A 115,343-nucleotide genomic window follows, 5' to 3' on the forward strand; every position below is an offset into this window, starting at 1 on the left:
GGGCTAGTGGTGGCTAGACTGCTGCATCAGCGAAACTATCCTGTGAGGGTATTTACAGTGGGAGCCTCCGAAAAAGCATCATCCGATTTTAAAACTAACCTGAAACTGTTACCCGATGAACTAAAGCACTTCCATATTGAAGAAGCGAATCAGGTGCCTGACCTGAACGAGGACCTGAACGTAATTGACGCCTTGTTTGGCACAGGATTAAACCGGCCGGTTACAGGTATTTTTGCGGATGTGATCGAGAAGCTAAACAGCAGCGCCGCCTGCATCACCTCCATCGACATCCCTTCCGGTCTTTTCAGTGATAGCCAGACTCCTTACGAAGGCGCTATCATTAAAGCTGATTATACCATTAGCTTTGAACTTCCCAAGCTGGCTTTTCTGCTACCCCAACACGAAGAATACATAGGTGAATGGCACGTGATCCCAATAGGGCTAAGTGAGCAGTTTATATCAGAAACAGAAACTAATTTATACTATACCACCTATCGGGACATACACTACAAGCTAAAACCACGCAAGAAATTCTCGCACAAAGGTACCTTTGGGCATACCCTGCTGCTATGCGGAGGCTTTGGAAAAATGGGCGCTGCTGTGCTGGCTGCACGTGCCTGCCTGCGCAGCGGTGTAGGTTTGCTCACGCTTCAGGTGCCCTCTGCTGGCTATACAGTGTTACAAACTGCCGTACCAGAGGCCATGACGCTGGCTGATAAAAGCAGGAAGCACCTTTCAGAACTCCCACAGGATATCAATAAGTATAATGCAATAGGAGTTGGGCCAGGTTTAGGTACTGAGCGCATTACCAAAACAGCCATCGGACAGTTACTGGCTACTTCTTCTCATCCTTTGATTATAGATGCCGATGCTATCAATCTGATAGGCAGCAGCGACAAACTTAAAGCGCAGCTCCCCAAAAACCGCGTTATCTTTACACCCCATCCCAAAGAGTTTGAGCGGCTGGTAGGCAAAAGCAACAACGACTACGACCGCCTTAGAGACATGCTGGAGTTCTGTGCGGAGTATGGATGCTATGTAGTACTCAAGGGAAGCAATACTGCGATTGGCACACCGGAGGGGAAGCTATACTTTAACAGTACAGGCAACGCAGGCATGGCAACAGGCGGCACTGGCGATGTACTGACAGGCATTATCACAGCCCTTGTAGCACAGCATTATACTTTAGAGGATGCCTGCCTCTTGGGCGTGTATGTTCATGGGCTTGCCGGAGACTTGGCTTCAAGTAAAGTTGGTGACATTGCCATGACTGCATCTGATGTAATTGACCACCTGCCCCAAGCTTTCCTCCATCTGCAGCAATCTAGCTGAAGGCCAAGTATACCAATCCCGCATGCAGTAGCATAGCACCGTCAGCCAATAGTGCATAGTATATTCTTGGTTTGTGCTCATCAGAAAAAATAACCACTCCCGCTGCAATAAGCGCACTTGCCATCAAGGCACGTTGTACCTCTCCACCCTCAGAAACCATTGCCAACCCAACATACAGCACCAGCAGCACCAGCGATAGCAGCTTTGTATAGCGCACTCCTATTAAACCAGGTATGGTAAGGGTATTCTTAGACCTGTCGTAAGCGTAGTCTCTTATATCAAAAAGTAAGGCAAGGGCAAGTATAAATAGGAATCGGCGTAGCAACAGGAATAACGCATCCTGATCCATTACCTCTACACCTGCATCCAGCAGAGGAAACATGGCTGTTACCACCGCCCACACATACGCAATCAGAAAAACCTTTAGTAAAGGTATTTTCCTCAGTGGGCGCACCCGCTTAGATTTGTACACAACCGGCACAGTATAGCCCACTGAGATTACTGCCAGGTGTAGTATAACCCACATGTTAATGCTTAAGTCAAAGTATAAGTATACACCTGCTGCACCGGCTATACTTACCGCCCCTACAATTGCCAACAACTTTTTGTTTCGCTGCCACCATTCGCTACCGCTTTTATACTTCTGCTGGTGTGGCCTCCGGATGAAGCTGTAAACGCTGCTCAGGTTGTAGGTAAACAGGGTGGCCAGAAATACGAAGACAGCCAGCGGCAGTGAGATAGGCAGCCCTGCCAGTTTATATGCTTCGATGGTTAGGCTAAAGGCGCAGCAAGAAATAAACACGCTGCTGTACACAGTTATTCCCAGCAACTGCTCTCCTATCCGGTGCTGTCTATACTTGCTGTTTATACTTAACTGTTGGTCCTGCGCCATCTCATGCAATTACGCAACTATTCTTGCCTCTGTCAAACTGCATACAAAACAAAAAGCCTGACGCAGAGATTATCCCTATGCCAGGCTTAACAGGAAAAGTAAAATTTTTACAGCGTCTGTACTCTCTTTGGCTCTCCGAAGGTAGCGTTGTAAAGTTCAATGCTGTCGTTGATGATTTTGTAAGCGTGCTCACGGCCTAAAAACTGCTCTACGATCACCTCTTTGTGCTCCAGTTTCTTGTAGTCTTCAAAGAAACGGCGCATCTCCAGCAGGGTGTGCGGAGGCAACTCAGAAATATCGTTAATATGACGCACCGACATATCGTTGTACGCAACAGCGATGATTTTATCATCTTCTTCATTGTTGTCGATCATCTGCATTACACCGATTACTTTCGCATCGATAAGGCACATTGGCTGCACGTCAATTGAGCAGATCACCAGGATATCCAGTGGGTCTTTGTCGTCGCAGTACGTTTGCGGTATAAAGCCATAGTTGGCAGGATAATTCACTGATGAGAAAAGCACTCGGTCAAGCTTCAGCATACCGCTGTCCTTATCCAACTCATACTTTGCTTTCGACCCTTTCGGGATCTCAATGATTGCGGTTACCACTTCGGGAGCTTCATCGCCGTAGCTCACGCTATGCCATGGGTTGTTATTCTCCATATTCTCCATTTTAAATAATTTAATTCACGCCGTCCTTGTCTCTTCTTCAGGCGTTGTGTTTATTTCATGTATTGTTGTAAAGGTTGCCCTACACTGCCGTTCGGTTCTTGTATGTAAAGCCACGAAGCAATTGTTGGGGCTATATCAGTCACTTTTGTTTCTACGGATGTCTCTCCAGGCTTCACGTTCCAGCCATACCAGATAAGCGGCACGTGTGTATCGTAGTTTGAGTACGAGCCATGTGTCGTGCCTGTTTGCCTGCCACTGCCATAGCCTTCGAACCAGGCCGGGCTCAGGATAAGCACTACATCGCCGCTTCTGGATGGGTAAAACCCGTTCTCTACGCGGCCCATAACTCCTGCGGTCCAGTTACTTGTTGCCAAAGCATATCCGGTAACAGCTCTCTCTACTGGGGTTAACCTTATAACGTACTCCGCCACACGCTGCTGCATCTCGCTTAGCGACAGCTTTTTGCTATCTACCAGCTTTCTGTTCAGGTAGATGTTCTGATTCATGTAACGCTCCACCCAAGGGCCTTTGCCATACAGCTTGCCCAGAAAGTTTTCTACTGAGTCTCTGATCACAGTTGAGCTTGAAACGCCAGCCGGTACTTTATTCTGAGCTAAGTATGCCGGTACATGTGCCGCACCGTGGTCAGCAGTTAAAAAGAATAGCACGTTACCGGCCCCTACTTCTGCTTCTATCTTATCTACTAGCTCACCTATCTCTTTATCCAAGCGCAGGAAAATATCCTGTGCCTCTATGGAGTTCGGTCCGAAAGTATGGCCTACATAATCCGGTGTAGAAAAACTAACTGCCAGGAAATCTGTATGAGTGCCCTTGCCTAAATTCTCTCCTTTAAGGGCAGCCAGCGCAAAGTCTTTAGTTATTGTATTTCCACTTGGTGTATAACGCAGCAGTTCAAAGTCTTTCTTTCTGATAGCTGGCAGGTTGTGTGGGAACACTGGTTTGCTTTCGCCTGATAACGTGCCTTCCCATGGCATATCATCAGCAGTGCTTTCTGTATATTGCTCTATGGGTAGTACCGTATTCCATACCTGGCTCAGGTATTGGTCCGGATACTGCTGCTTGTTAAACTCCTGTACCCAGTTTGGTAAGTCATTTCTATAGAATGTGCTTGTTATCCAGTTGCCGCTTTCAGAATCGAACCAATAGGCTCCGTCACCTAAATGTCCAGCCGGAAGTATAGAGCCTCTGTCTTTCAAAGACACACCCACTACTTTAGAGCCCATATTGGTTGCTAACTTTAGTTCGTCTGTTATAGTGGTGGTTACTAAGTTAGCCGGAGACATTAGGCCTGCATTTGATGTGCTACCTACTGTTTTTACTGTATTGTCTTCGGTGCAGTATACTACTTTACCAGTAGTTCTGTCGTACCAGCTGTTACCTACTATACCATTCAGGGCTGGTTCGCTGCCGGTGTAAATAGAGGCATGACCAGGTGCAGTGTACGTTGGAACGAAGCTATATTGTGTATTCTTGAAGTTAAAGCCTTTGCGCAACAGCTTCTTAAAACCATTGTCGCTATACTTGTTCCAGTAACGGTACAAGTAGTCATAGCGCATCTGGTCAACCACAATACCTACTATTAGCTTTGGCCTGTTTAGGTCTGTAAAAGTTGTAGTAGTAGCCGAGGCTTCTGTAGTTGTAGTCTGTGCAGGTTTTGTACAGGCTGTTAGCGTCACTATCATTACAACAGCAACCTTTGCCCAATTCATTAACCCTTTCAAGCTTTTAGTCTTCATCTTGTTTGATTTATACTTATGCAAATATAACAGGCTTGTGCTCTATTATTTCTCTTGCTGAATGTTACAACTCAAATTTCTTAATTTGTTAACAATCAGTTGCAATAGTATAAGTACAAAAAATAAGCAGCGCCCACCTTAGTGATGGGCGCTGCTTTATAGAGTTTCTTTTTCTTCTTATTTTGAAGCCAGAGCCTCTGCACCACCCACAATTTCCAAAATCTCCTTTGTAATTGCAGCCTGGCGCGTCCTGTTGTAGGTAAGTTTCAGTTCCTTCAGAAGTTCACCGGCGTTTTCAGTTGCTTTGTCCATCGCCGTCATTCGGGCACCGTGTTCAGAAGCGTTAGACTCCAATACGGCTTTGTATACCTGAATCTTCAACGATTTTGGTATCAGTTCCTGAATGATTTCTTCTTTAGAAGGCTCAAAAGTATAATCTACCAACATTGCAGATGCATTCTCTTCAACTGGCTTCTCCTCTATTGGCAGGAACTGCTCCGTCTGTACAATCTGCGTAGCAACGTTTTTAAACTCGTTATAAACCAGGTCAACCTGGTCATACTGCCCTCTGATGAAGCCATCCATAGCAAACTCAGCGGCACCTCTTACTGTATCGAAAGACAGGTTTGAGAAAACACCGGTAAAGTCGCCATTCACGTTGTAGCCTCTTTTCTTTAAAGCTTCAAACGCTTTGCGGCCAATCGCAAGTACTGTAACATTATCAGCTGCTTGCTGCGCACTGTACTTCGTATTAACCAGAGATACTACACCTTTGATGATGTTCGAGTTAAAAGCACCAGCCAAACCTCTGTCAGAAGAAACAGCGATGATCAAAACACTTCTGATCTCACGCTTCTGTGAATACTGGTTTGTAACCGTACCTTCTGTTATAGAAGATAGATTAGCTAATATCCCGCTTAGGCGCTGAGCGTAGGGGCGCATACGCAGGATGTTATCCTGTGCACGTCTTAGCTTAGCAGCCGCTACCATTTTCATGGCTTTTGTAATCTGCTGCGTAGATGAGATGGATACGATGCGACCTCTTACCTCTTTTAAACTTGCCATATTGTTGTTGCTATGAGCATAAATCAGGGGCTAGCAGTTTATACTACCAACCCCCGACTTTTTAAATCAACTATTTTTTATACTTAGCCGATACTTCTCTGGCTACCTGCTTGATCGTGTTCGTAGTTTCGTCATCCAGCTTACCAGCTTTCAAGGCGTTTAGCACGTCGTTGTGCTGTGCGCGCATTGTACGCAGGAAGTCTTTCTCGAAGTTCTTTACTTCAGAAACCGGAACGTTGTCCATCAAACCGTTTGTAGCGCAGTAGATGATCGCTACCTGCTCTTCTACAGCAACAGGAGAATACTGTGGCTGCTTCAGGATTTCCAGGTTACGACGGCCACGCTCAATTGTAAGCTTTGTAGCCGCATCTAGGTCAGAACCGAACTTAGCGAACGCCTCAAGCTCACGGAACTGTGCCTGGTCAAGCTTAAGCGTACCTGCTACTTTCTTCATTGACTTGATCTGAGCAGAACCACCCACACGTGATACCGAGATACCTACGTTGATCGCAGGACGGATACCAGAGTTGAAAAGGTTTGTCTCAAGGAAAATCTGACCGTCAGTAATCGAAATTACGTTAGTCGGGATATAAGCAGAAACGTCACCAGCCTGTGTCTCGATTAGCGGAAGGGCAGTAAGTGAACCACCACCTTTTACTAACGGACGAAGAGAATCTGGCAAATCGTTCATGTTACGAGCAATCTCGTCAGATGCGTTGATTTTAGCGGCACGCTCCAATAAGCGAGAGTGCAGATAAAATACGTCACCTGGGTAAGCCTCACGCCCTGGAGGTCTTCTTAGAAGAAGAGACACCTCACGGTATGCTACAGCCTGCTTAGAAAGGTCATCATAAACAACCAGTGCAGGACGGCCAGTATCACGGAAGAACTCACCGATTGCAGCACCTGTAAATGGCGCGAAGAACTGCATTGGAGCCGGATCAGAAGCTGAAGCGGCAACAACTACTGTATAATCCATAGCACCACCTTTTTCAAGCGCCATTACAACCTGCGCTACAGTAGATGCTTTCTGGCCAATAGCCACATAAATACAGAACACAGGCTCACCTCTTTCGAAGTATTCGCGCTGGTTCAGGATTGTATCGATCGCAACAGCTGTTTTACCAGTCTGGCGGTCACCGATGATAAGCTCACGCTGACCACGGCCGATTGGAATCATTGAGTCGATCGCTTTGATACCAGTCTGTAGCGGCTCGTTTACCGGCTGGCGGTAGATTACACCTGGAGCTTTACGCTCTAGTGGCATCTCATATAGTTCGCCAGCGATTGGGCCTTTACCGTCGATAGGCTGACCAAGTGTGTTAACTACACGGCCAATTACGCCTTCGCCAGCTTTGATAGAAGCGATGCGGTTTGTTCTTTTTACGGTAGCGCCTTCTTTGATCTCGCTGTAGTCGCCAAGCAATACGGCACCTACGTTGTCCTCTTCCAGGTTCAGAACGAGTGCCTGAAGTCCGTTCTCAAACTCTAATAGCTCACCAGACTGTGCTTTGGAAAGGCCATAGATACGAGCGACACCGTCACCCACTTGTAGTACAGTACCAACTTCTTCCAGTTCTGCCTCAGAGCGGAAGTTTGATAGCTGCTCTCTTAATATGGCTGATACTTCGTCAGGTCTTACTTCTGCCATGATTATAGTTTATTAATGTATGGGTTGTCTTTGAATTCATTTCTCAGCTTGCGAAGACTGTTCTTCACTGAGCTGTCTATTTGTTTGTCTCCTACCTTTAGCACAAAGCCGCCGATAAGCGATGGGTCAATTATTTCCTCCAGCTGGATCTGCTGGCCATACTCTGCTGCTAACTTTATACCTAGCTGCTCACGCAGTGATGCCGTTAGTGGCAGGGCAGATGTCACCTGAGCTTTCACAATGCCTTTCAGTTCATTGTACTGCTCTTCGAAAGAAGTAGCAACGAACTCTAAAAGAGACTCGCGCTGCTTGCGTGCTATCAAGTTAAAGAAAGCCAGTGTCAGCTCCTGTACCTTACCTTTGAATACTGCGTTTAGTACAGCTAACTTTTTCTCTGGCTTCACGATCGGGTTACGAAGCAGCAGCTGAAAATCGCGGTTCTGAGAAATCACTTCTGTAAACAACTGCATATCTGCATGCACCTGCTCAACTAAGCCTTTCTCATTCGCCAGCTCAATCAGCGACTTCGCGTACCTGGAAGCAACTCTAAATTCTGACATAATGCTTGTTTATGATACAGCGACACCTATTGGCAACCGCTATTTTTCCTTTTAGTTAAGCGTTACTTCACGGATGTAATCCGCAGCCAGCTCCTGCTGTGCAGCCGGGTTGCTCAGCTCTTTTCTCAGAATGCGCTCTGCAATATCAAGAGAAAGGGCGGCAGCCATATTCTTCACTTCTGTAATAGCAGCACGCTTCTCGTTTTCGATCGCCTCACGTGCTTGTGCAATCATGCGGGCACCTTCTTCGTTTGCCTTATTCTTAGCCGACTCAACTAGTGCATTACCAGCATCAGAAGCTTCTTTCAAGATCTTGTCACGCTCTAAACGAGCCTCTGCCAACAGCTTCTCATTGTCTGCTTTTAGCGACTGAATCTCAAGCTTTGCTCTTTCAGCTGCGCTCAATGCATCTTCAATAGAAGCTTCACGCTCATGAAGCGCCTTCATGATTGGCTTCCAAGCGAACTTTGCCAGCAGGAACAGAACAATTAAGAATGTTACTAGCTGCCAGAAAATTAGACCGATACCTGGGGTTACTAACTGCATTGTTTATTTTGTTATAGAAATAAGTTCCTTTTAGTGGCCTCGATTTTACTCTCGCAGACGAGCACCTTTAACTGCCTTAAACTACTTTTTGATCTCATCGTCCGGACCATGCGTCCGGACGTGAGATCATCAAATGACTAATTAGCCTTTGAAAGAAATTAACAAGCAAACTACCACACCGAAAAGTGCAACACCTTCGATAAGAGCAGCTGCGATGATCATGGCAGTCTGGATTTTACCACCAGCCTCAGGCTGACGAGCAATAGACTCCATGGCAGAGCCACCGATTCTACCGATACCCAAACCTGCGCCTAGGGCTACTAGACCAGCACCGATACCGGCACCCATGATAGCTAAACCAAAATCAGTCGCCACTTGAAGCAAAAGAGCTAATAACATAATAGTAGTTATATAGAGTTAAAAAATAAAAATTCAATATTAGTGAGCCTCTGCATGTGCATGCTCGTCGTGATGCTCATGCTCCTCTACTGCTCCACCGAAGTACATCGCAGAAAGCAGCGTGAAGATGTAAGCCTGCAACAGCGCCACAAACAACTCCAGGAAGTTCATGAAGGTAGCGAATGCCACGCTTAACGGACCAACTGCAATGCTCTGGAAGATAAAGATCAAACTGAACAGGGAAAGGATGATAATGTGACCCGCCGTGATGTTCGCAAAAAGACGAACCATCAAAGAGAAAGGCTTTGTAAAGATACCGATCAATTCTACTGGGATCATAATAGGAGCTAACCACTTCGGAACACCCGGTGTTGCGAAGATGTGGCCCCAGTATGACTTGTTACCGCTAAACACTGTGATAAGAAGTGTCATTAGAGCCAGCACAAGGGTTACAGCAATATTACCAGTTAAGTTAGCGCCACCTGGCATCAGACCAAGCAGGTTGTTAAACCAGATAAAGAAGAAGATAGTAAGCAGGTACGGCATGTAGCGCTCATACTTCGGACCGATGTTCGCTTTCGCAATTTCATCACGTATAAAGATGATGATCGGTTCAAAGAAAGACTGCATACCTCTTGGCGCTTTGCCAGGGTTTTTCTTGTAAGAAGCGGCAATACCGAAGAATACAAAAAACAACAAAGCCACACTCACGAACATCGAAGCTACGTTCTTAGTGATAGACAGATCATACAAACCAGCGTAATCAGCAATCGGCTCGCCTGCAGCATTAGTTTTGTAAATATGGCCATGCTCCATCACATAACCTTTGTAAGGCACAACCTCATGCGCTTCGTTGTAGAAGTTGCTTGAAGAAAACGAAACTACCTCTCCGTTATCTACCAGTATAACTGGCAAATAAAGAACCACCCCATCCGCAAAATGCCAGGTGTAATCGTCAGCGATGTGATGCGTGATCATGTCGCCCGGCCTAAACTCGCCGCCTTCTGCCGATTCAGCGGCATATGCCGTGATTGTCAAGAAGGAAAACAATAAAACTAATAACTTCTTCATTAAGAGAGATTTAGAAACAGATTTTATAAAGCTTTGCCTTATTTTTGATCCTGCCTTTTCAAATTCGGGCGCAAGTTAGCCAATAAGCTGTAAATTTCAAACCCGGTAAATAGAAAATAAAACACAAAGAAATTGAAAACGAACTGCAATTCGTTTTCAGAAAAGAGGTATACATATATAAATATGACAGCTATACTTAGTATCATTCTGAAACCCATGGAGCCGAAATAGTACAGCTGAAAATTATCCTCATCATAGCTGATGCCCAGACGGGTAACATAAAAGGCAAGTGCAGTAACTAGAACAAAGAACCCGAAGATATACCACACGAAATCGTGCACCAGTTGATTGCCGGTAAAGTATAAAAGCGCCCCCGTTAGCATGGCAAGCACTCCAGAGAAAATAATTAAGTTTCTTACAAAATTCACGTGTGTTATTTTTTATTAAGCGATAGGATAACCAACACCATAGAAGCCACCACAGCTATAACTAGCAGTATAATTGTGAACCAGGGATTTTGCGTCCCAAAGTATTCATCCAACTTCATGCCTGCGAAAGCGGCCAGCACCATAGCCCCAATCATCTGAAAAGCCAGCCCGGAATACTTCAGGTAAGGCTTAACGTTATCTCCCTTCGACTTTTCCGGCGGTGTGTTTTCTGGCATTTTAGTGCTGATTTATAACCCGATGCAAAATTAGTTCTTTTTTACGAGCTTAATGCACCTCCATGCTGTATCTTTTGTTACACTGTACAGGTGGCTGCGCCTGAAACCAAATATGCTTTTGCATAGTTCAATAGCAGGCTATGTGTACCAGTATATTTTAGTATTGGCAGATTATTGTATTTTTGTATAAATAACTTACGATAATTTTAGTGGCAGCTGCTTCTGCCTGTGTACCTTATCACGGCTATACTTTACCGCATGTACAATGCGTTTATACTTATATTGTATCGTATTCAACCCTTTGCTCCTGATTTAACTTGAATAAGCATCACCTGTATTTATACTTTTTAGTAGTGGGGCTCTTGCTGTCGGCTTGCTCTGTAGAGCGAAAAAACCCGCTTAGTAAGACGTACCATAATACCACTGCGCGCTATAACGGCTATTTTCTGGCAAAGGAGAAAATGGATGCTATCGAGCGCGGCCTTGTTGAGAGTATGCAGTTCGACTATAATCAGGTGCTGCCCATTTATCCAAGTATAGACTCAACTACAGCAAAAACCCTTGCCCCGGAGCTGGAGGACGTAATCAAAAAAGCTTCTTTCCCGATACAGTATCACAAAAACAGCAAGTGGATAGACAACTGCTACATTCTGATAGGCCAGGCAAATTATTACCAGCTGAACTTTGGGGAAGCTTCCCGCACCTTTAAGTATGTAAATGCTACGAGCAAAAACGCCGAAGACAGGCACAAAGCGCTTGTTTGGCTGATGCGCACTTTCCTGCAGACGGACGAACTGGATAATGCACAGCAGGTGTCGGAGTATCTTAGAAAGGAACGCCTGAACAAGGATAATGCTCGCGAGCTATACTTGGCTCGAGCCCAATACCACCGCATTCTAGGTGATACGGCTGAGGTGATTAAGAACCTGGCTTATTCTATTCCTAACTTCGAGGATAAGGATGAGCAGTCGCGCATCAGGTTTACGCTAGCACAACTCTACCAACTGACTGGCCAGGATAAGGATGCTTATAAGCAGTATGCTAAAATCCTGCGTCGCAACCCGCCTTACGATGTTGGTTTCTTTAGTAGGTTATACTTGGGGCAGGTGTCGGAGTTGGAAGATAAGCAGGACAAGGAGCGAATTGCTAACTATTACAAAAAACTGCTGAAGGACGACAAGAACACCGAGTACCGCGATAAGATATACTATGAGATGGCGCAGTTTGAGCTTCGCCAACAGAACTACGATAAGGCCCTTGCTTACCTGGAGCAATCGCTGAGAACATCCGGTACGTTAAAAAACCAAAAAGCCTACAGCTATGTATCGGCTGGCGAGGTATACTTTGATAACCTGAGCAAGTATAACCTGGCTGCCGCCTATTATGATAGCGCCACACAGGCCTACCCTAGAGTTGCCCCTGAGTATGAGGCCGTGGCCGAGCGGCGTGATATTTTGGCAGACTTCGCGAAGCAGTTCACAACTATTCAAACGCAGGATAGCTTGCAGCGCCTGGCACGCTTGAGCGAAACAGAACGAACAGACTACCTGCAGCAGCTAATTCAGCGACAGGAAGAGCAGCGCCTTCAGGACTCAGCCAGGCAGGTGGCAGCAACTCAAACAAACGATCAGCAGGGAAACGTACGGAACAGACGCAACAACAGCAATCAACAAGATAATACCATGGTGGGGGGTATTTGGTACTTTGACAATCCTGCAGCGTTAGCCTCGGCCAGGTCTGAGTTCGTGCGCCGTTGGGGCGACAGGCCTTTACAGGACTTTTGGCGCATACGTGCACGCGGCGAGAGTGGCACTACCAACCAAGCAGAAATTGCCCGTGCTCCGGTTACATCCCCGGAGCAGCAGATGACCATTGAAGAAAGAGCACAGATGCAGATGCAGCAGTACCTGAAAGATATTCCGCTATCTACAGCAGACATGATGCGCTCAGAGAAAGAGGTGGAGGATGCTTACTTTAAGCTTGGCAACATCTATAGCCAAAAGCTGCGCAACCCAGTTAAGGCTACAGAAACCTTTGAAGAGTTTATCAAGCGATTCCCGAATTCCGAGCACACGGCAGAAGTATACTATAACCTGTACTTATTGTATGGAAAAGCCGACAACAAAGACCAGCAGCAGGTATACTACAGCAAAATAAAGCAGCAGTACCCGAACACCACCTATGCCCGCTTAGTTGATGACGCTGACTTTATGTCTAAAAATGCCCTGGACAATATCAAAGCACACGCGCTGTACGACTCGGCTTATACTTTCTATGAGAACTATGAGTTTGCGAAGGCTACAAACATCATAAACCAATTGGTGAGCCAGTATCCGCTAAACGATATAAAAGATAAGACGGCATACTTGGAGGCTATGATAACGGCGCGTACCAAAAAGCCGGAGGAGCTGTATGCACAGTTAAATAGCTTTAAGAAGACTTATCCTAACAGTGCGCTGATACCACAAGCTAACCAGTTGCTGGCTACTTATCAGAGCCTGGAGCAACGGAATGAGCTACGTAAAGATGCACCAAATGCAACTCCTCCAAAGCAGAAAACTGCGGATGCTTTAACACCTGAAGAGAAAGTTAGCACAGAAATTGCTTCTACTGTTACAGCATCAGTTGCCAAACCAACACCGCAGGCACCGCCTGTGGCTGCTAAACCGGAGCCTGCCAAAGCAGACACCACAGCGCTGCCGACTACGCCAGAGCCTAAACAAACTGCTCCGGTTAAAACTGATCAGCCTGCTAAAACTGTAACGGCACCCAGCGATTCTGTAGATTTGCCTAAGCCAACGGCTCCTCCAGTTGACCCGATGGCTTACGAGGCTGCAACAGACTCTGCTTTTTATATGGTGTTGATCTATCCATCAGATGCGCCGGCTTTTAAAGATATCTTGCCTAAGTATGAAAAGTATAACAGCACTTATTTTAAAAACCAGCAGTTATCAATAGATTCTGCAGCTTTCTCTCCGGGTAAAACGATGCTTGTGATGCGCTCTTTCCCGGATGTAAAGCAGGCTCAGGGTTATACTATAAAGCAAAAAGCGCCGCAGTCTCCGATTGGTAGAATTAGAGGCGTAGAATTCGTTACCTTTGCCATCTCATCTGCCAATTACCAGAAGTTCTTGCAGAAGAAAGATATAGACACTTATCTGACCTTTTTTAAAAACAACTATTAATACATGGCTACGCGTCAAAAAACAGTAGAGCCTCAACCAAAATCTTACTTTTCTAAAATTGCATCTACACTTTGGATGCTGTTAATAGGAGGTTTTGTGGCATTTATCATTTACCTCTATGCGGTAAGTATAAACTTCCTGAATCTTTTTGGGGAGATGCCAAACCTACGTACCCTTGAAAACCCTAAAAGTGAGCTTGCATCAGAGTTATACTCCGCAGACAATGAAGTTCTCGGAAAATACTTCCGCGAGAATCGCTCTCCTGTAGATTACGAAGACCTGCCGGATAACCTTGTAAATGCACTGGTGGCAACAGAGGATATCCGTTTTGAAGAACATGCCGGCATAGATCCACAAGCTATGCTACGTGTGGCTGGTGGTATACTTACTGGTAACCGCAAGGGAGGCGGCAGTACTTTAACACAACAGGTCGCCAAAAATCTGTTCGATACGCGTAGCGATGAACTGAACAACGGAGTACTTAATGACGTGCCGGGGCTCGGTATGCTTATCCTGAAAACTAAGGAATGGATAATGGCGGTAAAGCTGGAGCGTTCTTATACAAAGCGTGAGATCCTGACAATGTATTTGAACACTGTTGATTTTGGATCTAACGCTTTCGGTATAAAAGTAGCAGCTAAAACTTTTTTCGATAAAAAGCCTCAGGACCTTAAGGTGCAGGAGTCAGCGGTTTTAGTTGGCTTGCTTAAAGCGCCTACTGCCTTTAGCCCTAAGTTTAACCCAGAGAACTCTAAGCGCCGTCGCAATGTGGTTATGTCACAGATGGTGAAGTATGGCTACATGTCAGAAGAAGAGTATAACAGCCTTAAGGATAAAGACATTGATTTAGATTACCGCGTCGAAAGCCAGAATGTTGGCTTAGCTCCATACTTTAGAACAGAGGCCAGCAAGTTCCTGCTGCAGTGGTGCCGTGAGAACGGGTACGATCTTTATGCTGACGGCTTGAAAATTTACACTACTATCGACTCTCGCATGCAGAAGTATGCCGAGCAAGCCATGGCGGAGCATATGAAGGGCCAGCAGAAGCTGTTCTTTGAGCACTGGAAAGGCCGTAACCCTTGGGTTGATCGTGACAACAAAGAGATCAAGAACTTCCCTGAAGTAGCTATTAAGCGTACAGAGCGTTACCGCCGACTGAACGAACGCTTCGATGGTAATCAGGACTCTATTAACTACTACCTCAACAAGAAAATCCCGATGACCATCTTTGGATGGGACGGCGAGAAAGAAGTGGTTATGAGCCCGATGGACTCCCTTAAGTATTACAAGCACTTTTTACAGGCTGGTTTTATGGCCATGGAGCCTCAGACAGGTCACATTAAGGCTTGGGTTGGGGGTATCAACTACAAGCACTTTAAGTATGACCACGTGAAGCAGGGGGTACGTCAGCCTGGCTCCACATTCAAGCCTTTCCTTTACACTTCTGCTATTGAGAATGGCTACTATCCTTGCTACGAAGTAATTGATACACAGGTGTGCGTACCGCTTCCAGACGGCAACATGTGGTGCCCTAAAAACTCTGACAATAAATTTAGTGGCAAGAAGTATACTTTACGCCATGCACTTGCGGAGTCTGTTAATTCGGTTTCGGCTTACCTTGTAAACAAGCTCGGCCCGGAAACGCTTGTTCAAACAGCCAAACGTATGGGTATCTCGTCTCCACTAGATCCTACACCTTCTCTGGCACTTGGTACCAGCGATGTATCATTATATGATATGGTAGGTGCTTACGGTACATTCGTGAATGGTGGTACCTGGGTAGAGCCAAACTTTATCACGCGTATAGAAGATAAACATGGTAACGTTATCGCAGAATTTGCTCCTAAAACTGTAGAGGCACTTAGCGAAGAAACGGCTTACCTGATGGTACACATGCTAAAAGCTGCCGCAGAACCAGGTGGTACCGCTTATTACGGCCTGCGCCATAGAAATGGCTTGAAGAACGAGATCGGTGCCAAAACAGGTACTACTCAGAACCAATCTGATGCATGGTTTATGGGCTTAACGCCAAATCTTGTGGTGGGTACTTGGGTTGGTGGCGAAGATCGCTCTATTCACTTCCGTACTATTGCGCTTGGTCAGGGTAATAAGCTGGCAATGCCGGTATATGGCTCTTTCATGCAAAAAGTTTATGCTGATAAAACTTTGGATATATCTAAAGATGCTTTCCCTAAACCTTTAGCTCCTTTATCGGTAGAATTAGACTGTGCTAAGTATAATCAAGGTATTCCGGTTGATTCGTCTCAGCAGGACGAGTTTCTGAACATGCCTACTGAAATAGACTTAGACGCTGAGATCTAATTACGACACTGTATGCCTGCAAACGAAAAGCTAAAGGAACAGATATCGCATCTGCCGCATAAACCCGGCATCTATAAATTTTTCGACGAGAAAGGCATTATTTATGTTGGCAAAGCGGTTGATATCAGGAAGCGTGTAAGCTCCTATTTCAACCGCTCTGCGCAACACAATAAAAAGACCCTTAAGCTGGTCTCCCAGATCATCCACATTGAGTTTACTATTGTTGACACCGAGGCTGATGCTTTTCTGCTCGAAAATAACCTTATCAAGCAATACCAGCCAAAGTATAACATCCTGCTTAAGGACGGAAAAACTTACCCTTACATCAGCATCTTAAATGAGCGCTTCCCAAGAGTAATTAGTACCCGGAATAAGCTTAATGACGGCTCCCGTTATTTCGGCCCTTACCCAAGCGGAACAACTATGAGTGTGGTGCTTGACCTGATCAGAACGCTTTACCCATTACGTACCTGCACCTATAATCTTTCTCCTGAAAACATTGCTGCCGGTAAATTTAAAGTATGCCTTGAGTATCATATCGGTAACTGCAAAGGCCCCTGCGAAGCGCTGGAAAACGAGACGCAGTACAACCATTATATCTCGCAGATCAAGAATATACTTTCTGGTAACTTATCTGTAGCAAAGAATTACTTTAAGGAGCAAATGGCTGCCGCCGCCGCGGACTATCAGTATGAGTTAGCGCATCAGTACAAGCAAAAACTCGATATGCTAGAGGATTTTCAGGCAAAGTCTACTGTAGTTAGCAACACGCTTAGCAACATTGATGTTTTTACCATCACCAGTAACGAGCAATGCGCTTTTCTCAATTACCTCAAGGTAATGAACGGCTCCATCATCCAAACTCAGTCTCTTGAAATTCAGAAGAAGCTGGAAGAGGAAGATGCTGACATACTTGCCTCCGTTATTGCTCAGCTGCGGCAGGATTTTGAAAGTACTTCTAAGGAGATCATTACTAACATAGAAGTAAAATTACCTCTTGATAATATAACTGTTTCACAGCCTCAGATAGGTGATAAAAAGAAGCTCATTAACCTTTCGCTGAAGAATGCATTATACTTGCGCAAGGAGCGAGAGGGTAGGCAAGAGAAGAACAGGGAGTCAACTGATCAGCGCGAAATCCGTGTACTCGAAATTTTGAAGAAAGACCTACGCCTTACAGAGCTGCCAAGGCAGATTGAGTGCTTCGATAACTCAAACTTTCAGGGCGATAATCCTGTCGCCTCCATGGTTTGCTTTAAGAACGGTAAGCCCAGCAAGAAAGACTACCGCCACTTCAACATAAAAACAGTTGTTGGCCCCAACGATTTCGAGTCGATGTATGAGATAGTTACCCGCCGTTATAAGCGCCTATTAGCAGAGAACCAACCACTGCCTCAACTGATCGTTATAGACGGTGGTAAAGGCCAATTAGGAATGGCTGTAAAGGCTCTAAAGGATCTCAATATTTACGGGAAGATTGCCGTTGTAGGAATTGCCAAGCGGTTAGAAGAGATTTTTTATCCAGGTGACTCGCTTCCATTGTACATTGATAAAAAATCAGAATCGCTAAAGTTGATTCAGCGTTTGCGTAATGAGGCGCATCGCTTTGCCATTACCTTCCATCGTAGCAAGAGAGATGCCAGTACGTTAAAAACAGAACTCACTGATGTGAAAGGCATTGGCCCTACCACAGCCGAGGCGCTTCTACTCAAGTATAAATCTGTTAAAAAATTGAAGGATCTAACGCGTGAGCAATTAGTAGAAGAGGTAGGTAAAGCAAAAGCTGATATTCTTTATACTTACTTTCACTCCTCCTGATTCTGCTTTACTTTAACCATCAATATATTCTTGTACTTGTGGTGCATAAATAAAAAGAGGCAACCTTCTCAGGTTGCCTCTTTCATATAGTTACTATTCTTTAGTAGCTCCACAAGCTGTACTCGTACTCAATCAATGCTTCTGCAGCATCCTGAGCAGCAAGTAATCCTTTTTCTCCAGCTCCGTAGATAGAAGCAAGATCTCTGTTACCTGGATTTGATATCTTAGTGATATAAGAGCTAAATAACCATAGGTCAAAAGCATCAGCTAAGTTCTTGTGCTGTGCATCATTCTGTGCATTATACCAGATAGCCATTTCTGGGTTGTTACGGAAAATCCTAACCAAGTCGCTCATCTTAAAGCTTGCCACATTCTGCTCAAATCCTAGTGGGTTAAGCGTAGCCGGTACTTTAAGACTGATCGTTTGGATATCATGGTACATGCGTGAACGCTTTTTATCGAACACCACATTTTCCTTCAACTCCAACAGGTACAGTTGTTTTGGAAAGTACTCATTACTTACAGGAGCAGTACTAGTCTGCGCGGCATCTTTTCCAAGTGCATTACCCCAATCATCATCCTCTGCTTCTTGTTTTCCGAAACCAGCTGCAATTTCTGCATCGCTTAACTGTTCTCCAGATTCTCTTGGAGTCATGTTCTGGATAAATTCTTCCCTTGTGATCGGCGTGCTTACAGAGTCACTTCTGTATGCTACTAACTCACCACTTTTCACTGCATCAATAATGATTTTAGTGATTTCTCTGTTTTCAGAGAACATTGGCTTGTTCTGCTTTTCACGTAAGTCGATTTTACGCCATACTGTCTTTTTGAACAGTACATCATGCTCCGGAATAGGTCTTGCTGAAGGATTGCTTGATGCAGTGGTTGATACCTGCTGTGCCATAGCGCCAACGGATAACAAAACACCTGCTGCTACACCTATTACTTTTACTAATTTCATACTCCTGTAATATTCAGATTTTAATTAAGAGGAACAATGAAGTTGCTTTCTCCACCTGTCTTAGCGTCAACCGCTTCACCTCTATAGTTAAGGCGCTTCACGTCTAATACTTCAATTACAACTCTGTCGCCTTTGCTTGCTTTAGCAGCAAAGCTTGTAAGGTTTGCACTAGGGCCATTAAATTCTCCCTGGTCAATCGGTGAGTTGTTTCTTACAAGATAAGCTCTCCACTTTGTAACTCTATAACGTGCTTCGTTAGGTAATAATTGTTTAAAGCCTTCGTCAGCTACGGCTTGTATCTCTACCGCTCTGATTGATTGAGCCGGTACACCACGCTTCACATCAATAGGACGGCCATTTACTAACGGCACAAGCTCAGGCTTTGGTATCGGTCTTACTTTAAATCTTTCAGAACCGATGGCATTGCCACCGCTGCTTACGTTAATTGTTACCTCTGTAGAATTAGGTATGATGGTTACCAATCCTTTTTTAGCTCCTTTAATGGCAGAACCACCGCTTGCACTAAAGCTTGGATCATAGATAGCACCTAATGCAGGCACCTGAATGTTAAGCTCGTTTGCACACTGGAAGTATAATGCCTGAACAGCTGCAGACTGTACCTGGATTACTGGCTTCGCAACAATGTATTCCTCCTGAACAGTGAATGTAGTATCACGTCCGTTCTGATTAATTGTTACCTGGCCTTTCCATGACTGCTTTGAGTTTCCTTCAGCATCGTAGTTAGAAGCAGCAGCAGTAAATTCTACCTGACCCATGCCATTCTCTACTCTTATAGGCTTACCTTGGAAGCTCATTTTTGGCGTAATTGCATCAGAAGAAGCCGCAATAAACATATCTGCCTTATACTTAGTACCGGCAGCTACAGTCTTAGACTCAGCACGAGCCATTGCGAAGATCTTCTCAAATTTGATGATATCAGCACCTACACGACGTGCAAGTTCCTGCAACGCATCAGCTTCATACTTCAGCACTTCATTCTCTTTCTGTGCAAGTACGGCTAAAGCAGCTACCATTGGTGTCTCACCAAAATTTAGTTCAGCAAAGTCTTTGTTGCGCTGTGTCTTATCGTTCTTTGCAACAGGATCTTCCTTGCCATCATAAGCTAACTGGTCCGGCATATTTGGGTTGTACTCATTCAGGAACTTTGCATAGTTATTAAGCTTGTCCTTCAGTTCATAAGCCGCACCATTACGCTTATTTGCAGCACCAATCATCAGCATAGCCACATGGTCTTCACCGCTTGGATTTGCATACTGGTTTGGATCATCTTCGCTAACACCTCCTGTTTTAGTTATAAGTTGCTCTCTCAAGCCACGAATGTAGGTAACCAATTCAGAAGTCTGCTGACGGATCTCTTGTGCACTTTTTAATACACGTGTATCTGTGGATCTGTTACCGCCTTTATCTACAGCGGATTTTATGTTGGATAGAACTCCGGCGTTATCACTTACTGTCTTTCCGTTCACGCCCATCAAACTTTGGTCGAGAAACTGGAATTTCAATAGGATAGCCGAGTTCACTTGCAGGGCGAGAAGGGCGGTCAGTACCAAGTACATCATACCGATCATCTTCTGCCGTGGTGTCTCTTTTCCTCCAGCCATTTTTTACTGTTTTAACTGTTTTCTTGTTGATTTAGAACTTCCGAAAGAATTAACCACGCATTGCAGTAAGCATGTTACCATACACTGTGTTTAACGAGTGTAGGTTCTGCGTTAAGCGAGAAACTTCTTCTTTGAATTGTTCTGTGTCCTTGCTGGCATCAGTTAAATTATCCATGGCCATAGTTAGATTGCCATAGAACTTGTTCATCGCCTTCAGGTGGTTGTTAGCATCCTGAAGTTCCATTTCGTAAACAGCGTTCAGAGCACCCAGGTTCCTGGTCATGTTCTGAATCTGATTATGATACTCTTTTGCATCAACTGTAGAACCTGCCATGTGTGACAGAGCCTCTGCAGTAGTAGCATACGCTTTGTTCATGTTGTCAAGCTGGTCAGCTGCTGCTCTAACACGTACTGTGTAATCCTGAGTAGCTGCAGTTGCCTGGCTCATATCTGCTAATTGTGCAGTAGTTTCGCTTAGTCTGTTTAAGCCTAAACCTAGGCTGTTGATCGTGTCTGGCGTGATATCTGCGTCACGCATCATGTCGTCTAACTTTCTTGTCAACGAAGATCCGCCTGATGCTGCTGTTGCAGGAATCAATGCTTCTCCTGTGTAATCATCGGCTAATTGAGGGTAAACTCTTGCCCAATCCGGGTCATGAGGCTGTGGCTGGAATGCACTCAGGAAGAAGATAACAGCCTCAGTACCTAAACCCACAATTAGCATTATATCCGCACCTTCCCAGTGCTGGATTTTAAACAATGCTCCGACGATTACGACAGCTGCACCGATACCATAGATTTTAGGCATCAAAACGTCGTACATAAAGCTGCGACCTTTAGCTTTGCTCATTTTGTTTTCTAATTAATAAGTGAACGATTGGATTATTGGGTTTTGTAATATAGGGTTAATAAAATTCTTATCTGAATTCTCTACCAGAAGATCTACCTAAATAGATCATAGTATTACGGAAGCCGATAAATGAACGGGCAGAATCCTGGTATTCGAAATTGCGTGTGCCGGTCTCAAGGAAGTAAGCTATATCTTTCCAAGAACCACCTCTAACAACTTTTCTTGGTTCGTTGTCATCGTTATATACTGGGTTCAAGTCCCACACTACAGGAACTGATGCATCGTAATAAGCATCTTCGCACCATTCTGCCACGTTACCCGCCATGTCATATAGACCAAAGTCGTTCGGGAAATATTGTGCTACAGGTGCAGTGTATGAGAAACCATCGCTATAGTAATCACCGCGGCCTGGCTTAAAGTTAGCTAATAAACAGCCTTTGCCATTGCGCAGGTATGGGCCACCCCAAGGGAATACAGACATATCACGTCCGCCTCTTGCAGCATACTCCCATTCAGCCTCCGTTGGCAGTCTGAATTTAGGCATTGGCGCGCGGCCATCTTCTTCGTTTGCTTGGTTCTTAAGCTTAGTTCTCCAATCGCTGAAGTACTTTGCTGCAAACCAGTCCACTCCCACAACCGGGTAATCATCAAATGCTGGATGTGAGAAGTAGTATTCCATCAGAGGATCACCCATGTGGTAGGTAAAGTCTTTTACCCACACTGTTGTATCTGGGTAAAGCTGTGTCATCACAAACTCTTCGCCTAGCACGTCCAGAGAATCCTCCATCATAACCTGCATAAACTGGCGGTACTCGTTGTTTGTAATCTCAGTCTCGTCCATATAAAAGCCGCTTATAGTAACCTGTTTGTTCAGGTTAGCCATAGAGGCTGCTATATCCTGATCTGCCTGACCCATATGGAATGTACCACCAGGGCAAGGCACCATACCATAAGGCACTTCCTGAGCATTGTACTCCGGACGGTCATCCACCCCCACAAGATCACCTTCAGGTCCTCTTCTAAGTCCGCAGCTTGCAAGCAGTACTACCGCCAAAGCGAAGGAAGTCAGCTTAAGTAGTTTGTTCATATTGAGTAATAAAAAGTAAATTTTTCCAGCAATATTAATTTAGTACACTTTTTCTAGGGTAGCAAATATAAAAGCTTTAACAACAAATAAAAAAACAATTCATTAGTACACCTATTTATTATTTTTAAACGGCGTAATAAACTGATTATTATTATACTATAAACTATTTTTTTACTGTATTTTTCTAAGAATCCTAGCTTTACAGCCTCTTCTGATTTATATTTTTTTTATCTAGAGAAGTTGTATCTCGGTGTTCTTACCGGTGGTTTGAATCTTATAACTGGCTCCGGTAACCTGTAGTTCACCATAACTTCATGAGAAGTCGGGGCCTTGGCCGCACGGTTAAATGTTGTAAAGTCAAACGCGTATCCCACTCTTAAAGCATTCTCCTGAAAAAGGGATAATCCTATTAGCGCACTAACAGCTTCTTTATGCCTATAATTCACTCCGACCCAATATTTTTCATTATAGGTAAACCGGGTGCCGGCATCAAAAGAAAATGTTTCAGTATCATGCTTTAAAAGAACCATTGGAGTTACCTCCAAGCTTGTTGAAACCGGCAGTCTATAGCCGGCAGTAACGTAGATGTGATTTTCAGTTAAAAAGTTTCCAGTACCAGTTCTTGCTGAATCCGCAAACTCATACTGTGATTTAAGTAAATTTGTTACTCCCCCACCTCCATAAAATGTTTCCGACTCATACCAAACGCCTGCACCTAAATCATATTTTGTGTCAGAGGAATTGTATGGCACATTTGGGTCTCCCTCGTCAATTGCCCTATAACTCCCTTTTTTAATATTATTTATGTTTCCTTGCACCCCTAACCCAAGTTTGCTTTCGCCTATGTTGATGTGAAAGGAATATGACAGCGCTGCTGTAAGAAAAGTAGTATTGGCTATCTGATCTCGCATTAGATTTATACCTACCCCGCCGTGTAGCAACCTTACAGGAGTATGTGCAGTTAGCAGCAGCGTTTGCGGTGAGCCTCCATCGTCAAATGTAGCATCGTAACCTAACCACTGGTAACGATATATAGACATAAATTCCGGGCGCTTAGTTATACCTGCATAAGCCGGACTTATTTGCATGCCATTAAAACCGTAGTGGGTGAACTGCGGTTGCTGCTGTGCCCATACCTCAATGTGGCACACAAGCATCAGCAATAAGGCGGGTAGAAGCTTTCTCATAAGCAATTGCAAGATGGCAAGATTTTTTATAATCAGGTAAAGAGAAGCACTAGACCAAATATAATGATTAAACGTTAAAACGCAAAAGCTAGTATGTTTTTGACAGATACTAGCTTTTGCGTTTTAATAGTATGTAAAACAGAAATAAAAGTTACGTTAACTGCTTATTTTTTCGCCTCCTGCTTCTGCTGATTTTGTATATACACCTCAATTGCGCCTGTCATTGAAGGAGCATTTGGCATTGGCGCTTCGATATCAAGCTCAAGCCCTGCATCTCTTACAGCTTTTGCTGTTGTGGGACCAAAAGCAGCAATACGCGTATTGTTCTGCTTAAAATCAGGGAAGTTGATAAATAAAGATGTTATACCTGATGGGCTAAAGAAAGCAAGGCAGTCATAGGTTACATCATCCAGATCAGAAAGGTCAGCCGCCACAGTTTTATAAATAATAGCTTCTGAGTGCTTGATCTTATTTGCCTGTAAAAACTCCGGTATATCTTCTTTGCGGATATTCGAGCACGGGAACAGGAACTTCTCGTTCTTGTGCTTCTTGATCACTTCGAAAAGATCTTTGGCCGTTTTTTCGCCAACAAACAACTTACGCTTACGCAGGGTAATATACTTCTGCAGGTAATAAGCCGTTTGATCAGAGATACAGAAATACTTCATATCAGCAGGCATTTCTATTTTGCTCTCCTGGCAGATTCTGAAAAAGTGGTCTACTGCATTACGGCTGGTAAAGATGATAGCTGTATGCGACAGGATATCGACCTTGTCTTTTCTGAACTCTTTGTAAGGCACTGGCTCTACCTCAATAAAAGCCCTGAAATCTACTTTTATACCATACTTATCTGCTATTGACAAATACGGTGAGTTATCTGTGGTAGGCTGCGGTTGGGTAACCAGAATACTCTTAATAGGAATCTTGTGTCTTTCAGGGTTTGCACTTCCCTTTGCTTTACTCTCAGCCATATAATAAAAATGCGGTTATTAAAAATCCAGCTGCTTAGAACCGTCGGAAATTGTGTTTTTAAAAGCTAAATACGATTAATTTTAGCACAACTGCCAACGGAATTACTTCTGTGGCGCAAAGGTATGAAAATAAATGCAAATTTAGTACAGTAGCTTTCTTATTTACAATTACAAACACCCGTAGCACGGCCAGCAATAACAGTAACGACACCAGCACATTAGACACCAGTAAGATCGTTTCCGGTATGAAGGTATTCATAGAAAGGTACAAAAGCATGACGAAAGGCAGAAAAACACCCAGAAACAGAAGCGTTTTGATGAATTCCCTGTACTGCACGACCACTACCTCTTCAAGCCCGAAGATAAATGCCATAAATTTCAGAAAGAGATATTTAAGCACTAGAAAGAGGAAAATAGCCAAAGTATAAACCCCGATCTTAGTTGTGATATCAGCTTCTGAAACTGGGAAAAGACGATTGAACAAGCGAATATGCTGCACATTGGTATGAATAGCGGCAATAAGCAGCGCCAGCGACAAAGAAAAGGCAAGTACAAAAAGAATGCTTGACCAAGAGCTTAATGGATTTGCCATAAAACCTTCATCAAGACGATTGTTGCGCCCAGCGAGCCTTACATCGAACAGTGCCTCAAACTCTGCTGGAAAATTAATACGTAACCATCCGTAAACTAACCCGATTACCAGCAGAAAAACTATAAATGGGTTTTGGTTTACATACTCTCTTAACCTTATAGAAAGAGGCCGCTGACCAGTATCTGCTTTTTGGCTACTACTTTGCACATCGTTGTAAAAGCCTTTGATGTTTGGCTGCTGTGACGGGTGCCACACAGTAAGTAGCATTTTGCCCTCTACTGGTTTTACAGCGCTGGCGTAGTTCGAAAGGTTTAACTTATAAGCCGCAGTAGAGTCAGCTTTAAAGATCATCTGGTTATTCAGGAACAGGCATAGGTCCTTTTGGGCAGTAAAACCAATCAGGAAGGGCTGAGCAGGCTCGACAGTTAACCACTGGTGAAGTGCCTGTTGTTTAGCATGCACTACCGAAACGTAGGGCACAAGCTCCTGTGTTTCGTCCTCATACACCAGCCACTCTCCTGTAATAGCATTGCTTTGTTCTAAAGGCAACATCTGCGCATAAGGCTCCAGTGCGAAACCTACAAACGCTACAAGTAAAAGCAAAAAATGAGGGGAAAAGCTCTTAAGCTTTTGATATATTTTGAGCACTACTAGATTTATAAACTCCTAAAAATACACCTAACAGCACCGAAAATGCCGATAATGCTATAATCATAGTCAAGTTACCCCATACACCCAAAGACACTACAAATAAAATTACGGATAAATTGATGGAGGCTAACGTAAGCACTGTGCCTGTCTGTGACAGCCCCATACTTAAAAGGCGGTGGTGAATGTGGTTTCTATCCGGCACAAAAGGGGAGGAGCCTTTTAAGATGCGAATAACAAATACACGTATCGTATCAAAGAGTGGTATAAATAAAATACCTAAAGCAACGGAGGGTGCAGCAGGCACAACACGCATTTCGATAAACTGTATAGCAAGCACAGAAAGTATAAAGCCACAAAGCAGAGAGCCTGTATCACCCATGAATATGGTTGCTTTGCGGAAGTTATACCTCAGGAAGCCAAGTATACCCCCAACCAAACAGAACGCAACTGCTGCGTAGTTACCATACGCTGGGCCGCCATACATGTAAAAGTATACACCAAAGGCACTGGCTGCAATGGCCACTAGTGTACCCGCAAGTCCATCAAGGCCATCTATTAGATTAATGGCATTCGTTATTCCGATCACAACTATAAATGTGAAAGCATAACTTGTTCCTATTTCTAGCTCTCCTACTCCAAAAATCCCTTGAAAGCTTGTCACCCGGATATCAGCCATGAATATTACGATCCCAGTAGCTAGTATCTGCACTGCAAACTTTTTTAATGCTGAAATATTGATCAAATCATCTTTAAGGCCAATGAAGAAAAGCATGATGCAGCCAGCCAACAGTTGCTGTACTCCATTATTCAGATCTGCAAAAATGGTAAGTGCCGACATGAAACCGGCAAACATAGCGCCGCCGCCAAGTCTCGGCGTGAGCTCTTCATGCACAGTACGGCCGTTGGGTCGGTCCAAAATGTTCTTAAGGTGTGCTACCCGGATAATAGAGGGCACAGCAAAGATAGCTATCAAAAAAGCCCAGCTGGATGCAAGTATAAGGGGTAAAATTTGTTGATCCATAGAAATTAAGGAACAAGATAAAGCAGCGGCACTTAAATTAAGTTAATAAACGTCACAATTCCTATATAGATGCCTGCTAAAGCCCCTATTACTAAAATTTTATACTTTATACCGCCTATGCTAAGAGTGCAATACTCCCCGCTGCTGCAGCATTCCGATATCGATTAGGTTTTCCTCTGTAATGGAATCGGGCACGAAGACAAACTTCTTGTCAAATATCTGCCTATCAATATAGTAGCTTACCCAATACTCGTTATTTATATGAAAGATGCCCGGATCAATGGGCTCTATCTGAACTGAGCTTTTTGGCTCCACCCGCTCAAACATATGGCGCAGCACGGATGTCTGCACTTCCTGCCCTTTCATTACACCATAGCCTTTAGAGGTGATAAGCACATTCTCAAGAGGATAACTATTGTTGTTAAGTAAGTATACATTCCATATAGCTTCTCCTTCATCATTTGTCTTAGTAGCAATAGCAATCGCAATGCCTTCTACTGCACCAAAATCTATATCTTTCTTCATATAGGTTACTCCGTAATTTCAGCCTCAAATAAAGCTGCTATATGTTTTTTAAGCTTTTCTTCTACCTCTGGCAAAGGAACCTCGTACCCAAGCTCTTTTGCCAGCGAGGTTACTTTTTTATCTGAGATGCCACAAGGCACTATGTTATTGAAATAGTTAAGATCGGCGTTAATGTTAAAGGCAAAGCCGTGCATAGTTACCCACCGACTACATTTTACTCCCATTGCACATATTTTACGGGGATTTACCTGTGCCTCATGGTCCAGCCACACACCTGTAAGGCCAGCAATACGACCCGCCTTTATATCATATTCAGCGAGCGTAAGTATTACAGCTTCTTCTAAAAACCGCAGGTACTTGTGTATATCTGTAAAAAAGTTTTCAAGGTCTAATATAGGGTAACCAACAATCTGGCCTGGGCCATGGTAAGTAATGTCACCGCCTCGGTTAATCTTATAATAGGTAGCTCCTTTTGCCTTTAGCCCTTCTTCGTTTAACAGCAGGTGCTCTTCGTGCCCACTTTTACCTAAAGTATAAACATGTGGATGTGAGCAGAACAGCAGGTAATTTGGCGTTTGAGTCTGCTCATCTGATGGTGCTTTGCGGTTTTTCACTTTCAGATCAAGCACTCCGTTGAACAGCCTATCCTGGTAATCCCAAGCCTCTTTATAGTCTATTAGACCAAGGTGCTCAAACTTTATCTTTTTATTCTGTAGCACAAGCGTATACTTTTATTTTACAGATTCCTGAGTCTTTATTGCAGAACGCTAACAGACTATCAACCGTAATTAGTCAACTTTAACACTGCCATCAAGTATAAATTTTATACTTTTTCAGGCTATAGGCGATTCTGATTATGGCTCTGTGACATAGATTATTACCTATGTTCAAACTATAACTTCAATCTGGAATCTAAGTTTGATGCAAATTACAAGTTTTAGATGGCTTCTCAAACAAACACCCACATAAGAACTGGACACGATGGTGAAGAGGCTGCCGCCAATTACCTGTTGGAACGCGGCTACACTATAGTACAGCGCAACTACAGGTACAAGCGCACTGAGACAGACATCATAGCTACGCATCAGGACACCTTAGTATTTGTGGAAGTTAAAACAAGGACTAGTGCTGTTTTTGGTTTTCCTGAAGAGGCTGTTGGCGCCAAAAAAGAAAAGCTACTACTAAAGGCAGCGGAAGAATATATTTACCAAACTGGTTGGGAAGGAGAAGTACGATTTGATGTAGTAGCCATTACCCTTGCTCCTAGGCAGGAAATACACCACATAGTAGATGCATTTCACTAACGCTGAGCCTGTGAGCGTTTATCAAATTTATCTTTCTCGAAGATTAGTGTGCCGTGGCGGTCATACTCTTTAATCAGGTATGGCTCAAAATACTTATCATAAGCCGTTTCCGGATACTGATACTCATAGTGGCGACGGCCTCTGAAGTCGTAGTGATTGATCCAGATGCCTACTTTCTTACCCTTTTCATACTTGCCGGTCCACTCTAACTCGCCATTTTCGTAGAAGCGGTAATACGTGCCCTGTACCTCGCCATACTCATAAGGCATTACTTCTTTTATCTTTTTGCCACCATCATAGTAAGTAACTTTTGCATCACGCAGGAAGCCTTTGTCGAAGTGCTGTTTGTTTGTAAGTATACCTTCATCGCCTCTTCTGTAGTTTTCCCAGCGCAGATGTTTAGTGCCTATATAATAATAGCCTTCCTCAACGGTATTGCCGCCAATCTCTTTCTTGTAAGGCCCGTGCAGCACCTTATAGCGATCTGGGTCTACCTCATCGGAGCTGGTACGGTAGAGAACCTTCTTCTTTGTATCGAAATAATATTTTAAAGGCGCATAAGGGTTGGGCTCTTTGTGTACAGGAAGATAGCTAAACGTCTCAATCTCTTCTCTGCTGCCTTTGCCTTTTTTTACAAAGCTTCGGCTAACTTTTTCACCCAGAAAATAGCGCTTGTTATACTTTCTCTTGCGCTTCTTTTCCTTTTCCTCCACTTTCTCATTTAGCAGACTGGTATCAATTTCCGGTGCAGTAGTATCAGCAGAGGCAACAGCATTGGTTTTAGCATTTTCTTTCAGGCGGGCCTGGTTCAGGTTATAATCACTGTTCCATTTAGGCGCACCGCAACCGGCCAAGGCCAAAAATAAAGCCCCGGCAGCCATTGAAGAAACCACACGAATCAAATGCTGCATAATAGCTTATAGTATTTATAAGTTAAGACAAAGGCAATAAACCAGCTTTGACAGCCTTTGCAATTCAACTCTAAGTATAACGTAAAGATGAACATATTTTATATATCCATCAATATGCCTCCTATAACTACGTCTGTTGCACGATAGTTTCACAGTATAAAGACAGAAAATTAAAAAAGGCGGCACCCTATGGATACCGCCTTAATTCTGTCAGGTATATTAATAAATTACTATTCTTTGTCTATCAACTCGAAGCTGCGTTTTACGAAAGCCGTAAGTGAGGCCCCCGACAGCATATTCTGTGATAATAACGCCAGATCATAAGCCTGTCGTGCAATGCGCGGACGGTTTTCCTCTTTTGCGTGCAGGATGCGCTGGTTCAGGCTGTGGTTTGCATTGATGGTTACATTATAAGTATCTGGCATATCCCCCATGAACATCATACCGCCACCACCGGCTTTGCTCATATCTTTCATGCGTCGCATAAATTCTGGCAGTGTAATTACCACAGGGGCATCGTCCGGAGACATTGGGGCAACTTCTACCATCATGTTCTTGTTGTCGATAGCAGTTTCATAAATGCCTTTCAGGTTTTCTTTCTCATTGTCCGTCAGTACGCTTTCCTTTGCCTCGTCGCGCTCTATCAGCTTGTCAACTGTTTCGGAGTCTACACGTTTCAGAGTTGTTTTCTCCAGCTTCTGCTCCAGCATACCAATAAAGTGGCTGTCAATCAGCGTATCCAGCTTCAGCACATCATAGCCACGATTCTGGGCAGCTTCCACAAAAGCATGTTGCTTGTCTGCATCTGTTGTGTAGAGCAGCACCAACTGGTCGCTTTTGTTTGTCTGGTTTGCCTGCGTAAGCGCCTTATACTCTTCTAAAGTATAGTATTTGCCATCTACGCTCTGCAGCAACACAAAGTCCTTTGCTTTCTCATAGAACTTCTCGTCGCTCAGCATGCCATACTTTACAAACACATTGATGTCTTCCCAGCTGGTTTCGAAAGCGGTACGGTCTTTCTTGAAGATCTCGTTCAGCTTGTCGGCTACCTTCTTTGTAATGTAAGTGTTGATTTTCTTCACGCTAGAGTCAGCCTGCAGGAACGAACGGCTTACGTTCAGCGGAATGTCCGGTGAGTCGATAACACCGTGCAGTAGCATCAGGAACTCCGGCACCACGTCTTTTACCTCATCAGTAATAAACACCTGGCGTGAGTATAGCTGAATCTTGTTGCGCTGCAGCTCGAAGTCGTTCTTGATCTTAGGGAAGTATAAAATACCCGTCAGGTTAAACGGATAGTCTACATTTAAATGTATCCAGAAAAGCGGTGCTTCAGAGAACGGATAAAGTTCTTTGTAGAAGTTCTTGTAGTCCTCGTCCGTCAGTTCTGATGGCTGCTTTGTCCAGATCGGGTTCGGGTTGTTGAGGATGTTGCCTTCGAACTCTACCGGAACAGGCAGGAATTTGCAGTACTTCTCAAGTATAGTGCGGATACGCGCCTCCTCTAAGAATTCCTCAGAATCCTGGGCTACGTTAAGTATAACATTAGTGCCGCGCGTTTCTTTGTGGGCTGGCTTAATGGCGAATTCGGTGCTGCCGTCGCAGGTCCAGTGTGCTGCCTCAGCGCTTTCCTGGTAAGATTTAGTAACAATCTCTACGCGCTCGGCCACCATAAAGGCAGAGTAGAAACCTAAACCAAACTGGCCGATGATCTGGTTCTTGTCGCCGCCAGACTCTTTATAGCGCTCCACAAACTCCGATGCACCTGAAAAAGCAATCTGGTTAATATACTTCTTGATCTCCTCGGCTGTCATACCGATACCGTTATCGGAAATGGTAATAGTTTTAGCATCCTTGTCTACAGAAACCACTACTTTCAGCTCACCTAAGTCGCCTTTATACTCACCAATAGAAGCCAGGCGCTTCATTTTCTGGGTGGCATCTACGGCGTTACTTACCAGCTCGCGCAGGAAAATCTCATGATCAGAGTATAAAAACTTCTTAATGATCGGGAAAATATTCTCGGTGTGGATCGAAATACTACCTCTTTCTTCCATATTTATACTTTAAGGTTATGAATCTTGTCTTTTGTCTACCTGCAGGCTTTCAAATCTTGTTCCATTGTGATTCAGGTGCTGTTTCTGTGACAGGTTGTCAGAAACTATTTTTAATTTCATACCTAAATATGCCGTACTCGTCATTTTTATTGTTATTATTGGCATTACAGATTAAACCTGGCGCTGTTATCTTACTCTAACAAGCACCGTAAACACAACAGGTTGAAATTTATCTGTGATCAGATTAGTTATAGACTATAGGTGAACCGCTTTCTGAATTATATCGCTGTATTGCTGCTCCTGCTCTTTATAAGAGTCATGGTGCCGGATGCGCTGTTGCTACAGCTGCATGCGCACGGCCATACGGTACATACAGAACAGACGGACTCACATAAAGCACAGGTTGGCAAAAAGCACACGCACTGCCCGGTAGAGGACTTATTCGGAGCACCTTACCAAATGGCAGGAGACCCTGTTGCTTTTACACCTGTACAGCATATTACCATCTATTCGGTGCACTACAGCAGCAGCTGGCATGGCACCACCTTACACAATGCCTCTCTCCGGGGCCCTCCGGTTTCTTAGTTTTTAGCTCATCCCTGTACAAAATGCCTGCTTATACAAGTGTGGCCATTGCGTGCATATTATTCCCAAACCTAACGTACCGGGGCTGGCGTGTGCTTTTGGCACTATGTTAGCATCTGCAGGACATGGCAGCCTTTGTTGTTGCTCTTATTATAGTATAGCTAAAACTAAAGTAGTGTTAATATCAATCCAAAAATTACTGCAGTACCCATTACTGGCTGTGATGCTGGCTTTGGCAGGTATTTACCCTGCCGTGGCGCAGCCACCTGCAGCCACTATGCCTGATGCAGGAGGCATTGACCAGGACTGCGGGCTTACCATTTCCGGAAAGATACTGGACCACGACACGCGCAGCACGCTTGTAGGGGCCACTGTTTATATCCCACAGCTTAACAGAGCAGCCATTGCAGACGAATACGGCAATTACCATTTCCATCACCTGTGCAAGGGTACTTATACTTTGAAAGTGACCTACATCGGGTATGAAACGGAAAACTTTGTGATTAAGCTCAGTTCCTCTACAGTGCGTGACCTGCAATTACACACCGATGCCACTACACTGGGCACAGTTGAGATTACTGGCAGCCATGTGAAAGAGCAGGCGCAGTCTACGGAAACATTATCTGGCAGAGCATTGGAGGAAACGCGCGGACTATCTTTGGCAGAATCGTTAAAAGGTATTGCCGGCGTTACCACCATCCAAACCGGCCCTACCATCTCCAAGCCAGTTATACATGGCATGCATAGTAACCGTGTGCTGTTGTTAAACAACGGTATCCGACAGGAGGGGCAGCAATGGGGCACCGAACACGCCCCTGAAATTGACCCTTTCGTGGCTAGCGAGATGAAAGTAATAAAAGGCGCTGCCGGTGTTCGCTATGGATCTGATGCCATCGGAGGTGTGGTAATAGTAGAGCCAAGCCCTCTACCGGAAACTGGCGGTACAAAAGGTGAGGTTAACTTAGTAGGCACCAGTAACAATCGTCAGCTAATCGGAGCCGGCACACTGGAAGGGAAGCTGAATAATTTGCCTCTTAGCTGGCGCGTGCAGGGCTCCTATAAAAAGGCTGGCAATGCCCGCACTCCTGATTACTACTTAGAAAACACCGGTTTTGAAGAGCAAAACTTCTCTGGTGCACTCGGATACAAAAAAGAAAGGTTTGGCAGCGAGTTGTTCTATAGCCAATTCAATACAAAGTTAGGCATACTTAAAGGCGCACATATAGGCAACTTAACCGACTTGCTTTATGCCATAGAAAGAGGCAAACCTGAGGGCGCAGACGAGGCTGAGTTCACTTACGAAATCGGAAGACCTTACCAGGACGTGCAGCACCAGCTATTAAAAGCGAAAGCATATTTGCTAACGGGAGAAGCAGGCAAGCTGGAGTTTATTTACGGTTTGCAGCGTAATCTGCGTCAGGAGTTTGATGCCCACAGAAACACTGCTGCTCCGGCACTAGAGTTGAACCTGACAACCCATACTACAGAGGCAATATGGGAGCATTCCCCAATCGGCAATTTTTCAGGTTCGGTGGGTGCAAGTACTATCTACCAGCAAAACACCAGGAAGTACAGCGATTTTCTGCCGCACTTTACTGGTTTAACGGTTGGTGCTTTTGCCATTGAGAAGTGGCGCAAAGACAGACTGCAACTCGAAGCTGGCCTGCGCTATGACTATAAGCACCTGCTGGTGAAAAAGTATGAGCAGAACAGGGACCTGCAGAAGCCCGAATTTAATTTTAACAACGTGTCGGGTACGCTGGGGGCTCTGTATGATGTAGGGTATCACCTTACGTTTGGCTTAAGCGCCACATCAGCCTGGCGTGCACCTAATACCAACGAGTTGTTTAGCGAGGGAGTGCACCACAGCTCTGCAGCCTACGAGAAGGGTAATCCGAACCTGAAGTCTGAGCAGGCATACAATTTCGAAGCCTCTGTTGACTATTATGGCAACATCCGCTTTAACGGTAAGCTGAGCGTGTACCACAACTTTATTGACAACTACATTTACCTGGCTCCGCTTCCAGAGCCACAATTAACCATAAGAGGCGCGTTTCCAGCATTCCGTTACAAGCAGACAAATGCTACCTTTAGTGGTGTAGACCTCAGCCTGGAGTATAATCTGCTGCCTAAGCTTACGTTAGACTCTAAAACGTCTATTGTGCGGGCAAGAAACACGGTTACAGACGATCACCTGATCAACATACCACCCGATAGGTTTGACAACAGCCTGCGCTATGAGATCGGTGAAATTGGTAAAGCTGGCCTGTTTAAAAATGCATACGTTACATTGGGCGGAGTTTACGCAGCAGAGCAAACAAGAGTACCAACCAAGGGCGACGAGGACTTTGCTCCCGCACCAGATGCATACTTTCTGCTGCAGGCAGAGGCGGGTACAACAGTTTACTTTGGCAAACAGCCTATAGAGTTTGGTATAACCGGTAACAATCTTTTAAACACAAGCTACCGCGAATACCTAAACCGTTTCCGGTACTATGCCGATGAGATGGGACGTTTACTCATGCTGCGCGTAAAAATACCTTTAGATTTTAGCAAAAATTAGTTTTTAACCATTTACAGTTTCTAACAATTTTTAACATCAACCAGATACTAAACATGAAAAATTTATTTAGACCATACTTAGCATTACTTGTAATGGGCTCTCTGATGTTCACAGCTACCTCCTGCAGCGATGATGATCCGGAGCCAGTTGATGAGGAAGAGCTGATAACTACGTTGAAGATAGTGCTTGAGCCAGTAGGCAAGACCCAAACCGTAACCGGCACATTTAGCGACACCGACGGTGACGGCGGCAACCCTCCAACTGCAAATACACTGCGTCTGGAAGCGAACACTACCTACAATGCCACTATTACGCTGTTAGATGAGACCAAAACACCCGCAGCAAACCTGACAAGCGAGGTGGAGGAAGAGAGCGATGAGCATGAGCTGTTTTACCAGGCACTGGACAATCTTAATCTAGCTATCACTAAGACAGATAGAGACAACAGCCAGCGCCCATTAGGTTTAAAAGCACAGGTTGTTACTACTACTACAAGTTCTGGCAAGCTGCGCATAACGCTTAAGCATCAGCCAAACCTGAAAGTGGGCGCCAACGAGCCTAACCGTGAGCAAACAGGCTTAACCAGAGGCGAAACAGATATCCAGGCTGAGTTCCCTGTGATTGTGGAGTAAGGCTCTAAATATTTTATATTGATAAAGAGGCACTTATATAGTTAAGTGCCTCTTTTTTTTAAAACCTATCCTGTGTTATTTTTTTATGGCACAATATTAGCCTGCAGGAATATTCAGAAAACAAAACTTAACTTTTTAAAGAAAAAACTATGAAACTGTTCACGAAACTTGCCAGCTGCTTTGCACTATTAGCCGCCATTACCCTTACCTCCTGCGAAAAAGAGGAGCTGGAGCTTAACATTGTTCCTGTAAACGGCGTGCACGTTACCTTGGTGCCTGAGGGCGGCGGTGAGACAAAGGTTTTTACAGTAAGCTTTCCGGCCACTGATAATAATGGCAACACCTATGGCGAGAGAAAGGCTGATGACATTATCCTGCAACCTAATACTACTTACAACGCTACCATTACATACTTCTCCGACATTACCGGCACCCGCACTGTGCAGAACACAGACATAACAAGAGAGGCTGGAGTATATTCAGTTGTGTATGAAAAAGGCTCAAACAACGCCCAGAACTTTAGCGCAGAACTTGCTATTGCCGCTACAGATAAAAAGGCTGATGGCACGCCACTAGGCCTGCAGGCAACTTTTACAACTGGAAAGGTGGGTATCGAAACACTTAAAATTAACCTGAACGCTAAAAAATCTCAGGGGAAATCTTCTTTGTCAGGCAGCGTATTTAATGCCACATACTTTGTTAGTGTACAACATTAAGCTACGAAAACAAACTTTTTAGTAACAGCAAGGGCAGCCAAATGGCTGCCCTTGCTGTTTTATACTTTCTGCTTTCTGGCTTGCAGGTCATCTATGATTTTCTGTATTCGCTTGGCACGTGTTTCGGGACGTTTGGCATCCAGTACTGCCACTACATATTCTTTACGATGAGTAAATGCCATCTGGTTAAACACCTCCAGCAAGTCGGCCTGCTCCAGTGCCTGCTGCACATCCTCAGGCAACACAACTGTTTTCGCCTTGCGATCTATACCGGGCATATCCATACCAAATGTAGAAGGTTTACTGCGCTCTGTTTTGTGTCTGAACCTTGCCGATGACCAGGTGTCACCCAGCGCTACCAGCCGAGTTGCCTCATAGCCAAGTGCTGCAACTGTTTTCCAGCCTTCGTCGCGGCTAAGATCGGTTTTGATGCCTGATGATTTTTTGGGGTAGGCAACCCAGAACAAGGCGTTTGGTTTTAGCAGCAGCACTACCTGCGGCACAAAGTGGTCCATCTCATCTTTGTTCCTGACAAAGATCTGCACGGCATCATAAGTACCCACGTGCGGCGTTTCAGCAGCATTTGTGAAAGTATAGCCTTCTGTTGCCAATGCATCGGCTATTTGATCCGGCGCATTAAGCAGCAACAGTGAGTAAGTGTGTTTTAGTTGAAGCTTCTTTCCTATTTCAGCCATAGTTCAGGTATCATGATCGGTATTAGCGGTTTTAAAATTCCAATCTAGTACAAATTCAGCAAGAACTAAAGTATGGCCTGCACTTTGCAATTCATTAGGCATAAGCTATATTTAAGGATAGACAAACCCGGAAATGGCAGAATTAACGAAATCGAAGCAAAAGCACTACCTTTTAAATACATCTGTAATTGTGGCCGCCCTTGGCTACTTTGTAGATATTTATGACCTGGTGCTGTTTAGCATTGTGCGCATACCAAGCCTGCAGGATTTAGGTGTTACAGAGCAAAGCCAGCTGTTGGAGCAGGGAGTGATGCTACTGAACATGCAGATGATAGGCATGCTGATAGGCGGTGTGGCCTGGGGTATACTCGGTGATAAGCGCGGTAGGTTGTCTGTACTGTTCGGCTCTATCTTCTTATACTCGGTTGCCAACATCATGAATGGGTTTGTAACCTCTATACCGATGTACGCCTTCCTGAGGCTGGTGGCAGGCATAGGCTTAGCGGGTGAATTAGGTGCAGGTATTACGCTTGTTTCGGAGGTACTGCCCAAAGAGAAGCGTGGCTACGGTACCATGGTAGTGGCTACTATTGGTATTTCAGGAGCTATACTTGCTGGTGTGGTAGGAGAGTATTTTGGATGGCGCACGGCCTACTTTATCGGCGGTGGCCTGGGCTTGCTGTTGCTCTTCCTGCGCGTGGGAGTTTACGAGTCAGGTATGTTTGATAACCTGAAGAAGACAGCGGATGTTACACGTGGAAACTTCCTGAGCCTGTTCACCAACACGAAACGTTTTTGGAAGTATCTTAAGTGCATCTTAATTGGGGTGCCTATCTGGTATGTGGTAGGTATCCTTATCACGTTCTCGCCTGAGTTTGGCATTGCGCTTGGCATGCAGGAGACAGTATCTGCAGCAAAGGCGGTATCGTTCTGTTACCTCGGACTGGTGTTCGGCGACTTTGCCAGCGGTTATCTTAGCCAGCGGTTTAAAAGCAGGCGCTACATTGTAGTGGCCTTTCTTCTACTTACAGCTGTGTTCGTAGGGGTTTACTTGTTCGGGTCTGCCTTCAGCATCGACACGTTTTATACTTTGTGTGTGGCCCTCGGTTTTGCCAGCGGCTACTGGGCTGTGTTTGTAACCATCGCTGCCGAACAGTTTGGCACCAACATCAGGGCAACTGTAACCACCACTGTACCCAACTTTGTGCGCGGTGCCGTAGTGCCGCTTACCATATCGTTCAGCTATTTAAAAGACGGTATAGGGTTGGTGCCGGGTGCCATCATACTAGGTTTAATTTGCATTGCGTTGGCTGTAGTTGCTATACTTTCGCTGGAAGAAACCTACGCCAAAGACCTGGACTATACTGAGCCGATTTAAATTGCACTGTTAAGCTTCTACAGCAGCGGCAGCTACAACATCCTGCACTAAACATAAATTAAAATAAAATCGCTAAGAGCAAGATTATTACTGATATCAATCAGCTAAAATCAAGCAACCATAAAATTGTACAGCAAGTATAAATAATTAGACATGTTACGTTTAAATCATACTTGCTTATGGATAAAAACTTTACTTCAAAATTCTCCGATTATACCTTATTCGCTTACTTTTTTATTGCACTTCTTTTAGGCGCATGCTCTACCCACGTGGAACAGGACAAAAAAGAGTCTACTGCAGAAACTGAAACTGCTGCTCCACAAAAGCACAGTGCAGTTACCGTGGCAGCCATAGAGAAAACAGCTGATGAAGTATACTTCGACCTGATTGCAGAAACCGATAATTGCCTGGGTGAGGACCTTTGGCTAGGCGGCAAATTAGAAAGCACAGATAAAGTGGTACTAGGCAACTCAGGAGCGTTCTCCAAAACCAAAGTGTTTACTGTAACAGAACTTACAGCCACCGGTTTAAGCACAAACAACACCTACCTAGTAAGTAACAACAACAACCTCCTACAGGCTAAATACGACAACAAAGGCACTATTTATTTACAGCTGAGGGATGGCCAGATGCAACTAAAGGCGTACCCCACTGCAAAGCCCATTGTTGTAGCCTATCAGCTAGACCCAGAAGAAGGTTACTATGACGGCTCGCTTGGCAACTGGCGTTGCCAGTACTAGGTGCAGGCATAAAAAAAGCAGCGGTTTACAAATGTTTGCCGCTGCTTTCTTTATTTTATATTTATTGCTTAGTCAATCTCTTCTTCTTCAGAGTCTTCGTCTTTAAAGCCAAGGCCCTCCATTTTTTGGTTGCCAGCCTCCAGCGCCTGCTTAAGCTCCGGATTTTTTTCAATGCGTGCACCTACGGCTGGGTCAAACATTATTTCAAAGATTGTTTTAAAGTAAGCTTTCTCCCCCATTCGCTGCTCAAAGCCTTCTTTGTCTTTCTCAGTCATACCTTTCATCCAACGCTCTAGCTCAGGCTTAATCTTTTCCAGCTCTGATACCAGCTCATTGTTCATCTTGTTTACCAACGCCACCGTCTTTTTATCGTCCTTTTCAGCGAAGGCTGCTTTAATTCCAGTGGCATATTTAGCCATGATCTTGTCATACTTAGCTTCTGTGGGGTGGACGTTAGCTGTACTTACATCTGCTATTAAAGGTGAGACTGGAGCTGCCACACTTGGCTGCTGCGATAAACCCAAGCCCATACTAGCACTTAGGACACTTACAATCAGTATTTTTTTCATAGTTATTTAGTTGAATATTAGAACAATACAGAAGCAGCAAAGATAAAAATTTTTAAAGAAAGTTTTATCTTATTCTAAAGTAGCTGCTACACTATTTTTTAACTTTTCTGCAAGATGAGTTTTATTAGTAACTTCGGGTATGATAATTTACAACGTAACTGTAAGTATAGATAACACGGTGGCTGACGAGTGGCTGCAGTGGATGCTGGAGGAGCACATACCAGAGGTGATGGGTACGGGTTATTTTCTGGGGAACCAGATTTGCCGGGTAATGGAAGAAGAAGACACAGGCGGCACCACCTACGCCGTACAGTATACTTGCCGCAGCTTAGAAGATCTGCTAGAATACCAGCGCGACCACTCGCCGGCACTGCAGCAGAAAGCTAACGCACGGTATGCCGGTAAATACGCCTCCTTCAGAACAGTACTGGATGTTGTTGGCGTAAACGTGGAACGTAAAGATCAGGCGTAATACTAAAAATATGGAAGCCGCACCCGGAACAATTCTACTTGTTCGGGTGCGGCTTTTCATGTTAATGGATCAGGCAGTATACTTTTGTATCTGCTCTTCTGTCATGGTGCAGTTTATCCATTCTCCGTCCAGTTCTGCGCCTATCTTATTATAAAAGGCGATGGCCGGCTCGTTCCACTCCAGCACCTGCCATCTAAAGCGTTTGGCTCCTAAAGCTTTTGCCTCTTCTGCCACTGCATCGAACAATTTACGGCCAATGCCTGCACGGCGCAACTTTTCAGTCACCACTAAATCTTCCAAGTAGATAGTCTTGCCTTTCCAGGTAGAGTAGGCGGTGTAGTATAGAGCGATGCCCACAATACCGCCTTCGTCCTCAGCCACAAAAAATTTAAAGATTGGGTTCTCGCCAAACCCATCGCACTGCATATCCTGTAGGGTGTTTGTTACCTCGAGCGGAGCACGCTCATATTCTGCCAATTCCTGTATCAACCCCAGTACCTGAGGCAAGTCGTCAATTATTCCTTTGCGTATGTTCATTTGTAATTGTGGTTCCAGCAAAGACGCAAAATATTACGCCTCTACATTTTAAATTTTTAAATCCCAGACTGTCTTCGCCTGCACCAGTTCTTTGTCGGTGCTTTGGCTAAGTAGTTTGTGCAAAAATATACTTTCTTCAGCTCCCTTACCAACTTCTGACACAACAGTATCACCAAGTATACTTTCGGCTTTGAAAATAATGTCCACCTCCTGCAGTTGTTTTTTCTCTAGCACCTCCAGCGGCAGTGTGTCTAAGGCCCATTGTAGGTAGCGGGTATTGGTAACGTGGCGGTTCAGGTCTATGTCGTGCCAGCGCACGGGCATTTGCTGCGCGCACTGTGCCTCCTGTAGCTGCGGCAGCTTGCCTTTGGCAAAGGGCAACGGCTCCTGCCCCGGCACTACCTCCACCTCCATTATAAAATCCGGAACAGACACCAGTTGGCGCTTTACTACATCCATTACCAGCCACACGCTTGTAGCCTGCCCTAGCAGCTCTTTTTCCGAAGTATAAATTCTGAAATCGCGGTGCAGGAATACACGTTCTCTGCCAGAGGCCCATGTTTCTACGGTTATACTTTCGCCGTGCTTCGGATACCGGAACATCTCCACACGCATCCGCTGCAGCACCCACGTAAATCCGCGTTCCAGCAAATCATACATAGATATACCTAAGTCACGGGTGTTTTCCCAGGCAGCCTCCTGCATATAGCTTACAAGCGCCGGCAGAGTAGCTTGTCCTCGGTAGTCAATCTCGTTTGAGCGGATGGTGAAGTGGCTTGTGCCGGGATATGATTTCATAGCTGTTTATACTTTGCTGTTGCGAATTTACGGAAGAACGAGACAACATGCCGAAAACAAAAAAGCCGCGCTCCCTAAACAGGCAGCGCGGCTGAAGTATAAATGGCAGATTTATACTTGTTGTTACTGATTTGGATAAGGGTTAACACCCATGTTCTTGTAAATAAAAGCCCACGTATCGGCCCACTCCTGTATAAGCAGCGAAGTTGGCTTACCGGCACCATGTCCAGCACGAACATCCACTCTTATCAGGTATGGATTACCCTCAGCGCCTTTGTCCTGCAGCTCAGAGATAAACTTAAATGAGTGCGCCGGTACTACGCGGTCATCATGGTCGGCTGTTTTAACCAGCGTTGCTGGGTATTTAACACCTTCTTTGATGTTGTGCAGCGGTGAGAAAGTATACAGGTTCTTGAACTGTGCCTCATCTTCTGAAGAGCCATACTCTGGCACCCATGCCCAACCAATAGTAAACTTATGGAAACGCAGCATGTCCATTACACCCACAGCAGGTATGGCTACTTTGGCTAAATCAGGTCTCTGTGTCATAAAGGCACCTACAAGCAAACCACCGTTAGAGCCACCGGCTACAGCCAGTTTATCTGATGAAGTATACTTCTGATCGATCAGGTACTCTGCAGCTGCAATAAAGTCATCGAATACATTTTGCTTGTTTGGCGTCATGCCGGCTTTGTGCCAGTCTTCGCCGTACTCGCCGCCGCCGCGCAGGTTAGGCATGGCGTATACACCACCGTTCTCCAGCCACAGCATGTTGGCGATGCTAAAGCTTGGCGTAAGTGAGATGTTAAAGCCACCGTAGGCGTACAGGTAAGTCGGGTTGGTGCCATCCAACTTCAGGCCTTTCTTGTGCACGATAAACATCGGCACCTTTGTACCGTCCTTGGAAGTATAAAATACCTGCTTCGTCTCAAAAGCATCGGTGTCTACCTTAACCTCTGTCTTGCGGAACTGGGTTACTTTGTTGTTGGCTACATCGTAGCGGTAAATGGTTGGCGGATAGGTAAACGATGTGAAGGTAAAGAATGTCTCCTTGTTCTCTTTATCGCCACCAAACCCACTAACAGTGCCTAATGTCGGAAGCTCCACATTGTTCAGCTGCTTACCAGTCTGGTCGTATACCACTACCTGGCTGGTAGCATCTTTCATATAAGTGGCAATAATGCGGCCACCCACCGACGATACGCCCTGCATTACATTCTGCGACTCCGGCACTACCACTTTCCAATTTGCTTCTTGCGGCTTTTTCGGATCGATCATCACCAGGCGGTAGCGCGGCGCGTTCTTGTTCGTCATCACCAGCAGCTTATCACCGAAGCTATCGATCACATTATACTCGTTCTCGAAGTTCTCAATAAGCGGCTTAATCGTAGACTTAGGGTCTTTCAGGTCTTTATAATATAAAGCATTGGCTCCACTGGCTCCTTCGGATACGTTCAGGATCAAGTAACGCTCATCATCTGTGGTTTGGCCATAGAAGTTACGCAGCGGCTTAGTTTTGTCTTCGTACACCAGCTGATCCTGGTTTTGTGGCGTGCCTATTTTGTGATAGTATACTTTGTGGTACTCGTTTTTATTTGCCAGCTTGTTACCTTCAGTTGGGGCATCGTAGCGGCTGTAGTAAAAACCATCTTTGTACCAGCTTGGGCTAGAGAATTTTACCCATTCAATTTTATCGTCCAGCATTTTTCCGGTGGAGGCATCCATTACCTGGTAAGTGTTCCAATCAGAACCGCCGCTGGAAGTGCCGTAGGCTACATACTTGCCGTCTTTAGAAAACTGCAAAGAAGTAAGCGCTACAGTACCGTCGCTGCTCAGTTTGTTCGGGTCGAAGAACACCTTCGGCTCCGCCTCAAGGGTTTCTTGCACATACAGCACGCTTTGGTTCTGTAGGCCATCATTTTTGAAGAAGTAGTACTTACCGCCTTCTTTAAACGGAGCGCCATACTTCGGATAGTTCCAGATCTCAGTCAGGCGGCGCTTTATGTTATCCCTGAAGTCAATATCATCCAGGTAATTAAATGTTACTTTATTTTGCGCCTCTATCCACTCGTCTACCTCTGCGTTGTGGGTTTCGAGCCAGCGGTAAGGGTCGGCTACCTGAGTGCCGAAGTAATTATCCACCTGATCTACCTTTTTGGTATCAGGGTAATCTAAGTCACTTTTTGTTTCTACAGCAGTTGCTACTGTTGTCTCTGTTGTCATGCCTGTGGCTGTTGTATCAGTTTGTGTTGATTTGCAGGCCGAAACAGCTGTCAGGCCGCCGGCCAGCAGAATTACGGTTGTCTTTTTCATAATTACTCTGCCTGTTGTTTTGTTTATAGGTTAGATGTGCAATGAACCAAGATACGCATTTTTAAGGGAATTTCAGCATCATACTTCTAATGCTAACGTCTACCTCCTCTAACCTTGAAGCATCAAAATATTAAACTGCAAAGTATAGAATCAGGCGATGCTGCGTATACAACGGATGCTTATACTCATTAGTTTTGCGCGCTTTTATACTTGCTTAGAGGCGCTTAAGGTGTAAACCGTTATGATAGAAGAAATAGAAGACGATAAACTGCTTCAGAAGTTCGAACAAATAGCCGACAGGCTGTCCGATAAGGGCTACGCAATTGTAGATAACTTCTTAGAGCCGGAAGAGGTGCACAACCTGTTGGAGGTGTTGCAGCATCATCAGGAGCAGGGCACGTTTAAAAAAGCAGGCATTGGCACAGCAGATCAGTTTACAGTAGATAAGCAGGTACGCGGTGACTTTATCCGTTGGATTGAGCCTTCGGAGGCATTGCCGCCTACACAAATTTTCCTGGACCGCATGAACGAGGTAATGCGCTACATCAATCGCACCTGCTTCCTAGGTTTAAAGGACTTCGAATTTCACTTTACGGTATACCCGCCAGGTACTGTTTACCAGCGCCACTTAGACCAGTTCCAGACTAATGACCACCGCCGTCTATCTTTTATCTGCTACCTGAACGAAGACTGGAAACCGGAGAATGGGGGTAACCTGCGTTTATACTTGCCCAACGAAGACGGAACTGAGGAAGAAGTAGATATTCTGCCAATTGCCGGCCGCCTGGCCTGTTTTAGAGCTGATCTGATTCCGCATGAGGTGTTGGCTGCCAACCGCCACCGCTACAGCCTCACCGGCTGGATGCTGGACCAGCTAAATGAACTGACGTTTCTGTAGGAGACGAAAGGCTACTGCGAAAAATTGATTTCGGTACTGTCGCCGATGTTAAGGCTATGACTGAACCCACGGAAAGAGGCATCGCTACCGATAATCGAATCCTGCATTACAGCATAACGCAGCTCTGAGTATGAGCCGATAATAGAATTACTAAGTATAGAATTGGTGATGGTGGTATTATCTCCGATAGCCACGTTGGGACCAATGATTGAATTCGTGATGTCGCAATCTTCTCCTATACTTACCGGCGGTATAATAATACAGCCCGGGCACTGCTCACTGTAGTCGTTGGTACGGAAGCTTTGCCTGTTAAGCAAGGTAGCATTAGCCGCCAGCAGCGTATCTTTCTTTCCGCAGTCAAACCAGTGGTCTACGCTCCAGGTTACTATTTTCTCGCCGTGCTTGATCATGTGCATTAGAGCATCGGTTAAGTGGTATTCGCCTTGTGTGCGCTGATCTTCAGTAATAATATGCTCCAACGATTTTACCAGCTTGCGCGGGTTCACGATCTTGTAAAGCCCCACCAGCGCAAAATTAGACTTCGGGACTTTCGGCTTCTCCACCACCTTTACAATGTACTCGTCGTTGCCTACTTCTGTAACTCCGAATAAAGAGGGCTTAGCTACTTTCTTTACACCCAGCACCGAGGTGGGCGCTTCTATGATAGGTTTTAGGTCTACATCCACAATAGCGTCACCTAACATAATCAGCAGGCTACTATCGTTTTCATAAGTATGGCGGGCAATCCAGAGGGCATGCCCCAAGCCTTCGCGCGGCTCCTGTACTACAAACTCAGCGTTTATCTGCGGATATTTGCCTCGCACATACCGTTCCACTTTTTCGCCAAGGTAACCGATGATGAAGACAAAGTCCGTGATGCCAGCCTCCAGGATCTTCTCGATGATATGCCCAAGTATAGTATTGTCTGCTACAGGCACCAGCGACTTGGGCTGCGTGTGCGTGTGCGGCCTAAGCTTTGATCCTACTCCTGCTACAGGTATAATTGCTTTCATACTATACTTTATACTGCAATATATCTATTTTTTACTGTATTTTAAATTTTATCACGCTTCTCCGGCACATTAAATTACTGTTACCATTGCACTTACAACGCCAGGGAGCATCTGCCGTAACATAGTAATCTGTTAATTGTTTCATATTAACTGCTATTCCTAACGCAGGTTTATTAAATTCGTACTGATATTGCTTTCAAAGCTTTCCTATAACGTATAGTAACATCACAAATACTACATCAAACCATGAAAAAACTATTCTTCTATTTTATCGGATTCGTCATTCTGGCTTCGCAATCATCGTGCGGGTACAACACTATGGTACAGAAAGACGAAACTGTAGAGGCAGCTTGGGCTAACGTACAAAATGCTTACCAGCGCCGCGCCGACTTGGTACCGAACCTGGTAAACACAGTGAAAGGCGCTGCCAACTTTGAGCAGGAAACCTTGACCCGAGTTATAGAAGCCAGAGCGAAAGCTACCAGCGTAAATATCAGCCCAGATAACCTGACACCGGAGAACATTCAACGCTTTCAGCAGGCGCAGGGCGAATTGAGCGGCGCACTTAGCAGGCTGCTGGTTTCCGTGGAAAGATACCCTGAGCTAAAAGCTAATCAAAACTTCCTAGAGTTACAGGCACAGCTGGAGGGAACTGAGAACCGCATTGCCGTAGAACGACGAAAGTTTAACGAGACTGTACAGGATTATAACTCCTACATTAGGTCCTTCCCGAGAAACATTGTAGCCGGCATGTTCGATTTTGAGAAGAAGGGCTACTTTGAAGCAGATGCAGGTGCACAGCAGGCTCCTACTGTAGAGTTTTAAACATAAATTGTTTTAATGGCTTAATTGCATAAGTGTTGCTCTTATAGGTAACCAGCAATTAAACAGTCCAACAATTTAACCATTCAAGTTATGCCACGAGACACTATAACTCCAGCCGACGAGGAGAAGATAATGGCAGCCATACGTGAAGCAGAGGTAAACACGTCTGGCGAGATACGCGTGCACGTAGAAAGCAACTGCGACAAAGATGTACTCGACAGGGCTACAGAAGTGTTTGCCGAACTGCACATGCACCAGACCAAGGAGCGCAATGGTGTGCTGTTTTACATTGCTCTGGAAGATCACCAATTTGCTGTATTGGGCGATGCAGGTATAAATGCCATTGTTCCGGATCATTTTTGGGAAGATATCACAGAACATGTGATCAAACACTTTAAGCAGAAGCACTATGCCGAGGGATTGGCCGAAGGTATACTTATGGCCGGCGAACAACTAAAGTCACACTTTCCTTACGACCGCAAAGGCGACGTAAACGAACTGAGCGACGATGTATCGTTCGGAGACTGATAGATTATGAAAAAACTCTTTTTACTGCTGTATTTCTGCACTTTTAGCACACTTGCCTTTAGCCAGGACAGTGACTTTCCGCCTAAACCTAACCGGCTCGTAAACGACTACGCTGACATGCTGTCTGCCGGGGAAGAAGAGGCGCTGGAGCAAAAGCTAAGAAACTACAGCGACACTACTTCCACCCAGATTGCCGTGGTGCTGATGACCTCTATCGGAGGTTACGACTCCAACCAGTATGCCGCTGAACTTGGCGAACGCTGGGGTATAGGCACCGGGAACTACGACAATGGCCTGGTTATACTTGTAGCGAAGGAAGAGCGCACCGTAACCATACAAACCGGCTATGGTTTGGAAGAATATGTTCCCGATGCACTTGCAAAACGCATTACCGAACGCACCTTAAAACCGGCATTTGCCGAAGGCAGATTTTATGAAGGCCTCGACAGAGCAACCAGTCTGATAATAGATCTAGCCAGCGGCGCCTACCAAGGAGACCCAAGTATGGCAGGCGAAGAAGAGGGCGGTCCTTCTATCATATTTATCATCATCATTGTAATACTCGTGCTCATCATCTTCTCACGGATGGGAGGAGGCAGAGGCGGCCGCGGCGGAAGACGCTACTCCAGAACATTTGGCGGTCCGGTTATCATACCCGGTGGCTTTGGCACATTCAGTTCAGGCGGAGGCATCTTTGGTGGAGGCGGAGGAGGCGGAGGCGGCTTCGGTGGTTTTGGAGGCGGCTCTTTTGGAGGCGGTGGCGCCAGCAGCAGTTGGTAAAACTCACTTTACTATAACGCTTTAAGTATCTAAAGCCCTGCAAGTATAGTTTCTACTTGCAGGGCTTTAACTTATCTTACTTTTATAACTAATAATTAATAGAATTACCCACCTACAACGCCAATCACTACCACCATATAAATTAGGCTTAAAACAGCTGCACCTGCCCCAAATCCTGCTGCTGCGTTGCCCATTTTTCGCTTGCGCGCCTGCTTTTGGTACGCTTCGCGATAGGCAGGCTCTTTCATCAGGTGGCGGTTAGGGTTGTAGTCAGTGTCTATTGCAGGTGGCACAGCCGAGATTACGGCACCTGTAGCCAAACCGGCTGCCGGATGAATAATGGTAGAGCCCATTGTTGTCCAGAATACCCCCTTCGCTTTATAATAATTGTTGGCGTCTAGCTTAGCCTGCAAACGCAGTTGGGCCAGCTCGTTTATACTTGTTTTCTCGTCGGTGTAAGTATGTGCAGCTAAGGCAATCGGGTCTACATCGGCTACCAGTTTAACTTGTGCTACCTCGCTTCGTGGCATTGTTTTCACTGGTCCGTTCAAGTCGCTGAAATAACGGTACTGTATGGTTTCATCTCCTAAAGCAACCACTCTTCCTATAATCTGCTCACCGTTTTTCTTAATGATTATGTCCTGGCAATTAGCCTTAGCAGCAATAAAAAGGAACATCAGCAGCAGAAATCTAGTAACCCGAACAACCATAGCAACAAAGAATTTAAAAGCAGAAACTACACTTTAACAGCACCGGGCGGCACATACCCCATATAACGTAATTAGAAAATATATGGATATACAAATTTTACTAACCTGTATGGATTTATTATAATTTTGCGCCAGAACTAAAGCTTTGAGGTTGATTTTCAGAATTATGTAATTATTTTAGCCTAAATGGCGTTGTAGGGTTTTATCTTTTAGCAAGAATTAAACAATCAGGCAAAAAGCGTATAAATGAAACTATTTGGGGATAGTATAAAAGCAAAGGTGGTAATTGGTTTCGGCCTGGCGCTTTGCATGGCCGTTGTAGCTGTTTTCTTTACCTACACCAGCTTTACACGCTTACTAAACTCTGTAGATGAGCTTTCGCAGCCTAACGATAAGCTTACCAGCCTACACCATACGCTGGCTACCATCTCAGCGGCAGAAAGCTCGATAAGAGCCTACACGCTAACTACGCAGGAGCAGCACTTTAAATCATACTTAAGCCACCTCGACACCATAGAGAACCAGCTGGACACGCTGCGTGCTATGATGAGGAGTGACAAAGCAGATGTTGCCCAGATAGATTCTATTGCTGTTCTACTCAAAAAGAAGCAAAATAGTATGCAGCGGTATGTGGCCCTTAAAAAAGAACAGCAAAGCCTTAGCCCATCCGATAAGGCACTTCGCCAGATCGCCTCAGCAGCTGAGTCAAAGCCTTTGTCTACCACCATTAAGCAGCACACGACCACCACCATATCAGACCGGCTGCCAACAGAGCCGGATAATTCTGAGAATACACCCGAGCAGGAGAGCACAGACAGCAAAAAAGGATTCCTGAATAAGCTCTTCTCCCGAAAAGACAAACCCGCACAACAGGCTACAAGGCCGCCTCAGGTAATTATACCCGAGATAAATGTTACCCAGGAAGTAAAAGTAGACACAAACAAAGTAGTTGCCCCAGTAGCCCAGCTCGCTAAAGTGCGCAGAATCCTGAAAAACGTAAAGCGGGAGTCGGAGGAGAAAGAAGCTATACTTCTGGCCGAGGAGCTAGCACTGCTGCAGCAGGACAAGCAGATCATGGACCAGATCCGAACCATGATGTACAGCCTGCAGCAGCATGAGCAGGCACAATCGCAGCAAAACTCAGCACGAGCCCAGCGGGAGGCGCAGAAAACCTCTACTATACTTTTGCTGATGGGTATTCTGGGGCTTGTAAGTGGTGTAGCCTTTATACTTGTTATCCTCCGCGACATTACCAGAAGCAACAACTATAAGTCGAGCCTGATTAAAGCGCAAAAGCAAACCGTGCAGCTGGCAAGGGCAAAAGAGGCATTTGTGGCCAACATGAGCCATGAGATGCGGACTCCGCTTAACGTCATACTTGGCTTTACCGAGCAAATGCAGTACGCCCGCTTACAGGAGCAGCAACAAGAGCACGTACAGGCCATTAACAGCGCAGGCCAGCATTTGCTGCACATTGTAAACGACGTACTCGACCTCTCAAAGATCGAGGCTGGTAAACTAAACTTAAGCCCGGTACCTTTCAGCTTAAAGCAGCTGGTAACAGAGCTGGAGCAGGCATTTACTCTGAAGGCATCTGCCAAGGGTATAAACTTTGTTTGTTCAGTTTCGGATAAGATGCCGGACGCTCTGCAGGGTGATGTGCTGCGCATAAAGCAGATCCTGTTTAACCTGATAGACAATGCCATTAAGTTTACTCATGAAGGCCATGTTGAGGTGGCTATGTCGCTCAAAAGCATACGCCGAAACCGCGTTACTGCCTGTATTGAGGTAACTGACACAGGTATCGGTATTCCCAAGGACCGGTTGCAGCACGTGTTCGAAGAGTTTAGCCAGGCTGATGATTCTATACTTCGCAAGTATGGCGGCACAGGCTTAGGCCTTTCTATCAGCAAAAAACTAGTAGAGATGCAGGGCGGCACCTTATCCGTAGACAGCGAAGCCGGAAAAGGTACCCAGTTTACGATCGTACTGCCACTGCAAGTAGCTAGACAAAATATAAGCGCGCCCTCTAAACCTATACTTGCCCCTAGTTCTTTTAAAGGGTATAGCGCCCTGGTGATTGACGATGATGCCTACAGCCGCACACTGGCTGAGCTTATACTTGGCAAATGGGGTATGCAGGTAAGCTTGGCGAACGATGGGCACGAAGCGCTTGAGCTGGTAAAAAAGCAAAAGTTTGATGTAGTGCTGACAGATTTACAACTGCCAGGTGTAAGCGGCAAAACAGTATCCAGGGCCATCCGGAAGCACGACAAGCAGGTGCCAATCTTAGCTTTGTCGGCTAACATACTAAGCAACGACGCTGACTTTTTTAAAGGATCTGCCATAACAGGCCATTTGCTTAAACCTTATAAGGAGGAAGAGCTGCACCAGTTGCTGGCAACCGTATTGCCGATAGCGCCTGCAGCACCAGCCCCTGAACAAAGTATAAAACCAGCCGCAAAGTATAGCAACACTCCACCAACTCAGCTTTACAACCTGGAAGAAATAAGAATCTTTACCGGAGACGACACGCACATGCTGATCATGGTGCTGGAACTGCTGGTTTCGGAGCACGAACAAAGCCTGGAGCAGCTAAAAGCACATGCCAGTGCAATGGAGTGGGATAAAGCCGCCGCTGTAGCGCATAAAATGATCACCGGCTTCAGGCAATTAAAAGCCGACACGGTAGTACCTCACCTGGCAGTGTTGGAAGATGTGCTGCACACACCGGATATTGACAAGACTATTCTTCCTGGGGTAGTAGCAAAAGCAGAAGCAAGCGCAGTGGAAGTGCTAAAGGCGCTGCAAGAGGAACTTACAAGTATAAAGCAGGCAGCTGAACAGCCGGCAACCAGCCATTAGTCCTCGATATTGTACTGCTTCAGCTTGTTGTAAAGCGTCTTCCTGTCGATGTTGAGTAAGCGTGCAGCCTTTGATTTGTTGTATCTCACCTTCTCCAGTGTAGTTACGATCAGCTCCCGCTCGTTTCGTTCGTTTATACTTTTGAGATCTGTTTCCGGGTGGCCTGCCACTGCGCTTATACTTGCAGCAGCGAATTCTGGCTTTGGCTTATAGTTTACCACCTCCGGCGGCAGCACCTGCGGTGTGATGATGGAGCCTTTTGTGAGCAGCACGCCACGCTTTACCACGTTTTTAAGCTCGCGCAGGTTACCGGGCCATTTGTAGTTTAACATTATCTCTTCGGCAGCAGGGTCAAATCCTGCAATGTCTTTCTCCAGCTCCCGGTTGGCCTGCTGTAAAAAGTGCCGTGCAAAGAGCAGCACATCGCCGTTGCGGTCGCGCAAAGGTGGAATGTTGATTTTAAACTCATTCAGGCGGTGGTAAAGATCTTCCCGGAACATGCCATTGTTGATGGCCTGCGCCAAGTCTTCGTTGGTAGCAGCAATAACGCGAACATCCACGTCCTGGTCAGTGGTGCTGCCTATTTTCCGGATCTTGCGCTCCTGTAGGGCACGCAGCAGTTTTACCTGCACCTCGTAAGGCAAATTCCCAATCTCATCCAGAAACAGCGTACCGCCGTCTGCAGCCTCAAACTGGCCTTTCTTATCTGTTACAGCTCCAGTAAAAGCGCCTTTTACATAACCGAACAGTTCGCTGCCTGCCAGCTCTTTCGATAAAGCTCCACAGTCTATGGCGGCAAATGGCCTGTTGCTGCGTTTACTGTTCTCGTGTATAGTACGCGCTACGTACTCTTTGCCGGTGCCACTCTCGCCTTCAATGATCACAGAAAGGTTTGTAGGAGCAACCAGTTGTATAAACTCTTCTATCTGCGCAGCCTCTTTGCTTTGCCCATGCACATACTCCGCGTTAGCCGATGCCTGTACTTCAGGCTGCTCTTCTTCCTGCTTTTTAAGGGCGCTGCGCACCAGCAGCAGTGTTTCGTCGGGGTTGATGGGTTTGGTAAGGTACTCCAGTGCACCCAGCTTTATGGCTCTTACGGCAGTTTGTATATCTGCATAGGTGGTCATAAGTATAACCGGCATGTCCGGCGCAACGGCTTTAATCTGCATCAGCAGCTCTAAGCCTGTTTTGTCCGGCAACCTGAAATCGGTAAGTATAAGGTCGGGGCTGTATGATTTGGTCAGGCGCAGTCCATCATTGGCAGTGAAGGCTGTCTCTACCTCATACTCGTTCCTTTGCAAAAAGGCTTTCAGCATCAGGCTAAATGCAGGATCATCATCAATCAGAAGAATTTTGGACATAAGGTTGTTTGCTGACTTTGCATCACGTAGTGCGGCAGGGCTAAACTATAACGGCTAAAACTACATATTGTTCGTTATTCACGCTGCAAGGTTTCGCTGGACTGTATTTTGATGACACAGCCCTAAAACAGAAAAAGCTCCCGCGCCAACGGAAGCTTTCTCTTAATAACTTATATATGAATGGCATTAGCCACTAACTGGCTTATTTAACAGCCTGAACTTATTTTCACCTGACGCAACGGTTTTGCGCTAAATGAGCTATGCCCAGGGCTGGAAATACTTCATGAAATTCGCCAGCTTTCAGGTCTCTGTTACTACAGTCGACCTTGCTTTTATTGCCTGGCGGAGCATTGGGCTTTGCTGTGCGCTGTAACGGGGTAGCAAAGTTAATGCTTGGTCCGTTTAGTGCAGCTGCAGCAGCTAAAACACTAGTCTTGATCATAATCAGTCAGTTAATGCGTTTTAAATGCTTAAGTTGAGATACTATTTCTTACCGGAGACAGTCTTTCCGTTTTTGTAAAAGCGTGCCACCGTTTTTTTCTGTTCTGCGTTTGTCAGGTATATTTCGTACACCGGCTTTGGATCTGCCTGCTGTACGGTAGCCTTAACTACATACACCTCACTTACATTCCATTCTTTTAAAGACTCCCGCTTAAGTGCCTGCTTCACAGCCTTTGGCAACTCATCGGTTTCTATCTGCTCTTTGCCCAAATCCTGTGGCAAACCCTGCATGGCGCTTTCAGGCAACTGCGAAGACGCTGCATACGGAGCCTGTGCTTTTACACTGGTTAATAATCCGGCAGCAACCAACACGATAGCAAGGGCAAACAGTTTGTTCATGGAATCTGTATTTGTACTAAAATCTAATTCCTACTTAAGCATAATCATGCCAAAAAAGTTCGGCGTTTTTAACTTCCTTTAAATAAGATAATTACAACACAAACATCTTCTAATTCCCCAATTTGCCTTTATTTAAAAGTGTAGAAAAATTCCACACTTTGTGGCATTTGACCCCATGTTGTGCGGTATTGCTTAGAAGCTGAGGAAACAAAACCATCGTTTTATACTTATCAAAGCAAAGCATAAACTGCTGCTGCCATTAAGTAAAACACTGCCCAAAATTGACTAAATTAGCCCCATGAGTGAACCACGAAAGAAACTGTTTCTGCTAGATGCCCTGGCATTGATATACCGCGCACACTTTGCTTTTAGCAAGAACCCACGCATCAACTCCAAAGGCATGAACACAGGGGCTGCCCTGGGTTTTACCAACACGCTGGTAGAAGTACTCCAGAAAGAGAAGCCCACGCACATTGGTGTAGCCTTCGACTCCGCGGCTAAAACCTTCCGCCACGATAACTTTGCCGACTACAAAGCAAACCGACAGGCACAGCCAGAGGATATCTCCATTGCCATACCTTACTGCAAGAAAATTGTAGAGGCCTTTAACATTCCGGTACTGATCATGGATGGCTTTGAGGCCGACGACATTATTGGCACCCTGGCCTGCAAAGCAGAGAAAGAGGGCTTTGATGTATACATGATGACGCCGGACAAGGACTACTGCCAGTTGGTAACAGACCATATCTTTTTATACAAGCCAGCCTTTATGGGCAATGCCATAGAAGTATGGGATGTGCAGAAGGTACTGAATAAATGGGAAATTGAACGTGTAGAGCAGGTAATAGATATACTTGGCCTGCAGGGCGATGCCGTGGACAACATACCAGGCATACCGGGCATAGGCGAGAAAACGGCGAAGTCACTTATCCAGCGTTTTGGATCTGTAGAAAATCTTATAGCCAATTCCGATCAGCTAAAGGGCAAGCAAAAAGAGAACGTCGAGAACTTTGCCGACCAGGGCATGATGTCGAAGGAGTTGGCTACGATACACCGCGATGTACCAATTGCTTTTAGTGCTGATGCTTTGCATTACGACGGGCCAAATGAGGAGCAGGTGACAGAGCTGTTTGCAGAGCTGGAGTTCAGGCAGCTTTCGCAGCGTGTTTTAGGACAGACCCTGGCATCTGCCACTACTGCTGCAGCGGCAAAACCTGCTGCACGCAAAGGCAGAGCTGCTGCATCGACACAAACGTCTCTTTTTGATGCTCCTGCCACAGCTGTTGCTGAAGAGGCCGCAACCGAAGATGCTGTGCCTGCCCTTATGCGGAGCTTTAAAACTACCTCACAGGATTATCACCTCATTAATACACCCGACCTTCGCCAGAGCCTGATCAACTTCCTTCTAAAGCAGGACGAGATCTCCTTTGATACCGAAACCACAGGAATAGACCCTATCACGGCAGCCTTGGTAGGCATGTCGTTCTGTTACCGCCCCGGCGAAGCATACTATGTACCTGTGCCTCACAACAACCTGGAAGAAGCGCAGCGTATTGTAGATGAGTTCAGGGATGTGCTGGAGAATAAGAACATCTCTAAAATCGGCCAGAACATTAAGTATGATATTCTGGTGATGAAGAATTACAAGGTAGCGGTGCAGGGCCCCATATTCGATACCATGATTGCGCACTACCTGCTGGAGCCGGAAATGCGCCACAATATGGATGTGCTATCCGAAACGTACCTCAACTACAGCCCTATTCCTATTACAGACCTTATCGGGCCAAAAGGCAAAGGGCAGAAGAACATGGCAGATCTTGAGCCAGAAGAGGTGAAAGACTATGCCTGTGAAGATGCCGACGTTACGCTGCAGCTAAAGTTATACTTTGAGCCGCTGCTAAAGGAGCAGGGCCTGATGAAGCTGTTCAACGACATCGAGAATCCACTGGTACAGGTGCTGGCTGATATTGAGAAGGAAGGTATAAGTATAGATTCTGATGCGCTGGCTGATATTTCGCAGCAACTGGAGTCAGAGATCATCAACATAGAGAAACGCATTTTCGAGATAGCCGGCGAGCAGTTTAATATTGGCTCTCCGAAGCAGCTCGGCGAGATTCTATTTGATAAGCTCGAACTGCACGGCAAAAGCAAGATCAAAAAAACCAAAACAGGCCAGTATGCCACCGGCGAGGAGATACTTACCAAAATGGCCGGAGAGCACGAGATCGTAAGGCTTATACTTGACCATCGCCAGCTTACCAAGCTTAAGTCTACATACGTGGATGCACTGCCGCAGCTGGTTTGCGAACTTGATGGCCGTGTTCATACTTCCTTTAACCAGGCTGTAACTGCAACAGGCCGCCTTAGTTCTACCAACCCTAACCTGCAGAACATACCTATAAGAACAGAGCGTGGCCGTGAGATAAGAAAGGCTTTTGTTCCGCGCAATAACAAGCACCTGATCATCTCTGCCGACTACTCGCAGATTGAGCTACGTATTATGGCTGATTTTAGTGCTGACCCAACCATGCGTGAGGCATTTAGAAAGGGACAGGATATCCACGCATCAACAGCAAGCAAAGTATTTCATGTGCCGCTGGAGCAGGTAGACGGCGAGATGCGCCGCAAAGCCAAGATGGTAAACTTCGGTATCATTTACGGCATTTCAGCCTTTGGTTTGGCAGAGCGCCTAGGTATACCGCGTCGCGAGGCAGCCGATATTATAGAAGCATACTTTCAGGAGTTCCCAGCAATAAAAGAGTACATGGACAGCGCCATCGAAAAGGCCCGTGACTTAGAGTACGCTGAAACTATACTTGGCCGACGCCGCTACCTCCGCGATATTAACTCCCGCAACGCTACCATTCGTGCCTTTGCCGAACGCAACGCCATTAACGCACCAATTCAGGGCACTGCTGCCGATATCATAAAGATAGCCATGATCAATATTCATGATTACCTGAAGCAGGAGAACCTCAAAACACGGATGATCTTACAGGTGCACGACGAATTGCTTTTTGATGCGCCGAAGGAAGAGGTGGAGATTGTAACGCCAAAAATTGTGGAGCTGATGACCAATGCCCTGCAGCTAAGCGTACCGATGGAGGTTGGTTTAGGAGTTGGTGAAAATTGGTTGGAAGCACACTAAAAACCAGGACTTACATGAGACTCTAAGTACGTAATATACAGAAACAGCAGCGGCACTTTATAATAGGAGCGCCGCTGCTGTTTTATACTTTATACTTATACTATGCTGGCTCTTGTAGCCACTGTTGTGCTATTTGTCGTGCGGTGGTGGTGGCGTCCTTTCCTGCTCTAAAAGCTTTCTTCCAATCGCTGGACTTTGCCTCAAATGCAGGGTTTACAAACTTCATTTTACCTCGGCCACTGTCTTTTAACGCAGCGTTAAAATCGATGTCTTTGGTTTCGTTCAGGAACTGCTGCAGGCGCACCTTAACAAATGCCTGGGCATCTGCCGGGTACTGCTTTTGCCATTTTACTAGCTTTTCCTTGTAAGCCTCCTGCTCATAAGCGTTTGTTTGTGCAGAGCCGGCTGCCAACATCTTCACCATTTCGCTGTTAGGGTTTTCATACTCCTTTAGCTGCGCCTTCAGCATCGCCAACGACTCGGCCATCATTTTCTTCGTCTCATCGTTCATCTTAGCCATCGACTCTTCTGTGCTTTTGATGCTCTTCTTCAGGTCGGACACCATTTTAGATCGAATGTCTTCTTCTGATTCTGCAGCTGCTGGAGCTTGTGGTCTTTGCTGTGTCCTAAGTGCCTCATACTGTTTCTGGAAAGCATCACTCTTGGTATATTGCTTAGCATACAGCATCAGGTCTTTTACAGCAGCTGCCCGGTCGCCAATGGCTATACTTTTCAGATTTCTGGCTCCTGCATGCGACAGGTAACCTTGTAATATAGATTGGGAGATGTTCTGGTCGGCCTCTGATTGGCTCATGCCCAGGCGTTGGAACACAGCCTCGGAGGCGCTGCGTGCGGTGAAGGAAAAAAGGCCGATGCAAACAATTGCAATTACAATGGCCGATAAAAGAGACATAATGCCCCTGCCTGTGCTCTCATCAAGAGCAAAGTTTTCTTTTTTCATAGTTGTGTAGGTTCGGTAGTGTATTTAAAAGGCAAAACTATGATACCTATTTCACAAAACCTTCTTGCTCCACAATTTTTTAGTAAAATAATGTAAACACAGGCTGTAGCAAATAGAAAAAGCACCTCAAAGTGAGGTGCTTTTTCTATGCTTTAAACTTTAAATTTCAATTATGGTAGCAGTACTGCTCTGAACTGTGTCTCGTCAACCTGAGGCACATTAGAACCATACTTTGCGTTGATAGCATTTATGATTTCATTCGCAGCTATTGCATTGCCTCTAGGTGTTAAGTGTACACCGTCCAGCGAGAACAGATTGCCGGTGATGAATGAAGGAGAGTAAGCCACCCCGTTCTTAACAAAACCAGTTTTTATGCTGTTAAAGTAGCTGTAAGCATCCCAAAGAGCTAACCCTTTTGCAGCAGCCTGTGCTTTGATGATATCATTGAACGCAGTAGTTGCATCCTTTATATTTTTCTGCTCTGCAGCATCAAGAACCAAGGCACTTGGAAGCGGATTACCCGCTGAAAGGCCAAACAACTGCGTTGTGTCAATCTGGTAATTTGCAAGAATACCAGCTAGTGTGGCATTCACTGTTACAGGATCTTGGCTTGAACTTACCTGGCGTGCAAGCAACCTCCAGTACCTGCCAGTACGCGTACCAAAAAGTGGAGCATATGCAGAGGCTGTAAGCGGAAAGAATACGCCACCTTCGGCAGCATCGATCTGAGCCGGAGTGATTACTATTCGTGAGCTACCTGAACCAGTAAGAGCAACTACAGCAGGTATTTTGTTGGCTGCAAGCAACTGCTTCACTGAGTTTCCTACTGTAGTAAAGAATGGTATCGCTGTAACATCAGGAATGGTAACCAGAACACCTTCTTTACCGCCAGCTGTTAGCGCATTTACCAGTTCAGTATAGTTTTGGCTAAAAGTATTCACAGGAGTAATTATCTGTGCAGGCGAGTTTAGCATACCACCCGAAAAAGCACCACCTGAAGTAGCATATGACAGCACATCGTTCTCTGCCATCCATAAGCTAAAGAAAGTATGGTTTGCAGCTTGCGCTTGCGCCTGCACATACTGCAGATAGGTCTGCGTAGCATTGTCTGTCAGTCGCTCAAAATACGGGTTACCTTGCGCGCTACTATAACCTCCTGTATTAATGTCAGCTACTCTTATACCTGGTATAGCCAGGTTATTGATGTTACCAGTAAACTTAGTATAAAGAGGCGTATTTCTAGATGTAAGCCCTCTGATGGCTAAGTTAGTGGTAACTGGTTGAGTTATAGGTGCCCCCTGAGGAGTAAAACCAACAAGTCTTAAATACCCGGTTCCGTTTGCCTGCGCCTCTGAGAACAATGGCTGAACAAACTCTCCGCCACCTACTTCTTCAAACTGGTCAGCAAGTATAGCAGGCACTGAACTCAGCTGTCCTTCACGGTATAAACCACCATCAGCGTAACCTGCACTTAAAGAGTTGCCTACCGCAAGGTAAGAAGAGAAATCAGCAGTACCTGAAGACGGATCTGGTGAGTCGATCTCCGGGTCGCAGCTTGTTAAAAGTACACCGGCCGCTAGAGCCAGTACACTCGATTTATAAAAAAACTTTTTCATGACTATTTCTGGAAATTAAAATTTGTAATTCAGCGCTATACCCGGAATATAAGCAGTAGCTTTATAAGTACCTGCTATACTTCTGGAAGCCTCCGCTGAGTCTGTTCTCTTTTTCTTGTTGATGTAAAGGAAAGAGGCATCCACGCCAAAGCTTTCAGTAATGGCATATCCAATACCGGCAGAAAGACCACGAGAGTCAGCATCTGGTGTCTCAGGAGTCAGGTAACCATCCTGTACAGGAGTCTGGTCGTAATAAGCACCGCCACGTAATGCCAGCTTTTCGTTTAGCTGATACTCAGCGCCAATACGGTAGATAAAAGCATCTTCGTAGTTTCTGGCACTTTCAGAGAAGTTAGAACCTGCAACTGGTTTGTCAAAGTTAAAACGCAGTGACTCATATTCGCTCCAGCCTACATGGCTAACATCAGCAGCCAATGTTAATTGGTCGTTTACCTGATATCCAACCCCAAGTGTTAACGTAGCTGGCAAAGGCAACTGGGCAGAAAACTGTGCACCATCCGGGAAGCTACCACGTGCAGCAGCAGGTATGTTAGAGAATATCACATCGCCTTCTTCTACCTCCAGATCGATTTTAGAACGGTAATCTATACCGATCGAAAGCTTTTCTGTAGCTTGGAAAAATGCACCAACATTCACACCGAAGCCTGTTTTGGCACTGCCGTCCAGTTCTATGCTGCCTTCTGTTCCATCCTGGTTCTGAACAGGCACTGCGCGCTGCAAGTTAACGGCACCTGTAGCCACTACAAAGCCTACGCCTAGGCCAAGTTTATCACCTATTTTATAGCTTACAGTTGGCTGAAAGAAGATAGCCTGTAAATCAATCTGGTTCAAGGCAAAGCGTCCGCTCCACTGGTCACCCCACTTTACGCCGCTGCCGAAAGGAGTATAAATACCCAAACCAACTGTTAGCATATCATCTACTTTGTATGCAGCATATACCTGAAACGGTGTTCCGAAATCATTATCCGCTTCTGCCGACACGCTGGTAGGCTCTATACCACGGTATGCGATGTGGGAGCTAATGGCACTCGCTCCAATGGTTACTCCATTTTCGCGGATATAACTTAAAGCGCCTGGGTTAAAAAAGATACTGGAAGTACCAGTTTGGATACCGGTACCTGTATGGCCCATGCCAATCTGGCGCTGGCTAGCCAGGTTTACCTGATACCCTCCGGCCATGGCTGTGCCCGAAAGCAGTGCACTTCCCAAAAAGGCTAGTAATTTACTTTTCATAAAGATTAATGTTGTAGGGTGATAGTACGTCTAAAACAAATATATAGAATTTTTGCACGCTGCAGAACGTGCTTATCTCTTTTTTCAAATATTTTTTAGAATGAGTCGAAAAAAAATGTGGTGCAATCTTACACTAAGCATATACCCATAACATAGTTTGCCGCACACTTTTCTTCTTTATAGCACCGCTATTATAACTTGCCAAGAATATGTTTTGCTCTGCAAACTTTTTGCACTGCACTACCACCTAAATGCTTTGCCATACGTTATCATATCCTCATAAAGAGAGTATCGCATGTACGATGTTTTAATAATAGGAGGAGGCCCTGCCGGGCTTAACGCGGCTATGATTCTTGGCCGCTCCAGAAGGAAAGTGGCTGTGTTTGACAGCGGAAAACCAAGAAACCGCTGGGCCAAAAACATGAATGGCTTCCTGACCAACGACGGCATAAGCCCAAAGGAGTTTATAGAGAAAGGTAGAGAAGAGCTGGCAAAGTATGAGGTAGAGTTAATAGACCTTAAAATTGAGGCCGCTACTTATACAAAAGGCGAGTTTATGCTTACCGACGCAGAAGGCAAAGTATACCGCTCTAAGAAGCTACTGTTGGCAACAGGCTTAAAAGATCATCTACCCCAAGTAGAGGGCATAGAAGAGTTGTATGGGAAGAGTGTGCACCATTGTCCTTATTGTGACGGCTGGGAAAGCCGTGATAAGGCCATTGCAGTTTATGGCAAAGGCCGTGATGGCATAGGCCAGGCACTTGCCATGAAGAACTGGAGCAGCGATGTTACATTATATACCGACGGCACTAATGAACTCACAAAAAAAGACCTGGATCTTTTAAAGAGAAATGAAGTAGCTTATAATACAGAAAAGGTAACAAAACTGATTGGGGAAGACGGACAACTGAAGTATGTAGTCACAAACGGCGGTAAAAAGCATGAGCAAGGAGCCATGTTCTTCTCGACAGGCACAGAGCAGCAATCTGATTTAGGAAAGCACCTTGGCTGCGAGTTTACAGGGAGCGGCGTAATTAAAACTCATCGGTTGCAGAAGTCTAATATTCCAGGGTTGTATGTGGCCGGCGATGCTGCCCGCGATATGCAGATGGTAATAGTGGCGGCCGCTGAAGGCGCAAAGGCAGGCGTAGCCATTAACATGGAGCTGCAGCAAGAAGAGCGCAAATAGTATTTACAATCTCTTTCTGCTCTGTCTGCTATACTTTGCTATCCCTTTGCCGGCACTGCACTATTATCTACATGAATTAGTGTAGCTGTAGCTGCAACCGGCTGAAACAGGTGTTCCTTTAAACAATACCGGTAACCATTTACCAGCAGGTGCATTTTCAGGTTTTCTACGGCGATAGGCTCGTTTTCTTCTACTTCGCGTAGGTTAGAGAAGGCGACTTCGCTGGCATCTATAATGGTTACAACCCCAGGGCCGAACACCTCTACCTGGTTACCCTTTTTGATGATAATGCCAGTTTCTTCGCTTAGTCCTATGCCAATGTAGTCTGGATCGTGGGCTACGGCATGTGCCAGGCGGCCAAAGCGGCCACGTTCTGCAAAGTGAGTGTCAATAAATACCTTCTTGATAAAAGAGCAGCCAGTGGTGGTTTTCATCTCTCCTTTTATCAGGGAGTAGTGCCCGTAACCGTCGTAAATCATTCTATCAGACATGATAGCGGCGCCGGCGCTTGTACCGGCAACGATAATCTCTTCTTCCCGGTATCTTTTCCGCAATATCCTTAACAGTTCGCTCCCGTTCAAAAAACTAGCCAGGCGCACCTGATCGCCTCCTGTAAAAAAGATCACGTCCGCCTGCTTTATGCGTTTCAGGTTATCGGGAATGTCGGCTTCGTGTTCCTCATCTATGCGCATAAAGCGCACATTATGGCACCCCAACTCTTCAAACGCCTCTTTGTAAGCCTGCCCAGATTCTTCTGCTTCAGTTGCTGCAGTGGCAATTACCTCTATTCTGGAAGTAAGGCTACAGATTTTGGAGTGAATTAATTTTATCAAACCATCATCGTAACCACCGCCTAAGGCTATTAACTTTCCTTTTACTTCTTCCATGTGTTGCTTTACCATAAAAACGATTTGTTATACTTTAATTTATAGAGGCAGGTTGGCAGAAGCACCAGGTATAATACATCTTATGTTGTAAAGTACAAATGTACAACAAATTAAGGCAACAAATGTGTTTTAGTAACAGGCATATCTTCGTTACGCGCTGGTATTTTTCCGCTTGGCAGCTTCCAGGGCCTTGGCTCATCAAAGGGCATCAGGAACAGGCGCATCGGTGATTGCTCTGCGGGATTGCGGTAAGACGGAACACCAATCGTGATAGCATCTTGTGGAATGTTGAGGCGAAGCGTGCTGTGCAACCTGTCCCAGAAAGAGAAAATAACTGAAAAGTTGCTGTTTGTCTCCTGGGCTACAATGGAGTGGTGGATGCCGTGCATGCGGGGCGTGACCACAACCTGGCAAAGCCTTCGCTCTACCCAAAAAGGCAGCCGCCAGTTGCTGTGATGAAAAGCAGTACAGCCCTCAAAAATTACTTCGTAAAAAAGTACGAGAGGAGCCGGAACGCCGATAAAGGCAGCCATAAAGCTACGGTAAGGCACTGAGGCAATGTTCTCGCCTATATGAAAGCGCCAGGCAGTGCTAAGGTCCAGGTCCATATCCACGTGGTGCACATTATGGAAGCGCCACAGCCAAGGCAGCTTGTGGAGCAAAATATGCCAGAGATAGTTTGTGTAGTCCAGCAGGGCAAACCCTAAAGTATACTTTACCCACTTTGGCGCGCCCAGCCGTGGCAACAGGCCAAAGTTATGCTTGTTCGCTTTCTGGGCGGCGCCATACATAGCCGGAAGCAAAGCAAATCGCAGTGCAGGAAGCGCCGCCAAGGCTACACTTCCGTTCTCTAAATAACGTTCTTCGGCTATTCTTACGCGCTTACGGAGTTTGTGCCTGTTTTGCAACACAAACAAGGCCACCGCCGCTGCTCCCAGCAGTGGCATGCCTATTTTATTGAACTTCGGAAACAGGAATTTCATGTACTGTTGCTACCTCTCCTGAGGCATATTGGTTACATTTAGCTAGCACCCTCTGCACCAGCCTATTATATGTTTTATAAAACTGTTCGGTTGCGGACATTAATATGTTCGCTGCCGGACACAATCTACTTATCCTGAAATTCGTTTTTACTACATAACACACTGATTTATAGTGATTTATAATGTTTGGCACGCAAAATGTAATTCACTAATCAGAAATGAAAAATAATTTGAGTGGCCCAAGCAACCTTTGTTACCAAGCCACCATCTATTAAATCAGAAAGACATTAAAAATCAAAACATTAAAAACTTACTACTATGAAAATTATCATTCTTCTTTTCGTCTTCGTACTTGGTTTCGGTGCTAGTGTTAAAAAACAAGCCGATGATATCAAAGATCTTAAAACAAGAGCTGAGATCAACGAGTACAAAACTTATCCGAACCTACTGCCTGTGGTAGAAATTGTAGCTGACCGTAGCTAGTCTTAACACAGCAACTACAGACAGCACACGCTTAAGCCATCGCAACAACTATGAAAATCATTATTCTTCTTTGCTTCATTGTCGGCGTCTTTTGTTTCGCAGCCAAAGATGCTCTTGATGCCAGAACTGCACATCTTTCAAAAAGTAAGCAGTTGACAGTAAACACCACAACCCATCACAATGCCCCTGGTATGCAAGTAATTTAAATCTTGTACTTGTGTACCAGCGGCAACAGCAAAAATAATTTTACTGCCAGTGAAGAGGTAACATGCACAATGTTATAACAGGGCTCCTTTTTGCCAAAAAATAAGGGCACTAATGTACTTTAAAGCAGACCAATAAAGTTTTTGCTGGCATCCGGCCTGTAGACCTGATGTTATAAAAGGGACTAAAATTGACTTTTATATCTTATCTTTAATATATACCTTTACAACACCAAAGCATAGAGGCAAACGCTAAAGTATATACTTTGCAATTGCTATTGCTGAGGTGCTTAGGATAAGTATAAAAGGCAAACTATATAAGAAACAGGAACAGAGCAGTAAACCCATTAACTAACTAATTGTCTAGCGCAGTTTGTTTCAAAAAGGTTAGTTAAAGTCTGCAGTCCCCCATCTGCAGGAGTAAGTGAATAGACAAACTTAAACAGAATAAAGTTAGACAGTTACATCTGTCGCTAGATGAGCTCTTTTCCTTAGAAAGCCCGGTCCCCACCGGGTTTTCGCTTTTTATAACCGGCTGGTCGTCTAATTAATTGTCTTTGTTTTTGAAGATGTCGAAGATGCTGCCTTCGCGGCTATCCTGGTTTTTCTTTTTCTTTCTTTTCCTGGTATCTTCTTCTTTATCGCCAAAAGGCCACCAGCTCTTCTTCTCTTTTTTCTCCTTCACAAGCACATACCTCACCGATACGCCAGAGGCAAGATCTACCCAGTCAGCGTGGTTAATATGCACGGCAGGTTTTAAGTCGGCAGACAGAAGTATGGGCAAGCCATTAACTTTATACTCTATGCCAAGTATGGCATCGGCACCAGTAAACACGCCGCTGTCTTTCAGGTTGCCAATATGGGCGCCGGCGCCAACGTAGTAGTTAAATCTTTTGCCCAGCAACGGAAAGTGCCACTCGTATAAGGCTGTACCGCTGTACTCGTTGGAGCCTACTGTTACGATGCCTTCTATGGTGCCTTTCTCGTGCAGTTTCTGCTGAAGCGATATTCCGAACTTGTCGCTTTCGAACCGGGGGCCGAGGGCAGTTCTGTACTTCTGGGCCTGGCTTGCTATACTTACGCCGCACACAAGGCAGCAAATAATCAATAACCTTTTCATCATATACTTAGGGTGAAACAAAAGCACCGTAGCAAATACCACTCCTTTTTATTTAGGAAATATAAAGATACTGCTGCAACGAGGCGCTTCAACAGGTTGGCATTTTAATTTGTGGCAAACAAGCTATTTGTTTTTAACCTGAAATTCAGTAGCTTAACCTGTACTTACTGCACTTTAAACTATAAAACATGAAAAAAATTTTAAGCTGGGCGCCAGCTGCCTTTGCGGTAGCGGCTCTCTTAGCCGGATGCCAGAACACTACATCCAGCGAAAACCAGACAACCGAGCCGGTGGTGAAGACCTATACCATCGAGCAGTTCATGAACACCACCTCCATCGCAGGCAGCGACTTCGCTCCCGATAACTCAAAGATACTTTTTTCGAGCAACAAGACCGGCGTATACAATGCTTTCGAAGTGCCTGTAACCGGAGGCGAACCGCGCCAGCTCACCAACTCAACGGATAATTCGGTGTTTGCGATATCCTACTTCCCGAAAGATGAGCGGATTTTATACTCCAGCGACAAAGGCGGCAATGAGATTACACACCTGTACATGCGCAGCCCCGATGGCACTGTAAAAGACTTAACTCCTGAGCCTCAGGCCAAAGCAAACTTTGCAGGCTGGAGCCACGACCAGAACAGCTTCTTTTTCCTGTCTAACAAACGAGATCCAAAATATTTCGACCTGTACGAGATGGACCTGCAGGCGATGACACCAAAGCTGGTGATGAAAAATGAGCAGGGACTTGAAGTAGGCGCCATCTCACGCGACAAGCAGTACATAGCCCTGGTAAAGAGCATCAACACCAACAGCAACGACATGTACCTGTACAACACTGCTACTAAGCAGCTGAAGAAACTGACCGACCACAAACAGGACATCAAGTATGCCCCCGAAACATTTACCCCGGACAATAAGCAGCTATACTTTGTAACAGATGAAGGCGGTGAGTTTATGGAGCTGAAAAGCTATGACCTTGCCACCGGCAAAACTGCCAACGTAGAAAAAGCGGAATGGGACATCATGTATACTTATTTCTCCAGGGACGGGAAGTATAGAGTGACCGCTATTAACAACGACGCCCGCACCGAGGTAAAAGTATACGATACCGCCACAGGCAAGCAAGTGAAGCTGCCCGATGTACCTGCCGGCGACATAACTGGCGTAAACTTTTCGGACGACGAAAACCTGATGGCCTTTTACGTGAACAGCCCCACCTCCTCCAGCAACCTGTACGTACACGACTTCCGCAACAACAAAACTACCAAACTGACAGACACCATGAACCCGGAGATTAATGAGGATGATTTGGTAAAAACCGAAGTGGTACGGTATAAGTCTTATGACGGCATGGAGATACCGGCGCTGCTGATGAAGCCGAAAAATGCCAGTGCAGATAACAAAGTGCCAGCTGTGCTATGGATACATGGTGGCCCGGGTGGCCAGACACGCCTGAACTACAGCCCACTGATGCAGTACCTGGTAAACCACGGCTATGCGGTGCTGGCGGTAAACAACCGTGGCAGCTCCGGCTATGGCAAAACGTTTTTTGCCGCCGACGATAAAAAGCACGGCGACGTAGACTTGAAAGATGTGGTAAAGGCAAAAGACTTCCTGAAGAGCACCGGCTATGTAGCTGAAGACAAAATTGGCATAATGGGAGGCAGCTACGGCGGCTATATGGTGCTTGCTGGCCTTGCCTTTACTCCAGATGAGTTTGCTGTGGGCGTTAACCTGTTCGGGGTAGCTAACTGGCTACGCACCCTGCAAAGTATACCACCGTATTGGGAATCGTTTAGGGAGGCGCTTTATAAAGAGATGGGTAACCCTGAAACAGACTCTGCAGCCCTATACAACAAATCCCCGCTGTTTTTTGCGCACCAGATCAAGAAGCCGCTGATGGTGTTGCAGGGCGCCAACGACCCGCGCGTGCTAAAAGTAGAGTCTGATGAAATTGTGGCAGCTGTGAAAAAGAACAATGTGCCGGTAGAGTATGTGGTGTTTGATGATGAGGGCCATGGCTTTGTAAAGAAAGAAAACCAGATAGAAGGCTACAGTGCTATACTTCAGTTTTTAGATAAGCACTTGAAAGGCGGACCTGCGCCTGCCGGCTCCAGCAAGAACTAAGCATTTACTCTTTGCAGCCAGGCGGCATAGCGGTGTCGCCTGGCTGTTTTATACTTTCGCCTATACTTACCAAACCCATATACTATGCAGGAACTCGACGAACTAACCAGGCAGCTCTACAGCTGCGTTTGCTTTAATAAAGGAGAGAAGCCAGAGCTGGAGAAGTTAAAACCGCTTTTCTTCGGCAGTGGCCGATTAATAAACAACAGTGGCACCGAACCTCAGGAGTATACTGTAGCGCAGTTCTCAGAGAATGTGATGAAGAAAATCTCTGAAAACGTGATAGAAGCATTTCAGGAGAAGGAGGTGGCCAGTAAAACAGAGGTATTTGGCAAAGTGGCGCACCGGTTCAGCACCTACGAGGCACGCTTTGACGAAGCCAGCCCGGCCCCTTTTGCTGTGGGTGTTAACTGCATTCAGTTTATACAGGTAGATGGCAAGTGGCTGATAACCTCCATGGCCTGGGACGACGAAACAAAATAGCCTTTTATACTTTAGAAATTGCCCCGGTAACTGCGGTTGGCTTTTTTCTCGGCCTGCTTCTTTTTGCCCTCTAGCCGCCGCTTTACCGACGAGCGCGAAGGCTTCGTAGCCTTTCGCTTTTTCTGTTTGGTAAGCGCCTGCCGCAGCAGCTCGTAAAAACGCTCCACACACAGCTCTTTGTTTCGCAACTGGCTACGCTCTGTCTGGCACACCACCTGCAGGTAACCTTCGTTGTTAATGCGGCTGGCCAGCTTACTTAGCACCAGCTCCTTTTCCTCATCGCTAAGCAGCTCAGAGTTCTGCACATCAAACTTCAGCTCCACCTTGGTTGCCACCTTATTCACATTCTGGCCGCCGGCCCCTCCGCTCCTAGATGCCTGAAACTGTAGTTCCTTCTCAAAATCCCTTTCCTGTAGTTGCATGATGCTGTGCTTTGTTTTAGATACTGCAATGTGCTGTTTTTATACTTACGAAACCATACTTTGAAGTATAACCGTAGTACATGCTATACGCACCAAGTATAAACAAACTATGAAAGAAGCCATCGGCGCGTAGTGCAGCACACACGCTTTAAATTCTGCCGTGCTCAAACTACTGTGGCTTTCCCGGCTGGCAACTAACCTAACGCAACATGAGAGAAAAAGACCTTTGGTACAAACGCGCTGTAGTATACGCCCTGGATGTAGAAACTTTTCAGGACTCTAACGGAGATGGCATCGGTGACTTTCAGGGGCTGACCGGCCGACTGGATTACCTGGCAACACTGGGAATTACCTGTATCTGGCTGCTGCCCTTTTACCCAACACCCAACCGCGACAACGGCTACGATGTTATGGATTACTATAACGTAGACAGCCGGCTTGGCACCCTCGGTGATTTTGCAGGCTTTGTGAAAGAGGCCAGTGAGCGTGGCATGCGTGTTATCGTGGACCTGGTGGTAAACCACACTTCGGATCAGCACCCATGGTTCCAGCAGGCCCGCCGCGACAAAAACTCTAAGTATAGGCAGTACTACACCTGGCGCGAAGAAGAACCAGAAGACCCTGCCTACAAACCATCTTTTTCAGGTCCGCAGGACGACATCTGGAGTTATGACGAAGAGGCGCAGGCATATTACCTGCACAGGTTCTATTCTCATCAGCCTGATCTTAACTTCAACAATCCGGAGGTGCGCAAGGAAATACACCACATTATGGGTTTCTGGCTGGCGCTGGGTGTGTCTGGCTTCCGGATCGATGCGGCCCATATTCTTGTGCAAAGCGACCAGGAGCACGATACGGACGAGCACTATACTTTGATCGAGGATATGCGTGAGTACATTACGATGCACAGCCGCGACGCAATACTTTTGGCGGAGGCGTCAGGTCCGCCGCAGGTGGTAGGAAGCTTTTTTAAAGGCAAAAACCGGATGCACATGATGTTCAATTTCCTGCTAAACCAGCACATCTTTTTGGGCCTGGCAAGGGAAAAGGGCAGCTCCATAGCCAAAGGCATGAAAATGCTACCCGACACCGACTACAGAGAGCAGTGGCTTAATTTTCTGCGGCACCACGACGAACTGAACGTGGAGGACCTGGAGCAGGATGAGCAGGAGATTGTTTTTAAGAAATTTGCTCCCAAAGAAGACATGAAAGTTTACGGCCGGGGCATCAGGCGAAGATTGCCGCCCATACTCGAAGGTAACCGCCAGAAAATAGAGCTTGCCTACAGTTTGCTGTTCAGTTTACCGGGCACTCCCATGATACAGTATGGTGCCGAGATAGGCATGGGCGACGACTTGTCTTTAGAAGAGCGGAACAGTGTGCGCACGGCCATGCAGTGGACAGATGAGCCAAACGCCGGCTTTTCCAAATCAGCGGAGGCAGATCTTATCCGTCCTGTTATAGACAAAGGAAACTACTCCTATAAAAAAGTGAATGTGGCAAAACAGCTGCGCGATTCAGACTCTTTACTCAACTGGATGGAGCGCGTGATACGGGTGCGCAGGCAATGCCCGGAGCTTGGGAACGGCAGCAGCAACATCATATCCATACCAGATAGCCGCGTGCTGGTGCACAGCTGCGAACTACAGTATAAACTTGTGGCAGCACACAACCTGAGCCGCGAAAAAGTACAGATAGAAATAGAAGACCTTTGCGACGAAGAGATGCACCTGGACGAGGTTTTCAGTAATTCAGAATATCCTGCCCCCAAAAAAGGAAAGGTAGATTTAGAGCCTTACGGCTATCGTTGGTTCAGGCTGCACAAGCTGCCGTCGGAAAAGAAAACCTCGCCACCTAACAAGAAGCCAAAAGCATAGTGTGCCTATACTTGGGCCAGTAAACAATACAGCCCGGGATGCGTTAATAAAATACAGTAAGTATAGCCCTACGCGTATGAAATGGTCTCTGAAACTGGGAAGTATAGCCGGCATTAAAATACTGGTACACTGGACATTTGTTTTCCTGATTGCGTGGGTCGTATTCTCGGAGGCGCAGCGCGGCAGCGACCTAAACACCACCTTGCTTGCCATCGCGTTTATACTTACTGTTTTCCTGTGCGTAGTGCTGCACGAGCTGGGGCATGCACTTACCGCCAAACGCTACGGCATCAACACCAAAATGATAACGCTGTTACCTATTGGCGGCGTTGCAAGCCTGGAACGCATGCCAGAAAAACCAAAGCAAGAGCTGATGATCGCTATTGCCGGCCCGGCTGTTAACGTGGTTATTGCACTTATACTTTGGCTGGTGCTGCCTTCGCTTAAAGATGTGCCTTCGGAGGAGTTTTTTCAGCGCATTACGCCTGCCAACTTTTTCTACCTGCTCTTATTCGTGAACGTGGTGCTGGTTGTTTTTAACGCCATACCTGCCTTTCCGATGGATGGTGGCAGAGTGTTGCGGGCATTGCTGGCTTTTAAACTGGGCAGAGTGCGCGCCACACAAATAGCGGCAAACCTGGGGCAACTGCTGGCAATCGGCTTCGTGTTTATCGGCTTGTTCTACAATCCTTTTCTTATACTTATCGGTGCCTTCGTCTTTTTCGGAGCCTACGCCGAAAACATGCTGGTGCAGCACCTGGATTTCCTGCGCGGCCACAGTGTACGCGAAGGCATGATGACTAATTTCGTAACCCTGACTCCTACTGACACCGTGAAAGATGCCCTGAACAAACTGCTGATGGGCTCAGAGCACGAATTTATAGTAGAGCAGGAGGGGCAGGTAATTGGTACGCTTACCCGTATGCAACTGATCCAGGCTATAAAAGAGGAGCTGTTAAACAAACCTGTGTCAGAGATCATGTCGCAGGAGTTTAAAACTTTTAACGTGCAGGACAAATTAGCCGAAGCTTACACGGAGTTACAAAAAACACGCGCCCCGCTTATACCTGTACTCGATAACGGCCGCCTTGCCGGGGTTATCAACACCGATAACATCAACGAGTTTATCATGATCAAGTCTGCGCTCACGCACTAATGCCTTTTTGCCCGTTATTCGTAAGGTAGCTACGTCCCACATTAACACCAATCAACCAATCCATAATTAAACCGCCACCCCCTCATTTATACTTTTTGCTAGTAACTACGAAAAAAATCGTAAATAAAATTTCCTTTTACGAAATCATTCGTATATACTTGTATCAAAACTAACCAAGAGCTATAACTATCTATTTACTATGACTTTGGAAAAAACCCTTAAACCCACCGAATCGGAACTGGAGATACTGCAGGTACTCTGGCAACATGGCCCTAGCACCGTACGATTTGTGCACGAGGAGCTGAGCAAGAATAAAGAAGTTGGCTACACTACCACCTTGAAGTTGATGCAGATCATGGCAGACAAACAGATGCTGGACGTGGACAAATCGAGCCGCTCACATATCTATTATGCCGCTCTCGAAGAGGAGAAAACACAGCAGCAACTACTTGGCAGATTTCTGGATGCTGCTTTCAGGGGCTCAGCCAGCAAACTGGTAATGCAGGCGCTGGGCAACAGCAATACATCCAAAGCAGAACTGGACGAAATCAGAAACTTACTTGATAAACTGGAAGGAGGTAGCAAATGAACCAGATCCTGAATTTATTCTCTGAGTCAGTAGTGCAGGCCCTGGGCTGGACTTTGCTGCACTCGCTTTGGCAAGGTGCGCTGCTGGCGATTATACTTAGCCTGTTAATGCTGGTGCTGCACCGTCATACTTCTAAAACACGTTATACCATTGCTGCGGCAACCCTGCTGCTTCAGGTGCTTGTATCGGCTATCACATTCGATCATTATTACTTTTTGGCCCCACAGGAAACTGCTGCTCTTAACCTGACTGTTACCGCAGCGCAGGCTACTTTAACTACAACAGAGGCCCCTGTATCATTCTGGGCATCCCCGTTAGAGGTTTCGAAAGCATACTTTGAGCAGCACATGCCGCTTATCGTTACTTTCTGGCTGATGGGTCTGGTGCTGATGGCGCTTCGTTTTTTGGGAGGTCTAGCTTATACCCAGCGCCTGCGCCACTACAAAACCACACCGCTTTCTGAGAAGTGGCTAGAACGATTAGCTGCACTTCAACAAGAGCTAGGCATGTCGAAAGTTGTGCGCTTAGCTGAATCCGGTTTGGTGAAAGTACCTATGGCCATCGGCTACGCCAAGCCTGTTATATTGATGCCGGTGGGCGCTGTAACCGGGCTGTCGCAGGCACAGGTAGAGGCCATACTTGCCCACGAACTGGCACACATACTTCGCCGCGACTATCTGTTCAATATCATCCAATCCATTGTAGACATTATCTTTTTCTACCACCCGGCCATGTGGTGGATATCTGGTGTGGTTCGCGCCGAGCGTGAAAACTGCTGCGACGATATAGCCGTAGCCGTGTGCGGCAGCAACCTTACCTATGCCCGCGCCCTTGCCGAGCTAGAGGCCATGCGTATGCCAGCCGGGCCAGCCCTGGCCATGGCGTTCTCAGGCAAGCGCAACACGTTACTTAGCCGTATTAAGCGTTTGGTAGGAAAAGAATCGATGCGCCCAACGTTTGCCGAAGGCTTTATAGCTGCCTTAGTATTGGTAGCGGGCTTAACCGTGTTTTCTTACGGAGCCGTGGCCAGCCTGAAGCAGCTGAACAAGAAAGACGTTGCTGACAAAATCGAGGCAAACGCTACTCCAACTATAAGCAGCACTGCTACACCTGCCGAAGTATATGCCTGGGAAGATGAGGAAACAAGCGCCTACGCTTACAAAGTGCAGGACGGGGACGGCAAAACCCGCGACATCGTCATCATCAAAAACAAAAAAGGAGAGGTTACAGAGCTTTATGTTGATGGCAAGCGCATTCCTAAAAAAGATATCCCGAAGTATACCGAGCTAATAAACCAGCGTCTGCAAATTATCGACAACGCTCCAAAGGCAACCTCAGCTCAGGTACAGGCCGGCTTAAATGAAGAGCGCAATGCCTTAGACAAAACAAAGCGCCGACAAGAAAAGAGTGAGTATACTTACCGCTATTACGGGTCAGGTGACAGCGGAGCGTTTGCCCCTCCGCCACCAATGTCTCCTGCGGCGCCCTTACCTCCTATGGCACATGGCCACAGAACAGCCCCGATGCCGCCTATGCCACCCATGGCTCCTCTTTCAGGAGACAAAGATGCCCAGAAGCAGTTTAAGGAGGCTATGAAAGAGCATGAGAAGGAGATGGCAGAGTATAAAAGCGAGCTTAAAAAGTACGAAGAAGATATTCGTAAACAAATGGAGGCCGGCACCATCAGCCAGCAGCATTATCAGCAACAAATGCAGCATTATCAACAAAGAATAGAGGCGCAGGCAAGACGCTCCGAAGAGCAGGGACGGCGTGCCATTGCACAGGCTGAGCGTGCCCGCGAAATGGCCCAGCGCCATGAGGAGATGGCCAAAAAGCATGAAGAAAGAGCCCGCCAGCACGAGGCTCGCATGAAAGAACTGAAAAAGGAAATGGTAAAAGACGGCTTTATTAAAAGCGAAAACGAAAACGTTAACATAGAAATAACTAAAGACAGCTTTTATGTGAACGGCAAAAAGCAGAGCCAGGAGATGTTTGAGAAATATAAAAAACTGATGGATGTGAATATAACTGGCGAAGGCCGCTTCAGATATAACCAGAATAACTAATTGCTCTACTTCCAACAACCAAACAGCAGCTTGCCGGTTTAATACTTTGGCAGGCTGCTGTTTTATAAAGTGCTTTGTAACATCAGTATTAAAATCAAAACTATATATCCATTTTTATAGTAATTTGCGTAAGTATAACACGCTGCGGCATACCTTACAGCCCTGGCGCATTTGCTCTACATCTAAAACCGCATCTGCAATAATGATAAAACTATACGCAGCCCCTATTGCTCTGACACGCACTATGCTAAAGTTATTGTTCACCATCTTAGCGCTGATTACCACCACTAACCTTCTTGCTGACAACAGCCTGCACATGGTTCCTATCTCATTGGAGGAGCGGACACGCAAAGCAGACATCGTTATTGAAGGAGAGGTTATATCCCAGAAATCTTTCTGGAACGCAGACAACACAAATATTTATACTTCCAACGTTATAAGAGTATACAAGGTGTTTAAAGGCAGCGTGCAGGAGCAGCAGCTCGAGTTGATAACACAAGGAGGAAGCGTTGGACTTAAAAAACAAGTATTGTCCACAGCACTTGAGCTGTACCCCGGGCAGCAGGGCATCTTTTTACTCATGAACGAGAAAGAAATCAGCAGCACTCCTTTCAAATTAAAACTGCACACAAGAGCATATGCCGGCCAACAAGGCTTTGTAAAGTATAACTTAAAGGAGGTTTCTGCTGCAGATGCATTTAACACCTATAGCTCGGTACAACAGCTATACAATGCCATAACAGAAAGAACAGGCAGCAGCTACCGCGTTATTCAGGAAAACACCTCCCTTCATAAAGCCATTGAGGCGAAACGCCCCGGCTCAGAAGTGCAAACGCAAAAAAGCCTGCTCATACCTGTCATTACCAGTTTCTCGCCTACGGTTACAACAGCCGGCACCGACGCCGTGCTTACCATTAACGGAACAAACTTTGGCAGTACCCGCGGCACAGGAAAAGTTGAGTTTCGCAATGCCGATGATGGCGGCAAAACATTTATGGAGCCTCGCCCAAAAGACTACATCTCCTGGACAAACACACAGATACGAGTGCGTATACCATCTCGGGGAAAAGACGGCGGCACAGCCGGATCAGGGGAGATTCGCGTAACTGCCGCAGATGGTAGTTCTATTATCAGTGCAACCCAGATAATCATAGAGTTTGCAGTTCTTAACGTTGCATTAACTCAGCCAAACCTGAGAACCTTTGAGCCGCTGTTGCAAAACAAAAACGGCAAAGGTGGCTATACTGTTCGTTACGCACCGAGCATGCAAAATAGATCTGCCGCACGCGAAGGCTTTGAACGTGCACTTAACACTTGGACCTGTGCCACAAATGTGAATTGGGATGTTGGCTCTCCAACAACCATTGAGGCTGCAAAAGATGACGAAATTTCAGTTATCCGGTTTGCCCAAGGCTCAACCTTCGGGCAGGAGGGCGTACTGGCCAGCACCCTAAGTTACTGGGAAGGATACAGGTGCGGAACGGACACTGTGTTCTGGCTAAGCGAGTTTGATATGGCCATTAACAGCAATATTACCTGGCAATATGGCCCAGGAGGCCCAACAGGCAACCAGTACGACTTTGAAACGGTGATCCTGCACGAGCTAGGGCACGCACACCAGCTGGGCCACGTTATACTTCCACGTGCTGTTATGCATTATGCTGTGGAAGTAAGGGCGCTGGTGCGAGACCTGAGCGATGCAGACATCCGGGGAGGTAACCGTGTAATGGCGCGGAGCACAGTACCTTTTAGCTGTAACGTACCACCTGAACCAATGATTCCTGAAACCCAGGGAGACTGTAACCTGGCGCCGGAGATATTTACGTTTGATGGCGCTTTCCAAGGCTCTCAAGTCGTCTTGAATTGGGTGACACAACAAGAGCAAAACGTAAACTTCTATGTAATACAGCGGAGTGCCGACGGCTCTACCTGGCAAGATATTGCTGAAGTAGATGCAAAAGGTGCCGGCACCTATACTTACACAGATGCTAATCCGCTTAACGATATCAGCTTTTACCGTCTCAAGCTTGTGTACAACGACAACAGCAATAGCTTCTCGCCGCGTGTACGGCTAATAAACCCAAGTTCGCTGCGCAGGCTACAGGTATTCCCTAATCCGGTACCGCCAGGCACATACAGCATAAATCTAGTTTATCTTGTAAATTCTAACACTACGTTGTCATTACAGTTATATAGCACAACAGGTAAACTTGTTCGGGATGTTAACTTTACATTGTCTGATGTAAACGAGCCAATAGAATTGTCGCTGCGTGATTTGGCAGCTGGCGTTTATATACTTAAATGGCAGGAGCGTTCTAACAGCGGAGAGTTTAAAATAGTCAAGCTATAACAGCACCTCTTTAAGAGTCTTTAAACAACAGAAGCCGGGGCAATTGCTGCCCCGGCTTCTGTTGTTTAAAGAATTCTATTTTAACTTATTTTGCAGATAAAGTCACTGCAGCACCTTTTAGCAGGGCTAGGCACTGCAACTGCACTATAGTTACTGTTAAGCAAATGGCAGTACCCTACTCTTATTATCTTTTAATTGTGTGGTAAATAGCTATGGGAAGCAAGTAGCCACAAAAAAGGCAGACAATAGCTTGCCTGAAATGAAAAGCTTTGCCTGCCTACTTTCACAGTTCTACCGTTTATACTACAGATAAAGTTAAGGCGTACTGCCTTTGTTTCTGTATTAACTGTGAGGCAAATGGGAACAGTAAGTTTTATAGCTTGGAAAGGGCGATTATATAGCACAAATTTGAATGGAACTGCCCAACAAAACAAGGCATTTTATACCCTATTTGTAACATCACAACTTTCGCATAAGAGAGCAAGTCAATAATACATAAGTGCCTAAAAAAGCTTTAAAGGCACTTTATAATTAGCATATGCCAACAATTTTGTAACATCAGGCGATGAAAATTTTATATGCTTTTATGCAGTAAATGTGTTTACTCAGTCACAATACAGCATGTAGTTTGGCTTTATTATAGCCATAAAACTATATTTTGGTTAGATTAGCACTGCTAAAACCGTTGCCATACATGCCCAAAACGAGACGCAAATTTACTCAGTGCCCAAACTGTGGATACACTTTTAAGGATACAAACAACTACTGTCCTAACTGTGGCCAGGAGAACCATGACCTGAATGTGCCGGTAAAACACCTTGTCGCAGAGTTTTTTGAAGGCACCATGCACTTTGATACAAAAGCATGGCATACCCTAAAATACCTTATCACAAAGCCAGGGCTACTTACAGAGAAATTCAACACCGGGCAGCGTGCATCCTATGTTCCGCCGTTCAGGCTGTATGTTTTTGTCAGTTTGATTTTCTTTTTTGTGCTGGCATTAACTACCGAAAGCAGCGTAAAAGTTGCCGGACAAGAACAAGGCGAAGCAAAAGCTATACTTCCGGGTGTTACTATCAACGCTAATGTGGCCGACTCTTTGGAGCAGGCCGCAGACTCTGCAGCACTGACACGGTTAAAACAGCTACAGAACACTGAACAGCTAAAAGCGTTAAGCTCTGGATTGCAGGAAGATGCATTTATGACTGAGTTCTCTGAGAAGTTTGCCAGTTTTAGCAGCCATGGCGAGGAATCAAAACAAAAGCTTATCAAAAACCTCTCGTTCATGATGTTCCTGCTCATGCCATTTTTTGCGCTGGTGCTGTACCTTTATTATCGTAAGCAAGACCGCAATTATGTTGAGCACCTAATGTTCTCCATACACCTGCACACGTTTTATTTCATACTGCTCTCTGTGGCTATGCTGCTGGGCAAGTTGTTTCCGGCTTTAAACTTAGAGGCCATAGTGCTAGCCATACTTGTGCTATACTTATACCTGGCTTTACACCAGGTTTATAAACAGACTTACCTGCGCACTTTAGTTAGCCTGTTGCCTATTGGATTTGTGTATCTTTTAACTTTAGCCGTTTTCTTTTTGGGCACTGTTTTCGTAAGCGTGCTACTGACCTAGGCTTTTACTTATACTTTTATACTTATGACACTAACCGCCACTACCATCACCTGGGACAAACTGATCTCTAAAAAGCGATTTGAGACCGCAGACAAAAAGTATACTTCTGATGAGTCGGTGCGGGGCGAGTTCCAGCGCGACTACGACAGAATTGTTTTTTCGTCTGCTTTCAGACGGCTGCAAAATAAAACGCAGGTAATGCCCATGCCTGAGAGTGATTTTGTGCACACCCGGCTCACGCACAGTTTGGAGGCATCGGTAGTAGGTCGATCTTTGGGTCGTATTGTGGGTAAAAGCATATTAGAGCGGTACCCGGAACTGGCAGAGGAAAAAAACATACAAGAAGCCGACTTTGGTGATGTTGTAGCCGCAGCCTGTTTGGCACACGATATTGGCAACCCGCCTTTTGGCCACTCCGGCGAAGATGCTATTTCATCATACTTTGAAAGCGAAGCAGCAAAGCCGTATTTAACCAATTTAACAGAAGCCCAAAAAGCAGACCTGATCCGATATGAAGGCAATGCGGCAGGCTTCAGGGTACTTACTTATACTTATCCTACTCACTGCAATATGCCTGGCGGCCTTAGCCTTACCTATACTACGCTGGCCACTTTTACTAAATACCCAAAAGAGTCGCTGCCGATTATCCTGAACACTAAAAACACCAGCGAGAAGAAGTATGGCTTCTTTCAGACAGAGAAAGCGTGGTTTAACAACATAGCCAAAGAGCTGGGGCTACTGAAAAAAGGACAGGCAGGAGAAGTGTATTATCACCGCCACCCGCTGGCCTTCTTAGTAGAGGCTGCCGACGATATTTGTTACCGCATCATTGATTTTGAAGACGGCTTGAAGCTAGGACTGGTGCCGCAGGAGCAGGGTATGGACTTACTGCGCCAGATCCTGAACCTAGATTCCAATCATAAATCTAGCCTTACCTTCTACGACTGGAAGGAGGAGATCGGATATCTGCGCGCCCGCATCATTGGCAAACTTATAGATGAGACAACGGCAGTCTTTCTGGAGCACGAGCAAGAGATGCTGAACGGCACCTATGATAAGCCGCTGATTAACGAATTAGCGTGCAAGCCTGTGCTTGACAAGATAAAAGACCTGTCTATAAAACTGATCTATCAGAACCGCCCAGTACTTGAGATTGAGGCTGCAGGTTTTGAGGTACTGGGTGGCTTGCTAGATGCCGGTATAAAAGCTGTTTTTGAGAAAAACTCCAAGCACCACCGCAAACTGGCCGCACTTATACCGCCACATTACCTTCAGCTACCGGATACGGCCACTGATTACGAACGCATTATCCACATCTGCGATTTTGTTACCAGCCTTACCGACCAGGCAGCCCTTGGCCTGTACCGAAAAATAAAAGGTATAGAACTGCCAAAGATGTACTAGTTTGATCAGCAGCTGCCATTGGCGAGGTGCCGCTTGCTACCGTGCACACTGTGTTAAACACATACTTTGATAGGCTGATTTGTTCGTCTACAAAATCTTTGGATTCATCTGCCACTACTCCACTTTGGCCGAGTCAGCGCTGTATTACAGAGGTTTTCATTCGCTTCTTGCTTTAAATAATGCTAATTTTAGGCATTACCGCAGTTAAAATATCTCACATTATCACAGTTACAGTATTCTCTTCATTAAATAGCAAAACATGAAACGCAAGTTATTACTGTGTCTTTTATGGTGTGCTTCCTGCTTTACGGCAATGGCGCAAACCAAAGGCAACAAGATTGATTTTACGGAGTACACGCTCCCGAACGGCCTACACGTAATTCTGCACCAGGACAAGTCTACACCCAATGTAGCGGTGTCGGTGCTGTACCATGTGGGCTCTAAAAACGAAGTGGAAGGTCGCTCAGGCTTTGCGCACTTTTTTGAGCACCTTATGTTTGAAGGCACTGAGAACATAGACCGTGGCCAGTACAGCTCGCTTGTACAAAAAGCAGGTGGAGCACTAAATGCCAATACCTCTTTCGACCGCACTTATTATTACGAGTTGCTGCCATCTAACCAGGTAGAACTTGGACTGTGGCTGGAGGCAGAGCGTATGAAGCATGCTAAGATTGACGAAACAGGCGTAGAGACGCAGCGCAAGGTAGTACAGGAAGAAAAGCGTGAGCGCATCGACAACCAGCCGTACGGCTCTATGGGCGAAAACGTATTCTCGCTGGCGTATACCAAGCACCCTTACAAATCAATGCCAATCGGCTCTTTTAAAGATCTTAATGCAGCCAGCATTGAGGAGTTCCGTGATTTCTACAAGACCTTCTATGTGCCAAACAACGCTACCCTTTCTGTTGCCGGCGACATTAACATAGAGGAAACTAAAAAGATGATCGAAAAGTACTTTGGCGGCATTGCAAAAGGCACAAAAGAAATTCCTCGTCCTAATGTTGTAGAGCCAAAGCAGACAGAGGAGCGTCGCAAAACTGTTTACGACAACATCCAACTGCCAGCTGTTATCCAGGCGTACCACATTCCGGCACAGGGCACAGAAGATTACTATGCTCTTTCTTTGCTGACTACTTTGTTGTCTGGCGGCGAGAGTGCCCGCTTACCAAAAGCGCTGGTAGACAAGCAGCAGAAAGCCGTAGCTGCGGCTTCTATACCATTCCCGACAGAAGATCCGGGCCTGTTCCTGACGTTTGCCATTGCCAACATGGGCGTAGAGGTGGATGACCTGGAGAAAGCCATGAACGCTGAAATTGAGCGCGTAAAAACTGAGCCACTAACTGACCGCGAGTTCCAGAAACTGCGCAACCAGGTAGAGAGCCAGTTTGTGCAGCAGAACAGCACTGTTGCCGGCCGCGCCGAAAGCCTTGCAAACTACCATGTATACTTTGGCGATGCTAACCTGATCAACACAGAGCTGCAGCGTTACCTAAACGTGACCAAAGAAGACATCAAGCGTGTGGCAAACGAGTACCTCACAAAAAACAACCGTGTGGTGCTTCATTATCTGCCAAAGTCAGCACAGGCTAAGTAATATTTTCAGACAAAGGACTCTACGACATCAGACAAAGCAGATTTATACTTTCTAAGCTTCTTTTGTCCACTGTCAAACAGTCTTTCGTCAGGTTAAAACTTAAAAGAAATCATGATAAAGAAATTCTTTAGTACTGCATTCCTGGCAATGGCGCTTGTTTATGTTGCGCCAGCCCAGACAAAACAAACCCCTCCGCCACCAGGTCCGGCCCCTAAAATTGAATTGGGCAAATATGAGCACTTTACTTTAAAGAATGGCCTGAAAGTATACGTGGTGGAAAACCATAAGCTACCAGTAGTATCTATGTCGTTGGTTTTAGACAGAGACCCTATTCTGGAAGGCGATAAGGCAGGATATGTGCAGGCTGCAGGCCAGATGATGCGCACCGGAACCACCAACCGCACCAAAGATCAGTTTGATGAGCAGGTTGACTTTATTGGCGCCAACCTTGGCTTCTCCTCAACAGGTTTTAATGCATCGTCTCTTAAAAAGCACCTGCCAACCCTGGTGGAGCTTACCACAGATGCACTGCTAAACCCTAAGTTCACACAGGAGGAACTTGACAAGATCAAGAAGCAGATGAAGGCCAACCTGGCACAGTCTAAGGATAACCCAGATGCTATTGCCAGCCGCACTCGTAACATGGTGCTGTATGGCAAAGATCACCCATACGGCGAGATCATGACGGAGCAGACAGTGGACAACTTCACACTGCAGGACATCCAGAACTACTACAACACTTACTATAAGCCAAACATTGGCTATTTAGCGGTTGTAGGCGACGTTACGCCAAAAGAGATGAAGAAGCTACTCAACAAGTCGCTTAAGAACTGGAAAAAAGGTGAAGTAAAAGACGTAAAGTATGACCTGCCTAAGCAGCCAGCGCAGACACAAGTAGTTGTCGTTGACAGACCTAGCGCAGTGCAAAGCGTACTGATGCTGACAAACCCGATCGACCTTAAGCCAGGCGCAGAAGATGCTGTGGCAGCCACACTGATGAACAACATACTTGGCGGTGGCATGGATGCCCGCCTGTTCAAGAACCTGCGCGAAACGCATGGCTATACTTACGGTGCATACTCTGGTGTAACCAATGATGAGATATTAGGCCGCTTTAGTGCAAATGCCAGCGTACGCAATGCCGTAACCGACAGTGCCGTAGTAGAGTTTATGAACGAGCTTAACAAGATGCGCAACCAGCGTGTGTCTGCCGAAGAGCTTCGCGATGCCAAAGCCTATGTAATGGGCAGCTACGGCCGTGGCCTTGAAAACCCGGCAACTGTTGCCGTATATGCAATCAACACAGCCCGTTATGGACTGCCTGAAGATTACTATGCCAACTACCTGAAAAAAGTAGAGGCAGTTACCGCAGAAGATGTACAGCGCGTGGCACAAAAGTATATTCAGCCAGACAAGATGTATATCCTGGCAGTAGGTAATGCAGGCGAGGTAGCCGACAAGTTGAAAAAGTTTGACAAAGACGGCAACATTGAATACTATAGCACCACAGGCGAAAAAGTAGATCGCGCTGCCATGGGTGTACCAGCTGGGCTTACTGCCGAAACTGTACTAAACAATCACATTAAAGCTATTGGTGGCAAAGCCAATATCGATAAGCTGAAAGATGTAACCATTACCAGCAATGCCACCATTCAGGGCATGCCTCTAACTTTTGTACACCAGCAAAAGGGTAACGATCACTTTGCTATACAGGTGTTGATGAACAACAACCCTATGCAGCGTGTAATCATCAACGGAGACAAAGGCAAAATGGAAGCACCTATGCAGGGCATGAACAAAGAGTTGACTCCAGAGGAGCTAAAGACCCAGAAACTGGAGTCTAATATGTTCCCTTCGTTGCAGTACGATAAGCTTGGCATCAAAACCAAACTTACCGGAATGGAGAAAGTGGATGGCAAAGACGCCTATGCGGTAGAGATAACGCTGCCAAATGGACAGAAATCGCTGCACTACTTTGCTAAAGACAGTGGCCTGCGCTTGAAGGAGGTAAACAATTTGCAAGGCCCACAGGGTGTTATCACCCAAACTAAAACATACAGCGACTACAAAGAAGTGAATGGTGTAAAATTCCCTTATGTAGTGGAAACCACGATTGGCCCGCAGGTGATTAAGGCTGAAGTAAAGAACATTGAAGTAAACAAAGGCTTAAGCGACGACACGTTTAAGCTGTAAGTATAAACTTTATACTTGCTGATAAAAGAGGCTAGCCAACAGGTTAGCCTCTTTTGCTTTTTATACTTTGTAGTTGTTTTATATCGAGTTAGCGTTATTCCTCAGTCTTACCTGCCTATTGTTTCACCTTTGGCCTTGGTGCGCTCAAGCCCGCGTGGGCTCGTCCTCGGGCATCGCGCTGTGTACCTGAAGCTACCTCCGCTTTGCTTCGGCTGCCCTAATGGGCACCGCAACAGCTGCAAGGCGCTCTTTCTCGAGGGCCCCTACCCCCACCCAAGGACTGGAAAGACACTTCTTCGTTTGCTGTTGATCCAACTGGAATAGAAGTATAAATTCTAATTGGTAGGGACAGGTCGCGACCTGTCCGCAATACGGCCGCTGCTATAAAGTATAGAGTTATAATAAAGCAACAGCAGAAATTCCCCTCTTCGGAGGGGCTAGGGGTGGGTTAACACGCTTCCTCATTATCATACTTCTGCTGATTCAGCAGCCCCATTCGTAATTTTTCATTCCTTTCGTGGTTTAACCCAGAGTATGGCAAACTCCCTAAAATAACTCTCCCTGCACCGGCTGTACAAACCTTTTCGGAGGCTTCAGATCAAAGCCACATACTTTATTCAGCTGCTCTACCAGGTATGTCTCCAGCTCTGGAGCTAAGGTATTATCTGGTTCGTGCACAAAAAAGTATAACTGACGTAGGCCATTTTCAAACCATACTTTCAGGCGCTGCACCCAGTCATCGATGCGGGTATAATCTGTGGGGTGCAGGCCGTTGCCAACAAAGCGCACCATGGCAGAGGGCGTGGTCAGGCGCATGTGCAGCACATCACGTCGTCCGGCCACATCGGTTAGCACAGTTCCCACTCTATACTTCTCCAGCACTTCAAACAACTCCAGGCTGGCCACATTATCTGTAAACCAGTCCGGGTGGCGCAGCTCTACCGTAATGGGTATACTTTCAGGTATAAAGGCAAGAAAAGCCTCCAGGTCCGGTAGCTGAGCAGGAGCAAAGTATGGCGGCAACTGCAGAAAAGAACTCCCCAGTTTATCCTCAAAGCCGGCAATGGCCTCGCAAAAGGCGGCTGTTACATCTTGTGTGCTGCGAAGCGCTGCCTCATGGCTGATAAGCTGCGGAAACTTTGGGCAGAACTTAAACCCCTGCGGCACAGCATTTCGCCAGCGATCTAAAGTAGTAGGGCTAGGTATATGGTAATGCGTACTGTTTAGTTCAATGGTGTTAAACTGCTTGCCATACCACAGCAGCGATTCCTTTTCAGGCATATGGGCAGGATAGTATTTACCCACCCATGCTTTGTTTACCCAAACCGGCAATCCGATGTGCACCTGCGGCTTTAAATAGGTGCCGGACTGCTGCAGCAAAGGCAGCGTGTCGGGGTGATCTGGGGGCAGCGCAAAGTTTACACGACTGATATCTGATAGCTTTCCGAAATCCATAGTTTATACTTTAACTTCACTATACGTATATGCTTAAATATAAGCAACTTACACTTCATTTCTATATTTATACTAAATAGCCAAATATGACAAAACCAATTTTGACTATACTGCAATTTATACTTGACAAGAAAAAAAATTTTATTATTTTTTATAGTCTATTTTCTATACTTATCCGCAGCAAAAATATGGCTTTACAGGCTTTAAACAGCCTTTTTGTTCAAATTTGACTTGTAGCAATTTTTGAAACGCCAGCAATATCCCCCTACATCCTCGCCACAATAATCGCGTAAAAGGTCTCGTTTGAAAAATATTCCGTAATTTTGCGGCTTCACCAACTATTATCAGTTATGATAAATAATAGAAAGTGCTACTTTTTAACATTCATTATTTTTCTATTTATCGGCATTAGCCAACCAACATTCGCACAAACCCAGGACGTCCAGACAGGACAGGCATCGTGGTACGGAAGCAAATACCACGGTAGAAAAACCAGCAGCGGTGAGCGTTACAATAAGAACGACATGACCGCAGCACACAAAACACTTCCTTTTGGCACAAAGGTTAAAGTAACCAACCTCGAGAACGAAGAATCAGTAGTTCTGCGCATCAACGACAGAGGCCCTTTTGTAGGCGACCGTATCATTGACGTATCGGAGGTAGCAGCCAAAAAGCTTGCATTCCATGGGCAGGGAATCGGAAACGTGAAAGTAGAAGTACTGGAATTGCCAGGCGACTACGATCCTAAAAACGCCGGTTTCTACACCATCCAAACAGGCGCTTACACTAGCCTTAAAAATGCGCAGGCGCTTAGCCAGAAGCTTAAGGCATTTGACAAGACCTTGGATGTGGAACTGATGGAAGATAACTCCAGAGGCAAGAAAGTACACCGCATCAGAGCAGGTCGCTTTGACAACCGTAAGGAGGCAGAAGCTTTTAACGAGCTTCTGAAAGAAGAAGGCCTTTCGGGGCTGGTAAAAGAGGCATAAGCAACTCTTTAGTATAAAAGCGAAGGGCACAGGGTTTAATTATCCTGTGCCCTTCGCTTTTATACTTCCAATCATTGTTCGCTGGCATAGCGCCTTGTAACAAAAAAGCACAGCCTAGGAGCTGCGCTTTTAAAGGAGAGTAAAATAAATTAGTTCTGTTTCCGGAAGTACACATTGTTGCTTATACTTTCCAGTTTAATGTCGGTGCCGCCGCCGTTTAAGGTGCCATTAAGCTCGTAGCCAACTAAGGGCGTTTTCTCTTTTTTGTTGGCAAAGGCAATGTCCATGTCGGTATATACCTCACCGGTTATCGTTTTCAGAGAAACGCCCGCCCCCTTTTTTGCTGCCCAGTTCATATCTACAAAGCCACTGATAGATTTAGCTGCTACCGGCCCAGTTACGCCTCTTATTTCGATGTCTCCGTTAATGGTTTCCACAGTCAGGTCTGCGTCGCGGGGTACAAATATTTCGTAATTAATGGTGCTGCAAGTATAGCTTCTGCTGCCATCACTGTAGGTAGAGTAGCCTTTGCTGTCAGGGCAATCTTCTGCTTTACCGTTTTTCATCAGCTCCTTATCGAAATCTACTTTTACACGGGCACTTTCCTGGTCTTCGTCAAAGTTCAATAGCAGGGCATCGTTTAGCTTACCGCCATTTACCTCGTAAGTAACTTTAACAGATGCCTCTTTTTTATCCCAGGCAGTTATTTTGATGTTGTCGCCAAACTTTAGTTGCAGGTCTACGCGCTTGTTAGCCGGCACCTTTAATGTTTTTTCTACTGTCTTTGGCTGTGCCTGCACCATACCTAGCAGCAGGAGCCAGCATATCAAAAGTAAGGTTAGTCTTTTCATGGTCTTATACTTTTATAAGGTGGTAAAACAGCTCTTGATAAATAATTACTTGGCTTTCCGGATGTAGATGTTGTTGCTGATGGTATACAGGCTCATCTCCACACCGCCACCGTTTGTTTTGCCATCTATTTTATTGTTGCCACCAACTCTTGCCAGGTTATCCCGGTTGGCGTTGGGCAGGTTCATGTCAAAGTCAGTGTATACTTCGCCGGTGATAGTTTTCAGTTTAAAGTCGGCTTTGGTGCTGGCTGGCAGGGTAAGGTCAATAATGCCGCTCACCGTTGAGATAGAGGTAGGTTTGCTTTGGTTTACCTTGTCATACTTTACAATAAAATCGCCGGATGTAGATGTTGCCACCACAGGTCCTGACACGTTCGTAAGTGTAGCGCCTGCACTGTTCAGCTTCAGCTCAATCTCACCGTCAAGGTCTGTTACAGCCACATTGCTGCCTCCCCACGAGGTTTCCTGGTACATTACCGAAGCGTTTTTAGGCACCTTGATCGTATACTTGTTGCTATGGCGCGAAGCCTGCGTAATGCGCATCGTATTGCCCTCTTTTGTAACCGAAAGCCCAATTTCTGTGTTGTCTTCGGCTGTATTGTAAAGCGGCTTCAGGCCCGCAGCACGCGCTGGTGCCGGTGTATACTTGCCTCCGTCTATTACCACCTCATCCGAGTTGTGCCCTACTATCTGCACATTGCTCTGGGTCATGGTGATAATGATCTTGCTGTCTTTGCTGTTGTTAATCTTTGCTTTGTAGGTAGCATTTTGCTTTGCCTGCGATGCGGATCGTCCCTCTCCGCCAGTACTGGTTTGTGCCAGTAGCGGTGCAGTAGTTAGCAATAGGCAAAGCGATGCCAGTAACATTGTCTTTTTCATGTTAGTGTGTGTTTTAAACTAATTTTATGTATGATCTTATATCAGGATGCCGACTCCTTGGGCGGCTTTGTCTTTCACTATAGGCAATAAGTTCTTTTTCTCGGCAAGCTCCTGCAGAGGCTGCACTGCGCGTTTCTCTTTCATGTTTACCAGCATATCAATCAGGGTGATCTGCATGAGCGGGTCTGATTGCTGTTTCAGTGCCTGGATAAAAGCTTCCCGTACTTTCCTGTTTTCTTTAAACTGGTACAGAGCTTCACAGGCGGCCAGCCGCACATTCACGTTAGTATCATGGTTCATAGTGCTGATAAGCGCATCTACTACCGCATCGTCCGGAGCCTTATCAAACTCCTGGCTTACCAGCTGTATGCGCTCACTGGCCGAATAACTGTTTTCAGGCGTAGCCAGTGCCTCTTTCAGGTCTTTCACGTCCTGGCGAAGTGCCGCCATTTCATTCTCCTGCGAAACGGTTTGCTGTTTTGCAAAGTAAAAGCCCGCCCAGAACACGCCCAGCAATAAAAGTATACTTGCAGCCACCCGCCATACTTTAGCACCGCTTGCCAAAGGCATAAAAAGCTGCTTTCCTTTTTGCTGCTGCTCCGGCTTCTCAATTTTAGCCAGTAGCCAATCGTCAGTTATACTTTCATCTAACAGTATCTCCTGCTGCTGAGCAAGGCCATTAAACTGGACTGCATGCTTGCGAAGGTGCTCCGGCAGTTCCTGCTCCTGGGTAAAATACTCGCGCAACCAGGCCTCTTCGGCCAGCGTGGTGTTGCCTTCGTAGTACTTATCCAGTAATGCTGCTATGCTATCTTGCTTCATAATTCTCTAGCTTTAAATACCCGTCGCGTACACTTTTGCGGGCCCTCGAAAGTATAACCCGCATGTTGTTTACCGTCAGGTTTGTGATCTGCTCCATCTCCTCAAAAGTATAGCCCTCCACATCGCGCAGGTGAAGTATAAGCCGTTGCTGTTCCGGAAGAAGGCTAAGCAGATCCTGCACCTTGTTCACGCTGTCTGCCAGTTCGTAACTCTGGTAAGGCGATACCGTTTCCGAATCCAGCTCAAGCCCCGTTACATCTACCATGTGCTTTCTTTTCTTTGCCTTTAGCCTATCCAGGCACAGGTTTTTAGTTACACTCATGGCAAAGGCCTCTATACTTTGGCAGGCATCAAGTTTTTCTTTATTAGACCAGAGTTTAAGAAACACATCCTGCAGCACATCCTCCGCCTCCTCCCTGCTCTGCAACAGGAAAGAGGCCAGCCGGTATAGCTTGTGTTTGGCAGGTAGTACCTTTTGCTTAAACTCTAGTAGATCCATTCAATTACAAAGACGACGCAGGTAGGTAAACATTACAGCTGATTCTTAAATTTTCTAAAATATTTTTACAACCGCACTATCACACTGCACAGGTGCAAAACTTAGGCGCACATCATACCACTCTTATTCCTCTATAATAGACTCTAACAACATCACAAGTTCCTCTCCCTTCAGGTCTTTGGCTATGATAACCCCATCCGGATTAATCAGGAAATTGGCCGGCAACACCTGTATGCTATACTTTATGGCCACCTCATCCTCAAACCCTTTCAAATTCGACACGTTTGTCCAGGTCATGCTGTCTTTCTCGATGGCACCTAGCCACGCCTTTTCGTTTGTATCCAAAGAGACGGAGACAACTTCAAATCCTTTCTCTTTCAGCTCTTCGTAGGCACGGGCAATGTTTGGGTGCTCCTTTCTGCAAGGCCCGCACCAACTCGCCCAAAAGTCCAGCAACACATATTTGCCTTTAAAACGCTCCAGGTTTATACTTCCCCCGGTAGCTAACCTCTGAGTAAACCCAATTGCTTTACTGCCTAGTTGTGTGGCCTTTGCGCCTTTTATTCTTGACAAGATGCTTTTACCCTCAGGACTGTCTTTCGCCCAATCTGGCAGTTGCTTATAATACTGTTCTACTGCTGATGGGTCTGTTAGCGAACTTGTGAGCCGGGTAAAGGCAAGTAAACTTAGAAATGAGTCTTTATGCTTACTGAAGTAATCAGAGGCTTTCTTAACATCATCGGTTTTTAAACTGTCAAAAAGTATAGCCAATTTATTTAACCCTGTCGTGTCGTTCTTAGCCGTAAGCTCGCCATACAACGGAAAATATTTTGGCCGCACCCTGTCGTTCTCAGTCAAAAGTAGAAAATCGTTCTGGAGCGGCGTTTGGTCTGTTCTGACAGCCGCCGCATCTACATACACTTGTAAGGTATTATTTGCCAGAAAAACTGCCGCAGGGCTAATAGCCTTGTTATCGGTGTAAAGTATGGCTGCAACCGGCTGCGTTAGCTTCTTATTCAGGGTTAGTTGCTTCTTATCCAGCGTCAGGCTATCAATATACTTTGTACCTGCAATTTCATATGCTATAAAGAGTTTGTTTGCCTTCTGAGTTTGATGGGGTGCTACAACCAATGTGTAGTAAAACTTGTGCTGTCCAAAGCCTGCGGATGCGGCAAACAGCAAAACCAACATTAAAACAACTTTTTTCATAGCCAATCAAACTTGTTAAACCCTTACTTAAACCATTATAATAACAAGACGACCGAGCAGACATAACATTACAGCTACAGGCAAATTTTCTGCAGCGCCAACCGGCATCAGCTGTGCCAATAGCTGAATTAAAGCCCTATTGCCGCAGCTGTTTTGATATAGCCTATTCCGTTATTTATCTATACAATACCCGCTTTAAGCTTTTTTACCAGCTCATTATTTTGACAACACCTTTAATATTAGTATACTTAGTTACCGAAAACTAAACTCATCAAACTTTAAACTAACCTTACCATACTTTGAAAAGACGAAATTTTCTTGAACTATCAGCGCTGGGATTCGGAGGCTTAATGCTACCCTCCATTCCTGTATTCGGCGATATTGTATCGCCGGAGCGCTTGCTGGAGACCGTAGACTCGGCCCTGAAAAAGAAACTTGCCGATGTGGCCCTTAACACTGCAAAGTCTAAAGGCGCCTCTTACGCTGATGTGCGAATTGGCCGTTATCTGCAGCAGTATGTTTTTACCCGTGAGAAGCAGGTACAGAACATCGTAAACGCTGAATCTTATGGTGTGGGCGTGCGTGTACTGGCAAACGGCACTTGGGGCTTTGCCGCTACTTCGGATGTATCGGATAAAGGCGTAGCCAAAGCTGCTGAGCAGGCTGTTGCCATTGCTAAAGCTAACTCCAAACTACAGAAAGAGCCGGTAAAATTAGCCCCTGTTAAAGGCTACGGCGAAGTAAGCTGGAAGACTCCTATTCAGAAAAATGCTTTCGAAGTGCCTGTAGGCGAGAAGGCTGACCTGCTGTTGGCTGCCAACGCCAAAGCCATGGAGAATGGCGCCAACTTCGTTAATTCGGCCCTGTTCCAAGTAAATGAGCAGAAGTATTTTGCCTCCACCGAGGGTTCTTATATCGATCAGGACGTGCACCGTATCTGGCCTAACTTCACTGTAACGGCTGTAGATAAGGCTAGTGGCAAGTTCAAGACCCGCGAAGCGCTAAGCGCGCCAATGGGTATGGGCTATGAGTACATGATCCCTAAGGCGTCTGAAAAGATAAAAGGACCGGAAGGCACCGGCTTGATGGGCTATCGCTATGCTTATGATATGCTGGAAGACGCTGCTCTGGCCGCTAAGCAGGCGAAAGAGAAACTGACAGCTAAATCGGTGATGGCAGGCAAGTATGACTTAGTGCTGGACCCTAACCACCTTGGCTTAACTATCCACGAGTCTGTTGGTCACCCGCTGGAGCTGGACCGTGTACTTGGCTACGAAGCTAACTACGCTGGTACTTCATTTGCCACGCTGGATAAGTGGAAGTCGAAGAACTTTAAGTATGGCTCTGATAAAGTAAACATTTTTGCCGATAAGACGCAGCCAGGATCGCTTGGCTATGTAGGCTGGGATGATGAAGGCGTGAAAACCAAGAAGTGGGATCTGATAAAGGACGGTATATTGGTGAACTACCAGGCCATCCGTGACCAGGCGCATATCATTAACGAAGACGAATCTCATGGCTGCTGCTACGCCGACAGCTGGAGTTCAGTGCAGTTCCAGCGCATGCCAAACGTATCGCTGGCACCAGGCAAAGAGAAGATGAATGTGGATCAGTTAATAAGTGGTGTAGACAAAGGAATATATATCGCCGGCCGAGGCTCTTACTCTATCGACCAGCAGCGCTACAACTTCCAGTTCGGTGGCACTACTTTCCACGAGATTAAGAATGGTAAAATTGTTGGTCCGTTAGAAGACGTGGCTTACCAGAGCAATACCCAGGAATTCTGGAACTCCTGCGCCGGCTCCTGCGACGAAAGCGATTACCGCCTGTTCGGCTCGTTCTTCGACGGCAAAGGCCAACCAAGCCAGGTAAGCGCAGTATCACACGGCTCTGCCCACACCCGCTTTAACGGTGTAAACGTGATCAACACAGCGCGAAAAATTTAAATGAGTCTCGAGTTCTGAATTCTGAGTCTTGAGTTATTTTTTAAAATATGGCCGAAAGTATAGTTGCTACTAAGTCTTACAATTTTGCTTTGCGAATTATCAAACTTTATAAGCACCTGACGCAAGAGCAACGGGAATTTGTACTGGCAAAACAAGTTTTAAGAAGTGGTACATCTATAGGAGCAAATGTAGAAGAAGCACTCGGCGGCCAAAGTAAAGCCGACTTCAGACACAAATTAAGCATAGCCCTTAAAGAAGCCAGAGAAACGAGTTATTGGCTACGACTATTAAAAGACTCAGATTATGTAAAACCAGATGCCTTTAAAAGCATCCACAGCGAGTGTGACGAGTTAATCAAAATCCTGCGAAGTATAATTCTCACTTCTCAGCAAAAAGAAAAAAACTCGTGACTCAGAACCCAAAACTCAGAACTGATATAGCAATTGGTTTCAATTTTAGAAGACATCAAAAATGGCAATATTATCAAGAGAAGAAGCTCAGGCGATACTAAAGAAAGCGCTGAGTTTTTCGAAAGCTGACGAGTGTGAGATAACACTTAGCGGCAACAGTGGCGGCAACATCCGCTACGCACGTAACGAGGTATCTACCAGCGGTGCTGAAGAAAACACTACCATGGCTGTAGAGTCTCGTTTCGGCAAACGTTCCGGCGTGGCTACAATCAATGAGTTTGACGATAAGTCTTTAGAGAAGGTAATCCGCCGCTCTGAGGAGACAGCGCGCCTGGCACCAGAAAGCCCGGAATATATAGAGTTCCTGGGGCCACAGGAGTATATCTCCACCAAAGCCCACTTTGACTCTACAGCTAAAATAGACCCGGCTTACAGAGCAGAGGCAGCCGCTAAAAGTATAAAAGCAGCCGCCGACAAAGGCCTGACAGCCGCTGGCTTCCTGGAGCACTACACCAACTTCACGTCGAAGATGAACAACAAAGGCTTGTTCGCCTATCATCCGTCTACCTTCGTGGATTTCTCGGTAACTATGCGTACCGAAGACGGCACCGGTTCTGGCTATGTAACGCAGGACTTTTCGGATGTAAGCAAGCTGGATACAGGCAAAGCATCACAAATAGCCGCCGAGAAAGCAGCTAACTCGCGTAACGCTAAGGCGCTGGAGCCAGGTAAGTATACCGTTATTCTGGAGCCTGCCGCTTCTATCGACCTGCTGCAAAACATGTTCTTTAACATGGACCAGCGCAATGCCGAAGAAGGCCGCAGCTTCCTGAGCAAGCCGGGTGGCAAAACCAAGGTGGGCGAGAAGTTGGTGGATGAGCGTATCAATGTGTATTCTGATCCGTCGCACCCAGAAGTACCGGGTTCACCATTTGCTGGCGACGGCCGAGCGCAGAAAAAAATTACCTGGATAGACAAAGGCGTGGTGAAAAACCTGTACAACACCCGCTACTGGGCTTCTAACAAAGGAGCAGTGTCTGTTCCACCGCCAAGCAACGTGATCATGGAAGGCGGCAATTCTTCATTAGAGGATATGATTAAAAGCACTAAGCGCGGCATACTGGTTACGCGCCTGTGGTACATCCGCACCGTAGACCCACAAACGCTGCTCTACACCGGCCTTACCCGCGACGGTACGTTCTACATCGAAAACGGCAAGATCATGTACCCGGTAAAGAACTTCCGCTTTAACGAGAGCCCGATTATCATGCTGAATAACTTAGAGGCACTTGGCAAACCGCAACGCATCAACGGTAGCCTAATTCCGCCAATGAAGATCCGTGACTTTACGTTCACGAGTTTATCAGATGCGGTATAATTGCTGCTGAATTACTAACTACTTTTCCTGTCATCTCGACGATAGGAGAGATCTGAAATGAATTTGAATAAGATCTCTCACGTTGTTCGAGATGACAGTTAGTTTAAAACCAAACCATAACCAGTGCAACCTTTCACCTTCGTGCGTCTGCAATACCGCTCCGGCAACTGGGATACCGACCCACGCATGCCGAGCAATTTGCTGCACTCGCTTATCCAGTACACCACGGTGCCGGTAAACGAGCAGGAGAAGGTGATTTCGCTGGAAAGTTCGGAGTTATTTAATTACCCTTTCAGTTACCTGAGCGGGCACAAGCTGGTGCAGTTTAACCAGAAGGAGCGGCAGAACTTTGAGACCTATGTGAAGAATGGCGGCTTTGTGTTTGTAGACGACTGCAACCACGACATCGACGGGCTTTTTGCCAAGTCGTTTGAGGAGCAGATGCGGCAGATATTCGGAGCCAATGCGCTGAAGAAGATCCCGAATAACCATAAGCTCTACCGCAGCTTCTTTACGTTTGAGGAGGGGCCGCCAACTACGAGTTTTGAGCTGAACGGCTGGGGCGATGACCTAGTGCACGACTACCTCAAGGCAATAGAAGTAAACGGTCGCATAGCAGTACTCTACAGCAACAAAGACTATGGCTGCGAGTGGGATTACGATTTTAGAAATAAGCGTTGGCTGGCTGAGGATAATACCAAGTTCGGTGTGAATATCATCATGTACGCGCTGACTAGCTAAACATTAAAGACCTCACAGCGTGCGCAGCTCCTGCGAGCGTCTAACATACTTACTACCAAAGTCATCACAAAATATAAAATGACTGAAAAAGACATACACCACCTGCTCGGCAAGCTGCCACAGCTAAAGCAGGAAATACAAAAAGTAATTGTTGGTCAGGAAGAGGTACTCGACGAGGTGCTGATTACCATGATGGCTGGCGGACATGGTTTACTGGAGGGCGTACCGGGCCTTGCTAAAACTTTGCTAGTGCGCACCCTCAGTAACGCGATGGATCTGGGCTTCCGCAGGATACAGTTTACTCCAGACCTGATGCCAACCGACATACTGGGCACCGAGGTACTGGAAGAGGATCATGCCACAGGCAAACGCTTTTTCAAGTTTAACGAAGGGCCAATCTTCTCCAACATCGTGCTGGCCGACGAGATAAACCGTACACCACCCAAAACGCAGGCAGCGCTGCTGGAGGCCATGCAGGAGCACGAGGTAACCTATGCCGGTAAAACATACTTCCTGCCGAAACCCTTCTTTTTGCTTGCAACTCAAAACCCGATAGAACAGGCCGGAACGTACCCACTACCGGAAGCGCAGCTCGACCGTTTCCTGCTTTACATTAAAATAAAGTACCCAACCGAACAAGAGGAACTAAACATACTTTCCAGCACCACCGGCACGCGGCAGGCACAGGTGCAGCCTATACTTAGCGGCGAAGAAGTGATGCTGCTGCGCCAGCTCGTGCGCGAAGTAAGCATCAGCGATGAGCTACTCAGCTTTGTAAATCAACTGGTACGCGCCACTCGGCCAGACAGTACAAGTATAGAATTTGTGAAGAAGTACTGTCGCTGGGGAGCAGGTCCGAGAGCAGGGCAGGCACTTATACTTACCTCTAAAGCCAGAGCTTTGCTAAACGGCCGCTTTGCAGTAACTGCCGACGATATACAAACGATGGCTTACCCCGTGCTGCGCCACCGTGTGCTGGTAAACTTCGCGGCAGAAGCAGAGCGTGTAACTCCGGATAAAGTAGTGGATGAGCTGCTGCAAAGTATAAAGTTGCCAAAGGCGGTACTAGTATAATGGCGCGAGCGTCCACGCTCGTGACTAACTATAGCAGGGGCCTCTGGCCCAAGTTTGTACAGCGGCCAGAGGCCGCACTATAGTAAACACGAGCGAAGACGCTCGCGCTATAAACTTTAAATAAAAAGAAACAGATGGAAGAGCTAACAACTATAAAACTGACGGAGACGGGCACACAGCTCCTGAAGAAGATCGTGGGGGAAAGGATCTGTTACTTCTTTACCGATAGGATAAAAGTGGAAGCAACCGGCGACAAGGTGCTGTACTGGGCTCCTGAGTTTGCGCTTGGCCTTAAAACCAACCGCGGCGACCTGACCTTCATCAACATCAGCGCCGACTATAAACTTACGCCCGGTTCGTCTACCACCTACTATGAGTTTGCCATTGAAGAAAGCAAGATGCCGCTCCGCTGCGAAAAACTGCTGCAGTCGGGGCAGTACTCGGAGATAAAGGTACTATCGTCGCAGGTGCTGATGCTGGAGGTGTACCAGGACTGGAACCAGGAGTTCGACGAAACCATCCACTACGACGCCGCAATAGTGCTCTACACCGACTCCCGAAAGTACATGCTGAAAGTGCGAGAAGAGCTGGTTGGTGGGGTGGATGTTATATTGGATGATGCGGCTATAGAAGCGGAGTTAGTGGATCTGAAGTTGAGGCAGAGTTTGGTGTAAATTCATGTTGATGAAGAAGCGAGGACTAAGAAAGTACTTTAGAAATTTAAAGCATCAGAAGTTGCCAGAAATCTTAGACTTTAGCGGTGCTGGACAATCTTGGTTTGACTTATATCATTTACACGTTGATGATCTAGGTTTAGGCAACAGGTCTTGGAAAGCGCGAAAGCAGCATTTAGATACCCTTTTTGAACTAGCTGAGTGTGTAAAGGGGAAACTGTTAGATTACCATAAAAACTACCAATTCTGGATTGAAGTTGATGAAAATGATAGCAGAGAAGATGCTATTTATATCCACACTCCAAATCCAAATGAAGACAATTTCCCAATTACACTTGAGTTTGATGAAGGAATAGAAGTAAAAAACTTACTGTTGCTTAACTATCTACAGGAAAAAGATTATTTAATGGGAATGAAGAAGTTGATTAATGCTGAAGGAAGGGCTTGCACAACCTACTTTCTTTATCAAGAAGGGCTTGGGACAAGAATAAATATCAAAAGTAATAGCGCAACCAATTAAAATTATCCACTTTGAGTACCCACAAATTCATAGACCCGAAGGTATTGGCTACCATAAAAGACCTGCCGCTGTTGGCTAAAACGGTGGTGGAGGGCTTTTTGGCGGGACAGAACCAGAGTTTGCGGCGTGGGGCGGGGCTGGAGTTTAGCCAATACCGCAGCTACCAGCCCGGCGACGACCTGCGGCAGCTCGACTGGAAGATGTTTGCCCGCTCCGATCGCTATTACATCCGCGAGGCCGAGGTAGACACCAACATTACGGTGCGGTTTATACTGGATGGCAGCGCCTCAATGGCGCATGAGGATGTGAACGGCATCAGCAAGATGGATTATGCGCGGTTTCTGGTGGCTTCGCTGGCTTACCTGGCTACTACGCAGGGCGATGCGGTGGGGCTGTACGTGCTGCACGAGAACCAGCTCATCAACCTGACGCCGCGCTCCGACAACATGCACCTGCAGCGCTTCTGGCACCAGCTGGCCGAGGTAAAGCCGCAGGGTAAATTCCCGGGCATGGAAGTAGCCGCCAACCTGTTTGCCGACAGGCGACAGAAGGAGCTCACCGTTTTCCTGTCGGATTTGTATGAGCATGAAAGTGAGATAAAGGATTTGCTGTTTAAGCTGGGTGCGCAAGGCCACGAACTGTTACTGATGCACCTGATGAGCCGCAACGAGCTGGACTTCAGCTACACCGGCACCCTCACCTTCGAGGACCTGGAAACCGGGCAAACGCTACAGGTCAGCAGCGCATCGCAAAGGCAGGCATACTTAGAAAAACAGCAGGAATGGCTACAGGAAACCGAAAAAGAGATGCGCAACCACCAGATCGCCTACAACCGCTTTGTAACCGACGAGCCGCTGGATAAGGCGCTGCGGACGTTCCTGCAAAAGCGGCTGCTTTACGGGTGATTTTGAATTGCATAGTTATTAAATTGTTGATTGATGTCCCAGAAACAAATGCCTATCACACCCCATCCAATAAAGCAAGCTATACTGTCATCTCGACCTATGGGAGAGATCTGAAATTTTCATCATGAAGCGCTTCAGATTCCTCACTATCGTTCGAAATGACAGTAAAAATAACTTTCTAACCTACTAACTTTTTAATTTCTAATTTATAATTGATTCTAACAGCACCATACTTACTCTTTGCAGCGTCGGCTATACTTATCCCGATTGCAATTCACCTGTGGAACAAGCGGCAGGGGAAGACGGTGAAGGTGGGTAGTTTGCGGTGGTTGGAGGCGTCAGCGAGTAACCGTTGGAGCAGTATAAAGCTAAACAATTTCTGGTTGCTGGCGCTGCGCTGCCTGATATTTATACTTCTGGCTGTAGCCCTGGCGCAACCAGTATTGGAACACCAGGCACAGAAACAAAAAGGTGCAAAGGCCATAGTAGTTGGCGAAGAGTTGCTTTATACTTCAGCCTTGAAGCCTATCAAACCAACCATAGATTCGTTGCTGCAGCGTGGCTATACGTTGCACAGGTACACGCCAAACTTGGAGCAGGTACAGCAGGAGGAGTGGCAGCAGATTAGCAACCGCACACAGGATAGTATAGTAACGAGCAAGTATAACTACTGGAGCCTGTTGCCTGCCCTGGCTGAAAAGTATAAGTTGCCGCAGGATAGCGTCTGGCTATTCACCTCAGACCAGCAACAGTATTTTGAAGGCACCCGCCCGGAGACAATGCCGCAACACATCCGCTGGATTCCGGTTGCTACTGATAAAAGTATAAACTGGCTGCAAGCTGCCATCCAAACTACACCGGATAGCCTGCTGCTTATACTTGGCCATAGCTCCCGCGAGGGCACCACCTACAGCAAGTATAAAACTACCACATCAGCACAAAGTATAAACCTGCCCGGCAACCAACAGTTGCAACTACGGCGTCAGCAGGACACGCTACAGGCTACCATCTCCGGGAACAGCAGCAATGTACAAGTACAGACCGAGCCGTTGCAAGTAGCCATACTTTCCGAGGAGGCACAGCAGGCAGAGGTACGTTATATAAAAGCAGCCATTCAGGCCATCAGCAGCTATACAGGTTTGCCTATTCAAGTTAAAGCTGATACAGCCAAGGCAGATTGGATCTTCTGGCTGCGTGACGAGCAAGTGCCGACAAGTATAAATCAGCAAATCAAAAAAGGAATGCAGGTGTGGGTGCAGCAGGGCCAGAATCCGCAACCTTTGAATACCAACTTAAAAGGCACAGGCGGCACCGCTATAAAGGTGCACCAGCTTAGCCAGCCGCAGCCACAGCAGCAAAACCTGGTATGGACAGCGGCAAACGCAGAGGCTCTGCTGTATTATCAAACTATTGGGCGAGGCAAGGTTTATACTTTCCGGAGCGCCTTTTCGCCGACCTGGAGCGAACTGGGACAGAGTGCGCAGTTGCCGGAGTTATTGCTGCCCTTGCTCCTGCCCCAACCGCAAGCAACCAATGACTACCGGGCCATAGACGAGCACCAGCTACTGCCGGTAAATCAGGTAAAAGCAGCATCGGCAAGCACAGACAAAACGACTCAAACACCGCTACTAAAGTGGTTTGTGCTGGCAGCTTTTGTGTTATTTTTGATAGAAAGGATCATCGCTAACAGGCGCAGTAAAGTATAAATGGCCACACCAGAGAGCATCCATATCTTAAAGCGGATTCGCAGGCAGTATGTGCAGGCGAAGCTGTGGCTGTATGTACTGCAGGCTTTGGCTGCTATACTTGTGGGGGTGGCTATACTTTGGCGCTGGAAGCTGGAGGCGCCTTTGCTGGCTGCTACGGCCGTGGCTGTACTTTTAGCGGCTATTTTATACTTTATACTTCGCTGGAGGTCTTTTTCAAAGGTCACGCTGCAGCACATAGCACGGCACCTGAACCGGCAGTACCCGCAACTGGAAGACAGCACCGAACTGCTCCTGCACCAGCCCGGCAACCTACTGCAGAAGCTACAGCAACAACGGGTGTCAGCGGCTTTGCAGCAACTTCATCCGGAACGGCAAAAAACCTTTACCCTGCGCAGCACCGCTACTTATACTTTCCTGGGGCTGGCGCTGCTGTTTTCTGTTAGCATTTTATACTTGCCGGCGGCTCCGCTTAGCACAACTGAGCCCGAAAGTATAAAAGTGGAGTTTCCGGATGCGCCGGTTGCCGCTGCTGATACGGCTGCCAAGATCGTGAAGATTGAAATTACTGTAAAGCCACCGACCTACACCGGCAAGGCCACTTACCGTGCCGAGAGCCCGAACCTGCGCGTAGAGGAGGGGGCCACTGTAACCTGGCGCGTCAGCACGAGCAAACCGGCACAACTGCAACTGGAGCTGAACGAACAGCAACCTGTCAGCTTTAAGAAACAAGGCAACGGCTATACTTTATCGCGGAGCTTTACTACTGCCGGGCTTTACACCATCAACCTGAATGAGCAGAAGTCCGCTTTTTATACTTTAGAGATCATCCCCGATGAAGCACCAGTTATCCAAATTCAGAAGCCAGAACAGTATACGGAGGTGCTTTTCGGGGAGCCGCAGCGCGTAACGCTTCAGGCACAGCTGACGGATGATTACGGAATCCGGGAGGCCAACATGATAGCCACTGTGGCAAAGGGAACCGGTGAGGCCGTGAAGTTTCGGGAGGAAAAGATCAAACTAAACCTGGGCGGCAACGCCAAAAGCTATACGGTAAAACAGACGCTGGACCTGCAGAAACTGGGCATGACCTACGGCGATGAGCTATACTTCTACCTGCAGGCTTGGGATCGCCACCGTGGCTACACCCGCTCCGAAACCTACTTTGTGCAGATCGAGGACACCACCATTGTAGAGTCGAGTTTTGATATGGCGATGGGCGTGAACCCGGTGCCGGAATATTTCCGCAGCCAGCGGCAGATCATTATCGATACCGAAAAGCTTCTGAAGGAGCAAAAAAGTATAAGCAGAGCAGAATTTGAGCAGCGTTCCAACAACCTGGGTGTGGACCAGAAGCTGCTGCGCCTGCGTTACGGCAAGTTTTTGGGCGAGGAATTTGAAAGCGGAATCGGTCCGGGAGGCGGCATACCCGAAGGCGAAGAGCATTATGAAGGCGATGGCCACGACCACGAAGAGTTTGCCGACAAGAACAGCGCCGAAGCCCTGCTTGACCCTTACCTTCACAAACACGACCAGGAGGAGGCGGCAACATTTTTTGAACCTGTAGTTAAAGCTAAACTAAAAGGAGCCCTTGCTCAGATGTGGGAAGCCGAACTGCGTCTGCGCACGCACAAACCGAAAGAGGCCTTGCCCTACGAGTACAAAGCGTTGCGCATGCTAAAAGAGGTGCAGCAGTCGCAAAGGGCATACGTTGCCAAAACAGGTTTCGAAGCGCCGCCGCTTAAAGAACCGGAACTGCGCCTGACAGGAGAATTAAATAAGATCACAGCTCCATCAGAAAGTAGAACCATTAAGCAGGAAGCGCAACTGCCGAATACACGTGCTGCGCTGCAATGGCTGGCAAAGTATAAACAGAGCGGCAAGTATAAACAGGCAGATGCCGCCATTCTGGAGAAAGCAGGACAGGAGTTGGCACATCAGTCGTTAAATAAGCCCGGTAGTAACTTAAAAGCTTTACAGGATTTAAGAACATTGATCTCGGAGATCCAACGTGGGGAGAAGCTGTGTAAATCGTGTATGGTTTCTGTGGAGCGGGCTTGGGTTGACCTGTTGCCGCCGGCTGAGCAAACACCGCAGCCGCAGCAAGCAGTGAGAAGTCGGCTCTCACAGCAGTACCTTAAACAACTAAATCAAAAGTAGAACGTGTATACTTACCCGGCATATTTACCATGGCTCCTGGCTACAATTGTAGCGTTGGTACTTGTGTGGCTGGCATGGCGCAGGCCGAACCGGCAGCGGCTGGCGCTACGCATACTGGCCAGTGCCGTGGCAGGTATCAGCTTAACCTTACTCGTTTTTCCGCCAACTACACAGCAAGCCATTAACCCGAGTGCAGCTATACTTTTAACCGAAGGTTATAACCAGGACACACTTGAAGCTCTGCTACAGCAGCAGGAGGCAAAGCCTATAGTTTATACTTTTGGAGCCGAGGCAGACAACGTAAGCACGCTAACCAGTCTTTATACTTTACGCCAGCAACAGCCAGGTCTGCAGAAGGTACATTTGCTAGGCTACGGACTGGAGGAGCAGCAACTGAAAGCTTTAGAAGGTGTGCAACTAGTGCCACATTTATCAGAAACAACCGCTGGTATACGAGCTGTACAATGGCCGCAGGAGGTGAAATTAGGAGAGGCTGTAACTATAGCGGGCGAGTTTAAATATAAAACTCATAGCAAGCTGTACTTGCACGCAGCAGGTCAGCTCCGCGATTCTGCAGAGATTGGCACCAACAGTACTTATACTTTTAACCTGAACTATACACCGAAGCAAGCCGGCCGTTACGTTTATACTTTGCTGGCTAAAACTGAAGCACAAACAGACACATTGGGCCGGGTGCCGGTACAGGTAAATGAGCAACAACAACTGAGTATACTTTTAGTAGCCTCCGCGCCATCCTTTGAGTTCAAGTTCCTGAAAAACCACTTAGGCGAACAACAGCATAAAGTCGCTTACCGCACCACCGTAAGCAAAAGCATCAGCCAGAGCGAATGGGTAAACATGACTAAAGTTGACCTTAGCCGCATTAATCCAAAACTGTTGCAGAACTTTGATGTGGTAATAACTGAGCCACAGGCGCTGCAAAGCATGAGTGCCGGCGAAAGAGCTACCCTGCAGCGCGCCGTTACCGAAGATGGCTTGGGTGTACTTACCATTGCCACAGCGCCAGCTGCCTCGAAAAGCACCAGCTTCTTCACCAGCTTCCAGAGCAAGCGCCTGTCGCAGCAGGATACCCGCAGCACCCGTGCCGGCTGGGAGGGTAGCGAGACAAATATAAATGCCGCACCCTATACATTGGTAAAGACAACTGCCGTAACAGGTTTGGTAACAGAACAGAGCAGTAATTTACTGGCAGGAGCAAAACGTGCAGGCTGGGGCAAAGTAGCCATGAGCTTTGTGCCGCAAACATTTCCGTGGCAGCTGGAGGGCAAAGACCAAGTATACGCCAGCTATTGGAGCACACTTTTATCAGCCATCACCAAAGAGCAGGTAAAGGAGAAGTTCTGGCAACTGGAACAGCCGCAGGTGCCGCAGCCGGATAAGCCAGTAATACTTTCATTTACAGATTATACTTTGGCAGCAGGTGCAACTACTCCTGCAGCAACTGTAACCAGCCTGGCATACTCTGCAAGTATAAACCTGCCCCTAGCGCAGCACATTCATCAACTCTCAACCTATAACGGCACCTTCTGGCCACGCCGCAGCGGCTGGTACAAAGTGGAAACACCTAATGCAGCGCCATACTTTTTCTTCGTGCAGGAACCATCAGATTGGGAGCATGAAAGTATAGCCGCACGCAGAGCAGCTACAGAGGCTTTTGTAGCGCAGCAATCTGCTAGTTCTGCAGCTGATGCTATTGCCTATAAAGAAGAGCCTGTTTCGCTGATCTGGTTCTTTGTAGCGTTTGTACTAAGTAGTGGTTTTCTGTGGCTGGAGGAGAAGCTGTAGCAGACAAACTTAGAGGCCTATAACGCACAACTCATTACGCGTGACCTTATACTGTTTTGGCCTGCCTCACTTTAGCAGCAAAGGTATCTAATAGTTGAATCAGGTCAGGGATGCATTCCAGGTTAAGGGTATGGCCAACGTTTGGCAGAATCTCCAGCTCTGCATTTGGCAGCGCCTGGTACATGGCTTTCCCCATCTCAACGGTACACAACGGATCTTCTTCACCCTGCACCACCAGCACCGGCACCTCTATCTTCTTCAGCTTCTCCAGGTAGTTGCCGCTTTCTTTGGTGGCCTGCGTCAGCATCAGGATATTCTCTGGCGTTGGGCTTTGGTTGGCTTTGGCATTTTTGAGATTTTCTATGGTGATGATCGGGTTCAGGAAATAGCTTCGCCCCAGCACCGTTGGCAGCATCACATCCAACATCAGCGGGTAACCACCTGTTTTAAGCGCAGCTTCCCAGCTATAGCCGATGGCATCAAAATAAGCATCTTTGTACGGGAACGTAGATAGCAGTGCCCCGGCCTGTGCCAACTCCGGATAATTTACCAGAAAGCGTTGCGCCACTGCGCCACCATACGAAATACCCGCTACAATCGTCTCCGGTAAATTAAGTGCCTGCAGTAAATCAGCTACATCAGCGGCATGGCCCTCAAAACTTCTATGCTCCGGTGCTGCATCACTCTGCCCCTGAAACAGCAGGTCTATCAGCACCAGTTTATACTTCTTACTCAGCGCATGCACCAGTCCTGCCCAAGCCGCTGTAGACTGTGAAAGACCGTTTAGGAAAACAATGGCTTGTGAGGCATCGGGCTTGCCGTGCAGTTCATAGTATAGCTGGAGTCCGTCGGGTAAGGTATGCTTCATAGTGGGTTGTTGTTTGTGAGTGACAGGCAAATCTAGAGGATTATTTGAAAAAGTGAAATCGGATGTAGCGTCACTTAGCAGATTTCCCCTTCCAGTTCCCGCTCTGGGTTATGAGCTGGTTTGGCAGGCACCAGCGGTGCAGTAAACCAGAAGCAGCTGCCTTTTCCTGCTTCACTCTTCGCTTTTATACTTCCTCCACAGCGCTCCACAAACAGGCGGCACAGCATAAGGCCCAAGCCGGTGCCTTTCTCGTTGGCCGTTCCTTTGGCTGTTATAGCTGGCTGCTCCAGGTTAAAAAGCGACTTTAACACTTCAGGTGTCATGCCCAAGCCATTATCCTCTACAGATATTTCTGCATATCCTGCTCCGGGTTTAGATTTTATTCTGATCTCTCCGCCTACATTGGAAAACTTTATCGCGTTATGCAGCAGGTTACGGATGATAAAGTCAAGCATATTGGCATCGGCAAAAACTGTTAGCTCCTCCGGCACCTCCATATGCCACTGTAGCTCTTTGGTGTCGGCGGTGTCTTGCAGTAGTGTTACATTTCGCTGTACCAGTTCTTGCAGCCGTATTGGCTCCGGCTCAAAGCGCATCGCCTGGTCGGAGGCAGTTTGAGAGGCAGCCCACTGCAGCAGGTTTTCCAGCAATGCCTGCAGGTTGCGCACCGAGAGCTGTGTATGATTTGCTAACTTCTGCATCTGCTCCGGTTTCATTCTGTCAGAGAAGTTAAGCAGGATGTTCAGGAACGAGTCGAGCGTGGCTAGGGGGGTTCGCAGGTCGTGGGAGATGATGGAGAAGAAACGGTCTTTGAGCTGGTTGAGGCGGCGCAGCTTATACTCTGATGCTTTTAGCTGCCGCACCGTCTGGTTTAGCTCCTGTGTTTTTAGCCGCAGGGCAGCGGTACGGTTTGCCACTGTTACTTCCAGTTCTTTCTTCTGTTGCTCTATTAACAGCTTGCGTTCAGTTTCTTTTTCGCGCTCCAGCCTTTCTTTCTCTACCACTTCTGCCGCCAGCTCGCTGGTAACGGTGTTTAGCCTGTAAGCCAGACCCAGCGAGAACAGCACCACCTGCGCCACCATTCCCACCTGCGCCGAGTATACAGTAAGTGTGGTATTGGGCAGTAAGTGGGTCTCTTTTAAAATAAACAGCAGCGCCCCTACCACAAAAAGCACGTTGGCCACCAGAAAGTATAAAGCTGGACGATACCCTTGCCGCAGCGAAGCTATCCCCACCAACAGCATCACCACCAGTACACCACCTCCTATAATACCAATCAGGTCTACGCAAGGCTGTAGCAGATCCAAAGGCGTAAAGTACGACAGCAGCCCCATAGCCACTGGTAGCGCGTACAGCATAGCCAACAACCGCAGCAGTTTGTCCCAGAGCGACAGGTTTTGCTTGGTGCCCAGGTAACTGCGCGTAAACAGCAGCCTGAAAAGGCCATTGAAAGTAACGATGAAGGCAAAGCTGTGGGCATTCCAGTACGGGGCATTTGGCCATAGCAACTCCAGCGCAAAGCCATGATAAAACATAAAGTATAAGCCGGTGCCCAGCAGCGCCAGTACGTAGTATAAATAGCTGCGGTCGCGCACCGAGATAAACAGCACCAGGTTGTAAAGTGCCATCACCAGGATAATACCCATGAACAGCCCCTGCACCAGCAAGCGACTGTTGTTCGTTTTAACTACCTGCTCCGGAGTTAACAGTTGCAGGCTCAGCTGCTGTGGCTTGTACAGGTTTAAGTCTCCCTGCAGGCGCAGGTAAAGTAAAATCTGGCTTTGGGGCATCATCTTTACACGTACATAAGGCTTGCTTTGCGGCACATCCCGCTCCGCCACCGGCACCAGCTGTCCTGTTTGCTGCTCTTTTATTGCCCCGTTAGGGAACAATGTATAAAGCTGCAATTTGCTCCAGTCGCCGGCGTAGAGGTAGCGCTCCTGCTCATTTTGGCTAGTATTATGCAGTGCCACGCGCACCCAATGAACTGTTTTACCAGCCGATAAGGTAGCTGCTGTATCTAATCGCATAAATACCTGCCCTTGCACTTCTGCCAGCGAAAGCTTTCCGCCCAAATCATGATACACCTGTAGCTGCTGCAAGAGCTCCTGCTTCTGCATTTCCAGCCTTACAGCATTCGGAGAGCGCTCCGCAGCCAACGCTTGCAGGCACAGCAAAGACAACAGCAGGCATAGAAGCCATCTGTGCAGTTGGAGCCGAAGTAAGAGGAGAGGCAAAAGCATCTATCAATTTACAAAAAATCATCAAAAAGCCATACTTTATCTTAACACCACCTGCACCCTTCTGTATTAGCCTTATTTTTTATATCTTGATAAGATCAAAGACGAGCAAGTATGGCCAAAGTAAAACTTTTGATTGCTGAGGACGATGTGGTGATTGCGCAGAACCTGGCGTTGTCGCTGGAGGAAATGGGCTATGAGGTATGCACTGTGGTAAGCTCCGGTGAAGAGTTGTTGCTGGAGGCGCACAAGCACAACCCCGATTTGGTTATACTTGACATCACGCTGGACGGAAAGCTTGATGGTATTGATACGGCTGCTATACTTTCAAAATCAAGCAGGATACCTTTTATTTTTATGACGGCCCTGTCAGATAAAGACACCATTGACCGTGCAAAATTAACTGGCCCACATGCTTACCTGGTAAAGCCGTTCGATGTACGCACTCTGCAGAGCAGCATCGAGGTTGCCATTCATAATGCCAGTTTACGTCAGCAATTATCCACTGCTACAAGTACTAGTGTAGATACTGCTCCAGAAGCGCCTGCCGAAAATGCACCGGAGGATTACCTGCTACACGATACTTTGTTTGTGAAGGTGCGCAACCGCCTGGAGAAAGTTTCTTTAGATGATATTGTGTGGGCAGAAGCGCAGGATATTTACTGTAATATTAAAACGCCACAGCACATTTACCTCGTGAGCCAAAGCCTCAAAAACTTAGAGCAGCGCCTGCCTGGCAAAGACTTTATGCGTGTGCACCGTTCTTACATCGTGCGCCTCACGGCCATAGAAGCTATCGAGGATAATAACATTCTGATTGGCGGCAAATCTATACCTATTGGTAACACCCACAAAGATTCACTGCTAAAACGATTGCAGATATTGTAGACTCTATTGGTTGAGTTAGGGAACGATTGTCACCCCCCTACCCCCTTCAAAGGGGGACATCCTGCACAAGTAATTTTTGCTTTAAATTTACACCTGCTGAAAAAGTCCCCCGATGATTACATCAGCAGACAGACTATGTTATTGTGATCAACAGAAGGGTATCGTCTAAACTCAAGCAAAAAGTGTCTCTCTTACATTTCCAAAAGCTACGTCACCTGATCATCTTCTGATTTCACCTTAAAAAAAGCTGAGTTGGCAAGTATAGGCTAAGAGCTATGTGTAATATTTCCTAAATTAATAGAACAATTTACTATTCTTAACTCCGCTCCCTATGAACAGCTTGGCCCCATCGGAACTTGTAACGGCTGGTTGGATACTGGTTACCGCATACGCTGCACTTATACTTTTCTTTGTGGTGCGAGGCGCTCTGCGTATTCGCTCTATTTCAGATTATGCCTTGGGCAGTGTGGCTTTCTCGCCGGTAGCTGTTGGTCTTGCACTGGCTGCCTCCATGACAAGTGCCGCGACTTTTATCATCAACCCGGGTTTTGTGGCATTGTATGGCGTGAGCGGCTTTATCTCAATGGCTATAGCCTTGCCGGCTGCTGCACTTTTATCGCTGGTGGTGCTTACCAAGGGTTTCAGAAGTATGGGAACGGCGGTTAAGGCACAAACGATGGCACAGTGGATGGGAGCCGTGTACAAGAGCAAGGGCTACACAATGTTTTTTGCTTTTCTGTCGCTGCTGCTGATTACGTTTATCGTGCTGATTTGCGTGGGACTTACGAAGGTGCTTGCCAGTGTGCTAAACCTGAATGAGCTGCATGTATGCGTAGGCATCGTGGTGTTTGTGTTTGGCTACATGATGTTTGGCGGGGCCAACTCGATGGTGTATACCAACATGATTCAGGCCATCCTGATGGTAGTGGTAGCTTTTATACTTCTGGGTTCCGGCTACGAACATTTCAGCAACGGCGTGCATGGCTTTTTAGACAAATTAGCCGCCATAGACCCACTGCTGGTAGAGCCAACTAACCCGAAAAGCTTCCTGTTCCGCGACAATTTTGAGATCATCTTTTGCCAGATCATCATAGGCGTGGCTATCGTTTGTCAGCCGCACATCATCACTAAATCGCTGCTACTTAAAAACGAGAAAGATGTGAATTTATACTTGCTGGTAGGTGTGGCAACCGAAGCGCTTTTCTTTTTGGTTGTAGTTGCCGGCCTCTACGCACGCATCACCTTCCCTGATCTAAGTATAAATGGCAGCGCTATTCCAGTTGATGGCATTATGTCGGCTTATGTGGTAAGTGAGTTTCCGGTATATGTGGGGCTGCTGGTAGTTATGGGCCTAATCTCGGCAGGCCTCTCTACTTTAGAAGGCTTAATCCAATCGCTTTCCATCACCATCACATCGGACATACTTACTCCTATACTTGGCCCTAGAGTAGAAGCACGCAGCGTTATTGTGAACAGGCTTGTTATTGTGGCGCTGGCAGTAGTAACTATCTTCCTAACTTTTGACCAACTGATCAACCCGAACCTAAGCGTGGGCATATTCGCGCAAAATGGAGTGTATGCTTATTTCTCAGCTGCCTTTGTACCTGTGCTGTTTGGCATGTTCCTGAAGCGGGTGCCGCTTATTGCGCCTGTAGCTGCCTCGCTTACTTCGGTGGCCGTGCATTTTGCAGTATACTATGGCGGACTTACCTCTTACATGGATGCACCTGTACGCAACCCAGGAATAGCCGCCGCACTGGCCATACTTGCCTCTGTTATAGTCGGTTTCTCTTTATACTTCTCCTTCCGCAAGCCTGCTGTGCCGGAAGAAGAAGCCGTGCCTTCCAATGCTATAAAACAACCTGTTGCTTATGAAAACTAAGTATAAAATTACGCTGCTGCTGTCGTTACTGTACCTGGCTGGCTTGAACGGCCAATGCCAGTCGCCTGTGGCGCAGTCTGCCACCACTACTGCAGATCCTGTATTCGAGAGCCTCAAGTATAAATTCCCAACAAAGAAAGTAACACTCTCTAACGGGCAATCTGTAGCTTATGTAGATGAAGGCAAAGGTGCTGAGACCATCATCTTCATACACGGCTTGGGCAGCTACTTACCGGCTTGGGAGAAGAACATTGAATCACTGAAAAGCAACTACAGAACTATTGCCCTGGATCTGCCGGGTTATGGAAAGTCATCCAAAGAGAATGTGCAGGTAAGTATGGATGCTTATGCCAAAACGGTGCTGGAACTGATGGACAAGCTGAAGCTAAAGAAAGCTACACTGGCAGGACATTCCATGGGCGGGCAAATTGCTATCACCGCAGCCCTGCAGGCGCCGGAGCGGGTAAGCAAGCTTATACTTGCCGCACCAGCCGGACTGGAAACCTTCACAGACCAGCAGAAGCAGTTGTTCAAGATGACAGTAACGCCAGAAAGTGTGCAGAAAACCACACCAGAACAAACAGCCGCCAACTACAAAATCAATTTCTATAACATGCCAGCCGAGGCGCAGCACATGGTGGAAGAGCGTCTGCAGATCATGAAGTCGGAGCAGTTTGATGACTACAGCAAAGCTGTGGCAGGCAGTGTAGCAGCGATGGTAGACGAGCCGGTGCACGAAAAGCTATCGCAGCTAAAAATGCCTACGCTGATTGTTTTCGGTGAGAACGATGCCTTGATTCCAAATAGATATTTTAACTCAACCCTTACCCCAAAAGCTGTAGCTGAGATAGGCAAAGAGCGCATCCCGAACAGCCAAATGGTGATGATCCCAGAGGCAGGGCATTTCCTGCAGTATGAACAGCCGGCTGCCTTTAACAAAGCCGTGCAGGATTTCATGAAGAACAGTACGAAATAAAACTATCCCTTAAATCAATAACCTAACCTTACCTAACATGAAAAAGATTTACCTTATCCTGCTTTCGCTGCTGTGCATAGTACAGTCGGCGTTTGCCCAAGGTGGAGCCATTAAAGGAAGAGTGGTCGGAGCTGACACAGAAGAAGCCTTAATAGGCGCCACTGTGCTAGTAGAAGGCACCTCCAGGGGCGCAACCACCAACACCAACGGTGAGTTTTTAATCACCAATGTGCCCGCTGGTAATCACAGCTTGCGCATCACATATGTTGGCTATTCTTATCCTAAAATTGATGTAACCGTAACGGCCGGCGGTACAGCTGACATCGGTACAATTTCCATGAGATCATCCAATGTGATCGGCGAAGAGGTAGTGGTATCGGCTACGCGCCGTCCAGAGAAACTGACAGAAGCCCCAGCTGCTATTAGTGTGATCTCTACACGCGACTTGGAGGCGCTTCCTTCTTTTAACGTGGGTGAGCTGCTAAACAAGGTTCAAGGCGTGGAAGTAGTACGCTCTGGTGTAATTGGTGTGGGTATAAACGCACGTGGCTTTAACAATGCTTTTAACGTGAAGATGTTCCAGATGACCGATGGCCGTAACTCTATGCTGCCAGGTGGTACAGGTTTGCCTGCCGGTTTCTACAACACGGTTATTAAAGAAGATATTGAGCGTGTCGAGGTGATCTTAGGCCCTTCTTCTGCCTTGTATGGCCCTAACGCGCATAACGGTGTCATTAACACCATTACCAAAGATCCACGCCGTTACCCAGGCACAACGGTATCAGTCGGTGCTGGTAACCAAGATGTACTAAGTGGACGTGTTCGCCATGCAGGTATCATCTCTGATAAGTTTGCTTACAAAGTAACCGGAGAGTATACCGAAGGAACCGATTTTGCTTTTGTTGATACTGTTTACTCTCTCGCCGCTACTCCACTTGGCCCTTTACCAGAGTATGATGTGGATTTCGGATTTAAGTCAAAACGTGCGAGCGCGGCTTTATACTATAGCCCGACTGAGAAAACAGACATCATACTTGACTATGGGTATGGCCAGGGAGATAACATTGGCGTTACCAGTAACGGCCGCAACCAGATCAACGGCTGGACTTTCCAGTACCTGCAGGGCCGTATTGTTTCTCCTCGTGTGTTTGCACAATTGTACAGCACCTGGAACGATGCTGGCGATACGTATCAAATAAATGCGCGCACTGCAAACTACTATACTTTACGCGCTCGCGGATATTCGGAAGATATTGCCGCTAAGTACTCCAAAACAGGCGCCAAAGCCGGTGAAATAGGTCCAAACTCACTTCCTGTTGCTTTCCCTGGTTTTGTTGACAAGAGCCACCGTATCAATGGTGAGGTGCAGTATAACAATAGCTTTGCAGGGTTCGATGTAATTACCGGATTAAACTACCAGCGCGATGTAGCCTATAGCCGCCAAACATACCTGGATGATGCAGCTGGTAATATCATACTGAACCAGTACGGCGCAGTAGCACAGGTAGAACGAAACCTGACACAAAAACTTAGAGCTGTTGTAGCTGCACGAGTAGATTATCACGACAACTATGGCACTCAGTTCAGCCCAAAAGCAGCTTTGACATACGCAGCCCTTAACGGATCCTTCAGAGCAACTTACGGCCGTGCTTACTCTGCGCCATCTATTCAGTTCCAGGAGTTTTACCTGAACAACGGTGCACTGGCTATACTTGGTAACGGAGCCGGTTTAACCATACAAAATACCGAGACAGGCGCAATCAGAACTATTGATAAACTGGAGCCGGAGCAGGTACAAACTTTTGAGATTGGCTACAAAGGCACACCAACAGAGAAGCTGTTTGTAGATATCAGCAGTTGGTATTCTAAATCTGAAGATTTCATTTCTCCACTTACTGGTGTTACCCTAATGAGGGGTAAAGAGAAAGTGATTAAGAAAGGTGATCAGGACGTGACAGACAGAGCTTCTAACGCCCTAAACTATTACCTGACTTACCTGAACTATGGAAACGTGAATTCGTGGGGTACAGACTTTGGCCTGAACTATTACATCAACGACTTCTTCAGCGTAGGTGCAAAGTACTCCTACTTCAACTCTGACATTACCGACACTGATAACCTGGACAACGATGCCAACGGCGACAAAAAAGTTTCTGTATCGGAAAGTAGCCTGAACGCAGCCAAGCATCGCTATAACTTCAACTTCACGGCACGCGACCTGTTTGATAAGAAGTTCTTCGGCTCTGTGAATGTGCGCATTTTGCCTGAGTATGATTTCTACTCAGGTGTACAGATTGCAGCTGAAGAAAACGAAGGTAAGCGCGTAGCCCCATACAACTACAACTACGGCCCGCTTGGTGGCTTTACTTCTGTTGATCTTAGCGCAGGTTACAAGTTTACTAACTGGTTAACGCTTGGTGGCAGCGTAACAAACTTGTTTGATACGCCGCAACGTGAGTTTGTAGGCTCTCCAGAAATCGGACGCCTATACAGTGCTGAGCTTCGCTTCGACTTTGGCGGAAAAGACAAGAAAGTTAGATAATAGGTTAGATTAGTTTTCCAAAGCGTCCTCTTATGGGGGCGCTTTGGCTTTTTACAGCTTAGCAAAAGTATAAAAGTATGAAAAATGCACTTATCACCGGAGGCACCAGCGGCATTGGTCTTGGCATTGCAGGGCATTTCGCAGCCAACGGCTATAACCTTCTGGTAAACGGACTGGAAAGAAACGGAGCAGACATAGCTAAGGAACTAGCAGCAGAGTACAAAGTTAAGGTGGTTTTCTCTAGTGCCAACCTGATGCACCCAGAGCAGATACGCGAAATGGTGCAACAGGCAGAGCAGGAATTAGGGCAAGTAGATGTACTGGTAAACAATGCGGGCATACAATATGTGGCGCCTGTAGATGAGTTTCCGGAGGATAAGTGGGATGCTATACTTGCTGTTAACCTCTCCTCATCGTTTCATACTTCCAAAGCTGTTTGGAAAGGCATGAAAGAGCGTAAATTTGGTCGAATCATTAACATAGCCTCTGCCCATGCTTTACGTGCCTCTGAGTTTAAAGCAGCCTATGTGGCAGCCAAGCATGGCATAGCCGGGCTAACTAAAGTACTAGCGCTGGAGGGGGCACCCTACAACATAACCTGCAATGCCATTTGTCCTGGGTACGTGCGGACACCATTGGTAGAAGCACAGATCTCAGACCAGGCAAAGGCACACCAGATGTCGGAAGCAGATGTAATCGAGAAAGTGATGTTGAAAAAGCAACCTGTTAAGCAGTTTGTGGATGTTTGCGCTATTGCCCAGATGGCGCTGCTCTTGGCTTCCCCTATGTCTTCTCAGTTAACCGGCACTATGATGCCCATTGACGGGGGCTGGTCGGCACAGTAGATTCCGAGCAACTAAAAACGATATTTCTCACCGAACAATAATGCCAAAAAAAGTACAGGGGCTGCAGTAAATACTGCAGCCCCTGTACTTTTTATTCTGATTTATACTTTGCTACCTTGCCTGCGCAGTGTTGCCTATAATCTTAAACTCTGTGCGGCGGTTTTCTGCGTGCATAGTTTCCGGGCAGGTTACACCGTCTTTACACTTGTTTACCAACTGCGTCTCGCCGTAGCCTTTGGCAACTAACCTGTCACGGGCAATGCCCTTGGAAATGATGTACTCCACAGCGCTCTGTGCCCTTAACTGCGAAAGCATTTCGTTGTAGCGGTGGCTCTGACGACTATCGGTGTGTGAGCTTAGTTCGATTCGGATGCCCGGATTATCTTTTAACGTCTGTACCAGTTTATCAAGCTCTAAGGCAGCCTCAGCTTTAATATCATGCTTGTCCAGGTCGTAGTAGATGTTCTCTAGCACGATTGGCTTGTTCGGTGTGTCGCGGTTAAACACCATCTCCACCTTCACGGAGTCTGTGTTAAAGCGGCAGTCCGGCATCATCGTTAGTGTCTGGGTCAGGTACTTTGGTTTGGTGCCCTTGATGGTGTAAGTGGTGGCTGCCTTAACCGGGAATGCGAAATTGCCATACTTATCAGAATATACTTCTATTGGCGTGTCGCTACCTTCTTCAAACAGCTGCAGCAACACCTTCTCTACCGGCACTTCCTTCTTTTTAGTGGTGCCTGCCACGGCCATTCTTTCAATGGTGCGACCTATCAGCGTACAAGGCACTTTCGACTCTTTAAAAGTAAAGATATCGTCGAAGCCATTGCTTGCCAGGCGTCCGGAAGACAATAAACCCGCTTTACCGGTAGCATCAACCTGAATGCCAAAATCGTCGTGCGATGTGTTGAGCGGATACTTCAGGTTCTCTACACGGCTCCACTTCTTGTGCGTACCTACTGCTTTAAAGATATCCAGACCGCCCATACCAATATGGCCATCCGACGAGAAGTATAAATTACCGTCTTCACCTATACTTGTAAAACTTTCACGGCCAGGTGTGTTGATAATGTTACCAGCATTTACTGGTTTTCCCCATGAGCCGTCGGACTGAAGTTCGCTATAGTATACATCTGTCTCACCCAAACCACCAGGCATATCCGATACAAAGTATAAAACCTTCCCGTCTGGCGTAATAGCAGGATGCCCGATAGAGAATTCATCAGTGTTGTTATACTTAAATGCTTTTACATTATCCCATTTTTCACCTTTGCGCTCAGCGATGTAAATACCGTGGCGGTTGGTATGGGTACTATTTTCAGCGCCTTTAAACCAGCTGGTTGGGTCTGGGTTCGATTTGGTGGCATTGCGTTTTACTACCTGTGTGCGGGTAAAGTATAGCGTCTCCGACTGCTCATTGTAAGCTGCCGGGCCATTATGGTATGTCGTGTTAATGCTTGATGGTAATGGCACCGGAGTTCCCCAGGTGCTGTCTGTAACAGCTTTCGCAAAGTACATCTGTATGTAACCGTTGCCCGTCCAGTTGTTGCGCATGGTTTGTTTGCTGCCATCTAACCTGTCAGATGCAAAGAACAAACCTTCCTTTGTTTTAACAGGGCTAAAGTCAGCTCCTTCCGAGTTAAGTGCTTTGTTTTTCTGTATTTCAAACGCCTTCGGAGATGCCAGCCACTTCATAGCTGTGTCGCAGGATGCGGCCATTCGTTGTGCAATAACAGCCTGCGCCGGTACTTTACGGCCATACTCCTGGAACAGGAACTTCGCTTTCTCGTAATTCCCGTTTCGCTTCGCCGACTCTGCATACAAGTACACGTTAGTTGGATCTGCGTT

General features: G+C 46.5%; 98 protein-coding genes (2 of these 98 cut by a window edge). 49 read left to right on the plus strand and 49 right to left on the minus strand.

Annotation, left to right across the window (positions count from 1 at the left end):
* Positions 1-1,332, plus strand: the 3' portion of a protein-coding gene (locus tag H8S84_RS13605; RefSeq protein WP_187067911.1) for an NAD(P)H-hydrate dehydratase. 183 nt of this gene lie to the left of the window's left edge; the window shows 1,332 of its 1,515 coding nt (coding positions 184-1,515); its start codon lies off the left edge, out of view; it ends in the stop codon at positions 1,330-1,332.
* On the opposite strand, the gene H8S84_RS13610 is transcribed toward H8S84_RS13605, so the two are convergent.
* From H8S84_RS13610 to H8S84_RS13660, 11 genes are all read right to left on the minus strand, one after another.
* The gene (locus H8S84_RS13610; protein ID WP_187067912.1) at positions 1,325-2,224 is read right to left on the minus strand and encodes a UbiA prenyltransferase family protein; all 900 of its coding nucleotides are present in this window, start codon (positions 2,222-2,224) and stop codon (positions 1,325-1,327) included. The genes H8S84_RS13605 and H8S84_RS13610 overlap by 8 nt on opposite strands.
* A gap of 107 nt (positions 2,225-2,331) precedes the next feature.
* A complete protein-coding gene (locus tag H8S84_RS13615) occupies positions 2,332-2,892 on the minus strand; it encodes an inorganic diphosphatase (RefSeq protein WP_187067913.1) in 561 nt (186 codons plus the stop codon).
* A gap of 59 nt (positions 2,893-2,951) precedes the next feature.
* On the minus strand, positions 2,952-4,631 hold the full coding sequence (pafA, locus tag H8S84_RS13620; protein ID WP_230407181.1) for an alkaline phosphatase PafA: 1,680 nt from the start codon (positions 4,629-4,631) through the stop codon (positions 2,952-2,954).
* A gap of 204 nt (positions 4,632-4,835) precedes the next feature.
* Positions 4,836-5,723 carry an ATP synthase F1 subunit gamma gene (gene atpG / locus H8S84_RS13625; RefSeq protein ID WP_187067914.1) on the minus strand — a complete coding sequence of 296 codons (888 nt, stop codon included), beginning with the start codon at positions 5,721-5,723 and terminating at the stop codon, positions 4,836-4,838.
* A gap of 70 nt (positions 5,724-5,793) precedes the next feature.
* Complete coding sequence (gene atpA, locus H8S84_RS13630) at positions 5,794-7,374, minus strand: F0F1 ATP synthase subunit alpha (RefSeq protein WP_187067915.1); 1,581 nt, start codon at positions 7,372-7,374, stop codon at positions 5,794-5,796.
* 2 nt (positions 7,375-7,376) lie between these two features.
* Positions 7,377-7,934, minus strand: a complete 558-nt coding sequence (gene atpH / locus H8S84_RS13635; RefSeq protein ID WP_187067916.1) for an ATP synthase F1 subunit delta — start codon at positions 7,932-7,934, stop codon at positions 7,377-7,379.
* 51 nt (positions 7,935-7,985) lie between these two features.
* Positions 7,986-8,480 (minus strand): F0F1 ATP synthase subunit B, encoded by a 495-nt coding sequence (locus H8S84_RS13640; protein ID WP_187067917.1) that lies wholly within the window; start codon positions 8,478-8,480, stop codon positions 7,986-7,988.
* A 141-nt stretch (positions 8,481-8,621) separates the two neighbouring features.
* Positions 8,622-8,879: an ATP synthase F0 subunit C gene (gene atpE, locus H8S84_RS13645; protein ID WP_187067918.1), complete on the minus strand. Its 258-nt coding sequence runs from the start codon at positions 8,877-8,879 to the stop codon at positions 8,622-8,624.
* Between the two features lie 39 nt (positions 8,880-8,918).
* Complete coding sequence (atpB, locus tag H8S84_RS13650; RefSeq protein WP_187067919.1) at positions 8,919-9,950, minus strand: F0F1 ATP synthase subunit A; 1,032 nt, start codon at positions 9,948-9,950, stop codon at positions 8,919-8,921.
* A 38-nt stretch (positions 9,951-9,988) separates the two neighbouring features.
* Positions 9,989-10,378: a hypothetical protein gene (locus H8S84_RS13655; RefSeq protein ID WP_187067920.1), complete on the minus strand. Its 390-nt coding sequence runs from the start codon at positions 10,376-10,378 to the stop codon at positions 9,989-9,991.
* Positions 10,379-10,383: 5 nt separating this feature from the next.
* Positions 10,384-10,614 carry an AtpZ/AtpI family protein gene (locus H8S84_RS13660; RefSeq protein ID WP_187067921.1) on the minus strand — a complete coding sequence of 77 codons (231 nt, stop codon included), beginning with the start codon at positions 10,612-10,614 and terminating at the stop codon, positions 10,384-10,386.
* A gap of 317 nt (positions 10,615-10,931) precedes the next feature.
* Here H8S84_RS13660 and porW point away from each other — a divergent pair, with 317 nt between their 5' ends.
* Genes porW through uvrC form a run of 3 tightly spaced genes read left to right on the plus strand, consistent with a single transcriptional unit; the run spans position 10,932 to position 17,939 of the window.
* Complete coding sequence (gene porW / locus H8S84_RS13665) at positions 10,932-13,799, plus strand: type IX secretion system periplasmic lipoprotein PorW/SprE (RefSeq protein WP_187067922.1); 2,868 nt, start codon at positions 10,932-10,934, stop codon at positions 13,797-13,799.
* A gap of 3 nt (positions 13,800-13,802) precedes the next feature.
* Positions 13,803-16,121, plus strand: coding sequence for a penicillin-binding protein 1A (locus H8S84_RS13670; protein WP_187067923.1), 2,319 nt, complete (start codon positions 13,803-13,805; stop codon positions 16,119-16,121).
* Between the two features lie 12 nt (positions 16,122-16,133).
* Positions 16,134-17,939: an excinuclease ABC subunit UvrC gene (uvrC, locus tag H8S84_RS13675; RefSeq protein WP_187067924.1), complete on the plus strand. Its 1,806-nt coding sequence runs from the start codon at positions 16,134-16,136 to the stop codon at positions 17,937-17,939.
* Between the two features lie 100 nt (positions 17,940-18,039).
* On the opposite strand, the gene porN is transcribed toward uvrC, so the two are convergent.
* The 10 genes from porN to lipB all read right to left on the minus strand — a co-directional run bounded on the left by porN (position 18,040) and on the right by lipB (position 28,125).
* Complete coding sequence (gene porN / locus H8S84_RS13680; protein WP_187067925.1) at positions 18,040-18,900, minus strand: type IX secretion system ring subunit PorN/GldN; 861 nt, start codon at positions 18,898-18,900, stop codon at positions 18,040-18,042.
* 20 nt (positions 18,901-18,920) lie between these two features.
* Complete coding sequence (gene porM, locus H8S84_RS13685; protein ID WP_187067926.1) at positions 18,921-20,522, minus strand: type IX secretion system motor protein PorM/GldM; 1,602 nt, start codon at positions 20,520-20,522, stop codon at positions 18,921-18,923.
* Between the two features lie 49 nt (positions 20,523-20,571).
* Positions 20,572-21,372, minus strand: coding sequence for a type IX secretion system motor protein PorL/GldL (porL, locus tag H8S84_RS13690; RefSeq protein ID WP_187067927.1), 801 nt, complete (start codon positions 21,370-21,372; stop codon positions 20,572-20,574).
* 67 nt (positions 21,373-21,439) lie between these two features.
* Positions 21,440-22,459, minus strand: coding sequence for a T9SS ring complex lipoprotein PorK/GldK (gene porK / locus H8S84_RS13695; RefSeq protein ID WP_187067928.1), 1,020 nt, complete (start codon positions 22,457-22,459; stop codon positions 21,440-21,442).
* A 227-nt stretch (positions 22,460-22,686) separates the two neighbouring features.
* Complete coding sequence (locus H8S84_RS13700; RefSeq protein WP_187067929.1) at positions 22,687-23,646, minus strand: PorP/SprF family type IX secretion system membrane protein; 960 nt, start codon at positions 23,644-23,646, stop codon at positions 22,687-22,689.
* Positions 23,647-23,810: 164 nt separating this feature from the next.
* Positions 23,811-24,617: a uroporphyrinogen-III synthase gene (locus tag H8S84_RS13705; protein WP_187067930.1), complete on the minus strand. Its 807-nt coding sequence runs from the start codon at positions 24,615-24,617 to the stop codon at positions 23,811-23,813.
* Between the two features lie 58 nt (positions 24,618-24,675).
* Entirely contained in the window at positions 24,676-25,812 is a 1,137-nt protein-coding gene (locus H8S84_RS13710; RefSeq protein WP_230407182.1) for a DUF4271 domain-containing protein, read from the minus strand.
* Positions 25,813-25,831: 19 nt separating this feature from the next.
* On the minus strand, positions 25,832-26,881 hold the full coding sequence (locus H8S84_RS13715) for an MraY family glycosyltransferase (RefSeq protein WP_222621663.1): 1,050 nt from the start codon (positions 26,879-26,881) through the stop codon (positions 25,832-25,834).
* Positions 26,882-27,001: 120 nt separating this feature from the next.
* A complete protein-coding gene (locus H8S84_RS13720; RefSeq protein ID WP_187067931.1) occupies positions 27,002-27,406 on the minus strand; it encodes a hypothetical protein in 405 nt (134 codons plus the stop codon).
* Between the two features lie 5 nt (positions 27,407-27,411).
* Positions 27,412-28,125: a lipoyl(octanoyl) transferase LipB gene (gene lipB / locus H8S84_RS13725; protein WP_187067932.1), complete on the minus strand. Its 714-nt coding sequence runs from the start codon at positions 28,123-28,125 to the stop codon at positions 27,412-27,414.
* A gap of 222 nt (positions 28,126-28,347) precedes the next feature.
* Here lipB and H8S84_RS13730 point away from each other — a divergent pair, with 222 nt between their 5' ends.
* Entirely contained in the window at positions 28,348-28,710 is a 363-nt protein-coding gene (locus H8S84_RS13730; protein ID WP_187067933.1) for a YraN family protein, read from the plus strand.
* Here the strand turns inward: H8S84_RS13730 and H8S84_RS13735 are convergent.
* The gene (locus H8S84_RS13735) at positions 28,707-29,621 is read right to left on the minus strand and encodes a toxin-antitoxin system YwqK family antitoxin (RefSeq protein WP_187067934.1); all 915 of its coding nucleotides are present in this window, start codon (positions 29,619-29,621) and stop codon (positions 28,707-28,709) included. The two genes, H8S84_RS13730 and H8S84_RS13735, sit on opposite strands and share 4 nt — an antisense overlap.
* 230 nt (positions 29,622-29,851) lie before the next feature.
* Positions 29,852-31,678 carry a molecular chaperone HtpG gene (gene htpG, locus H8S84_RS13740; RefSeq protein ID WP_187067935.1) on the minus strand — a complete coding sequence of 609 codons (1,827 nt, stop codon included), beginning with the start codon at positions 31,676-31,678 and terminating at the stop codon, positions 29,852-29,854.
* 261 nt (positions 31,679-31,939) lie between these two features.
* Between htpG and H8S84_RS13745 the strand changes: the two genes are divergently transcribed.
* The 4 genes from H8S84_RS13745 to H8S84_RS13760 all read left to right on the plus strand — a co-directional run bounded on the left by H8S84_RS13745 (position 31,940) and on the right by H8S84_RS13760 (position 36,174).
* Entirely contained in the window at positions 31,940-32,263 is a 324-nt protein-coding gene (locus H8S84_RS13745; protein ID WP_187067936.1) for a hypothetical protein, read from the plus strand.
* A gap of 175 nt (positions 32,264-32,438) precedes the next feature.
* Positions 32,439-34,826: a TonB-dependent receptor gene (locus tag H8S84_RS13750; RefSeq protein WP_187067937.1), complete on the plus strand. Its 2,388-nt coding sequence runs from the start codon at positions 32,439-32,441 to the stop codon at positions 34,824-34,826.
* Positions 34,827-34,879: 53 nt separating this feature from the next.
* Positions 34,880-35,458 carry a hypothetical protein gene (locus H8S84_RS13755; RefSeq protein WP_187067938.1) on the plus strand — a complete coding sequence of 193 codons (579 nt, stop codon included), beginning with the start codon at positions 34,880-34,882 and terminating at the stop codon, positions 35,456-35,458.
* Positions 35,459-35,607: 149 nt separating this feature from the next.
* On the plus strand, positions 35,608-36,174 hold the full coding sequence (locus H8S84_RS13760) for a hypothetical protein (protein WP_187067939.1): 567 nt from the start codon (positions 35,608-35,610) through the stop codon (positions 36,172-36,174).
* 59 nt (positions 36,175-36,233) lie between these two features.
* Here the strand turns inward: H8S84_RS13760 and H8S84_RS13765 are convergent, their stop codons facing one another.
* On the minus strand, positions 36,234-36,869 hold the full coding sequence (locus H8S84_RS13765; protein WP_187067940.1) for a YdeI/OmpD-associated family protein: 636 nt from the start codon (positions 36,867-36,869) through the stop codon (positions 36,234-36,236).
* Positions 36,870-37,002: 133 nt separating this feature from the next.
* On the opposite strand from H8S84_RS13765, the gene H8S84_RS13770 reads away from it, so the two are divergent.
* Both H8S84_RS13770 and H8S84_RS13775 read left to right on the plus strand, forming a co-directional pair.
* Positions 37,003-38,247 carry an MFS transporter gene (locus tag H8S84_RS13770; RefSeq protein ID WP_187067941.1) on the plus strand — a complete coding sequence of 415 codons (1,245 nt, stop codon included), beginning with the start codon at positions 37,003-37,005 and terminating at the stop codon, positions 38,245-38,247.
* 179 nt (positions 38,248-38,426) lie between these two features.
* Positions 38,427-38,987 (plus strand): hypothetical protein, encoded by a 561-nt coding sequence (locus tag H8S84_RS13775; protein WP_187067942.1) that lies wholly within the window; start codon positions 38,427-38,429, stop codon positions 38,985-38,987.
* Positions 38,988-39,055: 68 nt separating this feature from the next.
* Here the strand turns inward: H8S84_RS13775 and H8S84_RS13780 are convergent, their stop codons facing one another.
* Positions 39,056-39,556: a hypothetical protein gene (locus H8S84_RS13780; protein ID WP_187067943.1), complete on the minus strand. Its 501-nt coding sequence runs from the start codon at positions 39,554-39,556 to the stop codon at positions 39,056-39,058.
* Between the two features lie 139 nt (positions 39,557-39,695).
* Between H8S84_RS13780 and H8S84_RS13785 the strand changes: the two genes are divergently transcribed.
* Positions 39,696-40,028: a DUF4286 family protein gene (locus tag H8S84_RS13785; protein WP_187067944.1), complete on the plus strand. Its 333-nt coding sequence runs from the start codon at positions 39,696-39,698 to the stop codon at positions 40,026-40,028.
* A 69-nt stretch (positions 40,029-40,097) separates the two neighbouring features.
* On the opposite strand, the gene H8S84_RS13790 is transcribed toward H8S84_RS13785, so the two are convergent.
* The 3 genes from H8S84_RS13790 to H8S84_RS13800 form a co-directional block, all read right to left on the minus strand.
* On the minus strand, positions 40,098-40,565 hold the full coding sequence (locus H8S84_RS13790; protein WP_187067945.1) for a GNAT family N-acetyltransferase: 468 nt from the start codon (positions 40,563-40,565) through the stop codon (positions 40,098-40,100).
* Between the two features lie 48 nt (positions 40,566-40,613).
* Positions 40,614-41,363, minus strand: coding sequence for an acyl-[acyl-carrier-protein] thioesterase (locus H8S84_RS13795; RefSeq protein ID WP_187067946.1), 750 nt, complete (start codon positions 41,361-41,363; stop codon positions 40,614-40,616).
* Positions 41,364-41,486: 123 nt separating this feature from the next.
* Positions 41,487-43,676 carry a prolyl oligopeptidase family serine peptidase gene (locus tag H8S84_RS13800; RefSeq protein WP_187067947.1) on the minus strand — a complete coding sequence of 730 codons (2,190 nt, stop codon included), beginning with the start codon at positions 43,674-43,676 and terminating at the stop codon, positions 41,487-41,489.
* A gap of 241 nt (positions 43,677-43,917) precedes the next feature.
* Between H8S84_RS13800 and H8S84_RS13805 the strand changes: the two genes are divergently transcribed.
* Complete coding sequence (locus H8S84_RS13805; protein ID WP_187067948.1) at positions 43,918-44,574, plus strand: 2OG-Fe(II) oxygenase; 657 nt, start codon at positions 43,918-43,920, stop codon at positions 44,572-44,574.
* Positions 44,575-44,585: 11 nt separating this feature from the next.
* Here H8S84_RS13805 and H8S84_RS13810 read toward each other — a convergent pair whose 3' ends face one another.
* On the minus strand, positions 44,586-45,587 hold the full coding sequence (locus tag H8S84_RS13810; RefSeq protein WP_187067949.1) for a sugar phosphate nucleotidyltransferase: 1,002 nt from the start codon (positions 45,585-45,587) through the stop codon (positions 44,586-44,588).
* Positions 45,588-45,833: 246 nt separating this feature from the next.
* Here H8S84_RS13810 and H8S84_RS13815 point away from each other — a divergent pair, with 246 nt between their 5' ends.
* From H8S84_RS13815 to H8S84_RS13825, 3 genes are all read left to right on the plus strand, one after another.
* Positions 45,834-46,412 carry a LemA family protein gene (locus H8S84_RS13815; RefSeq protein WP_187067950.1) on the plus strand — a complete coding sequence of 193 codons (579 nt, stop codon included), beginning with the start codon at positions 45,834-45,836 and terminating at the stop codon, positions 46,410-46,412.
* Positions 46,413-46,502: 90 nt separating this feature from the next.
* The gene (locus H8S84_RS13820) at positions 46,503-46,940 is read left to right on the plus strand and encodes a TPM domain-containing protein (protein ID WP_187067951.1); all 438 of its coding nucleotides are present in this window, start codon (positions 46,503-46,505) and stop codon (positions 46,938-46,940) included.
* 6 nt (positions 46,941-46,946) lie between these two features.
* Positions 46,947-47,720 carry a TPM domain-containing protein gene (locus tag H8S84_RS13825; protein ID WP_187067952.1) on the plus strand — a complete coding sequence of 258 codons (774 nt, stop codon included), beginning with the start codon at positions 46,947-46,949 and terminating at the stop codon, positions 47,718-47,720.
* 104 nt (positions 47,721-47,824) lie between these two features.
* Here H8S84_RS13825 and H8S84_RS13830 read toward each other — a convergent pair whose 3' ends face one another.
* Positions 47,825-48,430 (minus strand): hypothetical protein, encoded by a 606-nt coding sequence (locus H8S84_RS13830; protein WP_187067953.1) that lies wholly within the window; start codon positions 48,428-48,430, stop codon positions 47,825-47,827.
* A 246-nt stretch (positions 48,431-48,676) separates the two neighbouring features.
* Here H8S84_RS13830 and H8S84_RS13835 point away from each other — a divergent pair, with 246 nt between their 5' ends.
* Positions 48,677-51,295, plus strand: a complete 2,619-nt coding sequence (locus H8S84_RS13835; RefSeq protein ID WP_187067954.1) for an ATP-binding protein — start codon at positions 48,677-48,679, stop codon at positions 51,293-51,295.
* On the opposite strand, the gene H8S84_RS13840 is transcribed toward H8S84_RS13835, so the two are convergent.
* The 3 genes from H8S84_RS13840 to H8S84_RS13850 form a co-directional block, all read right to left on the minus strand.
* Positions 51,292-52,656, minus strand: coding sequence for a sigma-54-dependent transcriptional regulator (locus tag H8S84_RS13840; protein WP_187067955.1), 1,365 nt, complete (start codon positions 52,654-52,656; stop codon positions 51,292-51,294). The genes H8S84_RS13835 and H8S84_RS13840 overlap by 4 nt on opposite strands.
* 226 nt (positions 52,657-52,882) lie before the next feature.
* Positions 52,883-53,098: a hypothetical protein gene (locus tag H8S84_RS13845; protein WP_187067956.1), complete on the minus strand. Its 216-nt coding sequence runs from the start codon at positions 53,096-53,098 to the stop codon at positions 52,883-52,885.
* A 41-nt stretch (positions 53,099-53,139) separates the two neighbouring features.
* A complete protein-coding gene (locus tag H8S84_RS13850) occupies positions 53,140-53,496 on the minus strand; it encodes a hypothetical protein (protein ID WP_187067957.1) in 357 nt (118 codons plus the stop codon).
* A gap of 298 nt (positions 53,497-53,794) precedes the next feature.
* Between H8S84_RS13850 and polA the strand changes: the two genes are divergently transcribed.
* On the plus strand, positions 53,795-56,644 hold the full coding sequence (polA, locus tag H8S84_RS13855; RefSeq protein ID WP_187067958.1) for a DNA polymerase I: 2,850 nt from the start codon (positions 53,795-53,797) through the stop codon (positions 56,642-56,644).
* Positions 56,645-56,744: 100 nt separating this feature from the next.
* Here the strand turns inward: polA and H8S84_RS13860 are convergent, their stop codons facing one another.
* From H8S84_RS13860 to H8S84_RS13870, 3 genes are all read right to left on the minus strand, one after another.
* The gene (locus H8S84_RS13860) at positions 56,745-57,605 is read right to left on the minus strand and encodes a hypothetical protein (RefSeq protein WP_187067959.1); all 861 of its coding nucleotides are present in this window, start codon (positions 57,603-57,605) and stop codon (positions 56,745-56,747) included.
* Between the two features lie 170 nt (positions 57,606-57,775).
* Complete coding sequence (locus H8S84_RS13865; RefSeq protein WP_187067960.1) at positions 57,776-59,221, minus strand: SGNH/GDSL hydrolase family protein; 1,446 nt, start codon at positions 59,219-59,221, stop codon at positions 57,776-57,778.
* Between the two features lie 15 nt (positions 59,222-59,236).
* Complete coding sequence (locus tag H8S84_RS13870) at positions 59,237-60,475, minus strand: OmpP1/FadL family transporter (protein WP_187067961.1); 1,239 nt, start codon at positions 60,473-60,475, stop codon at positions 59,237-59,239.
* Positions 60,476-60,770: 295 nt separating this feature from the next.
* Here H8S84_RS13870 and H8S84_RS13875 point away from each other — a divergent pair, with 295 nt between their 5' ends.
* Positions 60,771-61,664, plus strand: a complete 894-nt coding sequence (locus tag H8S84_RS13875; protein ID WP_187067962.1) for an NAD(P)/FAD-dependent oxidoreductase — start codon at positions 60,771-60,773, stop codon at positions 61,662-61,664.
* A gap of 38 nt (positions 61,665-61,702) precedes the next feature.
* Here the strand turns inward: H8S84_RS13875 and H8S84_RS13880 are convergent, their stop codons facing one another.
* Complete coding sequence (locus tag H8S84_RS13880; RefSeq protein WP_222621664.1) at positions 61,703-62,551, minus strand: cyanophycinase; 849 nt, start codon at positions 62,549-62,551, stop codon at positions 61,703-61,705.
* A gap of 110 nt (positions 62,552-62,661) precedes the next feature.
* A complete protein-coding gene (locus H8S84_RS13885) occupies positions 62,662-63,534 on the minus strand; it encodes a sterol desaturase family protein (RefSeq protein WP_187067964.1) in 873 nt (290 codons plus the stop codon).
* Positions 63,535-63,852: 318 nt separating this feature from the next.
* Between H8S84_RS13885 and H8S84_RS13890 the strand changes: the two genes are divergently transcribed.
* Both H8S84_RS13890 and H8S84_RS13895 read left to right on the plus strand, forming a co-directional pair.
* Positions 63,853-64,017: a hypothetical protein gene (locus tag H8S84_RS13890; protein ID WP_187067965.1), complete on the plus strand. Its 165-nt coding sequence runs from the start codon at positions 63,853-63,855 to the stop codon at positions 64,015-64,017.
* A 50-nt stretch (positions 64,018-64,067) separates the two neighbouring features.
* Positions 64,068-64,223, plus strand: coding sequence for a hypothetical protein (locus H8S84_RS13895; RefSeq protein ID WP_187067966.1), 156 nt, complete (start codon positions 64,068-64,070; stop codon positions 64,221-64,223).
* A gap of 544 nt (positions 64,224-64,767) precedes the next feature.
* Here H8S84_RS13895 and H8S84_RS13900 read toward each other — a convergent pair.
* The gene (locus H8S84_RS13900; protein WP_187067967.1) at positions 64,768-65,343 is read right to left on the minus strand and encodes a hypothetical protein; all 576 of its coding nucleotides are present in this window, start codon (positions 65,341-65,343) and stop codon (positions 64,768-64,770) included.
* A 185-nt stretch (positions 65,344-65,528) separates the two neighbouring features.
* Here H8S84_RS13900 and H8S84_RS13905 point away from each other — a divergent pair, with 185 nt between their 5' ends.
* Positions 65,529-67,469 (plus strand): S9 family peptidase, encoded by a 1,941-nt coding sequence (locus H8S84_RS13905; RefSeq protein ID WP_187067968.1) that lies wholly within the window; start codon positions 65,529-65,531, stop codon positions 67,467-67,469.
* A gap of 84 nt (positions 67,470-67,553) precedes the next feature.
* A complete protein-coding gene (locus H8S84_RS13910) occupies positions 67,554-67,952 on the plus strand; it encodes a hypothetical protein (RefSeq protein ID WP_187067969.1) in 399 nt (132 codons plus the stop codon).
* A gap of 11 nt (positions 67,953-67,963) precedes the next feature.
* Here the strand turns inward: H8S84_RS13910 and arfB are convergent, their stop codons facing one another.
* Positions 67,964-68,374: an alternative ribosome rescue aminoacyl-tRNA hydrolase ArfB gene (arfB, locus tag H8S84_RS13915; RefSeq protein ID WP_222621665.1), complete on the minus strand. Its 411-nt coding sequence runs from the start codon at positions 68,372-68,374 to the stop codon at positions 67,964-67,966.
* Positions 68,375-68,583: 209 nt separating this feature from the next.
* Here arfB and H8S84_RS13920 point away from each other — a divergent pair, with 209 nt between their 5' ends.
* From H8S84_RS13920 to H8S84_RS13960, 9 genes are all read left to right on the plus strand, one after another.
* Positions 68,584-70,251 carry an alpha-amylase family protein gene (locus tag H8S84_RS13920; RefSeq protein ID WP_187067970.1) on the plus strand — a complete coding sequence of 556 codons (1,668 nt, stop codon included), beginning with the start codon at positions 68,584-68,586 and terminating at the stop codon, positions 70,249-70,251.
* Positions 70,252-70,327: 76 nt separating this feature from the next.
* The gene (locus H8S84_RS13925) at positions 70,328-71,407 is read left to right on the plus strand and encodes a site-2 protease family protein (protein WP_187067971.1); all 1,080 of its coding nucleotides are present in this window, start codon (positions 70,328-70,330) and stop codon (positions 71,405-71,407) included.
* Positions 71,408-71,606: 199 nt separating this feature from the next.
* The gene (locus H8S84_RS13930) at positions 71,607-71,996 is read left to right on the plus strand and encodes a BlaI/MecI/CopY family transcriptional regulator (RefSeq protein WP_187067972.1); all 390 of its coding nucleotides are present in this window, start codon (positions 71,607-71,609) and stop codon (positions 71,994-71,996) included.
* Positions 71,993-74,062 (plus strand): M56 family metallopeptidase, encoded by a 2,070-nt coding sequence (locus H8S84_RS13935; protein ID WP_187067973.1) that lies wholly within the window; start codon positions 71,993-71,995, stop codon positions 74,060-74,062. Before H8S84_RS13930 ends, H8S84_RS13935 begins: the two co-directional genes overlap by 4 nt.
* 202 nt (positions 74,063-74,264) lie before the next feature.
* Positions 74,265-76,412, plus strand: a complete 2,148-nt coding sequence (locus tag H8S84_RS13940) for a T9SS type A sorting domain-containing protein (RefSeq protein WP_187067974.1) — start codon at positions 74,265-74,267, stop codon at positions 76,410-76,412.
* A 694-nt stretch (positions 76,413-77,106) separates the two neighbouring features.
* Entirely contained in the window at positions 77,107-78,042 is a 936-nt protein-coding gene (locus tag H8S84_RS13945) for a DUF3667 domain-containing protein (protein ID WP_187067975.1), read from the plus strand.
* Between the two features lie 24 nt (positions 78,043-78,066).
* Positions 78,067-79,446 carry a dGTP triphosphohydrolase gene (gene dgt / locus H8S84_RS13950; protein ID WP_187067976.1) on the plus strand — a complete coding sequence of 460 codons (1,380 nt, stop codon included), beginning with the start codon at positions 78,067-78,069 and terminating at the stop codon, positions 79,444-79,446.
* Positions 79,447-79,705: 259 nt separating this feature from the next.
* Entirely contained in the window at positions 79,706-81,040 is a 1,335-nt protein-coding gene (locus H8S84_RS13955) for a M16 family metallopeptidase (protein ID WP_187067977.1), read from the plus strand.
* A 111-nt stretch (positions 81,041-81,151) separates the two neighbouring features.
* Entirely contained in the window at positions 81,152-83,233 is a 2,082-nt protein-coding gene (locus H8S84_RS13960) for an insulinase family protein (RefSeq protein ID WP_187067978.1), read from the plus strand.
* A gap of 546 nt (positions 83,234-83,779) precedes the next feature.
* Here H8S84_RS13960 and H8S84_RS13965 read toward each other — a convergent pair.
* On the minus strand, positions 83,780-84,688 hold the full coding sequence (locus H8S84_RS13965; RefSeq protein WP_187067979.1) for a DUF72 domain-containing protein: 909 nt from the start codon (positions 84,686-84,688) through the stop codon (positions 83,780-83,782).
* Positions 84,689-85,038: 350 nt separating this feature from the next.
* Between H8S84_RS13965 and H8S84_RS13970 the strand changes: the two genes are divergently transcribed.
* A complete protein-coding gene (locus tag H8S84_RS13970; protein ID WP_187067980.1) occupies positions 85,039-85,677 on the plus strand; it encodes a septal ring lytic transglycosylase RlpA family protein in 639 nt (212 codons plus the stop codon).
* 149 nt (positions 85,678-85,826) lie between these two features.
* Here the strand turns inward: H8S84_RS13970 and H8S84_RS13975 are convergent, their stop codons facing one another.
* The 5 genes from H8S84_RS13975 to H8S84_RS13995 all read right to left on the minus strand — a co-directional run bounded on the left by H8S84_RS13975 (position 85,827) and on the right by H8S84_RS13995 (position 89,937).
* Complete coding sequence (locus H8S84_RS13975) at positions 85,827-86,528, minus strand: DUF4097 family beta strand repeat-containing protein (RefSeq protein ID WP_187067981.1); 702 nt, start codon at positions 86,526-86,528, stop codon at positions 85,827-85,829.
* Positions 86,529-86,573: 45 nt separating this feature from the next.
* Positions 86,574-87,407, minus strand: a complete 834-nt coding sequence (locus H8S84_RS13980; RefSeq protein WP_230407183.1) for a DUF4097 family beta strand repeat-containing protein — start codon at positions 87,405-87,407, stop codon at positions 86,574-86,576.
* A 36-nt stretch (positions 87,408-87,443) separates the two neighbouring features.
* Positions 87,444-88,229, minus strand: a complete 786-nt coding sequence (locus H8S84_RS13985) for a HEAT repeat domain-containing protein (RefSeq protein WP_187067982.1) — start codon at positions 88,227-88,229, stop codon at positions 87,444-87,446.
* On the minus strand, positions 88,216-88,728 hold the full coding sequence (locus H8S84_RS13990) for an RNA polymerase sigma factor (protein ID WP_187067983.1): 513 nt from the start codon (positions 88,726-88,728) through the stop codon (positions 88,216-88,218). Before H8S84_RS13990 ends, H8S84_RS13985 begins: the two co-directional genes overlap by 14 nt.
* Positions 88,729-88,851: 123 nt before the next feature.
* Entirely contained in the window at positions 88,852-89,937 is a 1,086-nt protein-coding gene (locus H8S84_RS13995) for a TlpA family protein disulfide reductase (protein ID WP_187067984.1), read from the minus strand.
* A gap of 299 nt (positions 89,938-90,236) precedes the next feature.
* Here H8S84_RS13995 and H8S84_RS14000 point away from each other — a divergent pair, with 299 nt between their 5' ends.
* From H8S84_RS14000 to H8S84_RS14050, 11 genes are all read left to right on the plus strand, one after another.
* Positions 90,237-91,883, plus strand: a complete 1,647-nt coding sequence (locus H8S84_RS14000) for a TldD/PmbA family protein (protein ID WP_187067985.1) — start codon at positions 90,237-90,239, stop codon at positions 91,881-91,883.
* 47 nt (positions 91,884-91,930) lie between these two features.
* Positions 91,931-92,293: a four helix bundle protein gene (locus tag H8S84_RS14005; protein WP_187067986.1), complete on the plus strand. Its 363-nt coding sequence runs from the start codon at positions 91,931-91,933 to the stop codon at positions 92,291-92,293.
* 61 nt (positions 92,294-92,354) lie between these two features.
* Complete coding sequence (locus H8S84_RS14010; protein ID WP_187067987.1) at positions 92,355-93,671, plus strand: TldD/PmbA family protein; 1,317 nt, start codon at positions 92,355-92,357, stop codon at positions 93,669-93,671.
* A 123-nt stretch (positions 93,672-93,794) separates the two neighbouring features.
* Positions 93,795-94,412 carry a DUF4159 domain-containing protein gene (locus H8S84_RS14015; protein ID WP_187067988.1) on the plus strand — a complete coding sequence of 206 codons (618 nt, stop codon included), beginning with the start codon at positions 93,795-93,797 and terminating at the stop codon, positions 94,410-94,412.
* A gap of 78 nt (positions 94,413-94,490) precedes the next feature.
* Positions 94,491-95,486: an AAA family ATPase gene (locus tag H8S84_RS14020; RefSeq protein WP_187067989.1), complete on the plus strand. Its 996-nt coding sequence runs from the start codon at positions 94,491-94,493 to the stop codon at positions 95,484-95,486.
* A 134-nt stretch (positions 95,487-95,620) separates the two neighbouring features.
* Positions 95,621-96,160, plus strand: coding sequence for a hypothetical protein (locus tag H8S84_RS14025; protein ID WP_187067990.1), 540 nt, complete (start codon positions 95,621-95,623; stop codon positions 96,158-96,160).
* 10 nt (positions 96,161-96,170) lie between these two features.
* Positions 96,171-96,680, plus strand: coding sequence for a hypothetical protein (locus H8S84_RS14030; RefSeq protein ID WP_187067991.1), 510 nt, complete (start codon positions 96,171-96,173; stop codon positions 96,678-96,680).
* 11 nt (positions 96,681-96,691) lie between these two features.
* Complete coding sequence (locus tag H8S84_RS14035; protein WP_187067992.1) at positions 96,692-97,585, plus strand: DUF58 domain-containing protein; 894 nt, start codon at positions 96,692-96,694, stop codon at positions 97,583-97,585.
* Between the two features lie 212 nt (positions 97,586-97,797).
* On the plus strand, positions 97,798-99,291 hold the full coding sequence (locus H8S84_RS14040; protein ID WP_187067993.1) for a BatA domain-containing protein: 1,494 nt from the start codon (positions 97,798-97,800) through the stop codon (positions 99,289-99,291).
* Positions 99,292-101,451, plus strand: a complete 2,160-nt coding sequence (locus H8S84_RS14045; RefSeq protein WP_187067994.1) for a DUF4175 family protein — start codon at positions 99,292-99,294, stop codon at positions 101,449-101,451.
* 3 nt (positions 101,452-101,454) lie between these two features.
* Positions 101,455-103,257: a hypothetical protein gene (locus H8S84_RS14050; RefSeq protein ID WP_187067995.1), complete on the plus strand. Its 1,803-nt coding sequence runs from the start codon at positions 101,455-101,457 to the stop codon at positions 103,255-103,257.
* A gap of 46 nt (positions 103,258-103,303) precedes the next feature.
* On the opposite strand, the gene H8S84_RS14055 is transcribed toward H8S84_RS14050, so the two are convergent.
* Positions 103,304-104,125: an alpha/beta fold hydrolase gene (locus H8S84_RS14055; protein WP_187067996.1), complete on the minus strand. Its 822-nt coding sequence runs from the start codon at positions 104,123-104,125 to the stop codon at positions 103,304-103,306.
* 74 nt (positions 104,126-104,199) lie between these two features.
* Positions 104,200-106,308, minus strand: a complete 2,109-nt coding sequence (locus H8S84_RS14060; protein ID WP_230407184.1) for a sensor histidine kinase — start codon at positions 106,306-106,308, stop codon at positions 104,200-104,202.
* A 171-nt stretch (positions 106,309-106,479) separates the two neighbouring features.
* Here H8S84_RS14060 and H8S84_RS14065 point away from each other — a divergent pair, with 171 nt between their 5' ends.
* The 5 genes from H8S84_RS14065 to H8S84_RS14085 all read left to right on the plus strand — a co-directional run bounded on the left by H8S84_RS14065 (position 106,480) and on the right by H8S84_RS14085 (position 113,498).
* Positions 106,480-107,253 (plus strand): LytR/AlgR family response regulator transcription factor, encoded by a 774-nt coding sequence (locus H8S84_RS14065; RefSeq protein WP_187067998.1) that lies wholly within the window; start codon positions 106,480-106,482, stop codon positions 107,251-107,253.
* A gap of 331 nt (positions 107,254-107,584) precedes the next feature.
* Positions 107,585-109,135 carry a sodium:solute symporter family transporter gene (locus H8S84_RS14070; protein ID WP_187067999.1) on the plus strand — a complete coding sequence of 517 codons (1,551 nt, stop codon included), beginning with the start codon at positions 107,585-107,587 and terminating at the stop codon, positions 109,133-109,135.
* The gene (locus H8S84_RS14075) at positions 109,125-110,111 is read left to right on the plus strand and encodes an alpha/beta fold hydrolase (protein WP_230407185.1); all 987 of its coding nucleotides are present in this window, start codon (positions 109,125-109,127) and stop codon (positions 110,109-110,111) included. The genes H8S84_RS14070 and H8S84_RS14075 overlap by 11 nt, the downstream gene beginning before the upstream one ends.
* A 37-nt stretch (positions 110,112-110,148) precedes the next feature.
* Positions 110,149-112,653 carry a TonB-dependent receptor gene (locus H8S84_RS14080; protein WP_187068000.1) on the plus strand — a complete coding sequence of 835 codons (2,505 nt, stop codon included), beginning with the start codon at positions 110,149-110,151 and terminating at the stop codon, positions 112,651-112,653.
* Positions 112,654-112,730: 77 nt separating this feature from the next.
* Positions 112,731-113,498, plus strand: a complete 768-nt coding sequence (locus H8S84_RS14085) for a 3-hydroxybutyrate dehydrogenase (protein ID WP_187068001.1) — start codon at positions 112,731-112,733, stop codon at positions 113,496-113,498.
* 111 nt (positions 113,499-113,609) lie between these two features.
* On the opposite strand, the gene H8S84_RS14090 is transcribed toward H8S84_RS14085, so the two are convergent.
* Positions 113,610-115,343, minus strand: partial view of an OmpA family protein gene (locus tag H8S84_RS14090; protein ID WP_230407186.1) — the 3' portion only. Its footprint extends 261 nt past the window's final position; the window shows 1,734 of its 1,995 coding nt (coding positions 262-1,995); the start codon falls outside the window, past its right edge; it ends in the stop codon at positions 113,610-113,612.

The organism is Pontibacter cellulosilyticus (assembly GCF_014306105.1).
In the GTDB taxonomy this organism is placed as follows: Bacteria; Bacteroidota; Bacteroidia; order Cytophagales; family Hymenobacteraceae; genus Pontibacter; species Pontibacter cellulosilyticus.

What these genes read in the sequence shown, in the direction of transcription:
- H8S84_RS13860 (WP_187067959.1), bottom strand. Translation starts at nt 57,605, where the DNA reads ATGAAAAAAGAAAACTTTGCTCTTGATGAGAGCACAGGCAGGGGCATT.
- H8S84_RS13975 (WP_187067981.1), bottom strand. Translation starts at nt 86,528, where the DNA reads ATGAAAAGACTAACCTTACTTTTGATATGCTGGCTCCTGCTGCTAGGT.
- H8S84_RS13640 (WP_187067917.1), bottom strand. Translation starts at nt 8,480, where the DNA reads ATGCAGTTAGTAACCCCAGGTATCGGTCTAATTTTCTGGCAGCTAGTA.
- H8S84_RS13990 (WP_187067983.1), bottom strand. Translation starts at nt 88,728, where the DNA reads ATGGATCTACTAGAGTTTAAGCAAAAGGTACTACCTGCCAAACACAAG.
- porL (WP_187067927.1), bottom strand. Translation starts at nt 21,372, where the DNA reads ATGAGCAAAGCTAAAGGTCGCAGCTTTATGTACGACGTTTTGATGCCT.
- H8S84_RS13885 (WP_187067964.1), bottom strand. Translation starts at nt 63,534, where the DNA reads ATGAAATTCCTGTTTCCGAAGTTCAATAAAATAGGCATGCCACTGCTG.
- H8S84_RS13615 (WP_187067913.1), bottom strand. Translation starts at nt 2,892, where the DNA reads ATGGAGAATAACAACCCATGGCATAGCGTGAGCTACGGCGATGAAGCT.
- H8S84_RS13770 (WP_187067941.1), top strand. Translation starts at nt 37,003, where the DNA reads ATGGCAGAATTAACGAAATCGAAGCAAAAGCACTACCTTTTAAATACA.
- porN (WP_187067925.1), bottom strand. Translation starts at nt 18,900, where the DNA reads ATGAAATTAGTAAAAGTAATAGGTGTAGCAGCAGGTGTTTTGTTATCC.
- H8S84_RS13800 (WP_187067947.1), bottom strand. Translation starts at nt 43,676, where the DNA reads ATGAAAAAGACAACCGTAATTCTGCTGGCCGGCGGCCTGACAGCTGTT.
- H8S84_RS13760 (WP_187067939.1), top strand. Translation starts at nt 35,608, where the DNA reads ATGAAACTGTTCACGAAACTTGCCAGCTGCTTTGCACTATTAGCCGCC.
- H8S84_RS13835 (WP_187067954.1), top strand. Translation starts at nt 48,677, where the DNA reads ATGAAACTATTTGGGGATAGTATAAAAGCAAAGGTGGTAATTGGTTTC.
- H8S84_RS14020 (WP_187067989.1), top strand. Translation starts at nt 94,491, where the DNA reads ATGACTGAAAAAGACATACACCACCTGCTCGGCAAGCTGCCACAGCTA.
- H8S84_RS13890 (WP_187067965.1), top strand. Translation starts at nt 63,853, where the DNA reads ATGAAAATTATCATTCTTCTTTTCGTCTTCGTACTTGGTTTCGGTGCT.
- H8S84_RS13985 (WP_187067982.1), bottom strand. Translation starts at nt 88,229, where the DNA reads ATGAAGCAAGATAGCATAGCAGCATTACTGGATAAGTACTACGAAGGC.
- H8S84_RS13875 (WP_187067962.1), top strand. Translation starts at nt 60,771, where the DNA reads ATGTACGATGTTTTAATAATAGGAGGAGGCCCTGCCGGGCTTAACGCG.
- H8S84_RS13730 (WP_187067933.1), top strand. Translation starts at nt 28,348, where the DNA reads ATGGCTTCTCAAACAAACACCCACATAAGAACTGGACACGATGGTGAA.
- pafA (WP_230407181.1), bottom strand. Translation starts at nt 4,631, where the DNA reads ATGAATTGGGCAAAGGTTGCTGTTGTAATGATAGTGACGCTAACAGCC.
- H8S84_RS13705 (WP_187067930.1), bottom strand. Translation starts at nt 24,617, where the DNA reads ATGGCTGAGAGTAAAGCAAAGGGAAGTGCAAACCCTGAAAGACACAAG.
- H8S84_RS13940 (WP_187067974.1), top strand. Translation starts at nt 74,265, where the DNA reads ATGATAAAACTATACGCAGCCCCTATTGCTCTGACACGCACTATGCTA.
- polA (WP_187067958.1), top strand. Translation starts at nt 53,795, where the DNA reads ATGAGTGAACCACGAAAGAAACTGTTTCTGCTAGATGCCCTGGCATTG.
- H8S84_RS13930 (WP_187067972.1), top strand. Translation starts at nt 71,607, where the DNA reads ATGACTTTGGAAAAAACCCTTAAACCCACCGAATCGGAACTGGAGATA.
- H8S84_RS13790 (WP_187067945.1), bottom strand. Translation starts at nt 40,565, where the DNA reads ATGAACATACGCAAAGGAATAATTGACGACTTGCCTCAGGTACTGGGG.
- H8S84_RS13850 (WP_187067957.1), bottom strand. Translation starts at nt 53,496, where the DNA reads ATGAACAAACTGTTTGCCCTTGCTATCGTGTTGGTTGCTGCCGGATTA.
- H8S84_RS13955 (WP_187067977.1), top strand. Translation starts at nt 79,706, where the DNA reads ATGAAACGCAAGTTATTACTGTGTCTTTTATGGTGTGCTTCCTGCTTT.
- H8S84_RS13780 (WP_187067943.1), bottom strand. Translation starts at nt 39,556, where the DNA reads ATGAAAAAAATACTGATTGTAAGTGTCCTAAGTGCTAGTATGGGCTTG.
- H8S84_RS13865 (WP_187067960.1), bottom strand. Translation starts at nt 59,221, where the DNA reads ATGAAAAAGTTTTTTTATAAATCGAGTGTACTGGCTCTAGCGGCCGGT.
- H8S84_RS13765 (WP_187067940.1), bottom strand. Translation starts at nt 36,869, where the DNA reads ATGGCTGAAATAGGAAAGAAGCTTCAACTAAAACACACTTACTCACTG.
- atpH (WP_187067916.1), bottom strand. Translation starts at nt 7,934, where the DNA reads ATGTCAGAATTTAGAGTTGCTTCCAGGTACGCGAAGTCGCTGATTGAG.
- H8S84_RS13840 (WP_187067955.1), bottom strand. Translation starts at nt 52,656, where the DNA reads ATGTCCAAAATTCTTCTGATTGATGATGATCCTGCATTTAGCCTGATG.
- H8S84_RS13900 (WP_187067967.1), bottom strand. Translation starts at nt 65,343, where the DNA reads ATGATGAAAAGGTTATTGATTATTTGCTGCCTTGTGTGCGGCGTAAGT.
- H8S84_RS13795 (WP_187067946.1), bottom strand. Translation starts at nt 41,363, where the DNA reads ATGAAATCATATCCCGGCACAAGCCACTTCACCATCCGCTCAAACGAG.
- atpA (WP_187067915.1), bottom strand. Translation starts at nt 7,374, where the DNA reads ATGGCAGAAGTAAGACCTGACGAAGTATCAGCCATATTAAGAGAGCAG.
- H8S84_RS13720 (WP_187067931.1), bottom strand. Translation starts at nt 27,406, where the DNA reads ATGAAGAAAGATATAGATTTTGGTGCAGTAGAAGGCATTGCGATTGCT.
- H8S84_RS13980 (WP_230407183.1), bottom strand. Translation starts at nt 87,407, where the DNA reads ATGAAAAAGACAATGTTACTGGCATCGCTTTGCCTATTGCTAACTACT.
- H8S84_RS13995 (WP_187067984.1), bottom strand. Translation starts at nt 89,937, where the DNA reads ATGAAAAAAGTTGTTTTAATGTTGGTTTTGCTGTTTGCCGCATCCGCA.
- H8S84_RS13970 (WP_187067980.1), top strand. Translation starts at nt 85,039, where the DNA reads ATGATAAATAATAGAAAGTGCTACTTTTTAACATTCATTATTTTTCTA.
- H8S84_RS13660 (WP_187067921.1), bottom strand. Translation starts at nt 10,614, where the DNA reads ATGCCAGAAAACACACCGCCGGAAAAGTCGAAGGGAGATAACGTTAAG.
- H8S84_RS13755 (WP_187067938.1), top strand. Translation starts at nt 34,880, where the DNA reads ATGAAAAATTTATTTAGACCATACTTAGCATTACTTGTAATGGGCTCT.
- dgt (WP_187067976.1), top strand. Translation starts at nt 78,067, where the DNA reads ATGACACTAACCGCCACTACCATCACCTGGGACAAACTGATCTCTAAA.
- porM (WP_187067926.1), bottom strand. Translation starts at nt 20,522, where the DNA reads ATGGCTGGAGGAAAAGAGACACCACGGCAGAAGATGATCGGTATGATG.
- arfB (WP_222621665.1), bottom strand. Translation starts at nt 68,374, where the DNA reads ATGCAACTACAGGAAAGGGATTTTGAGAAGGAACTACAGTTTCAGGCA.
- H8S84_RS13960 (WP_187067978.1), top strand. Translation starts at nt 81,152, where the DNA reads ATGATAAAGAAATTCTTTAGTACTGCATTCCTGGCAATGGCGCTTGTT.
- atpE (WP_187067918.1), bottom strand. Translation starts at nt 8,879, where the DNA reads ATGTTATTAGCTCTTTTGCTTCAAGTGGCGACTGATTTTGGTTTAGCT.
- H8S84_RS13820 (WP_187067951.1), top strand. Translation starts at nt 46,503, where the DNA reads ATGCCACGAGACACTATAACTCCAGCCGACGAGGAGAAGATAATGGCA.
- H8S84_RS14025 (WP_187067990.1), top strand. Translation starts at nt 95,621, where the DNA reads ATGGAAGAGCTAACAACTATAAAACTGACGGAGACGGGCACACAGCTC.
- H8S84_RS14030 (WP_187067991.1), top strand. Translation starts at nt 96,171, where the DNA reads ATGAAGAAGCGAGGACTAAGAAAGTACTTTAGAAATTTAAAGCATCAG.
- H8S84_RS13715 (WP_222621663.1), bottom strand. Translation starts at nt 26,881, where the DNA reads ATGGATCAACAAATTTTACCCCTTATACTTGCATCCAGCTGGGCTTTT.
- H8S84_RS13825 (WP_187067952.1), top strand. Translation starts at nt 46,947, where the DNA reads ATGAAAAAACTCTTTTTACTGCTGTATTTCTGCACTTTTAGCACACTT.
- H8S84_RS13815 (WP_187067950.1), top strand. Translation starts at nt 45,834, where the DNA reads ATGAAAAAACTATTCTTCTATTTTATCGGATTCGTCATTCTGGCTTCG.
- H8S84_RS13735 (WP_187067934.1), bottom strand. Translation starts at nt 29,621, where the DNA reads ATGCAGCATTTGATTCGTGTGGTTTCTTCAATGGCTGCCGGGGCTTTA.
- H8S84_RS14085 (WP_187068001.1), top strand. Translation starts at nt 112,731, where the DNA reads ATGAAAAATGCACTTATCACCGGAGGCACCAGCGGCATTGGTCTTGGC.
- H8S84_RS13870 (WP_187067961.1), bottom strand. Translation starts at nt 60,475, where the DNA reads ATGAAAAGTAAATTACTAGCCTTTTTGGGAAGTGCACTGCTTTCGGGC.
- H8S84_RS13945 (WP_187067975.1), top strand. Translation starts at nt 77,107, where the DNA reads ATGCCCAAAACGAGACGCAAATTTACTCAGTGCCCAAACTGTGGATAC.
- H8S84_RS13805 (WP_187067948.1), top strand. Translation starts at nt 43,918, where the DNA reads ATGATAGAAGAAATAGAAGACGATAAACTGCTTCAGAAGTTCGAACAA.
- htpG (WP_187067935.1), bottom strand. Translation starts at nt 31,678, where the DNA reads ATGGAAGAAAGAGGTAGTATTTCGATCCACACCGAGAATATTTTCCCG.
- atpG (WP_187067914.1), bottom strand. Translation starts at nt 5,723, where the DNA reads ATGGCAAGTTTAAAAGAGGTAAGAGGTCGCATCGTATCCATCTCATCT.
- H8S84_RS13830 (WP_187067953.1), bottom strand. Translation starts at nt 48,430, where the DNA reads ATGGTTGTTCGGGTTACTAGATTTCTGCTGCTGATGTTCCTTTTTATT.
- H8S84_RS14005 (WP_187067986.1), top strand. Translation starts at nt 91,931, where the DNA reads ATGGCCGAAAGTATAGTTGCTACTAAGTCTTACAATTTTGCTTTGCGA.
- H8S84_RS13935 (WP_187067973.1), top strand. Translation starts at nt 71,993, where the DNA reads ATGAACCAGATCCTGAATTTATTCTCTGAGTCAGTAGTGCAGGCCCTG.
- H8S84_RS14045 (WP_187067994.1), top strand. Translation starts at nt 99,292, where the DNA reads ATGGCCACACCAGAGAGCATCCATATCTTAAAGCGGATTCGCAGGCAG.
- H8S84_RS13845 (WP_187067956.1), bottom strand. Translation starts at nt 53,098, where the DNA reads ATGATCAAGACTAGTGTTTTAGCTGCTGCAGCTGCACTAAACGGACCA.
- H8S84_RS13965 (WP_187067979.1), bottom strand. Translation starts at nt 84,688, where the DNA reads ATGGATTTCGGAAAGCTATCAGATATCAGTCGTGTAAACTTTGCGCTG.
- H8S84_RS13905 (WP_187067968.1), top strand. Translation starts at nt 65,529, where the DNA reads ATGAAAAAAATTTTAAGCTGGGCGCCAGCTGCCTTTGCGGTAGCGGCT.
- H8S84_RS14010 (WP_187067987.1), top strand. Translation starts at nt 92,355, where the DNA reads ATGGCAATATTATCAAGAGAAGAAGCTCAGGCGATACTAAAGAAAGCG.
- H8S84_RS13925 (WP_187067971.1), top strand. Translation starts at nt 70,328, where the DNA reads ATGAAATGGTCTCTGAAACTGGGAAGTATAGCCGGCATTAAAATACTG.
- H8S84_RS13810 (WP_187067949.1), bottom strand. Translation starts at nt 45,587, where the DNA reads ATGAAAGCAATTATACCTGTAGCAGGAGTAGGATCAAAGCTTAGGCCG.
- atpB (WP_187067919.1), bottom strand. Translation starts at nt 9,950, where the DNA reads ATGAAGAAGTTATTAGTTTTATTGTTTTCCTTCTTGACAATCACGGCA.
- H8S84_RS13895 (WP_187067966.1), top strand. Translation starts at nt 64,068, where the DNA reads ATGAAAATCATTATTCTTCTTTGCTTCATTGTCGGCGTCTTTTGTTTC.
- H8S84_RS13700 (WP_187067929.1), bottom strand. Translation starts at nt 23,646, where the DNA reads ATGAGAAAGCTTCTACCCGCCTTATTGCTGATGCTTGTGTGCCACATT.
- H8S84_RS13670 (WP_187067923.1), top strand. Translation starts at nt 13,803, where the DNA reads ATGGCTACGCGTCAAAAAACAGTAGAGCCTCAACCAAAATCTTACTTT.
- H8S84_RS14070 (WP_187067999.1), top strand. Translation starts at nt 107,585, where the DNA reads ATGAACAGCTTGGCCCCATCGGAACTTGTAACGGCTGGTTGGATACTG.
- H8S84_RS14065 (WP_187067998.1), top strand. Translation starts at nt 106,480, where the DNA reads ATGGCCAAAGTAAAACTTTTGATTGCTGAGGACGATGTGGTGATTGCG.
- H8S84_RS13920 (WP_187067970.1), top strand. Translation starts at nt 68,584, where the DNA reads ATGAGAGAAAAAGACCTTTGGTACAAACGCGCTGTAGTATACGCCCTG.
- H8S84_RS14080 (WP_187068000.1), top strand. Translation starts at nt 110,149, where the DNA reads ATGAAAAAGATTTACCTTATCCTGCTTTCGCTGCTGTGCATAGTACAG.
- H8S84_RS14055 (WP_187067996.1), bottom strand. Translation starts at nt 104,125, where the DNA reads ATGAAGCATACCTTACCCGACGGACTCCAGCTATACTATGAACTGCAC.
- H8S84_RS13910 (WP_187067969.1), top strand. Translation starts at nt 67,554, where the DNA reads ATGCAGGAACTCGACGAACTAACCAGGCAGCTCTACAGCTGCGTTTGC.
- H8S84_RS13880 (WP_222621664.1), bottom strand. Translation starts at nt 62,551, where the DNA reads ATGGAAGAAGTAAAAGGAAAGTTAATAGCCTTAGGCGGTGGTTACGAT.
- H8S84_RS13610 (WP_187067912.1), bottom strand. Translation starts at nt 2,224, where the DNA reads ATGGCGCAGGACCAACAGTTAAGTATAAACAGCAAGTATAGACAGCAC.
- H8S84_RS13775 (WP_187067942.1), top strand. Translation starts at nt 38,427, where the DNA reads ATGGATAAAAACTTTACTTCAAAATTCTCCGATTATACCTTATTCGCT.
- porK (WP_187067928.1), bottom strand. Translation starts at nt 22,459, where the DNA reads ATGAACAAACTACTTAAGCTGACTTCCTTCGCTTTGGCGGTAGTACTG.
- H8S84_RS14075 (WP_230407185.1), top strand. Translation starts at nt 109,125, where the DNA reads ATGAAAACTAAGTATAAAATTACGCTGCTGCTGTCGTTACTGTACCTG.
- H8S84_RS13785 (WP_187067944.1), top strand. Translation starts at nt 39,696, where the DNA reads ATGATAATTTACAACGTAACTGTAAGTATAGATAACACGGTGGCTGAC.
- uvrC (WP_187067924.1), top strand. Translation starts at nt 16,134, where the DNA reads ATGCCTGCAAACGAAAAGCTAAAGGAACAGATATCGCATCTGCCGCAT.